The sequence below is a fragment of the Sphingobium sp. UBA5915 genome, assembly GCF_002431195.1.
Taxonomy (GTDB): domain Bacteria; phylum Pseudomonadota; class Alphaproteobacteria; order Sphingomonadales; family Sphingomonadaceae; genus Sphingobium; species Sphingobium soli.
The window spans coordinates 29,454-139,451 of sequence record NZ_DJDV01000075.1 but is presented as its reverse complement, the minus strand read 5'-3'; the positions used below and the strand labels follow the sequence as shown (position 1 = coordinate 139,451).

The 109,998-nt window shown below is 63.6% G+C and carries 114 protein-coding genes and 2 tRNA genes; 57 read left to right on the top strand and 59 right to left on the bottom strand.

Translation table 11 applies throughout. From position 1 onward, the window contains the following. Positions 1-4: 4 nt before the first annotated feature. The 4 genes from spt to hrpB form a co-directional block, all read right to left on the bottom strand. On the bottom strand, positions 5-1,267 hold the full coding sequence (gene spt, locus B2V90_RS12830; RefSeq protein ID WP_228220692.1) for a serine palmitoyltransferase: 1,263 nt from the start codon (positions 1,265-1,267) through the stop codon (positions 5-7). Positions 1,268-1,404: 137 nt separating this feature from the next. Continuing rightward, positions 1,405-1,650, bottom strand: a complete 246-nt coding sequence (locus tag B2V90_RS12825; protein WP_021227036.1) for an acyl carrier protein — start codon at positions 1,648-1,650, stop codon at positions 1,405-1,407. 119 nt (positions 1,651-1,769) lie between these two features. Further along, positions 1,770-2,048: an ETC complex I subunit gene (locus B2V90_RS12820; protein WP_228220693.1), complete on the bottom strand. Its 279-nt coding sequence runs from the start codon at positions 2,046-2,048 to the stop codon at positions 1,770-1,772. A 55-nt stretch (positions 2,049-2,103) separates the two neighbouring features. Continuing rightward, complete coding sequence (hrpB, locus tag B2V90_RS12815) at positions 2,104-4,596, bottom strand: ATP-dependent helicase HrpB (RefSeq protein ID WP_228220870.1); 2,493 nt, start codon at positions 4,594-4,596, stop codon at positions 2,104-2,106. A 156-nt stretch (positions 4,597-4,752) separates the two neighbouring features. On the opposite strand from hrpB, the gene B2V90_RS12810 reads away from it, so the two are divergent. Next, complete coding sequence (locus B2V90_RS12810; protein WP_228220694.1) at positions 4,753-6,363, top strand: ATP-binding protein; 1,611 nt, start codon at positions 4,753-4,755, stop codon at positions 6,361-6,363. A gap of 9 nt (positions 6,364-6,372) precedes the next feature. Here the strand turns inward: B2V90_RS12810 and B2V90_RS12805 are convergent, their stop codons facing one another. Continuing rightward, positions 6,373-7,152 (bottom strand): TSUP family transporter, encoded by a 780-nt coding sequence (locus B2V90_RS12805; RefSeq protein ID WP_228220695.1) that lies wholly within the window; start codon positions 7,150-7,152, stop codon positions 6,373-6,375. Between the two features lie 132 nt (positions 7,153-7,284). Further along, positions 7,285-8,313 carry a polyprenyl synthetase family protein gene (locus B2V90_RS12800; RefSeq protein WP_037543445.1) on the bottom strand — a complete coding sequence of 343 codons (1,029 nt, stop codon included), beginning with the start codon at positions 8,311-8,313 and terminating at the stop codon, positions 7,285-7,287. 106 nt (positions 8,314-8,419) lie between these two features. Here B2V90_RS12800 and B2V90_RS12795 point away from each other — a divergent pair, with 106 nt between their 5' ends. Next, a complete protein-coding gene (locus tag B2V90_RS12795) occupies positions 8,420-8,698 on the top strand; it encodes a chorismate mutase (protein ID WP_009822492.1) in 279 nt (92 codons plus the stop codon). Here the strand turns inward: B2V90_RS12795 and B2V90_RS12790 are convergent, their stop codons facing one another. From B2V90_RS12790 to B2V90_RS12745, 10 genes are all read right to left on the bottom strand, one after another. Continuing rightward, positions 8,699-9,664, bottom strand: coding sequence for a cupin-like domain-containing protein (locus tag B2V90_RS12790; RefSeq protein ID WP_228220696.1), 966 nt, complete (start codon positions 9,662-9,664; stop codon positions 8,699-8,701). Between the two features lie 60 nt (positions 9,665-9,724). Further along, positions 9,725-10,633 (bottom strand): DMT family transporter, encoded by a 909-nt coding sequence (locus B2V90_RS12785; protein WP_228220697.1) that lies wholly within the window; start codon positions 10,631-10,633, stop codon positions 9,725-9,727. 86 nt (positions 10,634-10,719) lie between these two features. After that, positions 10,720-11,148 carry a DUF2147 domain-containing protein gene (locus tag B2V90_RS12780; protein ID WP_009822489.1) on the bottom strand — a complete coding sequence of 143 codons (429 nt, stop codon included), beginning with the start codon at positions 11,146-11,148 and terminating at the stop codon, positions 10,720-10,722. 127 nt (positions 11,149-11,275) lie between these two features. After that, positions 11,276-12,265, bottom strand: a complete 990-nt coding sequence (locus B2V90_RS12775; protein WP_009822488.1) for a type II secretion system F family protein — start codon at positions 12,263-12,265, stop codon at positions 11,276-11,278. 17 nt (positions 12,266-12,282) lie between these two features. Next, positions 12,283-13,281, bottom strand: a complete 999-nt coding sequence (locus tag B2V90_RS12770) for a type II secretion system F family protein (RefSeq protein WP_009822487.1) — start codon at positions 13,279-13,281, stop codon at positions 12,283-12,285. A 52-nt stretch (positions 13,282-13,333) separates the two neighbouring features. Further along, positions 13,334-14,608: a pilus assembly protein CpaE gene (locus B2V90_RS12765; protein ID WP_009822486.1), complete on the bottom strand. Its 1,275-nt coding sequence runs from the start codon at positions 14,606-14,608 to the stop codon at positions 13,334-13,336. 1 nt (position 14,609) lies between these two features. Further along, entirely contained in the window at positions 14,610-15,257 is a 648-nt protein-coding gene (locus B2V90_RS12760; RefSeq protein ID WP_228220698.1) for a CpaD family pilus assembly protein, read from the bottom strand. A gap of 16 nt (positions 15,258-15,273) precedes the next feature. After that, positions 15,274-16,734 carry a type II and III secretion system protein family protein gene (locus tag B2V90_RS12755; protein ID WP_228220871.1) on the bottom strand — a complete coding sequence of 487 codons (1,461 nt, stop codon included), beginning with the start codon at positions 16,732-16,734 and terminating at the stop codon, positions 15,274-15,276. 10 nt (positions 16,735-16,744) lie between these two features. After that, complete coding sequence (gene cpaB, locus B2V90_RS12750) at positions 16,745-17,758, bottom strand: Flp pilus assembly protein CpaB (RefSeq protein WP_009822483.1); 1,014 nt, start codon at positions 17,756-17,758, stop codon at positions 16,745-16,747. Between the two features lie 51 nt (positions 17,759-17,809). After that, complete coding sequence (locus tag B2V90_RS12745; RefSeq protein WP_228220699.1) at positions 17,810-18,283, bottom strand: A24 family peptidase; 474 nt, start codon at positions 18,281-18,283, stop codon at positions 17,810-17,812. A 51-nt stretch (positions 18,284-18,334) separates the two neighbouring features. Here B2V90_RS12745 and B2V90_RS12740 point away from each other — a divergent pair, with 51 nt between their 5' ends. Both B2V90_RS12740 and B2V90_RS12735 read left to right on the top strand, forming a co-directional pair. Then, positions 18,335-19,291 carry an alpha/beta fold hydrolase gene (locus B2V90_RS12740; RefSeq protein WP_414711605.1) on the top strand — a complete coding sequence of 319 codons (957 nt, stop codon included), beginning with the start codon at positions 18,335-18,337 and terminating at the stop codon, positions 19,289-19,291. Further along, positions 19,288-20,391 (top strand): NAD(P)/FAD-dependent oxidoreductase, encoded by a 1,104-nt coding sequence (locus tag B2V90_RS12735; RefSeq protein ID WP_228220700.1) that lies wholly within the window; start codon positions 19,288-19,290, stop codon positions 20,389-20,391. The genes B2V90_RS12740 and B2V90_RS12735 overlap by 4 nt, the downstream gene beginning before the upstream one ends. Here B2V90_RS12735 and ubiG read toward each other — a convergent pair whose 3' ends face one another. Beyond that, positions 20,392-21,126 carry a bifunctional 2-polyprenyl-6-hydroxyphenol methylase/3-demethylubiquinol 3-O-methyltransferase UbiG gene (gene ubiG / locus B2V90_RS12730; RefSeq protein WP_228220873.1) on the bottom strand — a complete coding sequence of 245 codons (735 nt, stop codon included), beginning with the start codon at positions 21,124-21,126 and terminating at the stop codon, positions 20,392-20,394. A 220-nt stretch (positions 21,127-21,346) separates the two neighbouring features. Here ubiG and B2V90_RS12725 point away from each other — a divergent pair, with 220 nt between their 5' ends. The 3 genes from B2V90_RS12725 to B2V90_RS12715 all read left to right on the top strand — a co-directional run bounded on the left by B2V90_RS12725 (position 21,347) and on the right by B2V90_RS12715 (position 24,819). Beyond that, positions 21,347-22,612: an aspartate kinase gene (locus B2V90_RS12725; RefSeq protein WP_009822478.1), complete on the top strand. Its 1,266-nt coding sequence runs from the start codon at positions 21,347-21,349 to the stop codon at positions 22,610-22,612. 126 nt (positions 22,613-22,738) lie between these two features. Then, entirely contained in the window at positions 22,739-23,752 is a 1,014-nt protein-coding gene (locus tag B2V90_RS12720; RefSeq protein ID WP_228220701.1) for an NAD(P)H-dependent flavin oxidoreductase, read from the top strand. Positions 23,753-23,838: 86 nt separating this feature from the next. Continuing rightward, positions 23,839-24,819 carry a hypothetical protein gene (locus B2V90_RS12715; RefSeq protein ID WP_228220702.1) on the top strand — a complete coding sequence of 327 codons (981 nt, stop codon included), beginning with the start codon at positions 23,839-23,841 and terminating at the stop codon, positions 24,817-24,819. A gap of 5 nt (positions 24,820-24,824) precedes the next feature. Here B2V90_RS12715 and B2V90_RS12710 read toward each other — a convergent pair whose 3' ends face one another. Next, the gene (locus B2V90_RS12710; RefSeq protein ID WP_228220703.1) at positions 24,825-25,259 is read right to left on the bottom strand and encodes a winged helix-turn-helix transcriptional regulator; all 435 of its coding nucleotides are present in this window, start codon (positions 25,257-25,259) and stop codon (positions 24,825-24,827) included. A 98-nt stretch (positions 25,260-25,357) separates the two neighbouring features. Between B2V90_RS12710 and B2V90_RS12705 the strand changes: the two genes are divergently transcribed. After that, on the top strand, positions 25,358-26,095 hold the full coding sequence (locus B2V90_RS12705; RefSeq protein ID WP_228220704.1) for an SDR family oxidoreductase: 738 nt from the start codon (positions 25,358-25,360) through the stop codon (positions 26,093-26,095). Between the two features lie 66 nt (positions 26,096-26,161). Here B2V90_RS12705 and B2V90_RS12700 read toward each other — a convergent pair whose 3' ends face one another. The 3 genes from B2V90_RS12700 to B2V90_RS12690 form a co-directional block, all read right to left on the bottom strand. Beyond that, positions 26,162-27,040 carry a mechanosensitive ion channel family protein gene (locus B2V90_RS12700; protein ID WP_228220705.1) on the bottom strand — a complete coding sequence of 293 codons (879 nt, stop codon included), beginning with the start codon at positions 27,038-27,040 and terminating at the stop codon, positions 26,162-26,164. 57 nt (positions 27,041-27,097) lie between these two features. After that, entirely contained in the window at positions 27,098-28,363 is a 1,266-nt protein-coding gene (locus tag B2V90_RS12695) for an oligogalacturonate lyase family protein (RefSeq protein ID WP_228220874.1), read from the bottom strand. Positions 28,364-28,465: 102 nt separating this feature from the next. Beyond that, a complete protein-coding gene (locus B2V90_RS12690; protein WP_228220706.1) occupies positions 28,466-29,434 on the bottom strand; it encodes a magnesium and cobalt transport protein CorA in 969 nt (322 codons plus the stop codon). Positions 29,435-29,638: 204 nt separating this feature from the next. On the opposite strand from B2V90_RS12690, the gene B2V90_RS12685 reads away from it, so the two are divergent. The 7 genes from B2V90_RS12685 to B2V90_RS12655 all read left to right on the top strand — a co-directional run bounded on the left by B2V90_RS12685 (position 29,639) and on the right by B2V90_RS12655 (position 36,620). Next, a complete protein-coding gene (locus tag B2V90_RS12685) occupies positions 29,639-30,175 on the top strand; it encodes a hypothetical protein (RefSeq protein WP_228220707.1) in 537 nt (178 codons plus the stop codon). 122 nt (positions 30,176-30,297) lie between these two features. Next, positions 30,298-31,005, top strand: coding sequence for a winged helix-turn-helix domain-containing protein (locus B2V90_RS12680; protein WP_228220708.1), 708 nt, complete (start codon positions 30,298-30,300; stop codon positions 31,003-31,005). Positions 31,006-31,127: 122 nt separating this feature from the next. Next, positions 31,128-31,826, top strand: a complete 699-nt coding sequence (locus B2V90_RS12675) for a carbonic anhydrase (protein ID WP_009822468.1) — start codon at positions 31,128-31,130, stop codon at positions 31,824-31,826. Between the two features lie 3 nt (positions 31,827-31,829). After that, positions 31,830-33,326 carry a SulP family inorganic anion transporter gene (locus tag B2V90_RS12670; RefSeq protein ID WP_228220709.1) on the top strand — a complete coding sequence of 499 codons (1,497 nt, stop codon included), beginning with the start codon at positions 31,830-31,832 and terminating at the stop codon, positions 33,324-33,326. A 254-nt stretch (positions 33,327-33,580) separates the two neighbouring features. Then, positions 33,581-34,414, top strand: a complete 834-nt coding sequence (locus B2V90_RS12665; RefSeq protein WP_009822466.1) for a TorF family putative porin — start codon at positions 33,581-33,583, stop codon at positions 34,412-34,414. 167 nt (positions 34,415-34,581) lie between these two features. Beyond that, complete coding sequence (locus B2V90_RS12660; RefSeq protein ID WP_009822464.1) at positions 34,582-35,292, top strand: response regulator; 711 nt, start codon at positions 34,582-34,584, stop codon at positions 35,290-35,292. 8 nt (positions 35,293-35,300) lie between these two features. Then, positions 35,301-36,620: an ATP-binding protein gene (locus B2V90_RS12655; protein ID WP_228220710.1), complete on the top strand. Its 1,320-nt coding sequence runs from the start codon at positions 35,301-35,303 to the stop codon at positions 36,618-36,620. Between the two features lie 16 nt (positions 36,621-36,636). On the opposite strand, the gene B2V90_RS12650 is transcribed toward B2V90_RS12655, so the two are convergent. Further along, the gene (locus tag B2V90_RS12650) at positions 36,637-38,298 is read right to left on the bottom strand and encodes an alkaline phosphatase family protein (protein WP_228220711.1); all 1,662 of its coding nucleotides are present in this window, start codon (positions 38,296-38,298) and stop codon (positions 36,637-36,639) included. A gap of 77 nt (positions 38,299-38,375) precedes the next feature. On the opposite strand from B2V90_RS12650, the gene B2V90_RS12645 reads away from it, so the two are divergent. From B2V90_RS12645 to B2V90_RS12595, 11 genes are all read left to right on the top strand, one after another. Next, positions 38,376-40,403, top strand: coding sequence for a protein-disulfide reductase DsbD family protein (locus tag B2V90_RS12645; RefSeq protein ID WP_228220712.1), 2,028 nt, complete (start codon positions 38,376-38,378; stop codon positions 40,401-40,403). Beyond that, entirely contained in the window at positions 40,403-41,140 is a 738-nt protein-coding gene (locus B2V90_RS12640) for a TlyA family RNA methyltransferase (RefSeq protein ID WP_228220713.1), read from the top strand. Before B2V90_RS12645 ends, B2V90_RS12640 begins: the two co-directional genes overlap by 1 nt. 96 nt (positions 41,141-41,236) lie before the next feature. Beyond that, on the top strand, positions 41,237-42,286 hold the full coding sequence (locus B2V90_RS12635) for an efflux RND transporter periplasmic adaptor subunit (protein WP_228220714.1): 1,050 nt from the start codon (positions 41,237-41,239) through the stop codon (positions 42,284-42,286). A 12-nt stretch (positions 42,287-42,298) separates the two neighbouring features. Further along, the gene (locus B2V90_RS12630) at positions 42,299-45,397 is read left to right on the top strand and encodes an efflux RND transporter permease subunit (RefSeq protein WP_228220715.1); all 3,099 of its coding nucleotides are present in this window, start codon (positions 42,299-42,301) and stop codon (positions 45,395-45,397) included. 27 nt (positions 45,398-45,424) lie between these two features. Next, positions 45,425-45,976, top strand: a complete 552-nt coding sequence (locus tag B2V90_RS12625) for a TspO/MBR family protein (protein WP_228220716.1) — start codon at positions 45,425-45,427, stop codon at positions 45,974-45,976. A 38-nt stretch (positions 45,977-46,014) separates the two neighbouring features. Beyond that, a complete protein-coding gene (locus B2V90_RS12620) occupies positions 46,015-46,359 on the top strand; it encodes an accessory factor UbiK family protein (RefSeq protein WP_009822456.1) in 345 nt (114 codons plus the stop codon). 40 nt (positions 46,360-46,399) lie between these two features. Next, entirely contained in the window at positions 46,400-46,906 is a 507-nt protein-coding gene (locus B2V90_RS12615; protein WP_009822455.1) for a YbjN domain-containing protein, read from the top strand. Positions 46,907-46,909: 3 nt separating this feature from the next. Continuing rightward, on the top strand, positions 46,910-47,722 hold the full coding sequence (locus tag B2V90_RS12610) for a pyrroline-5-carboxylate reductase family protein (RefSeq protein WP_228220717.1): 813 nt from the start codon (positions 46,910-46,912) through the stop codon (positions 47,720-47,722). Positions 47,723-47,785: 63 nt separating this feature from the next. Next, positions 47,786-48,298 (top strand): asparaginase domain-containing protein, encoded by a 513-nt coding sequence (locus tag B2V90_RS12605; protein ID WP_228220718.1) that lies wholly within the window; start codon positions 47,786-47,788, stop codon positions 48,296-48,298. 41 nt (positions 48,299-48,339) lie between these two features. Next, complete coding sequence (gene uraH / locus B2V90_RS12600) at positions 48,340-48,747, top strand: hydroxyisourate hydrolase (protein WP_228220719.1); 408 nt, start codon at positions 48,340-48,342, stop codon at positions 48,745-48,747. Positions 48,748-48,826: 79 nt separating this feature from the next. Further along, a complete protein-coding gene (locus B2V90_RS12595; protein WP_009822451.1) occupies positions 48,827-49,081 on the top strand; it encodes a hypothetical protein in 255 nt (84 codons plus the stop codon). A gap of 88 nt (positions 49,082-49,169) precedes the next feature. Here the strand turns inward: B2V90_RS12595 and B2V90_RS12590 are convergent, their stop codons facing one another. The 5 genes from B2V90_RS12590 to B2V90_RS12570 form a co-directional block, all read right to left on the bottom strand. Continuing rightward, positions 49,170-49,697 carry a CarD family transcriptional regulator gene (locus B2V90_RS12590; protein ID WP_009822450.1) on the bottom strand — a complete coding sequence of 176 codons (528 nt, stop codon included), beginning with the start codon at positions 49,695-49,697 and terminating at the stop codon, positions 49,170-49,172. Between the two features lie 237 nt (positions 49,698-49,934). Beyond that, positions 49,935-50,273 carry a ferredoxin FdxA gene (gene fdxA, locus B2V90_RS12585; protein ID WP_228220720.1) on the bottom strand — a complete coding sequence of 113 codons (339 nt, stop codon included), beginning with the start codon at positions 50,271-50,273 and terminating at the stop codon, positions 49,935-49,937. A gap of 115 nt (positions 50,274-50,388) precedes the next feature. Further along, entirely contained in the window at positions 50,389-51,036 is a 648-nt protein-coding gene (locus B2V90_RS12580) for a heme exporter protein CcmB (RefSeq protein WP_228220721.1), read from the bottom strand. Further along, positions 51,033-51,632, bottom strand: coding sequence for a heme ABC exporter ATP-binding protein CcmA (gene ccmA / locus B2V90_RS12575; protein WP_228220722.1), 600 nt, complete (start codon positions 51,630-51,632; stop codon positions 51,033-51,035). Before ccmA ends, B2V90_RS12580 begins: the two co-directional genes overlap by 4 nt. Further along, positions 51,629-52,036 carry a metallopeptidase family protein gene (locus tag B2V90_RS12570; protein WP_009822446.1) on the bottom strand — a complete coding sequence of 136 codons (408 nt, stop codon included), beginning with the start codon at positions 52,034-52,036 and terminating at the stop codon, positions 51,629-51,631. The genes ccmA and B2V90_RS12570 overlap by 4 nt, the downstream gene beginning before the upstream one ends. 41 nt (positions 52,037-52,077) lie before the next feature. On the opposite strand from B2V90_RS12570, the gene B2V90_RS12565 reads away from it, so the two are divergent. Then, a complete protein-coding gene (locus B2V90_RS12565) occupies positions 52,078-52,368 on the top strand; it encodes a 4a-hydroxytetrahydrobiopterin dehydratase (RefSeq protein ID WP_228220723.1) in 291 nt (96 codons plus the stop codon). On the opposite strand, the gene B2V90_RS12560 is transcribed toward B2V90_RS12565, so the two are convergent. The 3 genes from B2V90_RS12560 to B2V90_RS12550 form a co-directional block, all read right to left on the bottom strand. Next, on the bottom strand, positions 52,369-52,872 hold the full coding sequence (locus B2V90_RS12560; RefSeq protein WP_228220875.1) for a hypothetical protein: 504 nt from the start codon (positions 52,870-52,872) through the stop codon (positions 52,369-52,371). Positions 52,873-52,901: 29 nt separating this feature from the next. Next, the gene (locus B2V90_RS12555; RefSeq protein WP_228220724.1) at positions 52,902-55,235 is read right to left on the bottom strand and encodes a patatin-like protein; all 2,334 of its coding nucleotides are present in this window, start codon (positions 55,233-55,235) and stop codon (positions 52,902-52,904) included. A 69-nt stretch (positions 55,236-55,304) separates the two neighbouring features. Beyond that, a complete protein-coding gene (locus tag B2V90_RS12550) occupies positions 55,305-56,003 on the bottom strand; it encodes an endonuclease/exonuclease/phosphatase family protein (RefSeq protein WP_228220725.1) in 699 nt (232 codons plus the stop codon). Between the two features lie 87 nt (positions 56,004-56,090). Here B2V90_RS12550 and radA point away from each other — a divergent pair, with 87 nt between their 5' ends. After that, positions 56,091-57,458: a DNA repair protein RadA gene (gene radA, locus B2V90_RS12545; protein ID WP_293921532.1), complete on the top strand. Its 1,368-nt coding sequence runs from the start codon at positions 56,091-56,093 to the stop codon at positions 57,456-57,458. Between the two features lie 11 nt (positions 57,459-57,469). Further along, positions 57,470-57,988: a CvpA family protein gene (locus B2V90_RS12540; protein ID WP_009822440.1), complete on the top strand. Its 519-nt coding sequence runs from the start codon at positions 57,470-57,472 to the stop codon at positions 57,986-57,988. Positions 57,989-57,992: 4 nt separating this feature from the next. Here the strand turns inward: B2V90_RS12540 and B2V90_RS12535 are convergent, their stop codons facing one another. The 5 genes from B2V90_RS12535 to B2V90_RS12515 all read right to left on the bottom strand — a co-directional run bounded on the left by B2V90_RS12535 (position 57,993) and on the right by B2V90_RS12515 (position 62,134). After that, positions 57,993-58,181 (bottom strand): hypothetical protein, encoded by a 189-nt coding sequence (locus tag B2V90_RS12535; RefSeq protein WP_293921521.1) that lies wholly within the window; start codon positions 58,179-58,181, stop codon positions 57,993-57,995. A gap of 65 nt (positions 58,182-58,246) precedes the next feature. Next, the gene (locus tag B2V90_RS12530) at positions 58,247-59,143 is read right to left on the bottom strand and encodes an NAD-dependent epimerase/dehydratase family protein (protein ID WP_228220876.1); all 897 of its coding nucleotides are present in this window, start codon (positions 59,141-59,143) and stop codon (positions 58,247-58,249) included. Positions 59,144-59,167: 24 nt separating this feature from the next. Beyond that, a complete protein-coding gene (proB, locus tag B2V90_RS12525) occupies positions 59,168-60,295 on the bottom strand; it encodes a glutamate 5-kinase (RefSeq protein ID WP_228220728.1) in 1,128 nt (375 codons plus the stop codon). A 99-nt stretch (positions 60,296-60,394) separates the two neighbouring features. After that, entirely contained in the window at positions 60,395-61,486 is a 1,092-nt protein-coding gene (obgE, locus tag B2V90_RS12520) for a GTPase ObgE (protein ID WP_009822436.1), read from the bottom strand. A gap of 30 nt (positions 61,487-61,516) precedes the next feature. After that, positions 61,517-62,134, bottom strand: coding sequence for a TetR/AcrR family transcriptional regulator (locus B2V90_RS12515; protein ID WP_228220729.1), 618 nt, complete (start codon positions 62,132-62,134; stop codon positions 61,517-61,519). Positions 62,135-62,188: 54 nt separating this feature from the next. Between B2V90_RS12515 and B2V90_RS12510 the strand changes: the two genes are divergently transcribed. Both B2V90_RS12510 and B2V90_RS12505 read left to right on the top strand, forming a co-directional pair. After that, complete coding sequence (locus tag B2V90_RS12510) at positions 62,189-63,052, top strand: metal-dependent hydrolase (protein ID WP_228220730.1); 864 nt, start codon at positions 62,189-62,191, stop codon at positions 63,050-63,052. 32 nt (positions 63,053-63,084) lie between these two features. After that, positions 63,085-63,618, top strand: a complete 534-nt coding sequence (locus tag B2V90_RS12505) for a GNAT family N-acetyltransferase (RefSeq protein WP_228220731.1) — start codon at positions 63,085-63,087, stop codon at positions 63,616-63,618. A 52-nt stretch (positions 63,619-63,670) separates the two neighbouring features. Here B2V90_RS12505 and B2V90_RS12500 read toward each other — a convergent pair whose 3' ends face one another. The 3 genes from B2V90_RS12500 to rplU form a co-directional block, all read right to left on the bottom strand. After that, on the bottom strand, positions 63,671-64,243 hold the full coding sequence (locus B2V90_RS12500; RefSeq protein WP_009822432.1) for a GNAT family N-acetyltransferase: 573 nt from the start codon (positions 64,241-64,243) through the stop codon (positions 63,671-63,673). A gap of 273 nt (positions 64,244-64,516) precedes the next feature. Beyond that, positions 64,517-64,786 (bottom strand): 50S ribosomal protein L27, encoded by a 270-nt coding sequence (gene rpmA, locus B2V90_RS12495; protein ID WP_009822431.1) that lies wholly within the window; start codon positions 64,784-64,786, stop codon positions 64,517-64,519. A gap of 32 nt (positions 64,787-64,818) precedes the next feature. Further along, positions 64,819-65,118, bottom strand: coding sequence for a 50S ribosomal protein L21 (rplU, locus tag B2V90_RS12490; RefSeq protein WP_009822430.1), 300 nt, complete (start codon positions 65,116-65,118; stop codon positions 64,819-64,821). Between the two features lie 186 nt (positions 65,119-65,304). Between rplU and B2V90_RS12485 the strand changes: the two genes are divergently transcribed. From B2V90_RS12485 to ybaL, 3 genes are all read left to right on the top strand, one after another. Then, positions 65,305-65,703, top strand: a complete 399-nt coding sequence (locus B2V90_RS12485; RefSeq protein WP_228220877.1) for a hypothetical protein — start codon at positions 65,305-65,307, stop codon at positions 65,701-65,703. Positions 65,704-65,764: 61 nt separating this feature from the next. Next, entirely contained in the window at positions 65,765-65,902 is a 138-nt protein-coding gene (locus B2V90_RS12480) for a hypothetical protein (protein ID WP_009822428.1), read from the top strand. Between the two features lie 67 nt (positions 65,903-65,969). After that, the gene (ybaL, locus tag B2V90_RS12475; protein ID WP_228220732.1) at positions 65,970-67,598 is read left to right on the top strand and encodes a YbaL family putative K(+) efflux transporter; all 1,629 of its coding nucleotides are present in this window, start codon (positions 65,970-65,972) and stop codon (positions 67,596-67,598) included. A 6-nt stretch (positions 67,599-67,604) separates the two neighbouring features. Here the strand turns inward: ybaL and B2V90_RS12470 are convergent, their stop codons facing one another. The 12 genes from B2V90_RS12470 to B2V90_RS12415 all read right to left on the bottom strand — a co-directional run bounded on the left by B2V90_RS12470 (position 67,605) and on the right by B2V90_RS12415 (position 79,754). Then, on the bottom strand, positions 67,605-69,140 hold the full coding sequence (locus tag B2V90_RS12470) for a cryptochrome/photolyase family protein (RefSeq protein WP_228220733.1): 1,536 nt from the start codon (positions 69,138-69,140) through the stop codon (positions 67,605-67,607). Positions 69,141-69,206: 66 nt separating this feature from the next. Then, positions 69,207-70,949 carry a DEAD/DEAH box helicase gene (locus B2V90_RS12465; protein WP_228220734.1) on the bottom strand — a complete coding sequence of 581 codons (1,743 nt, stop codon included), beginning with the start codon at positions 70,947-70,949 and terminating at the stop codon, positions 69,207-69,209. A gap of 288 nt (positions 70,950-71,237) precedes the next feature. After that, the gene (gene rplA, locus B2V90_RS12460) at positions 71,238-71,936 is read right to left on the bottom strand and encodes a 50S ribosomal protein L1 (RefSeq protein WP_009822424.1); all 699 of its coding nucleotides are present in this window, start codon (positions 71,934-71,936) and stop codon (positions 71,238-71,240) included. A gap of 4 nt (positions 71,937-71,940) precedes the next feature. Further along, positions 71,941-72,372 carry a 50S ribosomal protein L11 gene (rplK, locus tag B2V90_RS12455; protein ID WP_009822423.1) on the bottom strand — a complete coding sequence of 144 codons (432 nt, stop codon included), beginning with the start codon at positions 72,370-72,372 and terminating at the stop codon, positions 71,941-71,943. A gap of 127 nt (positions 72,373-72,499) precedes the next feature. Next, positions 72,500-73,036 carry a transcription termination/antitermination protein NusG gene (gene nusG, locus B2V90_RS12450; RefSeq protein WP_009822422.1) on the bottom strand — a complete coding sequence of 179 codons (537 nt, stop codon included), beginning with the start codon at positions 73,034-73,036 and terminating at the stop codon, positions 72,500-72,502. A 21-nt stretch (positions 73,037-73,057) separates the two neighbouring features. Continuing rightward, on the bottom strand, positions 73,058-73,264 hold the full coding sequence (secE, locus tag B2V90_RS12445) for a preprotein translocase subunit SecE (RefSeq protein ID WP_009822421.1): 207 nt from the start codon (positions 73,262-73,264) through the stop codon (positions 73,058-73,060). Between the two features lie 170 nt (positions 73,265-73,434). Then, positions 73,435-73,510: transfer RNA gene (locus B2V90_RS12440), tRNA-Trp, on the bottom strand. A gap of 67 nt (positions 73,511-73,577) precedes the next feature. Further along, positions 73,578-74,489 (bottom strand): YihY/virulence factor BrkB family protein, encoded by a 912-nt coding sequence (locus B2V90_RS12435; RefSeq protein ID WP_228220735.1) that lies wholly within the window; start codon positions 74,487-74,489, stop codon positions 73,578-73,580. An 87-nt stretch (positions 74,490-74,576) separates the two neighbouring features. Next, positions 74,577-75,311 carry a FadR/GntR family transcriptional regulator gene (locus tag B2V90_RS12430; RefSeq protein WP_228220736.1) on the bottom strand — a complete coding sequence of 245 codons (735 nt, stop codon included), beginning with the start codon at positions 75,309-75,311 and terminating at the stop codon, positions 74,577-74,579. Positions 75,312-75,328: 17 nt separating this feature from the next. After that, a complete protein-coding gene (locus tag B2V90_RS12425) occupies positions 75,329-76,252 on the bottom strand; it encodes a Gfo/Idh/MocA family protein (RefSeq protein WP_037542983.1) in 924 nt (307 codons plus the stop codon). Next, positions 76,249-77,826, bottom strand: a complete 1,578-nt coding sequence (locus B2V90_RS12420; protein ID WP_228220737.1) for an aldehyde dehydrogenase (NADP(+)) — start codon at positions 77,824-77,826, stop codon at positions 76,249-76,251. The genes B2V90_RS12425 and B2V90_RS12420 overlap by 4 nt, the downstream gene beginning before the upstream one ends. 125 nt (positions 77,827-77,951) lie before the next feature. Further along, the gene (locus B2V90_RS12415) at positions 77,952-79,754 is read right to left on the bottom strand and encodes an IlvD/Edd family dehydratase (RefSeq protein ID WP_037543412.1); all 1,803 of its coding nucleotides are present in this window, start codon (positions 79,752-79,754) and stop codon (positions 77,952-77,954) included. Positions 79,755-79,951: 197 nt separating this feature from the next. Here B2V90_RS12415 and B2V90_RS12410 point away from each other — a divergent pair, with 197 nt between their 5' ends. Together B2V90_RS12410 and B2V90_RS12405 are read left to right on the top strand one after the other, a co-directional pair. Continuing rightward, a complete protein-coding gene (locus B2V90_RS12410) occupies positions 79,952-80,980 on the top strand; it encodes a COX15/CtaA family protein (RefSeq protein WP_228220738.1) in 1,029 nt (342 codons plus the stop codon). Beyond that, entirely contained in the window at positions 80,977-81,777 is an 801-nt protein-coding gene (locus tag B2V90_RS12405; RefSeq protein WP_228220739.1) for a hypothetical protein, read from the top strand. Before B2V90_RS12410 ends, B2V90_RS12405 begins: the two co-directional genes overlap by 4 nt. 6 nt (positions 81,778-81,783) lie before the next feature. Here B2V90_RS12405 and B2V90_RS12400 read toward each other — a convergent pair whose 3' ends face one another. Continuing rightward, a complete protein-coding gene (locus B2V90_RS12400; RefSeq protein ID WP_228220740.1) occupies positions 81,784-82,410 on the bottom strand; it encodes a hypothetical protein in 627 nt (208 codons plus the stop codon). A 66-nt stretch (positions 82,411-82,476) separates the two neighbouring features. After that, complete coding sequence (locus B2V90_RS12395) at positions 82,477-83,925, bottom strand: sigma-54-dependent transcriptional regulator (protein ID WP_228220741.1); 1,449 nt, start codon at positions 83,923-83,925, stop codon at positions 82,477-82,479. Positions 83,926-84,085: 160 nt separating this feature from the next. On the opposite strand from B2V90_RS12395, the gene B2V90_RS12390 reads away from it, so the two are divergent. From B2V90_RS12390 to B2V90_RS12375, 4 genes are all read left to right on the top strand, one after another. Beyond that, a complete protein-coding gene (locus tag B2V90_RS12390; protein ID WP_009822411.1) occupies positions 84,086-84,211 on the top strand; it encodes an aa3-type cytochrome c oxidase subunit IV in 126 nt (41 codons plus the stop codon). A gap of 40 nt (positions 84,212-84,251) precedes the next feature. Beyond that, on the top strand, positions 84,252-84,530 hold the full coding sequence (locus tag B2V90_RS12385; protein WP_228220742.1) for a hypothetical protein: 279 nt from the start codon (positions 84,252-84,254) through the stop codon (positions 84,528-84,530). Positions 84,531-84,640: 110 nt separating this feature from the next. Beyond that, the gene (locus B2V90_RS12380) at positions 84,641-85,150 is read left to right on the top strand and encodes a hypothetical protein (RefSeq protein ID WP_228220743.1); all 510 of its coding nucleotides are present in this window, start codon (positions 84,641-84,643) and stop codon (positions 85,148-85,150) included. Between the two features lie 74 nt (positions 85,151-85,224). After that, the gene (locus tag B2V90_RS12375; protein WP_009822408.1) at positions 85,225-85,914 is read left to right on the top strand and encodes an aspartate/glutamate racemase family protein; all 690 of its coding nucleotides are present in this window, start codon (positions 85,225-85,227) and stop codon (positions 85,912-85,914) included. An 18-nt stretch (positions 85,915-85,932) separates the two neighbouring features. On the opposite strand, the gene B2V90_RS12370 is transcribed toward B2V90_RS12375, so the two are convergent. The 3 genes from B2V90_RS12370 to B2V90_RS12360 form a co-directional block, all read right to left on the bottom strand. Further along, on the bottom strand, positions 85,933-86,229 hold the full coding sequence (locus B2V90_RS12370; protein WP_009822407.1) for an RNA-binding S4 domain-containing protein: 297 nt from the start codon (positions 86,227-86,229) through the stop codon (positions 85,933-85,935). Continuing rightward, on the bottom strand, positions 86,222-88,906 hold the full coding sequence (locus B2V90_RS12365; protein ID WP_228220744.1) for a helicase-related protein: 2,685 nt from the start codon (positions 88,904-88,906) through the stop codon (positions 86,222-86,224). The genes B2V90_RS12370 and B2V90_RS12365 overlap by 8 nt, the downstream gene beginning before the upstream one ends. 129 nt (positions 88,907-89,035) lie before the next feature. Next, positions 89,036-89,965 (bottom strand): DUF2171 domain-containing protein, encoded by a 930-nt coding sequence (locus tag B2V90_RS12360; RefSeq protein ID WP_228220745.1) that lies wholly within the window; start codon positions 89,963-89,965, stop codon positions 89,036-89,038. A 211-nt stretch (positions 89,966-90,176) separates the two neighbouring features. Between B2V90_RS12360 and B2V90_RS12355 the strand changes: the two genes are divergently transcribed. From B2V90_RS12355 to B2V90_RS12345, 3 genes are all read left to right on the top strand, one after another. Next, positions 90,177-90,252 (top strand) — tRNA-Ala (locus tag B2V90_RS12355). 65 nt (positions 90,253-90,317) lie between these two features. Beyond that, complete coding sequence (locus B2V90_RS12350) at positions 90,318-91,088, top strand: NUDIX domain-containing protein (RefSeq protein ID WP_228220746.1); 771 nt, start codon at positions 90,318-90,320, stop codon at positions 91,086-91,088. A 3-nt stretch (positions 91,089-91,091) separates the two neighbouring features. Then, positions 91,092-91,817, top strand: coding sequence for an extensin family protein (locus tag B2V90_RS12345; protein WP_228220747.1), 726 nt, complete (start codon positions 91,092-91,094; stop codon positions 91,815-91,817). A 7-nt stretch (positions 91,818-91,824) separates the two neighbouring features. On the opposite strand, the gene trpE is transcribed toward B2V90_RS12345, so the two are convergent. Both trpE and B2V90_RS12335 read right to left on the bottom strand, forming a co-directional pair. Then, entirely contained in the window at positions 91,825-93,342 is a 1,518-nt protein-coding gene (trpE, locus tag B2V90_RS12340) for an anthranilate synthase component I (RefSeq protein WP_228220748.1), read from the bottom strand. Between the two features lie 2 nt (positions 93,343-93,344). Continuing rightward, positions 93,345-95,297, bottom strand: coding sequence for a peptidyl-prolyl cis-trans isomerase (locus B2V90_RS12335; protein WP_228220749.1), 1,953 nt, complete (start codon positions 95,295-95,297; stop codon positions 93,345-93,347). 202 nt (positions 95,298-95,499) lie between these two features. Here B2V90_RS12335 and tpiA point away from each other — a divergent pair, with 202 nt between their 5' ends. The 3 genes from tpiA to B2V90_RS12320 all read left to right on the top strand — a co-directional run bounded on the left by tpiA (position 95,500) and on the right by B2V90_RS12320 (position 98,473). Then, the gene (gene tpiA / locus B2V90_RS12330; RefSeq protein WP_228220750.1) at positions 95,500-96,261 is read left to right on the top strand and encodes a triose-phosphate isomerase; all 762 of its coding nucleotides are present in this window, start codon (positions 95,500-95,502) and stop codon (positions 96,259-96,261) included. A 121-nt stretch (positions 96,262-96,382) separates the two neighbouring features. Next, complete coding sequence (secG, locus tag B2V90_RS12325) at positions 96,383-96,751, top strand: preprotein translocase subunit SecG (protein WP_009822399.1); 369 nt, start codon at positions 96,383-96,385, stop codon at positions 96,749-96,751. Between the two features lie 90 nt (positions 96,752-96,841). Further along, positions 96,842-98,473: a CTP synthase gene (locus B2V90_RS12320; protein ID WP_228220751.1), complete on the top strand. Its 1,632-nt coding sequence runs from the start codon at positions 96,842-96,844 to the stop codon at positions 98,471-98,473. A gap of 63 nt (positions 98,474-98,536) precedes the next feature. Here B2V90_RS12320 and B2V90_RS12315 read toward each other — a convergent pair whose 3' ends face one another. Further along, positions 98,537-99,673 (bottom strand): PQQ-dependent sugar dehydrogenase, encoded by a 1,137-nt coding sequence (locus tag B2V90_RS12315; RefSeq protein ID WP_228220878.1) that lies wholly within the window; start codon positions 99,671-99,673, stop codon positions 98,537-98,539. A gap of 184 nt (positions 99,674-99,857) precedes the next feature. On the opposite strand from B2V90_RS12315, the gene rimP reads away from it, so the two are divergent. The 8 genes from rimP to B2V90_RS12275 all read left to right on the top strand — a co-directional run bounded on the left by rimP (position 99,858) and on the right by B2V90_RS12275 (position 107,644). Continuing rightward, positions 99,858-100,382 (top strand): ribosome maturation protein RimP, encoded by a 525-nt coding sequence (gene rimP / locus B2V90_RS12310; RefSeq protein ID WP_293921493.1) that lies wholly within the window; start codon positions 99,858-99,860, stop codon positions 100,380-100,382. Between the two features lie 14 nt (positions 100,383-100,396). Beyond that, complete coding sequence (gene nusA, locus B2V90_RS12305) at positions 100,397-101,965, top strand: transcription termination factor NusA (RefSeq protein WP_009822394.1); 1,569 nt, start codon at positions 100,397-100,399, stop codon at positions 101,963-101,965. 5 nt (positions 101,966-101,970) lie between these two features. Beyond that, on the top strand, positions 101,971-102,204 hold the full coding sequence (locus tag B2V90_RS12300; protein ID WP_228220752.1) for a tautomerase family protein: 234 nt from the start codon (positions 101,971-101,973) through the stop codon (positions 102,202-102,204). Positions 102,205-102,267: 63 nt separating this feature from the next. Next, positions 102,268-102,927, top strand: a complete 660-nt coding sequence (locus B2V90_RS12295; RefSeq protein WP_228220753.1) for a DUF448 domain-containing protein — start codon at positions 102,268-102,270, stop codon at positions 102,925-102,927. 68 nt (positions 102,928-102,995) lie between these two features. Further along, complete coding sequence (gene infB, locus B2V90_RS12290) at positions 102,996-105,566, top strand: translation initiation factor IF-2 (RefSeq protein ID WP_228220754.1); 2,571 nt, start codon at positions 102,996-102,998, stop codon at positions 105,564-105,566. Positions 105,567-105,688: 122 nt separating this feature from the next. After that, on the top strand, positions 105,689-106,090 hold the full coding sequence (rbfA, locus tag B2V90_RS12285; RefSeq protein WP_228220755.1) for a 30S ribosome-binding factor RbfA: 402 nt from the start codon (positions 105,689-105,691) through the stop codon (positions 106,088-106,090). Between the two features lie 95 nt (positions 106,091-106,185). Further along, entirely contained in the window at positions 106,186-107,055 is an 870-nt protein-coding gene (locus tag B2V90_RS12280; RefSeq protein WP_228220879.1) for an alpha/beta hydrolase family protein, read from the top strand. A 10-nt stretch (positions 107,056-107,065) separates the two neighbouring features. Then, complete coding sequence (locus B2V90_RS12275) at positions 107,066-107,644, top strand: thymidine kinase (protein ID WP_228220756.1); 579 nt, start codon at positions 107,066-107,068, stop codon at positions 107,642-107,644. A 3-nt stretch (positions 107,645-107,647) separates the two neighbouring features. Here B2V90_RS12275 and B2V90_RS12270 read toward each other — a convergent pair whose 3' ends face one another. Beyond that, on the bottom strand, positions 107,648-108,343 hold the full coding sequence (locus tag B2V90_RS12270) for an HAD family hydrolase (RefSeq protein ID WP_228220757.1): 696 nt from the start codon (positions 108,341-108,343) through the stop codon (positions 107,648-107,650). A gap of 61 nt (positions 108,344-108,404) precedes the next feature. Here B2V90_RS12270 and truB point away from each other — a divergent pair, with 61 nt between their 5' ends. The 3 genes from truB to B2V90_RS23170 all read left to right on the top strand — a co-directional run. Then, a complete protein-coding gene (gene truB / locus B2V90_RS12265; protein ID WP_228220758.1) occupies positions 108,405-109,343 on the top strand; it encodes a tRNA pseudouridine(55) synthase TruB in 939 nt (312 codons plus the stop codon). Between the two features lie 17 nt (positions 109,344-109,360). Next, positions 109,361-109,630 carry a 30S ribosomal protein S15 gene (gene rpsO / locus B2V90_RS12260; protein WP_009822385.1) on the top strand — a complete coding sequence of 90 codons (270 nt, stop codon included), beginning with the start codon at positions 109,361-109,363 and terminating at the stop codon, positions 109,628-109,630. 213 nt (positions 109,631-109,843) lie between these two features. Then, positions 109,844-109,998 (top strand): hypothetical protein (locus B2V90_RS23170; RefSeq protein WP_414711604.1); only part of this gene is annotated, 155 nt, incomplete at its 3' end.

Here is a 109,998-nt window from a genome sequence, read left to right as displayed (position 1 = left end):
CTTATCAGCCGATGGCGCCAGTTGCCTTGCCCGCCGCCTCGAACATGGCGATGATCTGTTCGACCTGATCGTCGCTATGGTCCGCGCAGAGCGAACAGCGCAGCAGGAAGGTTCCTGCCGGTGTTGCCGGCGGGCGGGCCATGTTGACGTAGAGGCCCAGTTCCAAAAGCGCCTGCCACATGGCGACGGCCTGGGTCTGATCGGTCAGAATGACCGCGATGATCGCCGACTGCGGCGTCTTCGTGCCCAGCGTGAAGCCAAGATCGGTCAGCCCTTGATGCAGCCGCTTGCTGTTTTTCCACAGATGGGCGCGCTTCTCGCCCGCATGCATCAGCTTGCGGATGCTGGTGGCGGCGGTGGCGACGACGCTGGGGGGCAGCGAGGCGGTGAAGACATAGGGGCGGCACACAAGGCGCAGCACCTCGAACTTGGGATGGTTGGATACGCAGAAGCCCCCGACCGTACCGACCGACTTGGAAAAGGTGCCGACGACGAAATCGACGTCCTTCTCGACGCCCTGCTCTTCGTACACGCCACGGCCATTGGGGCCGAAAAAGCCCATACCATGCGCTTCGTCGACCAGGATCATGCAATTGGGATGCTTGCGGATCGCGGCGACCATGTCGGGCAGGGGGGCGATGTCGCCCAGCATCGAATAGACGCCTTCCAGCACGACGAGCTTCAGCGCGTCAGCGGGCAGGCGGCCCAGGCGCTTGTCCAGATCGTCCACACTGTTGTGGCGGAACCGGACAATGTCCGCGTCACCCAGAAAACAGCCATCATAGATGGACGCGTGGCTGTCGGCATCGAGCACGACATAGTCGCCCTTGCCCGCGAGCGTCGAAATAATGCCGAGATTAGCCTGGTAGCCGGTCGAAAAGACCATGGCGCCGCTGGTGCCGTAGAAATCCTTGAGTGCGTCTTCGACTTCCTTGTGGCCCTGATAGGTGCCGTTGAGCACGCGACTGCCGGTCGTGCCAGCGCCGAAATCGTCCAGCGCCTTCTTGCCCGCTGCCACCACATCGGGATCGAACGTCATACCCATATAATTATAGGTGCCCAGCAGGATCGTGTCCTTGCCCTTGATGACGGCCTGGGTCGGCGACTTCACTTCGTCCATCACGATCGCGAACGGATCGCGCACGCCGGTCGCCAGCAGCGCCTCGCGCTCGGCGATCAGGGGATCGAATTTTGAAAACAGGTCGCGTGCGGCGAGTGTTTCCTCAGGGGTGCGCGCGTCGTTCGCGGTAGCGGCTGCGTCGGTCATGTCAAATCTTTCGTTCGGTTCGAGCAGCATCGAGCAAAGTCGAGATGCGTCGGTCGAGAACTGGTTCGCCGCCCTCTCGACTTCGGTTCTCGACGAGCTCGAACCTACGCTCGAAACGGACGGACTTGCTTTTGTCGTCAGGCGGCCTTGAGTTTCTGCACCGCGTCGACCAGCTGGCCCACGGTTTCAATCTCGGCCTGCATGTTCATGGTGATGATGATGTCGAATTCATCTTCGATCGCCGCGACGAAATCCATCACCGTCAGGCTGTCCCACTCCAGATCACCGGCGAAGCTGGTGGTCTCGGTCAGCGCGATACCCTTTTTGTTGAAGGGTTCGATCTGCGCGGCGACGCTGTCGAAGATTGCGGTGCGATCCGTCATTATCGTGAAAATCTTTCCGTCAAAACGCGGCTTGTGCCGCCTATGTCCGCCCCTTGGCAAGCGAATAAGGCGTCAATCGGGCAGCATCACGCCCGATTGTGCAAGCGACATGCGATCGCTTAGCGGAAATTGTCGGCGTAGGCCTGAATTTTCAGCGTCTTGGGCGGTGTGGGGATGAGCGTGTAGGCGATGCCATATTTGTCGGCATAGGCGATCGCGGCGTCCTGCGTGGCGAAGGTCAGCTTGACCTGGCTCTGCGTGTCGCCTGACCCTGCCCAGCCAGTCAGCGGATCGGGCATCTTGGCCTCTGCCTGCGCGAATTCCAGCACCCATTTATGGGTCAGCGCCTTGCCCGACTGCATAGCGTTTTTCTGGATTTGATAGATGCGCGCGCTCATCGCGTAGAAACTCCGTTCAAGACCTTGCTGCGTTGCACCAGCCGCGCGGTTCAAGTCAAGACTTGGCGCGGGCATCGGCCCTTTTGGTGCGCAAAGTCGCACTGGCGGCGGTCGGATCTTCGGGCCAGGGGTGGCGGGGGTAACGGCCGCGCATCTCTTTGGCCACGTCACGCCAGTTGCCCGCCCAGAAACCGGGAAGGTCGCGGGTCGTCTGTATGGGCCGGCCCGCTGGCGACGTAAGCGAAAGCACGAGCGGAATATGCTGGTTGCCGATCGTGGGATGGGCAGCGAGACCAAAGACCGCCTGCACCCGCAATTCGACGCGCGGGCCGCCCTCCGCCGCATAGTCGATGGCATGGGACGAGCCGGCGGGGGACCGGAAGTCGGCAGGGGCGAGCCTGTCCAGCTGCTGCTTGCCATCCCAGCCGATCAGCCCTTCCAGCACGCCGGACAATAAAGACCGGTCTATGTCCGACAAGCGGCGCTTGCCCTGGAGGAGTGGCGGCAGCCAGTCATCCAGCGTCACCATCAGCGCCTCGTCCGACAGGGCTTCGATGCCGGCAAAGGCGGCGCGCGTCCGCAACGACATTGCGGCGTCCGACCAGGGGAGCAGCGACAGACCGCCTTGCCTGACGCCATCGCGCAGCGCGCCAGCGACAGCGTCGGGATCGGGCCGATCATCGGACCCGGATGACAGGCGCACTGCGCCTAGACGCCGTTCACGCAGCGCCTCGATACCGCCATTGGCGCTGCGAAAGCGCACGGTGCGATGTTCCTGCACGCGATGACCGAACAGGGAGAGAATATCGGCTTCCGCGATCGGCGCGGCCGACAGGATGCGCGCGCCCGCGGCGCTGCCCTGCACTTCGCCCACCGCAAGCCATTCCTCGCGCGCAAGCGGGGAGAGCGGATCGAGCCGAAAGCCGCGTCCGCCCACGCTGACCCAGTCCGCGCCATCGGCGGAGCGGCGTTTCGCCACGCGGTCGGGGAAGGCGAGGGCCAGGCACAGACCGACCTGATGTTCGGACGCGGCGACTAGGGTGGAGCGCTGACTGTCCGCTGGGCGCGTGCTGGAACCTCCTCCGCCATGGATGGCGGGGACGAGCCTGGCCCAGCGGCGTGCCATGGCGCGGGCGGCATCTGCTCGCTTGCCGCTTTCCCGGCGCCAGCGTTGTCGTCGCAGCGTCAGGTCGGTGTCCTGCCCGCCGATTCCGCGCTCGCCCAAAAGCACGGCCACGTCGGCGGCGATATCGACCAGCTCCATGTCGCCCCCGCGCACGAGCATATGGGCGATCCGCGGTGACAGCGGCAGTTTCGCCAGTGCCTTGCCATGCGCGGTGATGCGGCCATCGTCGTCCAGCGCTTCGAGCGCGATCAGACGCCGGCGGGCTTCGTCAACCGCCGAGGCTGTCGGCGGATCGAGCCATCGCAAAGTCGCTGGATCACTGACACCCCATAGCGCGCAATCGAGCATCAGGCTGGATAGGTCGCTCTCTAATATTTCAGGCGGATCGAACGGCGGCATGCCGGCGGTCGCGGCCGCCTCCCACAAACGATAGGCAACGCCCGGTCGCTGTCGCGCCGCGCGGCCGGCGCGTTGGGTCGCTGAAGCCTGGCTGGCCCTTTCCGTCACAAGGCGGGTCACGCCCGCCGCCCGGTCGTAGCGGGGGCGGCGCGCCAATCCTGAGTCCACGACGATGCGCACCCCGTCGATGGTGAGGCTGGTCTCGGCGATGGACGTCGCCAGGATGACCTTGCGCCGCCCCTCGCGCGACGGGCGGATGGCAGCGCGTTGCGCTGCCGGATCGAGCGAGCCGTGCAGCCTGTGGATCTCTGCCGGCAGGCCCTCAACGCGCTCGGCCGTGCGATCGATTTCCGCCACCCCCGGCAGGAAGGCGAGCAGGTCGCCCTCCGCTTCCTCGGTCAGCGCGCGGCGAATGGCAGCGGCCATGTCGTCCTCGATGCGTTTTTCCGACGCGCGGCCGATATGGCGCAGGTCGAGCGGCTGAATGCGCCCTTCGCTTTTGATCACCGGCGCGTCGCCCAGCAAGGCGGCAAAGCGCGCGCCGTCCAGCGTCGCCGACATCGGCACGATGCGCAGGTCGGGTCGCAGCGCGGCCTGCGCATCCAGCGCTAGCGCAAGCCCAAAATCGCTGTCGAGGCTGCGTTCATGAACCTCGTCGAACAGGACCGCCGATATGCCAGTCAGCTCCGGATCGTCCTGAATGCGGCGGACGAATATCCCCTCGGTCAGCACCAGCAGGCGCGTGCGTGTCGACTGCCGACTGTCCATGCGCGTGGCATAGCCGACCATGCCGCCCGGCTCTTCGCCCATCATTTCGGCGATCCGCTCTGCCGCTGCCCGTGCCGCCAGCCGACGCGGCGACAATAAAAGCACCTGGCCAGTGCACCATGGTTCGGCCAGCAGCGCCGGGGCGACGGCTGTCGTCTTGCCGGCGCCAGGGGGCGCCACCAACACCGCGCTGCTGCTGGTGCGCAGGGTGGCGAGCAGGTCAGGCAGCACGGCGTGGATCGGCAGCATTGTCATTGCGCTCACCCTGTTGCGCCGAAATTGCGCCAGCGCAAGCAACGCAAAAATTCTGGAGGCCAAGGAAAGAGTTGCGCCCGCAATCGTTGCTGCGGCACGCGGTTCTTTCGAACCTGCGGTCGGCCAATATGTGACATTGAACAGGTGGTGGAGACGATGCCCAATTTGACGGGGAATGCGGAGCGCTATCGCACCCTGTTCGAATCGATGGATGAAGGCTTTTGCATCATCGAATTTCTGGACAGTCCACATGGCCCCTTGAGCGATTACATTCATGTCGAGGCCAATGCCGCCTATGAACGGCACGCTGGCATTGCCAACGTCGTAGGTCAGAAAGTCCGCGAGATGGTGCCGGATGAGGCGGATGGCTGGGTCGAACTGTACGGCGGCGTTCTTCACAGTGGAAATCCGATCCGGTTCCAGCGCGAACTGGTGGCGACCGGCCATCATCTGGAGGTTCATAGTTTCCGGGTTGGCCCCTTCGAGGACCGGCAGGTCGCCGTCCTGTTCAAGGACATAACTGACCGCGTGCAGGCGGAGCGCGCCCAGCGCGAACTTCAGGAGACGCTGGAAGCGCGCATCACCGAAGCATTGGCCGAGCGGGAGGAAGTGGAACTCGCGCTGCGCCAAGCGCAAAAGATGGAGGCGGTGGGTCAGCTGACCGGCGGCCTTGCGCATGATTTCAACAATCTTTTGGCCGGTATTACCGGCGCGTTCGAGATGATCGGTGTGCGTCTGGCGCAGGGGCGCGTGGGCGATGTGGAGAAATATCTGGCCGCAGGCCAGGGCGCGGCGCGCCGCGCCGCCGCACTGACGCATCGGCTGCTCGCCTTTTCACGGCGGCAGACGCTAACGCCCAAGCCGGTCGTCGTGAACCGTATGCTGGGAGATTTGTCCGAACTGGTGCGGCGTACCGTCGGACCGCAAATCAATGTGGAAACCGTCGCCGCAGCCGGCCTGTGGCCGGCGATGGTCGATGTCAACCAACTTGAAAATGCGCTGCTCAATCTGTGCATCAACGCCCGCGACGCGATGCCCGATGGCGGCACGATCACGATCGAAACCGCCAATCGCTGGCTGGACGATCGCACCGCACGGGACCATAATCTGACCGCTGGACAATATGTGACCATCTGCGTCAGCGATACCGGCACCGGCATCGACAAGGCTATGCTGGACCGGGTGTTCGATCCCTTCTTTACGACAAAGCCGATCGGGCAGGGGACGGGGCTTGGCCTGTCGATGGTCTATGGCTTCGCGCGGCAGAGTAACGGCCATGTCCGTATTTATTCCGAGGTCGGGCAGGGCACGATGGTCTGCATCTACCTGCCGCGCCATCGCGGGGAGGAAGAACAGGATATTATCCTGCCGGGCGATATGCCAGCGACAGTCGATGCCGGCGAAACGGTGCTGATCATTGACGATGAACCGTCTGTGCGGATGCTGGTGAGTGACGCGCTGACGGATCTGGGGTTTCGCTGCCTGGAGGCGGGCGACGGCCCAGCGGGACTGCGCCTGCTGGAATCGGAGGCGCGGATCGACCTGCTGGTGACGGACGTGGGCCTTCCTGGCGGCCTCAATGGCCGTCAGGTGGCGGAAGCGGCGCGCGGATTGCGGGCGGATTTGCGTATTCTGTTCATCACGGGCTATGCCGAAAATGCCGTGCTGAACCACGGCCATATCGAACCGGGCATGGAAGTGCTGACCAAGCCCTTCGCGGTGGATGACTTGCGCCGGCGCGTTGCGACCCTTTTGCAGTCGCAGTGAGGGCCAGCTTTATCCGAACAAATAAAGGTGGATGGGGTTTTTCGGATCGATCAACATCTTGGCGGTAAGCGCCAGCGACATCAGGATCAGTAGCGGTTTGATGAGCCGCGATCCAAAGCGCATCGCCAGATGCGATCCGATCTGGCCGCCGATAATGCTGCCGCAGGCCATGGCCAGGCCCGCAACCCAAATCACATGGCCGCCCGCGAGCATCGTCAGCAGGCCAGCGATATTGCTTGCGAAATTAGCCGCTTTGGTCTGCGCTGTTGCGCGCAGGATCGAAAGCCCGCCCAGCGCCAGGAAGATGGTGGTGTAGAAAGCGCCCGCTCCGGGGCCGAAAAAGCCGTCGTAAAAGCCGACGACGCCGATCAGGCCGGATAGCCCTGCTATGCCGATCCGGGCATGGCGGTCAGCGTCGCCCAGCTTGGGCGAAAAGGTGAAATAGGCCGCCATTGCAATCAGCAGCGCGGGCATGAGGCCGGCGAGGATGGACGGATCGACCCGTTGCAACAACCATGCGCCGCCCACGGACCCGATGAAGGCTGCTATTACCGGCCCCTTATAGGTTTTAAGATCCATATGCCCACGCCGCGCATAGGCGACGCATGCGCCGAACGTGCCAAAGCAGCTTTGCAGCTTGTTCGTCGCCACGGCCTGCACAGGGGGAATGCCGGCCGCCATCAGCGCGGGCAAGGTGATGAGCCCGCCGCCGCCCGCCATGGCGTCGATGCACCCCGCCATCAATGCAGCGGCGACCAGGAAGGCGAGCGTTTCGGGGGAAAGGATCATGGCATGTCCGGTTCAGCGCAACGCCCGTTGGGGTCAAGCATGTCGAAGGGCGAATTCGTGGACGGAAAAGGCCCGCGGTGATGGGCAAATCCGCGTGGATGGTTGGGGAGGAGAACGGCGATGCCGTTCCCCTCAATAGGCCCGCGCTATCGCAAATTCGACCGCTTCGGTAAGGGCCGCTTTGGCCCGGCCGGCATCAAACATCCCCAGCGCATCGATCGCCCGCTGGCCATAATGACGCGCGCGCGCCAGCGTATCGGCAATAGCCCCGGTCTGGCGCAGCAGGCCGGTGGCGTGGGCAAGGTCCGCATCGCTGACGCGGTGGCCGGCAATCGCCGCCTTCCAGAAAGCGCGGTCCGCCTCGCTTCCCCGCGCATAGGCGAGGATGACAGGCAGCGTCACCTTGCCGTCGCGGAAATCGTCGCCCGCATCCTTGCCCATCGTCGCTTCGTCCGATTCATAGTCGATCGCGTCATCGATCAACTGGAATGCAATGCCCAGGTTGCGGCCATAGACGTCGAGCGCCTGTTCTTCAGCCTCGCTGCGATCGGCGACGACAGCGGAAATGCGGCAGGCAGCGGCGAACAGCGCGGCGGTCTTGGCGCCGATAATATCGAGATATTGTTCCTCGCTCGTGTCGATCTTGCGCTGGGCGGTCAACTGGTTGACTTCTCCTTCGGCGATCACGGCTGACGCGCCGGACAGGATCTTGAGCACCTTGAGCGATTCCGCCTCGACCATCAGTTCGAAAGAGCGGGAAAAGAGAAAATCGCCGACCAGGACGCTGGCGCTGTTGCCCCAGATGATGTTGGCGGTCTTGCGGCCACGCCGCATGCCCGATCCATCGACGACATCGTCATGAAGAAGCGTCGCGGTATGGATGAACTCGACAGCCGCGGCCAGCTTGTAGTGGCGCGCCCCGGCATAGCCGACCAGGTCGGCGCAGGCGAGCGTCAGCATCGGCCGCAGCCTCTTGCCGCCGCCAGCGATAAGATGTCCCGCCAGTTCCGGGATCAGCGGGATGCGGGACTGCATCCTATCCAGGATCACGGCATTGACCTGGTTCATGCCGTCGGCAACCAGGTTCATGATGGGGTCAAGCGACGGCGCGCTCGAAGCGCGGCCAATAGGATGGACGTTACCGGGGGCAGGTGCTGTCATGACCGCGATCATGTGGCGGTGCAAAAGCGCAAAGGCAAGCGGGAATAGCTTGCACGCCGGCCCGCAAGCAGCAAAAAGCGCCGCAACCAACCCAAGGAGCCGGCCCATGGACGAGACGTTGAAACGCTACCGCGAAAGCATCGACAATATCGACGCGGCGCTGGTGTTCATGCTCGCCGAACGGTTCAAGGTCACGCAGGCGGTCGGCGAATATAAGGCGACCCATGATCTGCCGCCGGCCGATCCGGGCCGAGAAGAGCGACAGATTGCGCGATTGCGGCAATTGGCGGCGGACGCGAAGCTGGACCCCGACTTCACCGAGAAGTTTCTGCGTTTCATCATCGATGAAGTGATCCGCCATCATGAGCGGCTGCGCGAGGCCTGATCAGCCGGCGGGATAATTTTCATGGCCCGCGTTGGGCCAGTGAAAACTGGTATAGGTGAGCATCGTCGAGAAGCTTTCCGACCGCACCTGGTGCCACCAGCCGATCGGGATGAAGAGCAGGTCGCCCGGCGTCAGCTGCACCTCATAACGCAGCACGTCGCGCGCTTGCGGAAACCGCTTTAGCTGGGCCTCGTCCGTTACGTCGCGTACGTCGCTGAACACATGCCTGCGATGCGCGAGCCACCGCGTTTGCGAAGGCGGGATCAGGATCAGCCGCTTGGTGCCGGTGACTTGCGCCAGCAAATTGTTGGTGAGGTCGAAATGCAGCGGGGTGAAGGCGCCCGCGCCGCCGATCCACAACATGCCCTGCGGCTGGCGCAGATAGGCGTCGAGATGGCCGAGATCCTCATCCAGGGGCGCCAGCGCGGGCGCATTGGTGGCGCTGTTCGACGCGGTCAGATAGGCGTCGTTGCCGCCCGCCCGCACAACGTCGATGAAGTGGCGGAAGGTCGCCAGCTTGCGGTGTCGCTCCTTCTTCAGCTCATAGTCGGCAGCACTGGAGCGACCGCCCTGATATTCGATCTGCGCGTCGCCGATCCGGTCGGCGAGATAGTCCGGCGTCCAGCGTTCCAGCGCCGGCCAGCCGGTCATCGCTTCCTTGATCAGTACCGGGCGGCCCGGCGCGTAGAAGCTGTGGAGAAATTCCTCACCCGACAGGTTTTCGGCCGTCAGCAGGCCCGATGCATAGGGCGACAAGGCGCGCTGCGCCTCCTGCACGTCGGCCAGCCAGTCGCGCCGGCGCAGCGCCAGCCGATGCTCGTCGGAAGGGGGCGCGGGCGCAGCCTGCTTGGCGACGGGCACGGCCGGGCGCGACGCCGGCGCGCGACTGAAGTCGATCTGGCGAAGCGCCATCTGCATCGCCAGGTCGGCGGACTGGGCGGGAAGGGACGGCGGACGCTTGCTCATGCCGCCGCATAGCGCGCGATCATGACGACGATGTTGCAGGCGATGACGTTTATGTGACGATCAAGCCGGCTCGACCAGTTCGGCAGCGGCGTCGCGAACCTTGGCGCGGCCCTGCGAGCGACCGAGCAGCACGCCGCCCAGCGCCAGGGCGAATCCGATGAGCTGCACCGGCCCCAGCTGTTCGCCGAACAGCGCCCAGGCCTCGATCGCGGCCAGCGGCGGCACGAGCAGCAACAGCATCGACATGGCCGTCGGCCCCTGATGCCGTACCAGCCAGACCAACAGGCTGAGACCGCCGGCGGACAAGCCAAGCACGGACCAGCCAAGGCCGATCCATAAAATCGGGTCATTGTCCCACCGCCATTCACCAACGATCAGCGTTGCCGAAACCGCGACGATGGTGCCACCCAGGTTCTGCGCCGCGCCTGACATCAGGATCGGGTCGCTGGCAATCTGGCCGCGCTGGATGAGCGTGCCTCCCGTCATGGCGATGATGGCGAAGATGCCGGCCAACACCGGGATGACTGGCACTGCGGTCGTGTCGCTGCTTTCGATCGCGGGCATCAGGACGCAAACAACGCCAGTGATCGCGATGAACAGGCCCAGCCAGCTCCGCCCGGGCAGACGATCGCCCAGAAGCGCCACACTAGCCACTGCCACCATCAACGGCTGCGTCGCGCCCAACAGCGACATGATCCCCGCCGGCATGCCCCGGCTGACTGACCACCAACTGACTGTCAGATAAAGGCCGTGCAGCATGGCACCGGCCGCCAGATGCAATCCCAGCCAACGGCCACGCGGCCAGCTTTGTCCGGCAAAGGCGGCCGCGCCTGCAAGCAAACATGTCGTGGCGCCCAGCCGAATCGCCAGCACCAGCTCAGGCGCGCCATGGGGCACCACCGCCCGCGCCACGATGAAGCCGGTCGACCAGATGAGAACGAATAAAAGCGAAGCGACGAGCCCGATCATCGCTCGCCCTTGGCCCAACTGTCCGATTATGTCGAGGCGCACTGGCCTCGACGCGCGTGTCTAATCCCTTTTGCCGATGTCCGCTGTCAGCGTACCGGCGTCCAGGTCTGCGTCTTGCAGAAAAAGGCGATGCAGCCCTGCACCTTGAGCGTCCCGTCCTTGTTGCGGCTGATCTTGCTGCTGTAGCTCTTGCCGCTTTCCGGATCGTAGATCGTGCCCTTCCAGAGATCGCCCTCGTCCTTGAAGCCCGACAACAGTGCCAGACCCACCAATGGCTTGGACCGCAGCGCCGGATCGGGATTCTTGATGTCGGTCTGCGGACGGCCGGGCGTGGGCTTCACGATTTTTTCGATCCGGCCGCACATATGCTTGCCGCAGGGCGCGATGTTGACAATCGCCTTGCCATCGACGGTGGCCCAGCGGCCCGTTACCGGCTGCGCCGCCTGCGCTGGGAGCGCGGCAAGAGCGCCGAACGCCAGCGCAGCGACAGGGGCAATGGTGCGGATGATGGACATGCGATCCTCTCTTCTTTCCTTTTACGTTAGCGTAAAATAGAGGAGGAAAGCCCTTTGCGCCAGCGCTTTATCCTTGGGAGGGCGATGCCGCGACTGACGCTACGGCAACCGCCCCATGACAGGCGCCTTAGAAAGCCGCGCTGATCGAACAGGCTGCCGGACCCAGGATGACGACGAACAGGGTCGGCAGAATGAAGAGAATCAGCGGAACGGTCATGATGGCCGGCAGGCGCGCGGCCTTTTCTTCTGCGCGCATCATGCGTTCGTGGCGAAATTCGGCGGACAGGACGCGTAGCGCCGACGCCAGGGGCGTGCCATATTTCTCGGTCTGGATCATGGTCGTGACCACGCCTTTGACCGCATCCAGCTTCACGCGAGAGGCAAGATTTTCGAACGCCATGCGCCGTTCGGTCAGAAAGCTCAGCTCAATTGCGGTCAGGTGAAATTCGTCGCCCAGTTCGGGATAGGCCTTGCCCAGTTCGCGGGCGACACGCGCAAAGGCGGCGTCCACGGTCAAGCCCGCCTCGGCGCAGATGACCAGCAGGTCGAGCGCGTCCGGCAACCCCTTGCGGATCGCAGCCGATCGCTTCTGCACCTTGTTGTCGATGAACAGGTCGGGCGCCTTGTAGGACAAGAGCAGAGCCACCGCGAAGGCGAAGAAGCGCTTCATCGGACCCCATTCAGGCAGGATGCCCACGCCGTAGAGCAGGATCGCGGCCATGCCGCCGATCGCGATCGGCAGGATCATGCGGCCGAAAATGACCGCAACCGCCAGATCCTTAGATCGAATGCCGGCCTGCGCCAGGCGCACCTGCACATCCTTGAGCTGGTCGTCCTGCAGCACCTTGAGGCTGGAGAGGAAGGACCGCATCTGGTCCGTCGTCTGGTTGGACTTGACCAGCTTGGCGCGGCGCTTGGCGGTGGAGGCGGTGATGCCGGCCTTCAGTTGTTCGCGCCGTTCGTTCAGCGCCTTCACTCGCTTCGCCATGGGATCGCGCACCGTCATCACGGCGTAGAGCGCGAACAGGACGGCAAGTGTCGCAAGGCCAGCCAGCAGCGTGCCGAAATCGGTGGCGGTCATGCCGAACAAGGTGCCGGCGGGGGTAGGGGCTTCCATATCCTAATGCCTCGCCATCAAATTTCGAAATTGATCATCTGGGCCATGATGAATGCGCCAATGCCCATCCAGCACATGCCGCCGATGCCAATGACCTGCATCGTGCTCAGCCCGAAAATCCCGACTGGATCGGGCGTGAAAAAGGGCTTCATATAGTCGAAATTGATGTAGCAGATCATGCCGAACACCAGGAACGGCAGCACGCCGATAATGTAGGCCGACGCTTTTGATTCCGACGACATGGCGCGAATCTTGAGCTTCATCTGCGATCGCTGGCGCAGCACTGTGGCCAGGTTCGACAAGGTTTCGGCCAGGTTGCCGCCCGTTTCGCGCTGGATCGACAGCGTGATGACGAAGAACTGGAATTCCGCCGTGCCCAGCCGGTCGGCGGTTTCCTGCAATGCTTGCTCCATCGTCCGGCCGATCTTGATGCGTTCAGTGATGAGCTTGAACTCCTCGCCCACGGGGCCGGGAATCTCATTCGATACCACGCCCAGCGTCTCGGCGATCGGCAGGCCCGAACGCAGGCCGCGCGTAAGCAATTCCAGCGCATCGGGAAATTTCGCATTGAACTGGCTGACCCGCTTCGTGATCAGGCGCCCGACCCACCAGTGCGGCAGTCCAAGACCAGCCGCCGCGCCGACCAGCATGGCAAAGAAAAATGGAAATCCGCGCAGGGCCAACAAGGCGGTGATCAGCAGAAAGATGATTGCGCACGCCGTCATATACTGACTGAGCGTCCATTTCTTGCCAGTCATCTTGATGCGCTTGGTCAGATTGTCCGGGTTTGGCACCAGAGACACCAGCATCTTGGCCTCGGCTCCGGTGGGACGATTGGAAATCGCCCGGCGCATGCGCGCTTCCAGTAAGGCCTCGGCCGATTCGCCATGACGGCCGCGGATCGTGGCGACGCGGCGCTTGCGCGCCTTTTCGGGCGACGGACCGGCAAAGGCCATCGCCACCATCCCCAGCATCGCCGCCAATAGCACTGCGATCAAGATGACATTGCCGTCCATGCATTCGCCCCGTCCGCTATCGGCCGCCCGTCCAATGGGCGGCGCGCATTCCTCAGTCTTCGCTCGCGACCTTGTCCTTGCGGCGCGCCGCCAGCATGCCCTTGAGGTCGATCTTGTTGAGCAGGGATTCGCCCTTGCCTGATGGGCGCACGTCCCCGTCCTTGTCCTCTGAACCCAGCGCTTCGTTCAGCAGCGCGGCGCAGGCCGCGCCCACCTTGCTGCCCTTTGCAACGTCGGCCATCGTCTTGCCCAGCTTCGCCGCCTGCGAAGCGACGCGCAGGTCGAACGGGATCAGGATATCGACCTTGCGCTCGATCGACTGCTCGAAATCCTTGCGGCTGATTTCCGGGGAGCCGGTCTGCACCTTGTTGGCGACGACGATGGCGCGCGCCTGGGGTGCATTGGTCTTGAGCCAGGACAGGATGCGAATGGTGTCGCGCGCGGCCGCCAATGTGAGTTCGGTCACGACCAGCGCCGTGTTCACGTCCCCCATCAGATGCGGATGCTGGATCAACATGCCGCGCGGCAGGTCGATGACGCTGCATTCGAAGGCGGTGTGGAATTCCTCCAACAACTGGTAGAAAGCGCCGCCATCGGTGAGCATCGGCTGGCTGATCGGCGCTTCGGCCGACAGGATCGCCAGCGTGTCGCTGGCGCGCACCATTGCGCGTTCAATGAACAGGCCGTCGATGCGGCTGGGATTTTCGATCGCGTCGGTCAGGCCACGGCCCGGTTCCAGGTCCAGCGCCAGCGCGTTGGTGCCGAAATGCACGTCAAGGTCCAGCAGGGCGGTCGCCCGCTTCTTCTTGTCCGACAGCATCCAGGCAAGCGACGTGGCGATGCTGGATGCGCCGACGCCCCCGCGCGTGCCGATGACCGCCATCGTGCAGTGCGGCCGTTCAGGCCCCGCGTCGCGCGGCGCCATGAACACCGCCTGCGCTTGCGCCAATGCATCGCGCAACTGGTCCGCGCCAAAGGGTTTCAGCAGATAATCCTGAATGCCGCTGGCGACGAGATCGCGATAGAGGCGGACGTCATTGACCTGGCCGGCGGCGATAACCACCGTGCCGGGTTCGCACACTTCCGCCAGGCTGTTGATGTCGTTGAGCGGGTCGCCGCTTTCGGACATATCGACGAACAGGATTTGCGGCGAGGCCGTGATGGACAATGTCTGGACGGCATTGCGCATCCCGCCCTTGTTCACCTTTTCGGGCGCCCAGCCCATTTCGGCGGCGACGGCGCGCAGCACGTCGAAGCTGTGATCGTCGCAGACAAAGGCATGAAACGGATCGCGCAGGGCGCCGCCCGGTTTCCAGGGTGCGTTCATGTTATTGCTGGCCTCCCGCCTGAAGCTGCTTGAGATCACCCGCGCCGGTGGGCGCCTTTTCCCGATAGGTGGAAATGGCGCGGTTGGACGTCGCGGTGCGCAGATCGCTGTCGCTCGACTGGCCGCGCACCAGATCCTCTGGATTGGCGACCATGGCGGCCAGGTTGCTGTTCACGCCGCAGCCGAAATTGGACGAGGTGCCCAGCGTCATTTCGCTTTCCTGCTTGGCGCTCCAGTCCGGGCAACCCGGCACGCTGGCGGTGGCGCGGCGCACGATCAGGCGGATGCTGCCCTGTGGCGCAGCGCCGGCGATCGCCGAACTGTCTTCGGCGACCAGCAGGCCGTGGCGCGCCACGACATTGGCGATGCCTTCGCGCAGGGCCGGGCCATAATAGCCGTCATTCACGATGGCGACCTGATCGCCATAGCCAAGGCCGATCGACACGAACCAGTCGTTGAGGCGCGCGGCTTCGGCCGGCGGCAGCGTGTCGCCGGCGCCTGCCATCACGTCGAATGTGTAGGCGGCGTGGCTCACGACCGGCTGATGCACCGATTCGACGCCACGATTGGGGCTGTCGGACGTGCAGGCCGCCAGAGGCAAGGCCAGCATGGCCAGAGCACTCAGGGTCTTGAGGGACAGAGAGGTCATTTCCTTGGTCCTTCCGTCAGAAACTGAAGCCGGGAGCGGCATCGCCATCCTTGCGGGCGACGACCGGCGGCGATGCGGCCGATGCTTCCGGGCCGGGTGTCGGCATCGGAGCGCCGGGCGCGCGGCTGGGCATCGGGCGGCGCGCGCCGCTGGTGCCGCTATGGCTGCGTTGCAGGAACAGGCCCTCGCCCAGATCGGCGTTGCGGAAGCCATCTGTGGGCAGGCGCACGTCCGACGCATTCATCGGCTTCACCAGATAGGGGGTGACGACGATGACCAGCTCGGTTTCATTGCGTTGGAACTGGCGCGACTTGAACAGGCTGCCCAGGATCGGCAGGTTGCCCAGGCCCGGAACCTTGTTCACGTTGTTCGACGCTTCGTTGTTCAGCAGGCCCGCGATCATGAAGGCCTGACCGGAACCCAGTTCCACCGTCGTTTCGGCGGTGCGGCTCTTGAGCGCAGGCACGTTGGCGTTGATCGAGAAGTCGAGGCTGGACACCGTCGGCCGGACGCGCAGCGAAATGCGGCCATCGGCCAACACGGTGGGCGTGAAGGCCAGCTGCACACCATATTGCTTGAATTCGATGCTGTTGCCCTGAAGCCCGTTGGAAACGGTGTAGGGATATTCGCCGCCCGCCAGGAAGCTGGCGGTTTCGCCCGACAATGCGGTCAGGTTGGGCTGCGCCAGCGTGGAAGCAAGCCCGCTCGATTCGGCAAGGTCCAGCGCCCCGGCAATGTCCATGCCCAGGATGCGGGCGACGCCACCCAGGCTATAGCCGCCATCGATAGGATTGGTGAAATCCCAGCTGTTAGTGTCGGCATTATATTGCGCAAAGTCCCGCAAACCGCCGCCGACATTGCCGGCAACTTTGCCGCCGCTTCGATCGACGCTCGCGAAATTGGTGCCGATCTTGTGGCCGACATCCTTGGCGACTTCGGCGATCTTGACCTGAAGCATGACCTGCAAAGGCGTCGCCATGCGCAGGCGGCTGACGACCGTCACATCCTTTCCGACAAAGGCCTGGGTCAGCCGTTCGACCTCGGCGGCATCCTCCGGCGCCTGGATCGTGCCGGTCAGCAGCACCATGCCATTCATCGTGTTCACGGCGATATTCGCGCCCGGCATGGCGATGCGCAGCATGTCGTCGATGCTGGTGATATTGTTGCCGACCCGGACCGTGCCTGAAAACAGTACCTTGCCGTTGGGGGCGGTGGCGAAGACCGTGGTTTCGCCCGCCTTCTTGGCGATCAGATACAACTGGTTCTGCGAGCGGACATGGACGTCGACCACTTCGGGGTCGGCGATCACCACGTCCGACATCTTGGCCGGCAGGTTGATGACGCGGCTGCCGCCCACGGACAGCAGGATCGCATTGTCCTGCATGCTGGAGGTCGCGGCATTGAGCGCACTGGTGGGTGCGGCGGCGCAGGCGACCGCCAGGCCGATCGCAATCGCGGGACCGGCAAGCTTGTGCATAGGCTTCATCTTACTTCCCCCCGACCGGGACTTCGGTCACAGTGGTGCCGCGCGCCACCCGGATCGTCGGCCCCTTGAAGGCGACAGTGCCGACCGGTGCGCCGTTGGCGGCCATGGCGGGCGGCACTGGAGCCTCTGCCTTGGCCGGGACCGAGCTGCGCTGGTAGCGCGACACGTCCGCGCCCGTAGAATAGGTGCTGCCTCGGTCGACCGGTCGCGCGGCGAGCTTGGCGAGGATCGCCTTTTCCGCCGCCGGGCTTGCGCCTTCGGGCAGGTCGACGTCAGCGCCGGCAATGGCGGCGTCGAGGTCAGACGGCGTGTCCGCCATCGACCGCAGCGACATCGACAGTGATCCGACGGTCTGCGCCACCGCGATTTTCTCGGCGATCTTGGGCGTCACTTCCAAGGTGACGTTGGAATAGGTCTGGACGACGGGCTTTCCGTCGGGGCCAAGCGCATCCATCCGCTGATCGGTCGCCAGCACGCGCAGGTTGCGCAAGATGGTTTCCGACACCTTGAGCGGTTCGCCATCGCCGCCGCCCGCGACGCTTTGCGTCAGGACCAGGTCGATGCGGTCGCCCGGAAAGACGAAGCCGGCAACGGACGTCTGGGCCGACACGGGCACCGTCACGGCGCGCATACCCGGCGCCAGTGCGGCCGCCAGGAAGCCGCGATCGCCGGGCTTCACGAGTGAGCCTTGCGTCAGCGGCTGCCCCGCCGTGATGGCAGTGCGGATGACGCTGCCCGCCAGTCTGGCCGGATCGGCCTGACCGCGCAGATAATAGGCCTGCTCGACAAGATCCTTGGGCCAGGGCTGGAAGCGGAAGCTTTCCGCATCGAGGATGGTCCCGACCGGCAACGCCTTGACGGCCACCAGCACATGCGGCTGGTCAGCCTCGACCGGCATATTGGCGGCATTAACAGATGGCGTGCTCGACGAACTTAGCATGTTGCGCGCGAGCAGCGCTGTTGTAACGGCTATGATCAGCGCGCCAACAAGCAGCACGATCTTCTTAGCATCCATGACGAAAAACGCCTCCCTCGAGCGGGTGCCATGCCCCCATTGCCCCACTCATCACGCAAATTGGTTAAGATATCGTTCGCCAATCACCCACAGAGCGGCGAGCGAGATGGCGACACCATAAGGAATCTCGGGTTGTCCGGCTTTTTTAGCGATTCGGTGGTGGATCAGGACGACCAGCGTCACCGCTCCTCCCAGCACCGCCATCAGCATGACCAGCGCCATCAGCACCTGCCAGGGAAACCACAATGCCAGTGCGCCAAGCAGCTTGACGTCGCCTCCGCCCATCATGCCCAGCGCGAACAGGGCGGCGAAAAGCACGAAGACGATCGCGCCGAGTAACAGCTGCGTCGCCATGGCCGGCCAGACATCCAGTCCGCATGCCAGCCACCACAGCGGCGCCAGCAGGGCTACGGTCATATTCAGGCGGTTGGAAATGATCCTGGAACGCATGTCGGTAATCGCCGCGGCGATCAGCAGCGCGCACAGAGCGATCATCAGCGCCCACTGGAAATATTGCCCCGACATGCGCACTATTCCCTAGACCGCATGGCTTACCAAACCGTAACCATGCGCGCGATGGATTCGCCGCTATTCCCCGCTTCCCAGCCGTTCGACCGGCGCGCCTGGCCGATGAACGGGCGGCTGGACTTCTGGCAGGCGCGGGACGGCTGGCCAATCCGCCGCTATCGTCTGGGCGACGGCGCGCGGGGCCGACTGCTGGTCATCAACGGTCGCGGCGACATGATCGAGAAATATCTTGAACTGATCGACCATATGGCGCGGCGTGGCTGGGCCGTCACGGCGTTCGACTGGCGCGGGCAGGGCGGGTCGGGACGGCTGACAGATGATCCTTTGTGCGGGCACATTCCGGACTTTGCCAATTATATCAAGGACTTGCGCGACCTTGCACGGGACTGGCGCGCGGATGGTGAAGGGCCGACCGCGATGCTTGGACATTCGATGGGCGGGCATATGCTGCTGCGTGCGCTCAGCGAAGGCATGACGCAGCCCGATGCTGCGATTCTGACAGCGCCGATGCTGGGGGTGCACACCGGGCCTATGCCGCGCTGGCTGGCGGTAGCCGTGGCGCGGATGATGCTCTGGCGGGGGCTGGGGGACAGGCGCGCCTGGACGCAAAAGGAGGAATCGGAGCGTCAGCGCCGAATTCGTCAGAAGCGATTGACCCATGACCCCGAACGCTATGCCGACGAAATCTGGTGGCGCGACCATAGCCGCGAGATTGCGCTGGGGCCACCAAGCTGGGCCTGGGTCAATCAGGCGCTCGAATCGACGCATGCGTTGCAACAGGATGACGACCTGTCGCGCGTCCGATGCCCGATCCTGATCCTGGCGGCGCAGGCCGATCAGCTTGTTTCAACCGCGGCCATTCGCCGCGTCGCAGCGCGCCTGCCGAACGCGCGCCTGCATGTCTATGGTCGCGAGGCTGCGCACGAGATACTGCGCGAACTCGATCCGGTGCGGCGTGATGCGTTTGGCCGGATCGAAGCGTTTCTGGACGAGGCCGCCCGTTGAAGACTTTTGATATCGTCATCGTGGGCGGCGGTATGGCGGGCGCTAGTTTGGGCGCGCATCTCGCGGCCGATGCCTCGGTCCTGATATTGGAGATGGAACCGCAGCCGGGCTATCACGCTACGGGTCGTTCGGTCGCATTCTGGGAAGAAACCTATGGGGGCCCGGCGGTGCAGCCGCTGACGACAGCCTCGGGGCCGCTGCTCGCCTCCCCCGACCCTGATTTCCACGATCGCACGTTCCTTTCGCCGCGTCGCACATTGCATGTCGGGCGCAGCGGCGATGCGCCGCTGCGCGACGCCTTGTTGCAGCGATTCGCGGGAACCGTGACGCTCGAACCCGTGGATCCGGCGCCGTTGGTGCCGGGCCTCCGGTCGGACTGGACCATCGGCGTGATGGAGGAAAGCTGTCGCGACATCGACGTGGCGGCGCTGCATCAGGCCTATCTCCGTCGCTTCGCCGCGAAAGGCGGGGAGATATGGGTGAATGCGCGCCTCGAGTCAGCGCGAGCGGATGCAGGCAACTGGCATATCCAGACGTCCCAGGGCGCCGTGCAGTGTGGCCTGCTGGTCAATGCAGCGGGCGCATGGGCCGATGAAATTGCCCGCCGCAGCGGCGTCGCACCTATCGGCATCACGCCTTTGCGGCGCACCGTGGTGCAATTGCGCGTTCCCACTTTGCTGTCGGCCGATCTGCCGCTGGTCATGGACCTGCGTGCGGGCTTCTATTTCAAGCCGGAAGGGCCGGGGCGCGTCTGGTTGACACCGCATGACGAAGCGCCATCGCCGCCCTGTGATGCCGCCCCGGAGGAACTGGCGGTGGCGGAAGCGGTCGCCCGGTTTGAAGCCGTGGTGGATTGGCCGGTCGAGCGGATCGAGCATCGCTGGGCGGGGCTGCGCAGCTTTGCGCCCGATCGCGCCCCCATCTATGGCCATGATCCTGTGCAGCCGGGCTTCTTCTGGTTTGCCGGGCAGGGGGGCTTTGGCATTCAGACCGCGCCGGCCGCCGCACTTCTGGGACACGCGCTGATCACGCGATCGCCATTGCCGACTGCGATTGCCGCCCTGCCAATCGACCGCTATCGGCCGCAGCGATTGCGCTGATCAATTCTTGGGCCGCGCGGTCAGAAGATAATTGATCGCCTTGTTCGCGGACAGGCAAAAGCCGCGCGCGGGATCGAAACTGAGCCCGCTGCTGTCGATGACGTCCATTCCCGCCGCATCCAGCAACGCCGTGAGTTCTTCGGGCGTGAGGAATTTGCCCCAGTCATGCGTGCCTTTGGGAATGCCGCCAATGCTTTCGCCCACGGTGATCATCGCGATACGCGACAATGGCGTCCGGTTGGGCGTGGACAGGATCAGCAGGCCGTCAGGCGAGACTTTGCTTGCCAGCGCGCGCACGAAGGTCGCCGGATCGGCGACATGCTCGATGACTTCCATCGACGTCACCAGGTCAAAGCCGCCTTCCGCCAGTTCTTCCACCGGGGTTGCGCGATAGTCTATGGTGAGGCCCTGACTTTCGGCGTGGCTGAGCGCGGCAGCGATATTTTCCGGCGCGGCGTCCAGTCCGGTGACAGACGCGCCCAGTCTTGCGAGCGGTTCCGTCAGCAACCCGGCGCCGCACCCGACATCCAGCGCGCGCTGGCCCTCCAGCGGCCGGAATGCCTTTTCCCGACCCGGCCACTGCTGGTCGATGGCGGCGCGGATATAGCGCAGCCGCACCGGGTTGAGCTTGTGCAGCATCGCGCTCGACCCCTGCGGGTCCCACCAGTCGGCGGCCATAGCGCCGAAATGCGCGGCTTCTTTGGGATCGATCGTCGCTTGAGCGTTATCAGCCATATGTGCCTTCATCGGTGGGTTCCATGCTTCTAGCAGCCGATATGCCACGGGCAAAGAGACGGTTCAGCAAGAGCGTCGTGCAGTACCTCTACAGGTGCATCCATCATGGGCGCGCATGGTTCCGGATTGCTTGCCATATCCACCGCGGCTGCTAATAGAAGCGCCGTTTCGCCCCTTGGGGACATATTCTTTCATAATAACGGCAAGGTTCGGCACAGAAATGGCGCGCATCGTGATGAAATTCGGCGGCACCTCCATGGCGGGGATGGAGCGAATTCGCAACGTGGCCGCGCGCGTCAAATATGTCGTGGGACAAGGGCATGAAGTCGCTGTCGTCGTCTCCGCCATGGCTGGCGAAACCGATCGGCTGGTCGGTTTTTGCAAGGAAGCCTCTGCCCTTTACGACCCGGCCGAATATGACGTCGTCGTCGCATCCGGGGAACAGGTGACGAGCGGTCTGCTGGCCATGACATTGAAGTCGATGGGTGTAAACGCGCGCAGCTGGCTGGGTTGGCAATTGCCGATCCGCACGATTGAGGCCCATGCCAAGGCGCGCATTTCAACGATTGAAACCGACACGCTGGTTGCCGCGATGCAGGCGGGGCAGGTCGCGGTCATCCCGGGTTTTCAGGGCATGATGGACGATGGCCGGGTGTCCACGCTGGGACGCGGCGGATCCGACACGTCGGCGGTCGCCGTGGCGGCGGCGATCAAGGCCGACCGCTGCGACATCTACACCGACGTTGACGGCGTCTATACCACCGATCCGCGCATCGTTGCACGCGCCCGCAAGCTCGACCTCGTCACCTATGAAGAGATGCTCGAACTGGCCTCGGTCGGCGCCAAGGTGCTGCAAACACGCTCGGTCGGCCTCGCCATGAAGGAAGGCGTGGTCGTGCAGGTGCTTTCTTCCTTCGATGAACCCACCCAGGATGACCTTCCCGGCACGCTGATCGTGAGCGACGGAGACCTGGAAGCCAAGCTCAAGGAAACGAAGATGGAACGTCAGCTCATCACCGGCATCGCCCATGACAAGAATGAGGCGAAGATCATCGTCACGCGCGTCCCTGACAAGCCGGGCGCGGTGGCCAGCATCTTCACGCCGCTGGCGGATGCGGCGATCAACGTCGACATGATCATCCAGAATGACAGCAAGGACACGGAAGAAACGGACGTGACCTTCACCGTGCCGCGCGCCGACCTGGCGCGCAGCGTCGACATTTTGGAAGCGCGCCAGGAAGAGATCGGTTTTCGCCGCATCATCACGGATACCGAAGTCGCCAAGATCAGCGTCGTGGGCGTGGGCATGCGCAGCCATGCGGGCGTCGCGGCGACCATGTTCAAGACGCTGGCCGATCGCGGCATCAATATCGAGGCGATCTCCACCAGCGAGATCAAGGTCAGCGTGCTGATCGACGAGGATGAAACCGAACTGGCGGTGCGTGTCCTGCACACCGCCTATGGGCTCGATGCGCCGGCGGTCTGATCTTCCCTCTTTACTAAACGCGTCATTCCCGCGAAGGCGGGAATCCATCTCACACCCCATCGCCGGTCGCAGCGCCGGTAGGTGGATCCCCGCCTGCGCGGGGATGACGACAAGAAGTATATATACATGACTACCGCTAAACTCGCCTCCCTCATGGCTCGCGGCACGGATTTTCTAGGGTGCGAAACCGCGATCCTGTGCGGCGCGATGAGCTGGGTAAGCGAACGCAATCTGGTCGCGGCGATATCCAACGCCGGCGGCTTTGGCGTGATCGCCTGCGGGGCGATGACGCCGGAACTTCTGGATAGGGAGATCGCGGCGACTAAAGCGCTGACCGACCGGCCCTTCGGCGTCAACCTCATCACCATGCACCCACAGCTGTTCGACCTGATCGACGTGTGCGCGCGCCATGAGGTCGGGCATGTCGTGCTGGCCGGCGGCCTGCCGCCCAAGGGCAGCATCGAGGCGATCAAGCAGAAGGGCGCCAAGCTGATTTGCTTTGCGCCCGCGCTCAGCCTGGCCAAGAAGTTGGTGCGCTCGGGCGTCGATGCGCTGGTGGTCGAAGGGATGGAGGCTGGCGGCCATATCGGCCCGGTTTCCACCAGCGTCCTGGCGCAGGAAATCCTGCCACACATGGCGGAGCAAATGCCGGTCTTCGTCGCGGGCGGCATCGGCCGGGGCGAAGCGATCGCCGCCTATCTGGAAATGGGCGCGGCCGGGGTGCAGCTTGGCACCCGTTTCGCCTGCGCGACCGAAAGCATCGCCCACCCCAATTTCAAAAAGGCTTTTTTCCGTGCTTCGGCCCGCGACGCGGTGGCGAGCGTGCAGATCGACGCGCGACTGCCGGTCATTCCGGTCCGCGCGCTTAAAAATGCCGGGACCGAAAGCTTTACCGCCAAGCAGCGCGAGGTTGCCAATCTGCTTGATGGCGGAACCATCGAAATGATGGAGGCGCAATTGCAGATCGAACATTATTGGGCGGGCGCTTTGCGCCGCGCGGTGATCGATGGCGATGTCGAAGGCGGCTCGCTGATGGCCGGTCAATCGGTCGGCATGGTGACGAAGGAGGAGCCGGTCGCCACCATCATCGCACAACTGATGGAGGAGGCCGCGCAGGCGTTGGCGCGGCGAGCCGCCTGAAACCTTGCGGTAAACCGAGTGTTGGGCATATTCCCCTCGAGCCCACTGCCCGGCATGACCGGCCTATCATCCTCTCGGAGAATTTGATGTTCGTCTCGCGCCGACTATCTGGCCGGATTTCCCTGGTTTCGCTGGCGGTTCTTGCTGCCTGTTCGACACCGCCGCCGCCGCCGCCGCCTACGCCTCCTCCCGTCGTCGTGCCGACCATCCGGCCCGTGCCGCCGGAAAATGCCGCTGCGGGCATGTCCATCCCGACCAAGGATGAAGATGGCAAATATCTGACCGCTAACCGGGGCGTCACGTCCAACACCGCGCTGTGGCATGTGCGCATGGCGCTCAACGTCGCGGCACTCAACTGCGACAAATATGGCGCGACCGCGCGCAACCAGTATAACCAGTTATTGGCAGTCCATGGTCCGGTTCTCAAGGCCGCGAACGCGGCCGTCGATCGCAACTACAAGGTCGCTTATGGCAATGCGGCTATCGGATCGCGTGAACGGCTGAATACGGTGGTGTATAATTTCTTCGCCCTGCCACCGGTCATCAAGCATTTCTGTCCGGTTGCCGTCGCCGTCGGCGCAAAGATGCTTTCCACGCCCTCGTCGCAATTGCTGCTGATGGCTCCGGAATGGCTTGAGGAACTGGAAAAGCCGTTCCAGGAATTTTACGCCGCTTATGAAGATTATCTGCGCCGCCTGGCGGAATGGCAGTCGCGTTTCGGCGCCACCGTGACGGTCATCGTGTCGCCGACGCCCTTGCCGCCGCCGCCCAAGCCGCCGGGCGAAGCGCCGCCGCCGGGATGGCAGCCAAGCTATTCCAGTGCTTTGGAGGCAAAGGCTCCGCCGCCCGGAGATGCCGCGGGCGCCGCCACCTCATCGTCGTCTACGACCGTACAATCGCTGCCGGGCGATATGGGCGCGAACGTCCCGTCCTCTGCGACCGTACAGCCTTTGCCGCCGTCCTCGACCGGTGCGATCGTCGGACCGCCTGCACCCGCCCGCACATTGCCGGACAATAGCGCGCCGCCGCGCCTGGAAGTCCAGCCGCTGCCGACGACCGGCGAATAGGGCCGTCAGCCGCGCGCGTCGAACCTGGCGCGCGCGGCTTCCACTATTTCGAGGTTGCGCTCGGCCCAGACCCACACGCCGCAAAAGGCGGCGCTCAGGCTGTTGCCGAGCGGCGTTAGCGCATAATCGACGCGCGGCGGCACCACCGGGTGAACGGTGCGGGTGAGCAGTCCGTCCCGTTCCATCTGGCGCAGCGTCTGAGTCAGCATCTTCTGGCTGATGCCTTCCACTTGCCGTCCGATCTGCGTGAAGCGCAACGTGCCTTTTTCCTCGAGCAGTTCCAGGATCAGCATCGTCCATTTGTCGGCGACCCGGCCGATCAGTTCGTTGACGAGTCGCTCCACGCGCGGATCGATATCGCTCGGCGGCACGGCATCCAGATACTGCTCCGCTTCGGAAATATTTTCAGCGCTAAATCGATTTTCCAACGCTTTTTCCATTTCTAACCTTCCGGTGACTACCGCACTTCTCGGTGCCCTCTTCCGAAAGGAGAGCATAGCGCTAAATCTGTTTTCACACCAATCGGAAGGAGCCAGTCATGCAACCTACAGGGAACACAATTCTGATCACCGGCGGAGGATCGGGCATCGGCGCAGCCTTGGCGCACGCATTTCACGAGGCAGGCAATCAGGTCATCATCGCCGGTCGCCGTCAGGCCGCGCTCGATGCCGTGGTTGCCGATCACCCGGGCATGGCGGCAGTGACGCTGGACGTGGAAGATGCGGCGACCATTCCCACCTTCGCGCAAAAACTGATTGCGGATTTTCCGGGACTGAACGCGGTGGTGTTGAATGCGGGCATCATGGTGGTCGAGGAGCGCATCGACCTCAAAATAGCGGAAGCGACTATAGCCACCAATCTGCTGGGCCCGATCCGGCTTGCCCACGCATTGCTGCCCCATCTGCAAGCCCAGCCTGCGTCCGCGATTCTGACGGTATCGTCGGGCCTTGCCTTCGTCCCTCTTGCGGCGACCCCGACCTATAGCGCCACAAAGGCAGCCATTCACAGCTGGTCCTTGTCTCTGCGTGCGCAACTGCACGACAGCAACGTCGAGGTGATCGAAATCGTGCCCCCGGCAGTTCAGACCGACCTTATGCCCGGCCATGCGGAAAACCCCAACGCGCTGCCGCTCGCGGACTATATCGCTGAAACCATGGCGCTGCTGCGGCAACAGCCCACCCCGCCGGAAATCCATGTCGAACGGGTCAAATATTTGAGCGAAGCGGCGCAACGCGGCGAGTTCGAGTCCGTGTTTCGGACGCTCAATGCTCACTGATCGTCAGATGTCCGGGCCTGCCGCATTCTGCTGCGGCAAATGCCGATATGGGCGTGTCGCCTGGGCTTATGCCTGGGCGACGTCGTCTTTGACCTGGCCTTTCAGCGGGACGGGCCCCTTGAATATGTTGGTCACATAAGGGAAGGGGATTTCGATTCCCGCCTCGTCCAGCGCGGCCTTGATCGCACGCACGACGCGATCGCGGCTATCGTGCATGTCGTAGGGCTTTGACCCTGCCCACCAGCGCACCAGAAAATCGATCGAGCTGGCGTTGAATTCGCGGGCGAAAATATCGATGCGACGATCCTGGTCGATAACGTCTATGCCTTCCATGGCGGCGCGAATGACGTCGCGCGCCTGCTCCAGATCCGTGTCGTAGGATACGCCGACGATAATCTCGTGCCGTCGCTGGGCGCCGTCGGTCAATATTTCCACCGGATTCTTGAACAGTGTGGAATTGGGGACGATGGTCAATTCGTTCGACAATTTCCGGACATGGGTTTCACGCAGCGACACATGCTCGACCCTGCCGATAATTCCTTCGCATTCGATGATGTCGCCAATGCGCATCTTCTTGCGGACCATGATCAGGATGCCGGCCAGGAAATTCTGGAAGAAATCCTGGAAGGCAAAGCCGATCGCAATGGTCCCGACGCCCAGGCCCGCCACCAGGCTGGCGGGCGTCAGACCGGGCAGCACAACCGTTGCGGCAATGACAAGGCCGACCACCCAGACGCCGATCGACACGACGGTATGGATCAGTTGTTTCAGGCTTTCGCGTATGGATGCCTTGCCAGTGACGCGATCCACAATCCGGCGGGCTACACGCGACACCACCCAGGTTATGCCCAGAATGACAAGCGCGATGACCATATTGGGGACCAGCGCGACAAAGCCCGCCCACATGCCCCATAGCTGTTTGGCAAGGATATCGATGGCGGTCATTTCGCTTCCCCAATGGCCTGTATCGAGAGCGAACGGGTCAGGCGCGGTTTTGATCCCTTAACGGGGCTTGGCCACCTCCACCGCATAAATGGCCGGACTTCCCTCCATGTTGCTGCGGTAGACCAGCCATTTGCCGTCGGGCGTGAAATGCTGGTTGGGTTCCAGCGTATAGTCATGTCGCGACAGGTCGGCGAGCCGTTCGGTTTCCAGCGCGCCCGTGGCGATCAGCGCTGCGCCGTCCAACGTCTCGCGAGCACGCGCGCTATCATCCATTTGGGGATGGAAGAGGCTGATATATTTACCCTGGTCATTGCCGTCGCCTGAAAAGCTGGCGCCATCGGGCGACGAACTATAGTGATAACTGCCCTGTCCCGGGCCGATCCGCAGCCAACGACGCGTACCGCTGACCACGTCATGGCCTGCCAGCCATTGGACACCCTGCGGCTGTATGAGGTCGTACCAGATGGTGCGGCCGTCCGGCGCCCAATATTCGTGCCCGGCGATCTCTCCCTGAAAGCGGCGCTGATGCACCTTGGTCTTTGCGCTGCCATCGGTGCGAATGGTCCAGATGCGGTCCACCTTTTCCCATGGTCCTTCATGACAATACATCAGCAAGCCGGGATCCTTGGGTGAAAATTGCACATGGTTGAGCCAGTCCTTCGATCGGGTGACGCTGCGGCGCTCCCCTGTGCGAATGTCGATGGTGAAGATTTCCATGGGCACGCCGGCGGCAAGCCGCGCCGCCATCCACTGTGATTTAGCCTGGGCAAAGGTGAGGGGACGACCATCAGGGCCCGTGCCGCTGTAGCTCGGCGACCCGGTTCTGGGGTCGCGCCGCCCCTGCTGAGCGATGGCGGGTGGCGGCGGTTCCAGCTCAACATGACCGGCAAGAAGCGTGTCGTTCGCGTTGATCGATTCGATCCGCCCGCCCGGCAGGTCGGCAATGCGCTTCCGCTTCCCGGTGTCGAGATTGACGGACCAGACGATGGAAGGACCTTCATTTTCGGTCCCGCCCGTCGGATTGGTGGTGTAATATGCGACCGGCTCGCGATTCCCCACGAACAACAGCCGATCGACCTTCTCCTTCAGCACCAGCTTCGTGCTCCAGTCGCTGACGCTGGCGACACGGATGCCTTCCGGCGTCAAATAGACCATCCGCCTGCCATCGGGCGTGAAGGGGTTATAATTGAAATAAAGGCCATAATTGCCCGGCCGGTCATCCACCCGCACGATGCGGTGCCCGGTCGTGGCGTCGGTCCATTGTGCTGGCAGGGCAGACGCTGCGATCGGCGTGCCAGCTATCAGCAGCGCTAGCCCCGTCATCCATATTCCCTGCATCCCGCTCTCCTCGATTATCATCAGGCGGGACGATGGATCATATACAGGGAATAACGCAAGGCTAAATGGCGGACGGCCGACGCCCTTTTACAGCCATTTCAATTTCTTGAACCGCGCATAGAGCAAGGTACAGAGCGACGCGATCACGACCAGCACGACGGGATAGCCATAGCGAGTGCGCAATTCGGGCATATGCTCGAAATTCATGCCATATATGCCCGCGATCGCGGTCGGTACGGCCAGGATCGCGGCCCACGCGGCAAGCTGGCGCGTGATGTCGCCGGTGCGCTGTTGTTCCAGCAGGTTGGAGGATTCGAACACGCTGCTCAATATCTCCCGCAAATCCTCCACCATCACCTGCACGCGGCGGACATGGTCGCGCACGTCGCTGAAATAGGGGCGGGCATCCGCGTCGATGCAAGGCAGGTCGATCTTGACGAACTTGGTCGCCACTTCCTGCATAGGCACCAATATACGCTGGAACCGGATCAATTGGCGGCGCAGGCTGAAGATGCGGGTGACGTCATCGCGGCCCAGGAAATGGTCGATCATCTGCTGCTCCATGGTCAGCACTTCGTCCTCTATCCCCTCGATGATCGGCAGATAGCCATCGACAATGAAGTCGAGGATCGCGTGCAGCACATAATCGGTGCCCTGCGCCAGCCGTTGCGGCACAGCCTCCAGCTCCTGGCGCAGCATGACATGGCCCCGCGTGGAGCCATGCCGCACACTGATGATATGATCATGCCCCACGAACAGCGCCGTTTCGCCATAACAGATCGTCTCATCCTCCAGATGCGCCGTGCGCGCGACCACGAACAGCTGGTCGCCATACAGATCGACCTTGGGCAGTTGGTTCGCCTTGATGGCGTCCTCCACCGCCAGCGGATGAAGATTATATGTGCGCGCCAGCGTCTGCATTTCTTCGACCGTGGGGTCGGCTACGCCAATCCAGACAAATTCGGACTTGTCGGCGGCGCAATTGATCCGTTCGTCGATTGCCAAGGGGCGCACGCGCTGACCATTGCGGTAGAGAAAGGCGGCTATCACGGTCATGGGCGTCTGTTTCCTCTTTTGTCCCGCGCTTAGCAGAAAGCAGGACCTGCGTCCCGTGCGGCCATCGGGCCGCCATTTCTCACTTTCTGTCGCTGTCGCATGCGCCGCTGACTTTTGCCTGACATAGAGACGTGGAAAAGGGCCGCAAGATGCGGCCCTTCGCTTGGGGTGGGGCGGGCCGCGCACTGATGACGGAGCCGTGCCTTGACCATCCTCACGATCGATTTCGAAGCATCCTGCCTGCCGCGCCATGGGCGGTCTTTTCCGATCGAGGTGGGCGTGGCTGCGGGCGATCAGTACCGAAGCTGGGTGATTCAGCCGCACGATCGCTGGACCGGTTGGGACTGGACGATTGAGGCGGAGGCCTTGCATGGGCTCACGCTTGAACGGATCGCGCGTGAAGGATTGCCTGCTGCCCGGGTGTTTGCCGAACTGGTCGATCATGTCCAGGGCAGGAGGGTCGTCGCGGACAGCCTTCTTGACCAATATTGGCTTGACGAGCTCGCGGCGGCCGCGAGTGCGCCCACGCCTTTTGTCATAGACCATATCGCTATGCTGTTCGATGAGCAGCGGGCGGATGATGCCCGGATTGCGGCGGCTGTCGCTTATGCTGACTCGCTCGGCCTCACGCGGCATCGCGCCGCAGGGGATGCCCTGTGGCTGGCGGCGCTGACGGATGATCTGATGCGGATCCGCAGTTGCCCACTGCAACCGCTTACCCTGCTTGCGGCGCCTTCATAATTTTTGCAACGCAGCAACATTTTGTCACATCTGGCCCACGACACAGACATTCGCGGCACGTAAGGCCCGCCTTCATTGTTATCGATGCCCGTAGGGCGGGACGAACTGACCGTGCAGGACGAATGAATTCACCACTCATCCTGATCGCCGAAACCCAGCAGGATCTGCGGAGCGCGACGCGCGATCATCTGGAACATAGCGGCTTTCGGGTACTGCCTGCGCTGACCGCCAACGACATTTTCAGCGCGCTGACGACCACGCCGGTGCGTGCGGTCGTGCTCGATTCGGCCTTGCGCGGCCCCGACGGGCTGGATCTGTGTCGTGACGTGCGCGAACGCAGCCATGTTCCCATCATCCTGGTCGGGGACAATAGTTCGGAAGTGGACCGCGTCGTCGGCCTGGAACTGGGCGCGGACGATTATATGGCCAAACCCTATTCCGCACGCGAACTGGCGGCACGCCTGCGCGCGGTGCTTCGGCGCGGAGGCGATCGGACCAGCGGCCTGCGCCGTCACAATCAGGCGACATTCGACGGCTGGATGATCGATTTTGCCCGTCGCGAAGTGACGGAACCTGGGGGGCAGCCGGTTATGTTGACCGCTGCGGAATTCGCATTGCTCTCGATTTTCCTCGATCATCCCCGCACCGTTGTCGCGCGCGGGCGCCTGATGGAACTGGCCGGCGTGCGCGATGGTGCATCCTCGGATCGCAGCGTCGACGTTCTGGTCAGCCGATTGCGGCGCAAACTCGGCATTGGCGGGCGTCCCGCGCCGATCATCACGGTTCGGGGCGTCGGCTACATGTTCGCCGCAAGCGTCGAGCGGCACTGACCTGCAAAGGGCAGACACAGTTTTTTACAAAGCCGCTGCGACGCAGCAAAATCCTGTCTTTATTTTGCACACTATCCCGGTCCGTCCCCCGCCGGCCCCATGAAATATAAGAGGATAGCGCCATGAATGAGCTTATCGGTCGCGTTTTCAGCTTCGAAACGCATGTGTTTCCCAACGAAAGCGCGCTGTACAATCAACTGGCGAGCCATGGGCAAAGCCCCAAGGCGCTGATGATTTCCTGCGCTGATTCGCGCATCGTTCCCGAACATATCATGCAGGCGCAGCCCGGCGATTTGTTCGTTTGCCGCAACGCCGGCAACATTGTCCCGCCCCATGCCAGCCAGTTGGGCGGCGTTACCGCCACGGTCGAATTTGCCGTGATGGTGCTGGGTGTTCGCGACATCATCGTCTGTGGCCATAGCGATTGCGGCGCGATGAAGGCGCTGGCGACCGACGCCGATCTGACGTCGATGCCCAATGTGGCTGCTTGGCTGCGTCACAGCCACGCCGCGCAGAAGGTCTGTCGCGACAGCTATCCCGGCGACATCAGCGATGCGGAAAAGCTGCGCAACATGGCGCTGGAAAATGTCATCGTCCAACTCGCCCATCTGCGCACGCATCCTTCGGTCGCGTCGGGCATTGCGCGCGGCGACATCGCGCTGCATGGCTGGTATGTCGACATCCATGCCGGCCAGGTGCTCGGCCTTGACGGCGAAACCAACCGCTTCATGCCGCTGCGCGAAGGGCAGAAAATGCCTGTGGCGCTGCCGCACGGTCGTCGCCTCGCCGGCGGCGAACCCCTCGCGCAAGCCGCGGAGTAACCCATGCTCAAGGCTCTATCCGGCGGCTCGTTCAGTCGCGACTTCACCGCTTCCATCGTGGTATTCCTGGTGGCGATGCCGCTTTGCATGGGCATTGCCGTCGCGTCGGGCGTGCCTCCGGAAAAGGGCCTGATCACTGGTATCATCGGCGGCATCATCGTCGGCCTGTTTGCCGGGTCGCCACTTCAGGTTAGCGGGCCTGCGGCGGGCCTTGCCGTCATCGTGTTCGAAATCGTGCGCGAACAAGGCCTGTCCGCGCTCGGCCCGATCCTGATCCTGGCCGGCGCTATTCAGGTTATCGCTGGCGTCGCGCGCGTCGGCGGCTGGTTTCGGGCCATTTCGCCGGCTGTCGTCCATGGCATGCTGGCGGGCATCGGCGTTCTCATCGTCGTTGGCCAGTTCCATGTCCTGTTCGATGACAAGCCGCTGTCGAGCGGTCTGTCCAACCTGATGGCGATGCCCGGCCAGTTGCTGGGCCTCACCAATCAGGACGCCGCCACTGCCTTTGCTGTAGGTCTTGTGACTATCCTGGGCATGCTGGGGTGGGAAAAATGCCGCCCCGCGTCGATGAAGCTGGTGCCCGGCGCGCTGGTCGGCGTCGTGCTGGGGACGCTGGTGGCCTTTGCGCTCAGCCTTCCTGTCGCCCGCGTCGTCGTGCCCGAATCGATCCTTTCCGCCATTACCCCGCCTGAAGCCGGGCTGATGGCGCAGCTGCTCAACCCCGCCGTAATCACCACGGCCATCGCCATCGCATTCATCGCCAGCGCCGAAACATTGCTGTCAGCTGCCGCCGTAGACCGCATGCATGATGGCGTGCGCACCAATTATAACAAGGAACTGAGCGCGCAGGGCGTTGGCAACCTGCTTTGCGGTTTTGCCGGCGCGCTGCCGATGACCGGCGTGATCGTTCGGTCGTCCGCCAATGTGCAGGCCGGAGCCAAGACTCGCCTGTCGACCATTTTGCACGGCATCTGGATCCTGGCCTTCGTTGCATTGCTGCCCTGGCTGCTGCGGGAAATTCCGATGGCGGCACTGGCGGGCATCCTCGTCATCACCGGCGTCAGGCTCGTCAGCGTCGCGCATGTGAAGCATCTCTTCCACCTGTATGGCCCGCTGCCGGCCATCGTGTGGGCCGCGACGCTGATCTGCGTGGTGGCGACCGACCTGCTCACCGGCGTTCTGGTCGGCATCGGCCTGTCGTTGCTGGAACTTCTGCCCCAGGCGCGCAAGCTGGGCCTCAAGGTTGAAGAGGAAAGTCGGGGCGAGGCGCATGAAATCGCCCTGCGCGGTACGGCGACCTTCCTCAACCTGCCCAAGCTTTCGGCCAGGCTGGAATCGCTGCCGGCCGCGGGCCTCATCATCCTCAATGTCGAACGTCTGGCCCATATCGACCATACCTGCGCGGAAATGGTGCGCGAATGGGTCGAGCGTCGTCGCAAAGCTGGTGAGCCGGTCGAACTGTTCGGCGCCACCGGCAAGATGCGCCAGTTCGCCGCCTGAGCTTGAACCCCCTCAGGCGACGCTCCCGGGTCGCCGCGTTCTTCCCCGAACGCGGCGACTTTTTTGGTTGAGCACGCCGTTAAAAATGTTGCAGCGGCGCAACAGCAATATCATTCCTTTCGCAGATGCGGCAAAAATGGGTTTAATATTTTATCAGCAATGCGTATGGGAAGCGTCATCCGCTGATATCGGGGGCGCCAAACAGACCCCCGGACCGGCGGATGCAGGACGGAACATTCCAACGTAAAAGGGGAATGTTCATGAATTACAAGATCGCCTGTGCCGCCCTCGCGCTCCTTTCCAGCGCCCCGGCTTTCGCGCAGGAAGAGCCCACCAGCCCCGTCACCGTATCCGGCAGCGTCGGCCTGGTTTCCGATTATCGCTTCCGTGGCGTGTCGCAGACCGACAAGAGCATGGCGGTACAGGGCGGGATCACTGTTTCGCACGAAAGTGGCGCTTATGCCGGCACATGGGCATCCAATCTTTCGGGCTGGGGCACCTTTGGCGGCGCGAACATGGAACTTGACCTGTTTGCAGGATATGCCGTGCCGCTGGGCGAAGGCACGACGCTTGACGTCGGGCTGACCTGGTACATGTATCCGTCGGGTGCCGACGACACCGATTTCGCCGAACCCTATGTGAAGCTGTCGCATCAGATCGGGCCGATCAAGGGCCTGGTCGGGGTCGCCTATGCGCCCAAGCAGCAGGCTTTGGGCAAAGTCTGCAGCGATGCGGCCTGCACGGTCTTCCGCCCAGGCAAGAAGAATGACAATTTCTACGTCTGGGGCGACGTGAGTGGCTCGCTTCCCAATACGCCGGTCACGCTCAAGGCGCATCTGGGCTGGTCGAAGGGCAATAGCGGCCTGGGTCCCAATGGCACGTCGATCGCGCCGACCGGCAAATATCTCGACTGGCTCGTGGGTGCTGATGTCGCCATTCCCGGCACGCCGCTGACCGCCGGTGTCGCCTATGTCGATACCGACATTGCGCGCGTCGAGGAAAATTATCTGCGTCCCAATTTCCAGGACGCCGATGGGTCCTCCATCGCCCGTGGCAAGATCGTCTTTTCCTTGACGGCGGCCTTCTAACCTAAAAAGACCGGACCCGGTCAGCCGGGTCCGGTCTTTGTGGTGTGCGGGACGTAACAAATTGTTGCTGCCGCCATGATCGTCCGTGGCTTGCCCTTTGGGCCAGTTGACCGCCGATCCGCCGCCGCTTATTTCCCGGTCATGTCCTTGCCCAAGCAGCCGCATCCATGACCGCTCCGTCGATCATCCTGGTCGAGGACGATCCGCCGCTGCGGACGCTCACCGCCCGCGCGCTTCAGGAACATGGCTATCAGGTGCGCCCGGCCTCGTCCGGCCCTGAAATGTGGGTGGCGTTCGATGCCGGCCCGGTAGACCTCGTCGTGCTGGACGTCATGTTGCCGGGCACCAACGGTATAGACCTGTGCCGCCAGATCCGGCGCAAGAGCGACGTGCCGATCATCTTCATCAGCGCCCGGGGCAGCGAAACCGACCGTATCGTCGGCCTTGAACTGGGCGCTGACGATTATCTGCCCAAGCCCTTTGGCACCCGCGAACTGATCGCGCGCATCCGCGCCATCCTGCGCCGCGTGGGCGTGGAGCGGGGGCCGGACGAACATCGCGAAAGCGAGGCGCATTTTGACGGCTGGGCCGTCAACTTCCCCCGCCGCGAACTGCGATCCCCGACCGGGGCGATCGTCGACCTGACCGGCGCTGAATTCGACCTTCTGTGCAGCTTTCTCAGCCATCCGCAGCGCGTCATCGCGCGCGAACGGCTGATCGAACTGTCGCGCACCCGCATGGGCGACAGCAGCGACCGCAGCATCGACGTGCTGGTCAGCCGGCTCCGGCGCAAGCTCAGCACGCAGGACAAGGGCGCGCCGATCACCACCGTTCGCGGCGTCGGCTATATGTTCAACGCCGAAGTCAGCCGCGCTTGAAACTCCATATGCGCGGATCGCTCGGGCTGCTGGGACGGCTCTTTGCGATCCTGCTGCTGACCGTGCTGCTGGAATTTGCCGTCGGCACGCTGATCTACGAACGGACCAGCCAGCTTTATCTGCAGGACGACGAAGCGCGACGCCTGGCGGAACATCTGGTCATCGCGCGCAAGCTGCTGACCGAACAGCCGCCGGAGGATCGCCGCCTGCTGGGCATCCAGCTGACGACTGATCGCTACGACGTCCACTGGTCGCCCGCTGCGCCGCCTCCGCCGCCACTGTCGCCCGAGCTGGAACGGATGCGCCGGCAGATCATTGCCTGGGAACCCAGTCTGGAACGATCGCAGCTCTGGTTGCGCCTGACTCCCGGTCGCCATTCCGAAATCAATGGCGGGCTGCGGCTGGCCGACGGCAGCTGGCTCTATTTCGGCATGCCGCATGGCGGTGGAAAATGGGCGTTCACCATTGGGCGCATGGGGCTGGCGCTGATCCCGGTGCTGGCGCTGCTGCTTGCCGGATGGGTCCTCATTCGCCGGACGCTGGCACCGCTGCGCGACCTGACGCATGCGACTCATCGCATTGGCCTTGGGTCCGAAGTCATCGTGCCGGAAGCGGGCACCGCCGATGTGCGTAATCTCATCAGCGCGTTCAACGCCATGCAGGCGCGCATGCATCGCCTGATTAACGAGCGGACGGAAACGCTGGCAGCGGTTGGGCATGACTTGCGCACGCCCTTGGCGCGCCTGCAATTGCGGCTTGAAGGGGTGCGGGATGACGAGACGCGCGATGCCATGGCCGACGACCTGGAGGAGATGGGAGCGATGCTGGAATCGCTGCTCGCGTTCCTCGGGGGCGAAAAGGACCCCGAACCGGTCGTGCGCACCGACATCGCAGTCAGCATCGCGACGGTGGTCGATGCCTTTCAGGACCATGGTCAGGACGTCAGCTATGATGGCCCCGATCATCTGGAAATGGAGGTGCGCGGCTTGTCCTTGCGCCGGGCGGTGCGCAACCTTGTCGAGAACGCGCTCCATTATGGCGATCGCGCCCGCGTTTCGCTGCTACGCAAGGGGCAGGAGGTTCTGATCCGCGTCGATGATGACGGTCCGGGCATTCCGCGCGAGCGGCTGGAGGAAGTGTTGCGGCCTTTTTCCCGGCTGGATGACGCGCGCCAGCGCAATACGCGTGGACTGGGGCTGGGCCTGGCAATCGTGCAGAAAGCGGTGGCGGTCGAGGGCGGCCATTTGACGCTGGCGAACCGGCCGGACGGCGGTCTGCGCGCGGAAATTTGCCTGCATCTGCCCCGGTCGACCGCGCGCGGCGGCTGACCGGGCCACAGATCAATCAGTGTGCCGCGCAGCTGTCGCCGTCGCCAGCGATCAGATCGAGGCATCGACCGTCAATTTCGGTCTTCGGCACGGGCAGGCCGATCAGCGCGGCAAGGCTGGGCAGGATGTCCACCGTCTCCACGCCCAGCGGCTGTTCGAAATGCCGCATCCCCTTGCGCCAGAACAGGATTGGCACGCGGCGGTCCAGGTCCCAGGGCGATCCATGGGTCGCCACCGCGCCCATTACCGCCCGTTCGGGGATCGACATGATATTGGGCTTGAGCAGCACAAGCAGGTCGCCGGAACGCTCTGGATAAAAGCTGGCGCGCGCCTCCTGGATCAGGCTCCAATTTTCGGGGCGGCCGGTGGGTGACGGTGTGGCGGCGATCTCGGCCTTGGTGAAGACCGCCTGCACCTGCGGATGGGCGCGCAGCAGCCTCAGCGTCGCGGCTTCGACCTTAGCGCGCTCGGCAGCGGACAGTCCCCGGTCGAAATAGAGGTCGCCTGCCGCGCCATCGGCCCAGATCAGCGTGCGACCGGGCATGCCGACCTGCTGCGCGATCGTGGCATTCAGCGCCTTGGGAGTCAGCGCGATATCGACACGGCTTTCCATCGGCATGGCGTTCATCCGATGCCGTTCTGGCAGGTCGTGGCCACCATGATCGGCGGTCAGCACGACCGCATAGTCGATTCCGTCCTTGTCCAGCCGGTCGAAGAAGGCGCCCAGTTCCTGATCGAGCCGAGCCACCTGGATGCAGCTTTCGGTGCCCTCGGTGCCATAGCTGTGGCCGATATAGTCGGTCGCCGACAGGCCGATCGAAATGATGTCGGTCTGCGCCTGCTTGCCAAGATCCATATTTTCGATCGCGGCGGCGGCAAAGGCCAGCGTCATCGCGTCCTGTTCGGGCGAAATGCGGAATGCATTATAATCGCCGGCGTCGCGCGCAAATCGGCCGGTGCCCACGCTGCGGTCGCCGGCCCGGACCGCGAAATCCTTCGACACGCATTGTTGCGGCAACTCGAAGCCGGGATTGGTCTGCGCCAGTCGCTGTGCCATGGCGCCATTGACCTTGGCGACCAGCGGCGGCGTCGCGATGCCCTTGTAGCTGACATAGCCCTGTGGACCGCCCAGCCACCAGACCTGATCGGCCGTCGGGCCGCCCATCATGATCGCGGCCCGATCCTTGCCGGCGATCGACACGACGCGGGTCGCGGGATTGGCCAGCTTCATGCGGCCGCCCAGTGTCGGCACCTTGAGGTGTATGGGCGAGGCGACATATTTGTCGCTGCTGCTGCCCGGCTGGCTTTCATCCTCCGCGCAATAGACGGTTTTGTCGGCGCGCGCCGTGCCCAGGTCGATCCAATTATTGGCGATGATGCCGGTGCGCGACGGGCGGCTGCCAGTCAGAATGGTCGAATGGCCGGGGCAGGTTTCGGTCGCGGCATGGCTCTGATAGCCGCGCGGGAAAACCGCGCCTTCGGTCAGCCGCTTGAGGCCGCCGACATAATATTGGCGATATTCGCTGAACAGGTCGGCAGAAAACTGATCGACGGATATGGCGACGATCAGCTTGGGCGGAGTCGCGGGGGCTGTGCTTGCCGGTGCCGGGGCAGGGCCTTGGGCCATGACGGGCATGGCGGTGGCGAGCGACAAAGCGGCGGCGACTCTTTTGAACATATGCTAGAACCTTCTCTTGCCTTGACGGCGGATGGGGAGCGACCTAGCCCCCAACCATCCACCCGACCAGAGGCCCGATGCGGATTTTTCAAGTCATCGTCATGACGCTCGCGCTGCTGGCGCTCCATCCTGTCGCATGGGCGCAGGGGGCGTTCGGCGGCGGTCCGGCCCATATCGCGGCGCAACTGGACAGTGAAAGCGACAGCCCCGCGCCCGGTGGGGCAACGACCATCGCCTTTGCCATGACCCCCGAACCGGGGTGGCATGGCTATTGGGAAAATCCCGGCGACGCGGGCCTTGGCATGAGCGTGGAATGGACCTTGCCCAGGGGTGTGACGGTCGGCCCGCTGCGCTATCCGGTGCCTGAAACGCTGCTGATTTCGGGCCTGATGAACCATGTTTATGAAGGGCCTTATGCCATCCTCGCCAATCTCAAGGTCGCGGGCGATGTGGCGCAGGGCACGCGCCTGCCGGTGGTGGCAAAGGCGCAATGGCTAGCCTGCACAGACAAGGTGTGCGTGCCCGAAAGCGGAACGTTGCGGCTCGATCTGGTCGCGGGCAACGGCGCGGTCGCGCCAGCGTCGCGGACGCGGTTTGACGCCTGGCGGATGCACTTGCCGCGGCCGCTGGGATCGCAGGCGCGCTATACGGTCAAGGACGGCCGGCTGCGCATGGCAATCCCCTTGCCCATGGAGGCGGAGGCACGGGACGTCCATCTCTTCGCGCTGACCGAAGGACTGGTCCGCTATGCGGCCGACCAACGCGTGACCCGAAAGGATAACCAGATGGTTATCGATACGGCGGCGGGTGAAGGCGTCAAGGATCGCCCGGTGCAGGCGGTGCTGCGAACGGGCGACCATGTCGGTTTCCTGCTGACGGCTGTTCCAGGGCCAGTCGAAGAACCGCAACCTGAAGGGCAGGCCGGCGCCATATTGGCGGCCTTGGGAGGCGCCTTGCTCGGCGGCCTGCTGCTCAACATCATGCCTTGCGTCTTCCCGATCCTGGGCCTCAAAGCGATGAGCCTGGCCAAGGCGGGCGGGGACGAACGCAGCGTCCGGCGGGAGGCGTTGGCCTATGCGGCGGGTGTAATCCTGACCTGTCTAGCGCTGGGAGGGCTGCTGCTGGCCCTGCGCGCTGCGGGCAATGCCGTGGGCTGGGCCTTCCAGTTACAGGATCCGCGCATCATCCTGACGTTGCTACTGCTCGTCAGCGCCATTGCCTTCAACCTTGCTGGCCTTTTCGAGCTGCGGCCTTTTGGCGGCGGAGACGGTCTGGCGGGCAAGGGCGGAACGATGGGCGCGTTCTGGACCGGCGCGCTGGTCGCCTTCGTGGCGACGCCCTGCACCGGGCCGTTCATGGCGGCCGCCATGGGCGCGGCTCTGCTGCTGCCGCTGGCCGCCGCGCTCGCCATCTTTGCAGGCCTTGGCCTCGGCCTTGCGCTCCCCTTCCTGCTGCTGGCCTACATCCCGGCACTGCGCAGCCGCCTGCCGCGCCCCGGCGCCTGGATGGGGCGGTTCCAGAAGCTGTTGTCGGTGCCGATGTTCCTGACGGCGCTGGGCCTTGCCTGGCTACTGGGCCAGCAACGCGGCGTGTCGGGCATGACCATCGGCCTTGGCGCGGCGTTGCTGCTGGCGTTGCTGCTCTGGTGGCTGGGCGCGCGCCAGCATGGCGGGAAGGGCGGTGGCCTGATCGCCGGGATCGGTGCGCTGGCATTGCTGGCCGGGGCCGCGATCGCTTTGCCCACCGCCGCCCCGGCGCAGGCTGAAAACAACGCAACTTCTGTCGCTTTCGCTGTCGAGAAACTGGATGGGCTGCGCGCCGCGAAGAAGCCTGTCTTCCTCTATTTCACCGCCGACTGGTGCCTGACCTGCAAGGCCAATGAGGCCGCCGCCATCGACCGGGCGGAGGTGCGCGCGGCGTTCGACAAGGCCGGCGTCACTGTCATGGTTGGCGACTGGACCAGTGCCGATCCCGCCATCACCCGCTTCCTGGAAAGCAAGGGGCGGTCGGGCGTGCCGCTCTATCTCTGGTATGCGCCGGGCAAGGAGGCCGTTGTGCTGCCGCAGCTGCTGACGCCCGCCACGCTTACCGCGCTGGTGCGCTGATGGCCAAGGTTCGTGCCGATCAGCTGCTTGTGGATGCGGGGCTCGCCGAAAGCCGCGCGCGCGCGCAGGCGCTGATTCTGGCTGGCCTGGTCTATCTGGGCGATCGCAAGGTTGAAAAGGCGGGCCAGCAGGTGCCGGCCGACGCGGCGCTTGACCTTCGCGGGCGCGATCATCCCTGGGTATCGCGCGGCGGCATCAAATTGGCCCACGCGCTGGAGGCGTTCGCCATCGACGTTACCGGCTTTGTGGCCATGGATGTCGGATCGTCTACCGGCGGCTTTACCGAGGTTCTGCTGACGCACGGCGCGGCGAAGGTCTATGCCGTCGACAGCGGGACCAACCAGCTCGCCTGGAAGTTGCGCAGCGACGACCGCGTCATCGTCCATGAACAGACCAGCGCCCGCATCCTGACCGATGCCCATATACCAGAGCCAGTCGATATCATCGTGTGCGATGCCAGCTTCATCAGTCTGGCCAAGGTGCTGGAAAAGCCGATCGGCTTTGCCCGACCCGGCGCGCACCTCGTCGCGCTCATCAAGCCGCAGTTCGAAGCGCGCCGGGAGGAGGTTGGCAAAAATGGAGTCGTGCGCGATCCCGCCATCCATGACCGCGTCTGCATGGAGGTGCAGGACTGGGTAGCGGCGCAGGGATGGACCGTCGCGGGACTGACGCAAAGTCCCATTACCGGTCCGCAGGGCAATATCGAATTTCTTCTGTACGCCCGGCTTGGCGGATAATCGCGCCAGCTTCGTTCCCGCCGTCGATACATAATGATACAGACCGCGACCAAGGGTCAGCTTGTGTCGCGAGGAAAGGCCCGATAGCCCCTCATCATGCGCCTTATTTTGCCCCTATTTCTCAGCGCCCTTTGTCTTGCCGGTTGCAGCGGCGAGGAACAGAAACCGCAACGCGCCGCGCCGCTGGTGACGGTCAAGCCGATCGGGACGGCGACCTTTACCGACCGGGTCGAAGCGGTCGGCACGGCGCTCGCCAATGAACAGGTCGTGTTGTCCGCGCCCGTGACCGAGCGCATTGATACTGTGAACTTCGCCGATGGTGGCTTCGTCAGCCGGGGCCAGGTGATTGCCACCATGGCTGTCGCGCAGGAAAAGGCGGAACTCGCCGCCGCGCAGGCGCAGGCGCGGCAGGCCGGCCAGCAGCTGGAGCGTATTCAGGCGCTCAAGACGCGCGGCTTTGCCACCGCCGCGTCGCTCGACCAGCAGCTTGCGCTTGCAAACGCGGCCAAGGCGGCGGCTGACCAGTCGCGCGCCGCGATCAGCGACCGGGTGATCCGTGCACCCTTTGGCGGCTGGGTCAGCCTGCGCACCATATCGCCGGGCGCGATCATCCCGGCCGGGACCGCGATCGCCACAGTGAGCGACATCAGTCGGATCAAGCTGGATTTCGCCATTCCCGAAACCCAGCTGTCGATGATCCGCGAAGGCATACCGATCGACGCGGTATCTGCCGCCTGGCCCGATCGGCCGTTCAAGGGGACGATCGCGACCATCGACCCGGTGATCGATCCGGCGACGCGCGCCGTCAGGGTCCGCGCCATCCTGCCCAATGGGGACAAGGCGCTGAAACCCGGCATGTTGCTGACCGTCAGCGTTCAGGCCAGCCAGCGGGAGTCGCTGGCGGTGCCGGAACTGGCGGTGGTGGGCGATGGCGAGGATCGTTATGTCTTCGCGCTGGACGGGCGCACCGCCAAGCGGGTGAAGGTCGATACCGGCATGCGCCAGAATGGCATGGTCGAAATTGTGGGCGGCCTCAAGGCCGGCCAGCCCATCGTGACCGAAGGTGTCGTCAAATTGAGCGACGGCGCAACGGTGCGGCTGGCCGGCGACAAGCCACAATCCGGCGCCGCCAAGGCCAAGGGCTGAGGACGCGTCGCCATGCAGCTGTCCGACCTGTCCGTCCGCCGCCCCGTATTCGCTGCGGTTGTCGCTGTGCTGCTCTGCATCGTCGGCGTGGTCGGTTATCTCAGCCTTTCGGTCCGCGAATATCCCGACACCGATCCGCCGATCGTTTCGGTGGAAACCATCTATACCGGCGCGGCAGCGTCTGTCGTGGAAACCCGCATCACCCAGTTGATCGAGGATGCAGTCGCGGGCGTGCAGGGCATTCAGACGATCACATCGACGTCGGAGGATGGCCAGTCGGACATCAACATCGAATTCGACCCCTCGCGCGATATCGACAGCGCCGCCAATGACGTGCGCGACCGGGTCGGGTCCGTGGTCGAGGATCTGCCCGAAGACGCATTGGCGCCTGAAATTCGCAAGGTGGATTCCGATGCCCGATCCATCCTGTTCCTTTCCGTATCGCGGCCGGGCTGGAGCTCCATCCAGATCAGCGACTATGTCGACCGCAATATCGTAGACCGCTTCTCCGCGATCGACGGGGTTGCCCGCGTCTTCATCGGCGGTGAGGCGCGGCCATCGACCCGTATCTGGTTCAACGCTGAGAAGCTGGCCGCGTTCGGGCTGACGCCAGCGGATGTCGAAAATGCGCTGCGCACGCAGAATGTCGAACTGCCCGCCGGCAGGTTTGAATCAAAGCAGCAGAACCAGACCCTGCGCGTCGAGCGCCCTTTCGCCACGCCGCAACAATTTGCCGATCTGGTCATCGGACGCGGGGCGGACGGCTATCAGGTGAAGCTGGGCGATGTCGCACGGATCGAGGAAGGGCCGGAAAATCCCTATAGCAGCTTCCGCTCCAATGGCGGCACCGCGATCGGCCTTGGCATCATTCGCCAGTCGGGGGCCAACACGCTGGAAGTGGCGCAAAAGGCCAAGGCGCTGATCAAGGAGCTGGAGCTGCCTGCGGGCATGTCCATCGCCATCGGCACTGACGAAAGCCTGTTTATCGAGCGCGCGATCGAGAATGTCTACGATACGCTGCTGGAAGCGGCGCTGCTCGTCATCATGGTAATCTTCCTATTCCTGGGGTCGGTCCGTGCGACGCTGGTTCCGGCTGTCACCGTGCCGATCTGTTTGCTCGCCACCTGCGCCGTGATGTGGTTGCTGGGCCTGTCGATCAATCTGCTGACGCTGCTGGCGTTCGTGCTGGCGATCGGCCTTGTGGTCGATGACGCGATCGTCGTCCTCGAAAATGTCTATCACAGGGTCGAGCAGGGTGATGATCCGCTGGTCGCGGCGTATCTTGGCTCGCGGCAGGTGGGCTTCGCGATCATCTCCACGACGTTGGTGGTGTGCGCGGTCTTCGTACCGATCATGTTCCTGGCCGGACAGACGGGCCTGCTGTTCCGGGAACTCGCCATCGCGATGATCGCGGCGATCGGCTTTTCCGGTTTCATCTCGCTCAGCCTTGCGCCGATGCTCTGTTCCAAACTGCTCAAGACCGCCGAGCGCGGGCGATTGGCGCGGTGGGTCGATAACCGGTTCCAGCGGATCGAGAGTGGCTATGCCCGCTGGCTCGACCATGTGCTGCGCAAGCCCTTGCTGCCGGTTCTGGCGGTGGTGATTTTTCTGGGCGTCGCCGGCTTCTTCTTCACCCGCCTGCCTACTGAACTGGCGCCGGCCGAAGATACTGGTGTCGTTGAATCCAGCATCAGCGCGCCCGAAGGGACCGGCTATGACCAGATGCTGGCCTATATGCTCAAGATCGAGAAGGACCTCAATTTCCTGCGCAAGGATGGCACGCTGCAAAATCTGGTGGTTCGCGCCCCCGGTGGTTTCGGGACCACCGACGATTTCAACAGTGGCAATGTCATCGCCTTCCTGCGCCCGTGGGAAGATCGCCGCATCACCACCGCGGAAGTGGCGACCATCATCAACAAGGTGATTGCCGATCAGCCCGGCGTGCGCGGCAATGCGGCGCCGCGATCGGGGCTGGGCCGGGGCCGGGGGCTGCCGGTCAATCTGGTGCTGGCGGGCGCGACCTATGAAGGTCTGGCGGCGGCGCGTGACCGGATCATGGCGGCGGCGGCCAACTATCCTGGCCTCATCAACCTCGACAGCGATTACAAGGAATCCAAGCCGCAGATGCGGATCGAGACCAATCTTCAACGGGCGGGGGACCTCGGCGTATCGGTCAATGACGTCAGCCAGGCGCTGCAAAGCCTGCTGGGGTCCCGCCGTGTCACCACCTATGTCGACCGGGGCGAGGAATATCGCGTTCTGGTGCAGGCGGAGGATGAAGGGCGCGAAACCGTCGCTGACCTGGAGCGGATCAACGTGCGCAGCCGGACCGGCGCGCTGGTGCCCCTGTCATCGCTGGTGACGGTCAAGGAAGTGGCAGGCCCGCGCCAGCTCAACCGCTTCAACAAATTGCGGGCAATCACACTGACCGCCGCGCTGGCGCCGGGCACGTCGCTGGGCGATGCGCTGACCTGGCTGGAAGGGCAGGCGCGCCAGTCGCCCGAAGTCATCGCGCTGGGCTATCGCGGCGAAAGCCAGTCGCTGCGGGAAACCGGGGGTGCGATCTGGTTGGTGTTCGGCCTCACCATCGTGGTGGTGTTCCTGCTGCTTGCGGCGCAATTCGAAAGCTTCATCCATCCCGGCGTCATCATCGCGACCGTGCCGCTCGCCGTGGCGGGCGGCGTGCTGGGGCTGGCGCTGACCGGCGGATCGGTCAACCTCTACAGCCAGATCGGCATCGTCATGCTGGTCGGCCTGGCGGCGAAGAACGGCATTCTGATCGTCGAGTTCGCCAACCAGCTGCGTGATGAGGGACTGGAAATAGGCCGCGCCATCCGGGAAGCGGCGAAGCGCCGGTTGCGGCCGATCCTCATGACATCGATCGCCACGGTCATCGGCGCGCTGCCGCTGGTGATCCGCGGCGGCGCGGGGGCGGCGGCGCGCCAGTCGATCGGCGTCGTCGTGGTGTTCGGCGTCAGCCTGGCGACGCTGATCACGCTTTTCCTCATCCCCATCTTCTATTCGCGCGTTGCCAAGCGCACGGTTTCTCCGCAAACCGTCAGCCGCAAGCTGGAATCGGCGCTCAAGGATTCGCCCGAACCAGCCGAATGAGGGACAAGCGCGGGGGTGTTGTTGCCGATGAATGGAATCGCGTCGCGGGGGCAGTTGCGCCTGTCCTATCTGCGGTGGGCGCTCGTGACCGTGCCCGCCATCGTGTTTCTGGGCTTCCTGTCTGGCCAACTCGCCAATAGCGGCTACGGCAATCGCTGGTTCGCCGCGCTGGACAAGCCCGCATTGATGCCGCCGGGCTGGGCATTCGGCGTCGCCTGGACGATCCTGTATGTGCTGATGGCGCTGGCGTTCGCGATCGTGCTGCATGCGCGGGGGGCGCAAGCGCGCGGCGTGGCGGTCGGCCTATTCCTGTTGCAACTGGTGATGAACCTGGCCTGGTCGCCGCTTTTCTTTCGAATGCATCAGGTGGACGCGGCTCTGATCCTGATTGTGGCGCTGATCGTCGCCGTGGGGCTCACCATCCGCTATTTCTGGCGCATTCGCCGACTGGCTGGCATATTGATGCTGCCCTATCTGGCCTGGCTATGTTTCGCCGCAGTTCTCAATTACGAGATTGGCCGCCTTAATCCTGATGCGGAAACCCTTGTGGCTCCGGCGCTCAGGGCCCAAGTAAGATAAAGGAAGGCGCCGGTCGCGCCGCAGGAAGGACAAGAGCAATGCAGAGCGAGAATCGCTTTTTCGACGATCTGGCCAAGCTGGTCAACGGCGCGGCCGGCACCATGGCCGGGATGACTCGCGAATTTGAATCCAACGCGCGGGAACGTGCCAAGGAATGGATCGGCGGTGTAGACTTCGTATCGCGCGAGGAATTCGATACGGTCAAGGCGATGGCTCAGGCCGCGCGTGAAGAGGTGGAATCGTTGAAAGCCCGCATCGACGCGCTGGAAGGCAAGGCTGGTGAACCAGTCGCCAAGAGCGTCAAGACCGTCAAGCCCAAGGCGAACGAAGCGCTCGATCGCAGCATCGAAGGCGTTGCCCCGCTGCCGGACGACGCCAACTGAACGACTGTCCTTTGCCGTCCTGCGGTGTTAAGGCGCGCCGATGATGGATAGCGACGAATTTGAACAGGGCGGGCAGGAAGCTGCGCCGATTGACATGCTGGCCGCTTATTTTGAGGCGCATGGCTGGAGCTTCGACCAGGTCGGCGAGGATGAGATCGTCGGCAATACGCAAGGGTCCTGGGCGCAATATGAATTGCGCGGCATCTGGCGTGACGAAGATCAGGTGCTTCAACTGCTGGTGCTGCCTGACGTGCGCGTGGCGGAAGACAAGCGTTCGGCGATCTATGAAACGCTGGGCCTCATCAACGAGCAGCTATGGATCGGCCATTTCGAATTATGGTCGTCCAGCGGCATAGTTTTGTTCCGCCATGGAGCCCTGCTGGGTGCGGGCGGCACGCTGACGCTCGATCAGGCGCAATTGCTGGTCGAAACCGCGATTGACGAATGCGAGCGCTTCTATCCGGTATTCCAGTTCGTCCTGTGGGGCGGCAAGTCGCCGTCAGAGGCGATTTCGGCCAGCCTGATCGAAACCCGCGGCGAGGCCTGATCCATGGCCAAAGGCTGGCCCGAGCATCTCTTCCTCGTCGGTTGCGGCAATATGGCCGGACAGATGTTGAACCGTTGGTTGGACTGCGGTCTTGACCCCAGCCGCGTCACAGTCCTGCGGCCAAGCGGTGGGCCCGTAGCGGACGGGGTCGATGTGGTGACGACCTATCCGCAGGCGCTGGCGCGCGGTACGACCGTGATGCTGGGCATGAAGCCCTATCAGGTCGCCGACGTCGCAGCGCAACTGGCACCGCTTTGCCATTCCGAAGTCTCGATGCTGTCGATCCTGGCGGGGACGACGTTGGGGGACCTGCGTGCGCGTTTTCCGGCGACGGGCGACATCGTGCGCGCGATGCCGAACCTGCCAGTCGGCATGGGGCAGGGCGTTGTAGCCCTCTACACCGATGCACATACTTCTCCGTCCGGCAGGGCGAATATGGAGGCTTTGCTGGGACCGCTGGGCCTTTCCGAATGGATGGCGGACGAGGCGCTGTTCAACCGGGTGACGGCGCTGTCGGGTTGTGGACCGGCCTTTCTCTTCCGCTTTGTCGACGCGCTGTCGCGAGCAGGGGAGGCGATCGGTATTCCAGCAGATCAGGCCGCGCGAATGGCGATGGCGACAGTGCAGGGCGCGGCCAATATGGCGGCGGCGGCGCAGGTGACGCCGGCGACATTGGCCGATCAGGTGGCGAGCCCCGGCGGGATGACGCGTGAGGGCCTGAACATCCTGGACGCGGACGATCGGCTGCTGACGCTTATGACCGAAACGCTGGAAGCCGCGCGGGATCGCGGAGAGGCGATGGCGCGCGGGGACTGATGGGCGGTTCCCCTTCGAAAAGCGTTAGGCTAGAGGCCCCGCAAACATCCTTCGGAGTATGCCATGCTGTCCCCCGACGCCCCGATCCTGCTGCTGACGACTGGCGGCACCATCGACAAGATTTATTTCGATGCCCTGTCCGATTATCAGGTTGGTGAAACCGTGATGGCGAAGCTGCTCGAGGTAGCCCGCGTCAAGCGGCCTTTCCGGATCGAGGAAGTCACCCGCAAGGACAGTCTGGAACTGGACGACAAGGACCGTGCACTGGTCGCGGCCCGGGTCGCAGCGGCGCGGGAACGGCACATCGTCATCACCCATGGCACCGACACCATGACCGAAACGGCGAAGGTTCTGAAAGACATAGAGGGCAAGACGATCGTGCTTGTCGGCGCCCTGGCCCCTGCGCGTTTCGGCGAGAGCGACGCAAGTTTCAATCTGGGCATGGCATTCGCCACGGCGCAGGTGGCCGAGCCGGGCGTCTATATCACCATGAGCGGATCGGTATTCCGCGCGGACAAGGTGGTAAAGGATCGCGCCAAGGGTGCTTTCGTCCCGGTCGAGGACGGGACGGCCTGAACATGCGTTTTACATATCGTCCAAAGTTGGAAGGTGCCGTCATGAAGGTCGTTTACGCATTTTCCATTTCAATCCTTGGCGCTCTTGCCGCCCTGCCGATGCCCGCGGCAGCATCGGAGATTTCGACCCATGTGCTGGACCTGGCGACGGGCACCGGCGGCGCGGGCATCCCTGCGACGCTGGAGCGGAAAAATGACGCTGGCGACTGGGTTGCGGTCGGCAGCGCGGCGACCGATGCCAATGGCCGTGTGCGCAACTTCGGGTCGGAGGTGGTGACGCCGCCGGGCATCTACCGGATTCGCTTCGACATCAGCCGCTATGCGGGCGCGGGGGCCAAGCCCTTTTTTCCTGAAATCGACATTGTTTTTCGCGCTGATGACGACAGCGCCCACTATCATGTGCCGGTTGTCATGAGCCCCTATGGCTATAGCAGCTATCGAGGCAATTAGAGGGCCGATCGGGAACCTCCGTATCCTATTTGGCATTGATCCTGCCGGGTGGCACAACAATGAGGAGGAGGACGAGATCATGGCCGATTACCAGGTCGAACAGGAACGACCAGCAACTACGACGACCACGGTGATTGAGCGTCGCAGTGGCGGCGGCATGACGCTGGCGATATTGTTGCTGGTCGTCGTGGTGGCGGTCGCTGCCTTCTTCCTGATCAGCAGTGAAACCAGCAAGGACAATGCCGTGTCCAGCGCGGCTTCTCAGGTCGGCGAAGCAGCTAGCAGCGTGGGTGATGCGGCCCAGGACGCCGCGGGCGCCGTAAAGGATCAGTAAGCTCTGGTCGCCGCGACCAGTGCGAAAAAAAGGAGCGCATCGACAGGGTCGAAGCGCTCCTTTTTTATGTCTCAAAAACGACGAATGATCAGCCCTCGACCTTTGCATATTTGGGCGCGGCCTCATTCAGGATGCGCAGGATTTTCTGTAGAGCGCTTGGTTCGTCCGTCTCTTCCATAGCGGCCAGTTCGCGCGCCAGGCGGCTCGAAGCGGCTTCGAAAATCTGGCGCTCCGAATAGCTTTGTTCCGGCTGATCGTCGGCGCGGAACAAGTCGCGGGTCACTTCGGCGATCGACACCAGATCGCCCGAATTGATTTTCGCTTCATATTCCTGCGCACGCCGCGACCACATGGTGCGCTTGACCTTGGGCTTGCCCTTGAGCGTTTCCATGGCCTCTTCCAACGTCTTGTTGGAAGAGAGCTTGCGCATACCTACGCCTTCGGCCTTGTTGGTCGGCACGCGGAGCGTCATGCGCTCCTTTTCGAACCGGAGCACATAGAGCTCCAATTCCATGCCCGCAATCTGCTCCTTCTGAAGCTCGATCACACGGCCAACGCCATGCTTGGGGTAAACGACATAATCACCAACGTCAAAGGACAGCGCCTTGGCAGCCATTTGATACCTTTCCAATTCTAGCGGGAGGCGGGCCGTCGCGGAGCAGCGAAACAAAGCGGAATGCCACAATGTGCCCGGCGCGACCCGTCAAGACATGAAGTTCATTCTCCAGGGCCGCATCTAGGGGAATCCGACCGTTGCGGCCGCTTTTAGCAGATTCGTAACAAAATTACCACCCCCAGACATAATCGCTGGGAGCGTGGCTCGATATGAGACGTTAACGCGATCGAGGCTGGCTTAGTCGCCCTTGCCCGGTTCGGGAGAAAAGAACTGGTCGAGCTTGTTCTCGACGCCATTCATGGCTTCGGCATCAGCCGGCGCATCGCCCTTGACCGTGATGTTGGGCCATTCGGCGGAATATTTGGTGTTGAGCTCCAGCCATTTTTCCAGGCCGTTCTCGGTGTCGGGCAGGATCGCTTCGGCAGGACATTCCGGCTCGCACACACCGCAATCGATGCACTCGCTGGGGTTGATAACCAGCATATTTTCCCCCTCGTAGAAACAATCTACGGGGCAGACCTCGACGCAATCCATGAATTTGCAGCGGATGCAATTGTCGGTCACGACATAGGTCATTGTTCGGGCACTCTTGTCCTTGGGAAAAGCGCCGCCCTGCTATGCCCGCCGCGCGTGAAGGTCAATGAGGATATTATTGACCGGCGTTTAGAGCCGGTTTGGCGGCCGCCTGTCGCTATTCGCGCCCGGCGCGCAGCGCTGCCCCGCCGGCGAAAGGCGTGATCGCGACTAGCAACAGCGACGCGGCCGCGAGAAATTTGAGCGCGGCTCCGCTGCCATCCCCCAATGTGCCGGCGCCGAAAATCAGCAGCGGCACGGCAAGCGGCAGCGCAAGGAGCCCCGCCAGCGCACCGCTGGAGCGCAAACCGGCAGTGAGCGTAGCGACAAGCAGGCCAAGGGCAGCAAGTGCCGGCGTACCGATGAGCAGGCCGATTTCGAGGCGGACCATCATCGCGCTGTCCAGCTTCAGCAAGGCGGCCGCGGGCAGGGCCGCAAGCATCAAGGGCGGTCCAAAGCCGATCCAGTGCGCCACCAGGCGGGCCAGCACGATCATTTCTTCGCCAGTGCCGCGCGCGGCCATCTGATCAAGCACGCCGGCCTGCGCATCCGGGGCGATCAGGCGATCCACCGGCAGCAGGCTGGCGAGCAGCGCGGCGATCCAGAGCATGCCTCCTCCGGTACGCGCGAGCAGCCGGGCGTCGGGCCCGACCGCGAAAGGGTAGAGGCTGGCGACGAGCAGCAGGAACGCCACAGGCAGCCAGAGCCCGGCCGATATCCAGGCTTGCCGCAAGTCCCGGCGGACGAGAAGCCACACCAGCCTCATTCCGGCGCGACCTGATGGTCTGGCAGGTGGATCGTCACCGGCGCGGGTATGGAAAGAGGTTGGTGGGACGCGACGAGGGAGATTCCCCCATTGGCCAGATGGCGCTCAACGGCGTAGCCCAGAAGTTCGAGCGAGGCGGCGTCGAGGCCATTGCCCGGCTCGTCCAGCAGCCATATCGCTGCACCGCTCGCGATGGTCCGCGCAAGCATGGCGCGCTTTCGTTGCCCCGTCGAAAGCATTCGCACCGGCACGCAGGCAAGCGGGCCCAAGGCCATGACGTCGATTGCGGCATCGACCTGCGCCGGGTCCGCCTTGTCGATCGCGGCCCAGAAGGACAGCGCCTTATGAAGCGTCGCATCGCTGTCCAGCGCCAGCTTCTCGTCGCATAGCGCCACGCCCCCGCTCCGGGCTACCGATCCGGTGAAAGCCGGAAGCAGCCCGGCGCAAAGCCGCAATAGGCTGGATTTGCCCACGCCATTGGGACCGGTGAGCATCGCGCCGTTCCCTGGAGCCAATGTCAGGTAAACGCCGCGGAACAACATCCGCCCGCCGCGCACGCAGGCGACGTCGTCGAGCCGCAGCGCCGCATCGATCATGATCCGACCATATCCTCCAGCACGTGCATATCGATGTCGGACAGGCCGAAATGATGGCCAATCTCATGCACGACGACATGGGTGATGAGGGCGTCGAGGGGCACCCCGGTTTCGACCCATTCGTCGAGCAGGGGACGGCGAAACAGGTGGATCATAGGGGGCGTATCGCCCGTCTGCGCGTCTTGCCCGACCGGGCGCCCGGTATAAAGCCCAGTGAGGCCGAAGGGGTCGTCAATGTCCATCGCCCGCAGCGTGTCGGAATCGGCGAAGTCTTCGACAAACAGCACGACGTTGAGCAGATGTTCCCGAAAGGGATCGGGCAGCCGGCTCAGAGCTTCAAGCGCGAGCGTTTCGATGTCCTGCGCGGTAGGCGCGAAGCGCGGCGGTTGACGGGTCTGCGACATGACTGCCACATAAGCGCAAAGCGCCGCCAAGGGATAGAGACATGATCGCCAGGTTGAACGAAGACGAACGCGCCAAGGCGCTCTCGCACCTATCGAACTGGACTGCGATTACCGACCCGGACGGACTATCCCGCCGCTTCACCTTCGCCGACTTTAACGCCGCCTTCGGTTTTATGACGCGGGTCGCCATTTTGGCGGAGAAGGCCGACCATCATCCCGAATGGTCCAACGTCTATAATCGCGTCGACATTGTGCTGACAACGCATGACGCAGGCGGCCTGTCCCAGCGGGATGTAGACCTGGCGCGGGCGATCGATGCCTTGCTGGAGTGATCAGCGATAGCTGAGCTGCGTTTCGATCCGGTCGTCATAGCCTTTCAGGGCGGCGATCACCGACGGGTCGCCGGCATAGCGCCGCCGCAGCATAGCCAGGCGCGCGTCCGTGCCCCGGCAAAGCTCGTCGATATTTTCCTGGATGAAGGCGCGGCGTTCAGCGTCATAGGGGTCCTCGCCGCGAAAATGGTCGCAGCCATCGCGCGAAACCATGAATTCCGTCACCTCGCGCGGGAAGGGCGCGGCACTGGCAGCGACGTCGGATGGGGGTAAGTCGAGCGGGAAGTAAGGGGCGGGTTGCGTACGCACGGTGACGACAGGACTGGCGGGCGTCGGAGCGGCGGCCGCTGCTGCCGGCGTAGGCTTCGGTGGCGCAGCGGGCTGAGGCGCGGGCGGTTCCGGGGCGGTAGCCTGAGTGGCTGTCGGCTGAAGCGGCTGGGCAACATCGTCCGTCTGCGCGCTGTCGTCGGACGCACGGCAGCCGGCGGTCAGCGCCAGCATCATAGCCATCGGAACCAGCACCAAACGCCTGCTCACCCGATTTCCTCCCGCAAGCTGGCGATCAAGTCCGCAACATGCGGCAAGCGCGACTCTTCCTCGTCGAGGATCGCCAGAAACGCCGCCCGCCTATAGTCGGCCAGCATGTCTGGCGAAAGCCGACTTGCCGCAGGAACACTCGAATTCACGATGTCTAGAAGCCGTTCGATGCCGTGCAGCCGCCCCCATAGATAATCATTCTCGCGATAGACCCGGCTGAAAAATGCGCCGAAGTTGTTGAATTCTATCCCTTTCAGCGTTGCTTCGGCGCCGCCCGGACGAATGGCAGAGCAATCTTCCGGCGAAATCCGGTCCACCTTGACCGGATCATATTCATCCAGAGTGTCGCCCTGGAGCAACGGTAGAGAGGCAATGTCAGTGAAGGGAAAGCCGAGATAGGCCAGCAACATGGTGCGGCGACCTGCCTTGGGCAGCCCGGCCAGAGCCTCCGCCAGCATCCGGTCGGCCGACTCGTCGCGGGCCTTGAGGTCCCGCGCCGCCGCCACCGCATCCAGCGCGGCGGCGGCGTCGCCAGGTACGGCTTTGGCTGCGGCAACGACGCTGTCGCCATAAAAGTCATGGTCTTCGCATTCGGCATAGAGAGACAGCGCGCCATAAATCGCGTCATGCATGGCGAGCACCGCAGAATCCTCCGCCTGCGCCTCTATCTCCAGAGTTTCGGCCAGACGGCGCGCCATAAATCGCAGACGGCGGATGCGGAACGCGAGATCATGGGCGCGGAAGAAGGCGACGGGTGCCGCGGCCGATCCGCTGCTCTCGCTTAATTGGTCGGCGCCCTGATTGCGCACCGCTGCCCATATTGCCTGGCGATAGGCTTCGCGCATCATGGCGCTATCCTCTCCGCTCAACCGGAACAGAAGCGCACAAAGCGATTCGACGATGCCCGATAATTTGAGATGGCCATAAGCGGGATAGGCGAAGCCGGCAGCGCCGGCGGCGCGCTGCTGCGCCTTGGCGCGCCAGGCTGACAGACGCGCGGGCGTTGGCCGGTCCAGAAACAGCATGCGGCCGACCGCGCTCTCCACATCCGCCTCAATGCCGGGGCGCAGCGCGTCGAAAATCCGCCGCATGCGACGGATGCGCGCGGAATGGCGGTCGATGACATCCAGATTGTCGCGAATGGGTTGTTCGCGCGGAATGTCGGACAGCGCGCCGAAGATGGTGCGGAAAAAGCCGGGAAGGGGCGGAGTCGCTCCGCTCGGCAGGTCTTCCTGCTGCCCCTCCTTGTTAAGGCGGATGGACCGGTGCCCCGGCTTGGGATCGATGTAGACGAAGCGCCGATCCACCTCGCGGCGTGATGGCCGGTTACGCAGCGCGCCGATCGCTTGGGCGAAGGGAGCGTTGGCCAGGACCGATCCGTCGATCAGCACGGCGTCCTCGGCGGCGCCGCGCGCGGCGTGACGCGGCAGGGCACGCGCGAGAAAAATGTCGCGGGTTGGCCAGTTGCGGTGTTTGCGCTTCAGCACCCTATCAAGTTCCCGCGCGGTAAAGGGCGGGAAAGCGCCGGGGAAACTGGCCGTCGCGCGGGCGGCGAACACCAGTTCGGCAGTGTCGGCGAACAGCCTTTCGCCCCGCCCGCGCGCGCGGAAGCCGATGGAGAGCCGATGTTCGGTTTCGATGACCTGCGGCGGACTGTTGAGATTAAGGCTTTGGGGATGGCCTTCGAAATCCGTGACCGTGACGAACAGGTCGAGCGGATGGCCTTCAGGCAGCAAGGGCGGTCCCCGATCGGCCGCCGCCATGGCATCGAACGCGTCGAGCAGCATGGTGGTGAAAATTTCTCCGCCGAACGGCGGGTCGAACCAGCGCGACCGGATGAAGCGCGACAATTTCATCCGCACCTCTTCCCGGGTGCCGGGCGCCACGGTGCGTTCCACCGCATCGCCCGGATGGCGCGCCGCCATCCAGACGAGCGGCGTCGCCCAGAATTTGGTGAAAGCGCGGGCTGGTCGGGCGTCGGGGTCCAGCAATTGATCGACATCGGCATTGTCGAGCCAGAGGTCGGTCAGCGGTTCCAGCGATTGCCCGGTTTCTATCGCTTGCGCCAGGAAGATGCCGTTGATGCCGCCGGCGCTGGCTCCTGCGATGATGTCGGGCATGACGCGCAGGCGAATGCCGCTTTGCGTCTCGATCGCGCCGATGAGCGCGCGATAGACGGCTTCGCTGCCGCTGCTGGGCGCTGCATTGTCATGATAAGCGCGGCTGGCGCGGGCGAGCCGCCACACTTCCTTGGTGATGCCGTGCATGTAGATGGCCAGGCTGATGCCGCCGTAGCAGACCAGCGCGAGCCGTAATTCCCGCTCCTTCATGGTATCAGGGTCGCAGAGGCAGAGCGCATTGTCGAGGGCGATGACAGGTTGCCGAACAGCAAGACGACCTCAATCAACAGAGAATTCCGCCCAGATCGGCAGATGATCGGATGCCTTGCGCGCGGCGGCGCTTTCATGGACGCCGCAGGTCTTCAGGGTCAGTTGGCTGCAATGCATGATACGGTCCAACCGGGCGACGGGCCGGCGAGCGTGAAAGCTGCGGCCGCAGGGGGCAAAGCTGTAATGACGGCCAAAATCAGCCAGACACCCCCCATTTGCGCTCCATTCGTTGAGATCGCCCATCAAGATGGTGGGCAAGCTTTCGCCTTGTGCAGCAGCATGGATGACCGCAGCCGCCTGCCGGCGACGCCACAGGCCCGACAGGTCAAGATGCATGCCAAACACGCGCACAGTGATGTCCTTCGCCGTGATTTCCGCCATGGTCGCGCCGCGCGGTTCCAGATAGGGCAGGTGCAGCACGTCATGGACGCCAATTTCGGCGTCCTTGCGAACCAGGATCGCATTGCCATGCCAGCCCATCGAGTCGGTCTGGATATTGAGCGGCACGGACTTGTAACCGCTCAACATGTCGAGCAGCCGCGGCGGAATGGCGGCCGAGCGTACGCCGAAACGTCGGTCTGCCTCCTGCAAGGCGATGATGTCCGCGTCGACCTCCCCCAGGACTTCCAGCACCCTTTCCGGGATCCGTCGCCGATCGGTGCCAATGGCCTTGCGAATATTGTAGCTGGCGACGCGGATCGTTTTCATGCCGTTTCAATGCCCGAGCATGGACGATGTTTCCACTGCGACCGCGATCGTTCTTGAACTGTTCCTTGCCTTTCGCCATGACAGGTCATGGCCAAGGCAAAGCGAAAATTCGTCTGTCAGCAATGCGGCACCGTCACCAACCGATGGCAGGGGCAGTGTGAGGATTGCGGCGAATGGAACAGCATTGTCGAGGAAGCCGGGGAGACGGTCTTTTCCGCGCGGCACGACCTGCAAAATGGCGGCCGGGCAATCACGCTGGTGGGTCTTGACAACACGGTCGAGCTGCCCCCGCGCACGAGCACCGGCATTGCCGAATTCGACCGGGCGCTAGGGGGCGGCATCGTTCATGGCTCCGCGACCCTTATCGGCGGCGATCCGGGTATCGGCAAATCGACCCTGCTGCTCCAGGCGGCGGCGCGGATCGCGATGCGCGGCCTTTCAGTCGCCTATATCAGCGGTGAGGAGGCGGCCGACCAAGTGCGGTTGCGGGCGCAGCGGCTGGGCCTTGGCACCGCGCCGGTGCAATTGGCGAGCGCGACATCCGTGCGCGACATATTGACCACGCTGGGGGAGGGGCCGCCACCCGCGCTGCTCATCATCGATTCGATCCAGACCATGCACAGCGACCTGATCGAGGGCGCGCCCGGAACTGTCAGCCAGGTGCGCGCCTCGTCCCAGGAACTCATCAAATTCGCCAAGCAGCGCGGCACCGCGCTGATCCTCGTGGGGCACGTCACCAAGGATGGCAGCATCGCGGGGCCGCGCGTGCTGGAACATATGGTCGATACCGTGCTGGCGTTCGAAGGCGAACGCAGCCACCAATATCGTATCCTGCGCGCGGTCAAGAACCGCTTTGGCGGTACCGACGAGATCGGCGTCTTCGCGATGGTGGCCGAAGGGTTGGAGGAGGTCGCCAATCCGTCGGCTTTGTTCCTCACCAACCGGGACGAGACGGTGACAGGCGCAACGGTCTTCCCGGCGCTGGAAGGGACGCGACCCGTGCTGGTGGAGATACAGGCGCTGGTCGTGCGCCTGTCGAGTGGCGCGACGCCGCGTCGGGCCGTCGTCGGCTGGGACAATGGCCGGCTGGCGATGATCCTTGCCGTGCTGGAGGCGCGCTGTGGCCTCAGCTTTTCGACGGCCGAGGTATATCTCAACGTCGCGGGCGGGTATCGCCTGTCCGATCCCGCCGCCGATCTGGCCGTCGCGGCCGCGTTGATCTCGGCGTTATCGGAGCGGCCGGTGCCCGCCGACGTCGTGCTGTTCGGCGAAGTCGCCTTGTCGAGCGAGATCCGGCCCGTCGCACATGCACCGCTGCGGTTGCGGGAGGCGGCCAAATTGGGCTTCAACAGGGCCTTCGTGCCCGCGTCCGCCAGCGATGGCGTGAACGGGATAGCGGTGAGTGGTTTTCGCACGCTCGCGCAGCTGGTTGACCAGATGCTGGGACGCGGATAGCCACGCAGGCGATGAACGCCATCGACATTCTCGTTCTGCTCGCCATCGGCGGGTGTGCCGTGCTGGGGCTGCTGCGCGGTTTCGTGCTGGAAACCCTGTCTCTCATCGCCTGGGTGCTGGCGATCTTCGCCATCCGTCTCTTTCATGCATCGGCTGCCGAACTGCTCAGCGCCTTTGTCGGCTCGCCGAGCGGTGCGGCGGTGCTAGCGCTGGTCCTTGTGTTCGGCGTTACATTCGGCGCGGGCAAGATGCTGGCCCATGCCATCGGCCGGCGTACGCGCCAGTCGATCCTGGGACCGGTCGACCGGGTCTTGGGCGCGGGTTTTGGCGCGGTGAAGGGTCTGATCGGCGCGACGTTGATCTTCCTTGCCTTCAGCCTGGTCTACGACACTTTCTACGGCAGCGGCGCACGCCGGCCCGATTGGCTGAGCGACGCGCGCACCTACCCGCTGCTCAATGCCAGCGGGCAGGCGATCAGCGCATTTCTGGCCGAGCAACGGGCAAAGCAGCCCGCGCCCGAGGATCGCTGAGGGCTCAGTCGTAGCTTTTGCCGGTATGCTGGGTCACATTGGCGCCGCCCCTGGCCTGATCCTCCTGCAATTCCTCGCCATGCCAGATGTTGCGCGCCAGGAAGATGACGATGACGATCGCCAGAATAAGGCCAACGACCCAGCATCCTGCGCGTTGCAGGCGGCGGGCGCTGGGCTGTTCGGAAGGGGACATGCGTTCGGTCATGGGAACCCAAGCGCCGGCTGGTCACAAGGGTTCCGTTATCCGTTAACCCAGGATCAGATCCAGCCCTTTTCTCGATAGGCGGCCGCTGTGGCTTTGAGACCGTCTTCGGTCGGAACCTGGGGCATCCACAAGCGCCGGGGCGGCTGCATCGTCGGCGCGACCACCCAGTCGGGATGGCAGAAATAGTCCACGCGGTCGGGTGTCAGCTTCGCCTTGCCGCCGCGTATCATCCGGTCTGTCCGCGCCGCCATGCCGAGTGCCCAGCGCGGCGTCGCCAATGTTCGCACCTGCCGCCCCACGGCGCGGCCGATCGCGGCGCCGAAATCGTGATGATCCCATCCGCCCGGCGTGCCGTCATCGACTTCGTAAGTGCTGGTAAGGCTGTTTTCCGTCTCCTTCGCCGCCGCCAGCAGCAGCCGTGCCAGATCGCCGACATGGATGACCGACAGCCGCCCGCCGGGGGGCAGCATCATGATCCCGCGCTTGGCCATGCGGAACAGGTCCAGCATTTCGCGATCATTGGGGCCGTAAATGGCGGGGGGACGGACGATCGTCCAATCAAGCGCGCTCGCCTTCACGTGGCGTTCGGCCAGCGCCTTCGACCAGCCATAATCCGACAATTCGGGCTCGCGCGCGGCGAGCGAGGAGACATGGACCAGCCGACGGATGCCGCGCCGGCGCATGGCGTCGATGACCGCCACCGTCCCGCGCGCATTGCCGGCCTCGAAACCGGCGCGGTCGGGCGCGTTGACGACGCCGGCAATGTGGATGACGGCATCGGCGTCGCGTACCAGCGTATCGAGCGCGGCGGCGTCTTCCAGAGCCCCTGGCACCCATTTCAGCCGGGCGCGGGGCGGTTGCGCCCGCCGCGTCAGCGCATTGACGCGCAGACCTTCTCCCAATGCCTGTTCGAGCACGTCTGTGCCCACAAAACCGGTTGCGCCGGTCATGGCGATGCGAAACGGCGCCATGGCTCAGATCATTGCCAGATGGTCGCGATGGACCAATACCGACCGGGGCATTTCGCCCAGCAGGGCGGGTATGTCCTCGCTGCGGCGGCCTGCGATCCTGGCGGCGGCGACGCTGTCATATTCGATCAGGCCACGCGCGATCACGCGGCCGTCCTGCGCCACTATGTCGATCACATCGCCGCGATCGAACACACCTTCGACGCGGGCGACACCGGCGGGTAACAGGCTGTTGCCCTTGGCCAGCGCCTGTTCCGCGCCTGCGTCCACGATGATCCGCCCTTGAGTCGTCAACCGACCCGCGAGCCAGCCCTTGCGCGCGCCCTTGGCCTGCGCGGCCAGAAATATGGAGCCCCGCCCACCATCGGCCCAATGCGACAGCGGCGCGTCAATCTTGCCAGATATAATTGCCAGATGCGCGCCTGCCCCGGTGGCGATGCGGGCCGCCTGTATCTTGGACACCATGCCCCCCGACCCCATACCCGACGCGGAGCCGCCGTCCGCCATCGCCGCGATCCGCGCGTCGATCGTCTCGATCGTATCAATCAACATCGCGGTCGCATCGACCTGCGGGTTGGCGGTGTAAAGCCCGTCAACATCGGAAAGCAGGACAACCGCGTCAGCCCGTGCCGCCTGTCCGATACGCGCCGCCAGCCGATCATTGTCGCCGAACCGGATTTCAGCGGTCGCTACGCTGTCATTTTCGTTGACGACGGGCACGACGTCGAGCGTCATCAACCGCTCCAGCGTCGCCGATGCGTTGAGGTAGCGCCGCCGGTTTTCCAGATCGTCCAGCGTCACCAGCATCTGTGCGGCCGTGATGCCTTGCTGATCGAGCAGGCCCGCCCAGCATTGCGACAGTGCGATCTGCCCGGTGGCAGCGGCGGCCTGCGCATCTTCGAGCGACCCTCGCCCGCCTTTGGGCAGTTTGAGCCGCCTTGCCCCCAGCGCGATGGCGCCCGAAGATACGATGATGACCTGCTGTCCCGCCGCCTTGCGGGCAGCGACGTCCGCGACCAGCGTGCGCAGCCAGTCAACGCGCACCTCTCCCGCAGGATCGACCAGCAGGGCCGAGCCGACCTTGATGACGAGGCGGCGGACGAGCGCAGGAGGGAAACCGGAGAGGGGGTTCATGGCGGTCTAAAATACAATCCATTCGCTTCGAGCTTGTCGAGAACCCTCGCGCATCGTTCTCGACAAGCTCGAACCGAACGGAGGCAGGCTATGGGGTTGTCAAATCGGCGACCATGGCTTCTCGGCCTCAGGCGCGTCCTCTTCCTCACGTGGTGCCGGAGCGTCCAGCATCGGCAGCACCGCGTCCAGCAGCGCGCCGACGCCTTCGCCGGTTGCGCCCGAAATGATGAACACATCCTCGACGCCGGCTTCCTCGCGTAACTGGTCGGCAATGTCTTCCATCAGTTCCTGACCCAGCAAGTCCCCCTTGTTGAGAGCGACCAGCTGGGGCTTTTCGTCCAGCCCTCCGCCATAGGCCGCCAGTTCGTCGGTCACGATGCGAAAGGCTTCGACCGGATCGTCGCCGGTCGCGTCGATCAGGTGCAACAGCACCCGGCAGCGTTCGATATGCCCCAGGAACCGATCGCCTATACCTGCTCCCTCGGCGGCTCCTTCGATAAGGCCGGGAATGTCCGCCAGCACAAATTCGCGATCGCGGTGCAGTACCACGCCAAGTTGCGGTTTGGTGGTGGTGAAGGCATAGGCGCCGACCTTCGCCTTGGTATTCGTCACTTGATTGATGAGCGTCGACTTGCCCGCATTGGGCATCCCGACGAGGCCGACATCAGCCAGCAGCTTGAGGCGCAGCCATACCCACATTTCCTGGCCCGGCCAGCCCGTGCCATGCTGGCGCGGGGCGCGATTGGTGCTCGTCTTGTACGAGAGGTTCCCCCGCCCGCCATCGCCGCCGCGCAGCAGGACGATGCGCTGGCCTACCTCGGTGAAGTCGGCAAGTAGTTCCTGCTCATATTCCATCGATCCGTCTTCGTCCTCCGTCCCCTCAATCGGGGTCGGATCGGACAGGATCTGCGTGCCGACCGGCACCTTGACGACCAGGTCGTCGCCGCCCGCGCCATAGCGATTCTTGCCCATGCCGGGCTGGCCGCGCTGCGCCTTGAAATGCTGGGTGTAGCGAAAATCGATCAGCGTGTTGAGGCCGGCCACGGCTTCAAAGATGATGTCGCCGCCCTTGCCGCCATTGCCGCCGTCCGGGCCGCCATATTCGACATATTTTTCGCGCCGGAAGCTGACCGCGCCAGGACCGCCCCAGCCGGACTTGATAAAGATTTTTGCTTGATCGAGGAAATGCATGGCGCGCCCATAGCCCCATTGGCGGCAAAGTTAAACCTCGGCTTGCGCGGCGATCGTCGCGGCCTCCTGCATCAGGGCAAAGGTGAGGCTGCGGGTCGCGATTTCACGCGCCTTGGCCCGTGGCAATCCGATCGCGGCGGCCATCGGCCCACCCAATTGCGAATCGCCCAGTGCGAGCAGGACCAGCATCAGCGTATTTTCCCGGATCAGTTCAGCAAGGTCCGCGCTCAACGCACTGCCGGCGATCCGATCGACGAGGCGGTGGATCGCTTCCACCACCGGGTCGAGCGCATCCTCATTGCCGGATGCGAGCATCCAGCTGGCGAGCGCGCCCGCGCCCTGCGCGTCAAAGGCGTCGAAGGTCATGTCGACGATAGCGCGCGGACCCACTTCGCCGCGTCGGGCGGCCTCCACCGTCTCGCCGATGCTGGCGGTGATGGTCTCGGCCAAATGCGCCGCCAGCGCCTTTTGCAGCCCGGCCGCCGATCCGAAATGGTGGAGAAGATTGGCATGGGTACGATCGATCCGGCTCGCCACGGCCTTCAGCGTCACGGCCTGCGGTCCCGCCTCGATCAACAGCGCGCGCGCGGCCTCCATGGCGGCGCGGCGGCTCTGGTCGGGGCTAAGGCGTGCGCGTTTTATTGACATTGGTGTCAGTTTCTCTTATTTACATAAATGTCAGTAAGCAACGAAGGCGTCCTCATGACACCCACCGACCTCACCATCACCCCCCGGGATCGTCGTTTCGGTCGGGATCGCCGGGCACAGCGACATTGGCTGAATGGCGATCCGATCGCCACGGCTTTCTTCAATGCCCTGTCGATCACCTTTCCCCGCGGCGAAGCCTTTTTCATCGAGTCCGTACGGGCCTTCCGCGATGGGGCGCCGGGCCAATTGGCGCGGGAGATTGCGGCCTTCACGCGGCAGGAAGTCGCGCATAGCCGCGAACATGTCGCCTTCAACCGGCAAGTGACCGATCACGGTTACGACGTGTCGCGCCTGGATGCGGACGTGACGATGGTGCTGGAACTTGCGAGGCAGCGGCCGCCGATCATCAGCCTGGCGGCCACCATGGCGCTGGAGCATTTTACCGCGATTCTGGCGCATCAGTTGCTGCGCGATTCACGGTATCTGGACGGGGCCAATCCCGAAGTGGCCGCGCTCTGGCGCTGGCACGCCGTCGAGGAAATCGAGCATAAAGGGGTGGCGCATGACACATGGGTCCATGCAACCCGCGACTGGCCGCGCTTTCGACGCTGGTGGGTCAGGTCGATGATGATGCTGGTCGTGACACGCCATTTCGTGCACCATCGCGCCCGCGGCATGATGGATTTGTTGCGGCAGGATGGGGTGACGGGCTCGGCTGCATGGGGCGGGCTGCTGCGCTATGCGCTGCTGCGTCCCGGCATATTGCGGAGGGTCGCTTTGCCTTGGCTCGGCTATTTCCGGCCCAACTTCTATCCCTGGGCCGTGGATGACCGGGATCTGATCGCCAGTGCCGACACGCCCTATGCGGCGGCCCGGATGGATGACCGGAAGGATAAATTGTCGCCCTCAATGGCTTGACCGGACCAAGGGCTGCGCCCTTTAATCGAGCGATGACCAACGCGCCGATATTGGAGACCGCCCGCCTGATCCTTCGCCCGCACAGCCTGGCTGACTATGCCAGCTGCCGGACGCTTTGGGCGGACGAGCGGGTGGTGAAGCATATTGGTGGCGCGCCGCAGGACGGGCAGGCGGTGTGGTTCAGGTTGCTACGCTACGCCGGCATGTGGTCGTTGCTGGGCTATGGCATGTGGGCGATCGAAGATCGAAAGAGCGGCGCCTTCCTGGGGGAAGCGGGACTGCTCAGTGCCGCGCGGGGACTGCCTGAACTGGAGAGCGTGCCGGAAGCCGGCTGGGTGCTGACGCCCGACGCCTGGGGCAAGGGGATCGCGCTTGAGGCAATGACTGCGGTGCTGACATGGGCCGACGCCCATGGTGAGGCGCCATCGCTTCGCTGCATCATTCATCCCGACAATGTTGCGTCCATCAGTGTGGCGCAAAGACTGGGCTTCTCCGCGCTGGTTGATACCGATCTTTCCGGTACCCCCTCGCGCGTCTTTGATCGTCCAAAGGGCGCGATCCCTTGAACGGGATGGCGACTGTCGAAATCGCCACCCCTTTAGGACTGCATCGGCCGGGTTAGGCGGCGACCGGCAGGTCGTTTGCGTAAGCGTCCATCATTGGATCGTCATTCATGCCGCCGCCTTCACCTTCCTCGAAGATCAGGCAATCGACGATTGCGTTCCGGCCCAGGCTATGGCGCTTCTGCGTTTCTCCGGTGAAGCGGAAGCCAAGTTTGCGCAGGACATTGCCGGATGCCGGGTTGTCGGCGCAATGGGCGGCGCGGATGGTGCGTATGCCATTGGCGCGCGCCATGCCGATGACGGCGCCGGCTGCTTCCGTAGCGAAGCCCAGGCCCCAATAGGCGCGGGCAATCCAGTAGCCCAGTTCCGGCGCGCCATCAGCACCAGGATGAACGCCGCAGCCGCCGATCAAGCGCGGAGCACCCCGCGTGCGCGAAAAGGCAAGCAGCCGGGGCATCCGGGGATGATGGGGCAGGGCCAGAAACCGCTGCGCATCCTCTGCCGTATACGGATTGGGCACATGCGATAAATTGCGCAGGACCGCAGGGTCATTGATGGCCGCGGCCAGCGCCGGGGCATCTTCCATCCAGCCGGGCCGCAGCAACAGCCGGGGGGTGCGGGCGAACATTCTTGTCTCTCCTCTCGTGCGCGTCGTTAGCCGGCGATGATGACGGCTTGACGACGGTCTCCTCCGGTTGTTTTCCTTGCCCCCATGACGCGCGAGAAGGCGTTGAGTTCCAGAGGTTTAAGGGAATTTTGAAGAAGGTTTCGCCCCACGGAAAAGGGGCGCTTCCTGCCTATGAGGAGCGCCCCTTATTCCCTTGGACACCGGGTCAGGCCAATGGCCCCGACACCGGAAGGATCGCCCCTTGTTCAAGGACGACCCGTCATCAGTCGTCCGTTATTCTGCCGCTTCGGCCATTGCGTCAACCGACACATATTTGCGGCCGAGCTTGCCGGTGTGGAATACCACCTTGCCTTCGCCGAGCGCGAAGAGGGTGTGATCCTTGCCCATGCCGACATTGCGGCCGGGATAAACGCGGGTGCCGCGCTGGCGAATGATGATGTTGCCGCCGATCACGTCCTGACCGCCGAACTTCTTCACGCCAAGGCGCTTCGACTCCGAATCGCGACCGTTGCGCGACGAACCGCCAGCTTTCTTATGTGCCATGACCTAAACTCCTCGAAATTCTACGCTGTGGCTCAGGCGCCGATCGACACGATCTTGAGGATCGTGTGATTCTGGCGGTGGCCGTTCTTGCGACGATAATTGTGGCGACGGCGCTTCTTGAAGACGATGACCTTCTCGCCCTTCGCCTGCGCGATGATTTCGGCCGCGACGGTCAGCTTGGCGGTGTCCTTCAGGTCGCCGCCGTCACCGGCCAGCAGGACGTCATCCAACGTGACCTTGTCGCCGGCTTCGCCAGCCAGCTTTTCAACGACGATCTTGTCTCCGGCGGCGACGCGATACTGCTTGCCGCCCGTGCGCACGATAGCGAACATGGCTTGTCTCTTCTCGTTCAAATCTGCTTTACGCAGATCATCGAGGAGGAAATCCTGTCGACCCGCGCGGGAATGTGGCCCGTTAGTGGAATGACTCGCTGCTGTCAACCGATCCGGGGCCGTTTCCGGTCTGGCTTTCATCTTCGCGCCCGCCTATCTTGACCGTGATGGCAGTCGGAAGTGACGATGCGGCCCGGTAGCGGCATTAGCATATTGGCAGCGCGCCATGTTGAGCGCCTGCCGGTGCGCGCGGCATTCTGGACGCTTATTTTCATCACCTTGCTGTCGGCGCTCGCTCCCATAGGCGCGCCGCTCACCCGCCTCAAGGGTTCGGCATTCAATCCGGCCACGACCGAAGTCGTCCTGAAATCGCGCGCCAGCACCATGCAGGCTATGTCTCCTTCGCGGCGCAAGGACGCGGACGGGGTGTCACATGCATTCCTGCTCGTCCGCAAGGCGGCATGGCTCACCCTGGCTGCGGGGGCGGCAGGTGTGGCCGCGATGCCATTGCCGGCAGTCCCCGCGCTGCGTCGGCACGATCTGCTCCGCGCACATCGTGCGCGTGCGCCACCGGCCGGTCTGTAACGACATTTGGATGCCACGGCGTTCGTGACGAACGCTTCGCCACAGCAGCGGGAGAGCGAATATGTCGCGTCTCGATGATCCGTCGGGCGACCCTTCGCGTCGCCAGCGGCCACCCTGGTGGTTTATGCCTCTGACCATGGGCGGTCTGGGCATTGCCGCCGCAATTCTGTCCATGGTGATGATCACCATAGTGGACTGAACCCCATCAAAGCCGGGCGCTCGCTTCGTGCAACGCCCGGTGGTTTGCAGAAAATGGAAAGGCAGACATGCCGCATCATACACCGTTGATTGGCACGATCGTCGCGGGACTGGTCGTCGCATTCATCATGGGATCACTCGCGCATCGCGTGAAACTTTCGCCACTTGTCGGATATCTGATCGCGGGCATTCTGGTGGGTCCGTTCACGCCCGGCTTTGTCGCGGATGCAGGGCTGGCGAATGAATTGGCGGAAATCGGCGTGATCCTGCTGATGTTCGGCGTCGGCCTGCATTTCTCGCTCAAGGATTTGCTGTCGGTCAGGCACATCGCGGTTCCAGGCGCCCTGGTCCAGATCGCCGTGGCCACGCTACTGGGCATGGGGCTGGCGCATGTCATGGGCTGGACGGTGATGGGCGGCCTGGTCTTTGGCCTCGCGCTTGCCGTCGCCAGCACCGTGGTTCTGTTGCGTGCGCTACAGGGCGCTGATCTGGTGGATACGCGCAGAGGCCGCATCGCGGTCGGCTGGCTGATCGTGGAGGACCTGGTGATGGTGCTCGCCCTCGTGCTGTTGCCCGCGCTTGCCGCCGTGCTGGACAATGACCAGGGTGAGGGTGCGTCAGCTCTGCTTGCGCCCTTGCTCGGCACCCTGCTTAAAGTTGTCGGCTTCGTTGTCGTGATGCTGGTCGTTGGTCGTCGCGTCATCCCCTGGGCGCTGCACTGGGTCGTGCACACCGGGTCGCGCGAACTGTTCCGGCTGGCTGTCCTGGCGATCGCGCTGGGCGTTGCGTTCGGCGCCGCCTATGTCTTTGATGTGTCGTTCGCGCTGGGCGCTTTCTTTGCCGGCATGATCCTGGGCGAAACGCCGCTCAGCCGCCGCGCGACCGAGGAGACGCTTCCCCTGCGCGATGCCTTTGCGGTGTTGTTCTTCGTATCGGTGGGCATGTTGTTCAATCCAGCCGTGGTGGTCGAACATCCGCTGCCGTTGCTGGCGACGATACTGATCATCGTCATCGGAAAATCCATCGCGGCCTGGGGCATTGTTCGCGCCTTCGGCCATCCCAATGTGACGGCCATCACCATCGCCGCCAGTTTGGCGCAGATTGGAGAGTTTTCCTTCATTCTCGCGTCCCTGGGCACTGGCCTTGGCGTCCTGCCTGCTGATGCGCGGGATTTGATCCTGGCCGGAGCGATGGCGTCGATCTTCCTCAATCCCATCCTCTTCTCCCTGATCGTCCGCGCGCATAGGCAGAACGAGGAGGAGCCATCGGAAACCGACCGCCAGGTCGCCCAGGCCATGGGCCACATGATCGTCGTCGGCTACGGCCGGGTCGGCAAACTGATCGCCGCTCGCCTTGCAACCAGGGGAGTCCAGTTTGTCGTCATAGAGGATGACGCCGAAAAGGCCGGCGAGGCGGCTGAGGACGGGCATGATGTCATTCGGGGCAACGCATTGGATGATCGCTATCTTATCGCCGCGGGCATAGCGGAAGCGCGGCATATGCTGATCGCCGTGCCGGAGGGCTTTGAGGGTGGGGCAATCCACGAACATGCCCGCCATCTCAATCCGACGCTCAATGTCATCGCGCGCGCGCACAGCGACGCCGAAGTTGCGCATCTGGAATCCTTGGGAGTCGGACACATCGTCATGGGGGAACGCGAATTGGCGGCGCGCATGCTCACGCTCTGCGGCGCATAGGGTTAGTCAGAGGCTCTCCAGGAATCGCGCTGCCTGCTTGCGGGTGGCGGCGCGGTCCTCTTCCTTCATCCTCTGCCAGTTGCGATAGGGCATCGCCATGCGCGGGTTGCGTGCGAGCCTGCGCTCGTTCCGCGCGATGAAGTCCCAGTAGAGCGCATTGAAAGGGCAGGCGTCATCGCCCACCCGCTTCTTCACATCGTAGCGGCATGTGCCGCAATAGTTTGACATGCGATTGATATAGGCACCCCCGGCCGCATAGGGCTTGCTGCCCAGCAAGCCGCCATCGGCGAACAGCGCCATGCCGATGGTGTTAGGCATCTCCACCCATTCATAGGCGTCGGCATAGACCTCCAGATACCAGACATGCACCTGATGCGGGTCGATCCCCGCGATTAGGGCGAAATTACCGGTGATCATCAACCGCTGGATATGATGGGCATAGCCATGGTCGATGGTCTGGCCGATCGCCTGAGCCAGGCAATGCATCTCTGTCTCGCCGGTCCAGTAGAAGTCGGGCAAGTCCCGCTGTGCCTCCAGCGCGTTGCGCTTTCCATAATCAGGCCCTTCATGCCAGTAGACGCCGCGCACATATTCGCGCCAGCCGATGATCTGGCGGATGAAGCCTTCGGCGCAATTGAGCGGCACCTTGCCCGCGCGATAGCGCGCCTCGACCTCCCGGCACAGATCCAGCGGATCCAGCAGCCCGGCGTTGATATAGGGTGACAGGATCGAGTGCCACAGGAATGGCTCGTCGGTCAGCATTGCGTCCTGATAATCGCCAAAGCGTGGCAGGGCATCGTCCAGGAAGCGCTTGCGCTGGCGCAGCGCTTCGTCATGCGTGACCGCGAAATGAAAATAGTCGAGGCTGCCAATATGGTCGGCGAAGCGATCGGCAACCATATCCAGCACCGCCTGCGTCACGCCATCGGGACGAAACCGGATCGGATGCGGCATCAGCAGGTCGCGATCGGGGGCTGGCTTGCGATTGTCGGCATCATAATTCCATTGCCCGCCCTCCGGTTCGCCCGCGTCCGTCATCAGCAGGCCGGTCTTGCGCCGCATGTCGCGATAGAAAAACTCCATGCGCAACTGGTTGCGCGCCGCTGCCCAGCTGTCGAACTCCGCATGGGAGCAGAGGAAGCGATCATCCTCATGGATGGTGACCGGGATGGCGAAGCGGGTTTCCCAGCTTTCGATCATGGACCGGACACGCCATTCGCCCGGTTCGGTCACGTGAATCGCGCGCGGTTGATGCCGCTCAACTGCCCGCGCAACCTCGCTGGTGAAAGAGCCCCTATTGTTAGGCGCGTCGAGAGTCACATAATCGACCGTCCAGCCCAAGGCGCGCAGACGTTCGGCATGATGGCGCATGGCGGACAGGATGAACGCGATCTTGGCCTTGTGATGCTTCACATAGGCCGTCTCGTCCGCCACCTCCATCATCAGGACAATGCTGTCATCCCTGTGGGCAGCGCGCAGGGCGGCAATGTCAGGGGTCAACTGGTCGCCGAGCACGGGAATGAGCAAAGGGCCGTCGGTCATCCCGATGGAATGACCGACGGCCCTTCAATATCCCAGCCTGTCCGAAGGGGCAGGTGGCCCAACGGCTCAGCGACCGCGCGGTGGCCCCTTGCGCCCACTTTTGAAGGGGCGCGGTGCATGGCCGCCGGGACGCGAGGCCCGATCATTGCCGCGCGGTCCGCGATCATTGGGACGACCGGCGCGCTTGTGCTGGCGCGCTTCCTCCCGCGGGCTGCCTTCGATCATCTCGAAGGCAACATCGGCGCCCTCGTCATTGGCTTCCCCCGTGCGCTTCAAGGCGGAAGTGAAGCGGCTGACTATCGCCTTGGGGATCTCGAACATCGTCTCGTTCGTCGTGATACGAATCGCGCCGATGTCTTGGCGCGACACATGGCCCCGACGGCAGATGAGCGGCAGGATCCAGCGCGGATCGGCATTCTGCCGGCGGCCAATGTCCATGCGGAACCATTGCGTATCTTCAAAGCCTGGACGTGGACCGTCATTGCGCGTCGGCGCTTCGCTGCGGTCGAGCAGTTCTTCGGGCGCGGGCAAGGCGGCACGTGCGCTCTTCACCAGCATCGCGGCGATTTCCTTGGCGCTCTTCTCGGCCAGGATTTCTGCGCCCAGCGTCCAGTCCGCCTCGTCCAGTTCGGCGCGCTCCATCAGGCTGGCGCGCAGGCGGGCATTGTCCTGCTCCAGAATCGCTTCCTTGCTCGGCGGGGTGCCCCATTCCACCGGAATCTTCGCCCCGCGCAGCATCGATTCGACGCGACGGCGGCGCGGATAGGGGACGATCAGCACGGCCGTACCCTTCTTGCCTGCGCGGCCCGTGCGGCCCGACCGATGCTGCATCGTCTCGGCGTCGCGGGGCAGTTCGACATGGACGACGAGGGACAGCGAGGGCAGGTCGATGCCGCGCGCGGCCACATCGGTCGCCACGCACACCCGCGCCCGTTTGTCGCGCAGCGCCTGCAACGCATGGTTGCGCTCATTCTGGCTATGCTCGCCCGACAGCGCCACGACGGCAAAGCCGCGCTCGGTCAGGCTGGCGTGAAGGTGGCGCACATTGTCACGGGTGGCGCAAAACAGGATCGCCGTCTCCGCCTCATGAAAGCGCAGCAGGTTCACCACTGCATTCTCAATGTCGGAAGGTGCGACGGTCAGCGCCTGATAGCTGATGTCGCCATGGCCGCGTTCCTCGCTCATGGTCGAAATGCGCAGCGCGTCCTTCTGGTAGCGCTTGGCCATGGTCACGATCGGCTTGGGCATGGTGGCCGAAAACAGCAGCGTGCGGCGTTCCTGCGGCGCGCTGTCCAGGATGGCCTCCAGATCCTCGCGAAAGCCCATGTCCAGCATTTCGTCGGCTTCGTCCAGAACGGCCGTGCGCATCCCGCTCAGGTCCAGCGCGCCACGCTCCAGATGGTCGCGCAGACGCCCTGGCGTACCCACCACGATATGTGCGCCATGGCTCAGGTTCCGACGCTCCTTGGCCGCGTCCATCCCGCCGACGCAGGTCGCGATGCGCGCCCGTGCCGCGCCGTAGAGCCATTCCAGCTCGCGGCTGACCTGCAACGCCAGTTCGCGCGTCGGCGCAATCACCAGCGCCAGCGGCAGGCCGGCCACCGGCAGGCGCTCCGCATCGCCCAGCAATTCGCCCGCCATAGCGAGCCCGAAAGCGACCGTCTTGCCCGATCCGGTCTGCGCCGAAACAAGCAGGTCGCGGCCATGCGCTTCTTCCTGCGTGACTTCGGACTGCACGGGGGTCAGTGCTTCATAGCCCTTGGCGACGAGCGCCTGAGACAGCAGGGCGGGGAGAGTTTCAAAAGCCATATTTCTGAGTTCCATCGGTAAAATAGCGACCCGCCATTCCCGACGGATACGAAAGACCGTTCATGCCATTCGCGGGATGCGAAGGCCCGAAGGATGGTCAGTCCTTCGGTTCCAAATCCTCCCGCATTTGGGGAGGGGGGCCGGCCATGCCGGTGGAGGGGTGTCCCCCTTCTTGCGGACCATTCCGGTCCGACGCCGCCTCGATGTCGAAGCAGCGGCAAAGAAAACAAGAAGGCCGCCTTCCCCCGCATGGGAGGGAAAGCGGCCCCTTTATCACTTTTCAGTCGATCAGACGGAAGCGACTTCCGCCACATCGACCTTCACGCCCGGGCCCATCGAGGACGACAGGGCGATCTTGCGGACATATTTGCCCTTCGAACCCGACGGCTTCGCCTTGACGATCGCGTCGACGAAGGCGTCGAAATTCTTGCGCAGGTCTTCGGCAGAGAAGCTCGACTTGCCAAGGCCGGCGTGGATGATGCCTGCCTTTTCGACGCGGAATTCGATCTGTCCGCCCTTGGCGGCCTTCACGGCTTCGGCGACGTTCGGGGTCACGGTGCCCAGCTTCGGGTTCGGCATCAGGCCCTTGGGACCCAGCACCTTACCCAGACGACCGACGAGGCCCATCATGTCGGGGGTGGCGATGACGCGTTCGAAATCGATGTTGCCGCCCTGGATCGATTCCAGCAGGTCTTCGGCGCCGACGACTTCGGCGCCGGCCGCCTTGGCGGCTTCGGCCTTGTCGCCACGGGCGAACACGGCGACGCGCACGTCCTTGCCGGTGCCAGCGGGCAGGGTGACGACGCCGCGCACCATCTGGTCAGCGTGACGCGGATCGACGCCCAGGTTGATCGCGATTTCGACGCTTTCGTCGAACTTGGCGGTCGCGTGGGTCTTGATCAGGCCCAGCGCCTCATCGACGCCGTGCAGCTTTTCGCGGTCAACGGCAGCGGCCAGGGCCTTCGCCTTCTTGGTCAGCTTTGCCATGGTCTTAGCCCTCCACCACGTCGAGGCCCATCGCGCGCGCGGAGCCTTCAATGATCTTCGTTGCAGCGTCGATGTCGTTCGCGTTGAGATCGGGCATCTTGACCTGCGCGATTTCGGCGAGCTGTGCGCGGGTGATCTTGCCAGCGACGGCCTTGCCCGGCTCCTTCGAGCCCGACTTCAGGTTGATCGCCTTCTTGATCAGGTAGGTTGCCGGCGGCATCTTCGTGACGAAGCTGAACGAACGGTCCGCATAGACGGTGATGATGGTCGGCAACGGCGTGCCCTTGTCCATCTTGTCCGTCGAGGCGTTGAACGCCTTGCAGAATTCCATGATGTTCACGCCGCGCTGACCCAGGGCAGGGCCGATCGGCGGCGAGGGGTTGGCGGCTCCAGCGGGCACCTGGAGTTTGATATAGCCCGTAATCTTCTTGGCCATTGTCACTCTCTTTCAAGTTTAGCGGTCAAGCAGGCTGCATAAAGCAACCCTCCCGCATGCATTACCGGCTTCCCGGCAATTTCGTCGCCCATCTTTCCGGATCATATCCGGATGACGGGCATCATTCTTATTTCGACAGTTCGACCTGTTCGAAATCCAGTTCGACCGGGGTGGCGCGACCGAAGATCGACACCGAAACCTTGACCCGGTTCTTTTCGAAATCCAGTTCCTCGACCACGCCGTTGAAGCTGGCGAAGGGGCCGTCCAGAACCTTGACGCTGTCGCCGATCTCGTAATCGACATTGACCTTGTGCTTGGGCGCGGCCTCGGCTTCCTTCTGGGCGCCGAAATAGCGGGCGGCCTCGCCCTCGCTGATCGCCTGGGGCTTGCCCGACGAGCCAAGGAAGCCCGTCACCTTGGGCGTATTCTTCACCAGGTGATAGATGTCGTCGTTCATGCTAAGCTTGGCGAGGACGTAGCCGGGCATGAACTTGCGCTCGACCTGCACCTTCTTGCCGCGCTTCACTTCGGTCACCGTTTCGGTGGGCACCTCGACCTGTTCGACCAGTTGGGAGAGGCCCATGCGCTCGGCTTCGGCCAGGATCGATTCCTTGACCTTGCTTTCGAAGCCCGAATAGGCGTGGATGATGTACCAGCGCGCCATGTTACTCTTTCATACTCCCGATCAGGCCCGGCCGGCCGCGAGGCTGAGCAGCCACTGGACGATCGCGCCGAAGAAGGTGTCGATGCCGAAGAAGAAGAGCCCCAGCAGCGTAGTCATGATGACGACCATCACGCCAGTCATCACCGTTTCGCGACCGGTCGGCCACACGATTTTCGACGCTTCGGTCTTCACCTGATTGACGAATTCGCCGGGGGAAACCTTCGCCATCGCCTGCCTTTTCACCTTCGTATCAACGCCAATTCGCGAAGCAACAGTCCGCCCTCCCGATCCCGCCTGTTCCAGCGTCCGGGGGTGCGGCCGCCTGCTCCGCGACCTTGTTTCGCCTGCGCACTTAGCCGCGAGCCCATTGATATTCAAGGGATCGCGGCCAGTTCGCTTGGCAGGAGTGGAGGGACTCGAACCCCCGGCATTCGGTTTTGGAGACCGACGCTCTACCAGCTGAGCTACACTCCTGTGCCGGCGAAGGAGGGCGCTTTAGCGTGGCGAAGCGGGCAGGGCAAGCGCGATTATCGCGCCGCCGTCATTGCGCCGGCGGCTCGTCGATCTGCGTGTCGGCGCTTGTCTGGCGTTCGGCCTCCCGATTGAGCTGTGCCCCCAGCAGAACCACGAAGGCGGAGACATAAAGCCACAGTTGAAGGACGACCACGGCGCCCAGTGAGCCATAGGTTTCGTTGTAATTGCCAAATTTCGACACGTAGAAGGATACGGCCAGCGTCGAGAGCAGCCAGAGCACCGTTGCAGTGACGGATCCCGCCGTCAGCCAGCGCCAGCGCGCCTTGCGCCGATGCGGCCCGAAACGGTAGATGAGCGCGAAGATCAAGCTGGCGAACATTCCCGCCACGATCCAGGTGATCGCCTTGGTCAGGAAGATCGCAATCTGGCCCCAGCCATTGGTCAATGTTTCGAGAAACCCGATCACCGACGCGGTGAGCACGCCCACCACGACCACGAGGACCGCAGAGAAAGTGATTCCCAGGGACACCCGGTAAAAGGCGAAGATCGACCGCGCTTCGGTCTGTTCATAAATGATATTGAGCGCCTCGATCGTTGCCGAGGACGCACGGGTGGCGCCATAAACGGCAAAGGCGAGGGCAAAGATCAAGCCCAGGCCGACGGCGGGCTTGGTCGTCGTCACAATGGCCATCAACTGTTCGTAGATGAGCTTGGCGGCCTCCTGTGGCACGACCGTGATCAGCGACCGGACATTGTCCGCCACCAGTTGAGGATCGCCGATCAGACCATAGGTCAGGACCACTGCCAGCAGCAGCGGAGCGATGGACAAAAAGGCGTAATAGGCGACGCCCGCCGACAACAGGCTGATGTGATTGGCCGACAATTTGCCGTAAACCCGTTTGAGGATTTGCCACCAGCCGCGCGCCGGTATCTGCCATGGTGCGTGGGCATGGACCTGCTGCGCTACGATATCTGTCATTCCAATCCCCTGCTTGCCGATATCGGGAAGCAAGCGCGCGAACCGGAGTGCGGGTTCCCTGTCGATCTGGGCCCCAAGGCGTCGAAGTCACTCCGACAGCGCGATATCCATGTCGGCCAAGGCGAGGCGAAGCAGTTCAGCCATGGAATCGCGCGCCGCCGCGGTGTCGCGTGCAGCTATGGCCTTATGCACGGATTGGTGATCGGGCAGCGGATCGCGCGGAAGCAGCTTTTTGCGATGCTTGAACGTGGTGGTCCAGCTGACCGCCGCGCCGACGGAACTGGCAAGCGCAGCCAGGGCGTCATTATGGGCCGCAGCCAATATGGCATGGTGAAAGCGCTGGTCGGCGGCGCGGCCTTCGGGCGTGGAGAGGCCATAGCGGCGCATTTCGCCCAATGCCGTATCCATGACCGCGAGTTGATCGTCCGTGCGCCGCCGGGCGGCGAATTCCGCGGCGGCCGGCTCGATCACGCCACGCAGTTCGAACAGGTCGCGAATGAAGGCGCGATCGGGCTCGCCAGCAAACATCCAGGCGAGCATTTCGGGGTCGAGCACATTCCAGCGCGCGCGGGGAAGCACGCGCGTGCCCGCTTTCGGCCGGCTTTCCAGCATGCCCTTGGCAATCAGGATACGCACAGCTTCGCGATAGGCGGTGCGCGATACGCCAAGCCGTTCGGCGGCCTCGATCTCGCCTTCGAACAAATCGCCAGGCTTGTGCTTGCCGGTCAGAATGGCGGTGCCCAGGTCGCGGGCAATGGCTTGATGGATGCGGAGCGCGCCCTCGTCGGTTCCGAAATGGCCCTCCTTGCGCGCGCTCCCCATGGCGTTTTCCTTTTAGATTAATCCTCGAACGCTGCCGTAGGACAATGCCGCCCGCAAAGGAAGGCGTCCGCCACCAATCGCAATGGCGCGGTGTCGACGTCGATGGCCCGCCGTTCCACCAAATCGACGAAGCGTCGATACATTGCGGGATATTCCTCATCCGGCGCCTTCATCTGCACTTCGCCGTCGAGCCGCAATGTATTGCCACCTTCTGATAGCAAAAGGCTGCCATTGTCGGTCTCGACCGCTATGTCCCAGGTTTGCGGCCCGGTTTGGCGCCAATCGAACACGGTGTCGATCGCCGCGCCCGATGCCGTCGCCATGCCCAGCGTCGCGCCGATCGGTGCCTGCTTATTGGACGGCACTTCCAGTTCCGCCGACAGAAGGGTGATCGGCTCCCCGACGATTTCGGTCAGGATCGACAGGGCGTTGATGCCAGGATCGAAGACTCCGAAACCGCCAGCCTCCCAGATCCAGGGTTGTCCCGGATGCCAGTGGCGCACATCCTCTCGCCATTGGATGTCGATCCGTTCCACCTTGCGGTCCGCTATCCAGGACTTGGCCTGGGCCACCGCAGCGGCATAGCGGCTATGCCAGCTGGCGTAGAGCGTAACGTTTTTTTGCCTGGCCAGCGCGGTCAGCGCCTCCACCTCGGACACGGTCGCGCCGGGAGGTTTTTCGAGGAACACATGTTTGCCCGCCAGCAGCGCCTGTCTGGCTGTGGCGTAGCGGACCTGGGGCGGCTGACACAGGATGACGGCGTCCAGATCAGGCTCCCCTGCCAGCATCGCACCGAGGTCGGGATAATTCTGGACCCCTTCCGCTTGCGCGTTGCGGCTGGCGACCGCGACCAGCGCGATGCCGTCGACCTTATCGATCGCCGGCAAATGCTGGTCGCGCGCAATCTTGCCAAGGCCGACGAGACCGGCCCGGATCATCAGGCTGCGACCTCCAGCTTGCCTTCGACGCGGCGCGTAAGGCCCCAGGGATTGGCATCCTGCAACGCGGCGGGCAGCAGCGTATCAGGAACGTCCTGATAGCAGACGGGGCGCAGGAACCGCATCATCGCCAGCGTGCCGACCGAGGTCGAACGACCATCGGCGGTCGAAGGGAAGGGGCCGCCGTGAACCATGGCATGGGTCACTTCGACGCCGGTGGGCCAGCCATTGGTGAGAATGCGCCCAACCTTGCGCGACAGCGTCGGCAACAGCTTGGCGGCGTGATCCTGATCGCCCTCGCCAATTTGCAACGTGGCGGTCAGCTGACCTTCCAGACCGGCGATCGTCGCAACGACCTCATCGATGCTCGAGCAACGGATGAGAACCGAGGAAGACCCGAACACTTCCTCCGCCAAAACCGGGTTCGACGTGAACGTCGCGCTGTCGGTCGAGAAAAAGGCAGCCTGTCCACGATTGACGCCTTCGGGTTCGGTGCCGCGCGCGACGGTGGTGACGCCGTCGGCGCTAGCCAGGGCGGCAACGCCCTTCTCATAAGCTTCGTGAATGCCCGGCGTCAGCATCACCTGCGGCGCCGCGCCCGACATGGCGGCAGCGGCCGACGCGACGAACGTATCGAGATCCGGACCATCAAGCGCGATGACAAGGCCGGGATTGGTGCAGAACTGGCCCGAACCCATGGTGAGCGAACCAACAAAGGCCGCGCCCATGGCTTCGCCGCGGCTGGCGAGCGCGCCGGGCAGCAGCACCACCGGGTTGATCGACGACATTTCGGCGTAGACCGGGATCGGCTCGGGCCGTTCGGCGGCGATCTTCATCAGCGCCGTGCCGCCACCGCGCGAACCGGTGAATCCGACAGCCTTGATACGCGGATCAGCGACCAGAGCGCCGCCCAGGGCGCGATCAGCACCCGGCAGGTAGGAAAAGACGCCTTCATGCAGGCCGCAGCTCTTCACTGCCGCCTGGATGGCGCGGGCAACCAGTTCGCCGGTGCCAGGATGCGCGCTATGCCCCTTGACGACGACGGGTGAACCCGCCGCGAAGGCGGCTGCGGTGTCGCCACCCGCGACCGAAAAGGCCAGGGGGAAATTGGATGCGCCGAAGACGGCGACGGGTCCGACCGAATGATTGACCCTACGCAGGTCGGCGCGGGGCAGAGGCGCCCGTTCCGGCATGGCGCGGTCGATCGTGGCGTCTAGCCAGTCGCCCAGGCGGACATAGGAAGCGAACAGGCGTAACTGGCCGACCGTCCGGCCGCGTTCGCCCTCCAGTCGCGCGCGCGGCAGGCCGGATTCTGCCATCGCGGTTTCGATCAGCAGATCGCCGATACCCATGATGTTGTCGGCCACGCTTTCCAGGAAGGTGGCGCGGGCGTCAGGAGACAGGGTAGAAAAGCTTTCAAAGGCTTCGTCGGCCAATTTGGTGGCTTGCTCGACGTCCGCAGGCATGGCGCTGGAAAAGGCGACATCGCCCTTTTCGCCGGTCGCTGGATTGATGGCGTGGAAGGGCTGGCCGCCGGTGCGCTCGCTCGCGCCGATGAGGATGGCTCCGTTGAACATGGCTGTCTCCTTAAAGAGGGGCTGCTGGTCTTTTGCGCCGCCAGAATATGACGGCGACCGTTATGCGGATGGGAGCGGGGGAGGATGGCGACGCAGATGGAAAGCCGCCGTCCCGCTTTCAATGCTTAATGATTGTCGCGCGGCAGGCCCTTGGTCTGGGCGATCCGCTGATATTTTTCGGCGCCTTCCAATATGGCGCCGGTGTTCATCTGACCCACGACAGAACGCTGGATTTCCTGCCAGGGCGTCTGCGAGGCGGGATATTTATACCCGCCCGCCGCCACCAATTTCGCGCGGCGCGCCTCCAGTTCCTCGTCGGAAATCAGGACATTCACGGTGCCGCTCTTCAGGTCCATGCGCACGCGGTCGCCCGTTTCAAGCAATGCCAGGCCGCCCATCGCCGCGGCTTCGGGTGAGGCGTTGAGGATGGATGGGCTGCCCGACGTGCCCGACTGGCGGCCATCGCCGATACAAGGCAAGGCGCTGATCCCTTCCGTGATAAGATAGGAGGGGGGGCGCATGTTCACCACTTCGGCAGCACCCGGATAGCCGATCGGCCCTGCGCCGCGCATGAACAACAATGTTTGGGCGGTGATGCCGAGCGACGGGTCGTCGATGCGGTTATGATAATCCTCAGGGCCGTCGAACACGACCGCCGCGCCTTCAAACGCTTCGGGATCGTCGGGATTGGAAAGATAGCGCGCCCGGAATTCGTCGCTGATGACGCTGGTCTTCATGACGGCCTGGTCGAACAGATTGCCGGTCAGGACCAAGAAGCCGGCTTCTTCCTTAAGCGGCTGATGGAAAGGCCGGATGACCTTCTCATCTTCAATCTCCACCCCCCGGCAATTGTCGCCCATGGTCTTGCCGTTGACGGTCATCGCGTTTGTCCGGATCAGCCCCTGGTCGATCAGCTGGCTGATGACCGCGGGCAAACCACCGGCGCGATAATAATCCTCGCCCAGATATTCGCCCGCCGGCTGCATGTTGACCAGCAACGGCACCTTGTGCCCGACTGTCTCCCAATCCTTGAGCGGCAGGTCGACGCCCATGTGCCGCGCGATCGCGGCCAGGTGAATGGGCGCATTGGTCGATCCGCCGATCGCCGAGTTGGCGACGATCGCGTTATGGAAGGCATCCAGCGTCATGATGTCGGAGGGCTTGAGATCCTCATGCACCATGTCGACGATGCGCTTGCCGGTATGATAGGCCGCTTCCTGACGATCGCGATAGGGCGCGGGGATTGCAGCCGTGCCCGGCAGCATCATGCCCAGCGCCTCGGCCAGCGCGTTCATCGTGCTGGCCGTGCCCATGGTATTGCAAAAGCCCGTTGAGGGGGCGGAAGACGCGACCAGCTTGATGAAGCCCTCATCGTCGATCTTGCCGGCGGCAAGCAGCTGGCGGCCGTGCCAGACGATCGTGCCCGAACCGGTACGCTCGCCCTTGTGCCAGCCATTGAGCATCGGCCCGACGGACAAGGCGATTGCGGGGATGTTGACGGTAGCGGCAGCCATCAGCAGCGCCGGCGTCGTCTTGTCGCAACCGGTGGTCAGAATGACGCCATCAAGGGGGTAGCCATAGAGGGCTTCGACCAGGCCCAGATAGGTCAGGTTGCGATCCAGCCCGGCCGTAGGGCGCTTGCCCGTTTCCTGAATGGGGTGGACCGGGAATTCAATGGCGATGCCGCCCATTTCGCGGATGCCCTCACGCATGCGTTCGGCCAGCACGATATGATGGCGATTGCACGGCGACAGGTCGCTGCCGGTCTGGGCGATGCCGATGATCGGCTTGCCGCTGCGCAACTCCTCCAGGGAAAGACCATAGTTCAGGTATCGCTCGAGATAGAGCGAGGTCATGTCGATATTGTCGGGGTTGTCGAACCAGGCGCGGCTACGCAGCTTCGGGGCGGACTTGGACGAATCGCTCATGAGGGCATCCTGAAAAAAGAAGAGGCGCATTCCGCGCGCTTGGCTGCCTGATATACTCATACAAATTCAATATCAAGGTGGCGCGCCCAACACGGTGACGAATGTGGGCCAGCGGATCGCTGGGCATTGGCGCTTGGGACGATCGGTCTCTGCCACCGGTCTTGAATTGGAAAAGGGTTGGGCGCAAGGATCGCGCCATGACGATCATGGATCACCGTTCGGCGCCGCGCGCCATCGCCAGATGGCTGCTGATGGTGGCGGCGCTGGTCTTCTGCATGGTGGTGGTGGGCGGAATTACCCGCCTGACCGAATCGGGTTTGTCCATCACCCAATGGAAGCCGATCACCGGGGCAATCCCGCCTCTGACCCACAACCAATGGATGGAGGCTTTTCGCCTTTATCAGCAAATTCCCGAATATCAGGAAATCAATCGTGGCATGACCCTGTCGCAGTTCCAGTTCATTTTTTTCTGGGAATGGGTGCATCGTCTGCTCGGCCGGCTGATCGGCGTTGCCTTTGCGTTGCCGCTGCTGTGGTTCGCGTGGAAACGGATGATCCCGACAGGCTATGGCTGGCGTCTGGTCGCATTGCTGGCGCTCGGCGGACTGCAGGGCGCGATCGGCTGGTGGATGGTGAAGTCCGGCCTGTCCGTCCGCACCGATGTGAGCCACTATCGGCTGGCGGTGCATTTGCTGACGGCGCTCTTCATCATGGGCGGGCTGATCTGGACCGCGCTCGACCTGCGTGTCCTGGCGCGGCGTCCTGCGGCGCGGCCGGCGCGCCTGCGGCCTTTCGCGCTGGCGGTTCTTGTAACGCTTGGCGTGCAATTGATGTTTGGCGCTTTCACCGCCGGGCTGGACGCGGGCTATGTATCCAGCACTTGGCCGCTTATGAATGACCATCTGGTGCCTCAGGGCATTAATTGGTCAGGGTCGTTTTGGGCGACGCTGTCGTCTGATCCCTATCTTGTCCATTTCATCCATCGCTGGTGGGCCTGGATCGCCGCGGCTATGCTGATGCTGCTGGCGCGCCGCGCCAAGCTAGCGAGACAGCGCGGCGCTTCGATGGCGCTCAATGCCGCCGTCGGCACGCAGATATTGCTTGGAATTGCAACGGTGATGACGGGCATAGCCCTGCCACTCGCGGTGTTGCATCAGGCCGTCGGCGCGCTGGTCGTGGCGGCGGCGGCCTGGGCTGCGCACGCGTCGGGTCAGGCGCGCGCATGACGCCGGCGCGCGGATTTGCGACGTTGTTGCTGGCCGCAGCGGCGCAGCCGGTGGCGGCGGAGCGGATCGCGATCCCGTTCGCGCCGCCTGTCGGCCAGCAATTGGCCTATGACATTGATCAGCATCGCCCCATCGCCGGTCAGGAGAGCCGGTTCAGCGCGCATCGCACGGTGCGATTTGAACGGGTGGGGGATGGCTATCAGTTGTACGCCGTTCTCCGTTCACTCGACAGCGATGCGAGCGATGCCGCCGCCGCATCCTTCCGCGCCGCCCTGACGCCGCTCATCGGGGTCGAGATGCGCTTCCACCTGGATTCACAGGGAAAGATCATTGCCTTGGACGATGATGAAGCGGTGTGGTCCGCAGTCGAGCATGGCCTGGAGACGATGATGGCGCAGTTCGCCCCTGACACGCCCCGCCATCGCGCCGCGCAAAGCGTCAGGACATTATTCGACGGATTGGCTCGCGACGGGCGGCTTGCCCTGCTGGCTGGCGAATATCAGCCGCTGTTCCTGTTCGCAGCGAGCGAGGTCGAAGATGGCGCTCATGGCCGGGGTGTCAGGACAATGGCGGGATCGCCATTGGGCCGGCCCGTTCCAGTCGAAGGCGTCCTGACCTTGCAGGGTCGGGTGGCCGATGGCCTTTCCCTGACCGAAACATTGGCCGGGCCGGGCGTGGACGTTCAGATGGACTATAATGTGTCGCCGGTGAGCGGCCTCGTCACGCGACAGGGTCGTACACTGACGGTCGGCACCCGAACATTAACGGAGAAAAGGGTGCTGCGCCCCGCGCCCTGACGCCTGTCAGGGTTGGGCGGCGTTGGCGGCGGCCGCAGGGGTTTGCGTCTGATCGCTCGCTTCGCGCGGCGCAAAAACGCGCAAACTGTCTAGCAGTTTTTCCGCAATGCCCTGATATTGTTCGCTCAGCATTTCGGGATAGACGAAGGTCGCCGTTACGACCGCGCCGTCTGGTTGCCGCAACAGGCGAACAGCAACATTATTGCCTTCGCCATCGTTGGCCGTGCCGCGATATTCACTATCGCCGACAAAATCGCCATCGACGCCTTCGGCACTGCTGTTCAACGCTTCGACCGTCTGCTGCAGCGTCTCGTCGCCCTCGTTCTTCTGCCAGAAGACGCGCACGTCAGCGCCCGCGCCCGGATCTTCATAAACGACGCCATCGTCATTGCTCGCGCCCTTGTCCATCACCCAACCTTCGGGAAGGGTAACGGAAAAGCCGCGATCCAGGTTCACATAATTGCGGCTGTCCGCGCTTTCATCGGCCTGCTGGCTTTCGAGCGCGTTGGCGGCTGCGGCATTGGCGGCTGCTGCCAATTCCTCTTGGCTCGGCATGTCGGCGACCGGCTCGGTCCGGCCGCAGGCGGCGAGCAGGAGGATGGGCAGGCAGGCGATGAGCGGGGCATGTTTCATCCTGCGTCCAAAGCATAGCCACGCGCGGATTTCAACGCCGCAAGGAAGCAGCAGACGATGGCTGGTTCAGGCGGCGCTATCAATGCCCAGTTCGGCGAGCTTGCGATACAGGGTCGACCGGCCGATGCCCAGCCGACGCGCAACCTCCGTCATGCGCCCGCGATAATGGCCGATGGCCAGCCGTATCACGTCCGCCTCGATCTCCGCGAGCTGGCGGACATGGCCATCCAGTTCGAACAGGGTGATGCCGGCCCCGTCGCGATGCGGCTGGCTGATCGAACGCACCTGCGGCGTCATCCGGTCGATCATGCCGCCGGCGCGAATCTGTGCCGCAATCTGCGGGAAATCCTGGGGCGTCAGGGCGTCGCCATCGCACAAGACCGCTGCGCGGAAGAGGGCGTTTTGCAGCTGGCGCACATTGCCGGGCCAGGGATGCTGCATCAGCAGAGACAGCGCATCATCCGTCAGCCCCAGACTGCGAAGACCCGGCTGTCCGGCGATCCGTGCCAGCAAGTGGCGGCAAAGCGCTGGTATGTCGCCCATCCGTTCGCGCAACGGCGGCACCGTCAACTGGACGACGTTGAGCCGATAATAAAGGTCTTCGCGGAATCGCCCCGCTTCGATTTCTTCGCTCAGCCGCTTGTTGGTCGCTGCGATTACGCGCACATCGACGTGAACGGGCCGGCGAGCGCCGATCGGCTGCACCTCGCCATCCTGCAGCACCCGCAGCAGCTTGACCTGCGCGTCGAGCGGCATTTCACTGACTTCATCCAGGAATATCGTACCCATGTCAGCGGCCACGAACTTGCCGACATGGCGGTCAAACGCCCCGGTAAATGCGCCGCGTTCATGTCCAAACAGTTCTGATTCGACCAGATTGGCGGGAATGGCACCGCAATTGACCGTCACCATCGCCTGTTTGTGGCGCGGGGACGCAGCATGCACTGCGCGGGCGATAACGTCCTTGCCGACCCCGCTTTCGCCTTCGATAAGAACGGGAACCCGCGCTCGCGCGGCCTTGGCCGCGATCGCCAGCGCGGCGCGGAATTGCGGTGCGGAACCGACCACATCCTCGAACGACAGGGGGGCGGTGATCTTTTCGGTCAGCGGCCGCAATTCGCCTGCGGCCGCGCCGTCGGCCAGCGTAGCGTTGAGCGCGGCCAGCAAGCGTTCGGGCGCAATCGGCTTTGACAGATAGTCGCTCGCGCCCGCCCGCATGGCCTCCACCGCTACAGCCACATTGTTGTGCGCCGTAAGGACGAGGATTGGCAGGGCCGGGCGCTCTGCGCGCAAATCGCGAATCAGTCCCGACGGCTCATAGTCCGGGCTCCACTGATCCAGGATGACAGCGTCCAGCAGCATGCCGTCCTGCGTGCCCAGCATCGCCAGCGCCGTTTCGGCATCGGCCGCGAAGATCGTGCGCCATCCCGCGCGTGAAGCGAGCGCGGATACCAGGCGGCGCTGGGCCGGCTCGTCATCGATCAGCATCATTATGGGTACGCCGTCGCGTGCCATTCCAACCCCTTGTCATGATCCGCATTTCTTGATCAGGCGTTGGACCCTAGCGGCCTGCGGTAAAGGCTCACTTAACCGCGCCGATTTTCTGTCTGGAAGGTTGAGGGCTGCGCGGGGACGGGATAAGGACGGGACCACTATATCAGGAAGGGGACATGGCATGGCGTCGAACGGCAATATGAAAAGCGCGAACCAGACCTATCACAGCTTTGTCGGGCTGATGAAATGGGGCACGATCGCCAGCGTGGCCGTCGCAGCCGTCGTGGTGTTGCTGATCGCGACGTGATTCCTGCCGGCCGTCTTTTCGGCGAGGACGAGCCGACATCATGGCCCATATGACGGCGCTGGCCGCGCTGTTACCGCCCTTGACTCTTGTTACCGTGCTGGTGACGCGCGCTGCGGCGCGTCGTCATTCGCGCCCGGTCATCGGGATGGTTTGCGCTTTGGCTGCGTTCCCGGTCCTGGGCGCGCTGATCGTCGCTGCGGAAGTTGGCGGTGCCAGCGCCCGCTTGCTTGGCCTGCTGGCGATTTTGCTGGGCGGCATCGCGCTGATTGCCGGTTTCGGGCTGATGGAGCGATTCGCCAGAACCGGGGATGCGCGTTGACGGCGGTATCGTGGGTTGCCGCGCTCGCCTGGGTTGGTTCCGCGCTGCTGATGTTGTGCGGGTTGCATAAGGCGGACTCGCCATATGCGGCGCGACTTGGGGCGGCGGGCATGGCCTTGGCGATCGGCGGCGCGCTCTACACCCATGATGTGGTCAACCTGCCGGAAATGGTCAGCCTGGCCGCGCTGGGGTCGGCATTGGGCTATCTTGTCGTCCGCTCGTCGACCATTCGGTCGGTGTTCCCGATCCTCGCCGTCTTGCAGCTTCCAATTGGCCTGAGCCTGCTGCTGACGGCGCTCGCGATTGATCGCAATCGCATTGCCTTCGACATTCTTCAGCCTGATGACGCCACGCTGACGCCGGCCAATTGGTGGCTGCTCGCCGGTGCGGAACTGATCGGAGCCCTGATGGCGATAGCGGCTCTGCCGCTATGCAAGGCTTTGGCTGCGGGGGCGGTAGGGGCTGAGCGATGGCTTGCCGCGCTCGGGGGGCTTGCCGGCTGGGGTGGTCTGGCGATCGCACTGCTGCTGGACGAGCCGGCTATGGCGGTTATCGCCACGATCGTTGGCGCCAGCGGGCTGACTCTGAGTTCACTGCCCCAACACGCCAAGGCCGATTAAGCCTTTGACCCTTGGAGGCGGCTTCCCCTAACCCTGTACCCGTCACATGCGAATTGGGGGTTAAAGCGAATATCATGCGCAAGCTCGGCCTGATCGGCGGTCTCAGCTGGACATCGACCGCTCGCTATTACGAGATCATCAACAAGACGGTTCAGCGCAGACTGGGTGGCCAGCACAGTGCGCAACTCTTGATCGAAAGCCTTGATTTCGCGGCGGTGGCCAGTTGCGTGAGCGATGACGACTGGGATTGCGCGGCAACGCAGCTTATGGAAGCGGCCCGCCGTCTGGAACGGGCGGGGGCAGGCGCATTGCTGATTTGCGCCAATTCCATGCACAGGGTGTATGATCAGGTGCAGGGCGCGGTCGCCATTCCGATCCTTCACATTGCCGACGAAGTCGGAAAAGCGATGCAGGCCGACGGGGTCGAGAAAGCCGCCCTGATCGGCACGCGCCGGGTCATGACCGAAAAATTCTATCGCCAGCGGTTGGTGGCGCACGGCGTGTCGCTTCTGCCGCCGGACATGGAACTGGCGGAACAGGTAGATCGCATCTTTTACGATGAACTGACGCTCGGCAAGGTCAACCGGGAATCGCAACGCTTCATGAAGTCTTCGTTGACCGACATCGCCAAGCAGGACGTTCAGGCCGCCGTGCTGGCCTGCACCGAATTGGAGATGATCGTCGATGTGAGGGCGAATGTCCTGCCGATCTACGACTGCACCAGCATCCACGCCCTGGCTGGCGTTGATTTCATCCTTGGATAGCGCGCCTGCGCTGACGCCCTAGCTCCCTATGGTCAGTTCCTCATAACAGGATTGCGCTTCGGGGGCAGGGCCGCGCCGGACAGGCAGGGCGAGTACGCGAACGACGCGCACGCTCTCTATGTGCGGGAAGGTGATCAGGTCGCCAGCCCGCACCGGGGCATGCGCGCGGTCGATCCGCCTGCCGTTAAGGCGGATATGCCCCTCTTCGGCCAGCTTCTGCGCAATCGACCGGCTTTTCGAAAGACGCGCGAACCAGAGATATTTGTCGATACGCAAGCTTGGGCCATGACCGGCGCCTGCGACCGCGTCAGCCATTGCGACCCAGCAAGTCCGCAAGGCCCGCAAAGGCGTTATTGACCGGTGCGGGACTGGCGCTTCCGCCAGTGTTGGATGAGCGCTGGCCATCGTTGCGTTGCGCTTTGCCGCTACCCGGCTTTCCTCCACGACCGCGTTGGGCTTGTGGCCTGTCGCTCCGCGCCTTCTGTCGGCCCTTGAAGGCCCAGTTCGCGGCTGCGACGGGGGCCGGTGCCTCCGCCCCGTCCTCGACGGGCGGTGGAGGAGGCGCATCCACAGGCCGGAAGCCGGCCGCGCGCATCAATTGTAGAAAGGCATCTTCGCTAAGGCCCAGAGACACGATCTGGGGGCTGAGCGCCGTGAAGGCCTCATTCTTGGCGATGGTCTCATGCGCCGTCCGCGCCATGCGCTCGGCCATGTCGATCCGCAGCATCTGATCGCCAAAGCCACGAAAGCCCGCTATGCGCGCGCCCATTTGCGCGGGGCGTTCGCCAGCGGGGATCAGCGTCAGTCCGGGACCCGGCAGAGGCAGGCAGGGCTTGGCGATTCGTGCCGCCAGCAGCGCCGACCGCCAACGCGCCGCGCCCGGCTTCAGCAAGCCGGGATGATAGATGTCGAGTACGCCGATATCGATGCCGGCCTTGCGCAACAGGTGCCGTTGCTCCTTGTCCAGGTGGCCCAGCGCCGAATCGAGATCGGTCCGCGCCAAAACCCCGCCTGCGTCTCCCAACTGGGCGAACACCGCCCGCACCACGGCGGGTACCTGCGGGTCGGCGGCGCTTTCGTTCATTTTCACCAGTGGTAGAAGATGCTTCTGTTTTTGCCCGTCGAACCATGCGGACAGGCGCGCGATGACCTGCTTCTGTACGTCCTGGCCCAGGGCAAGCAGCGCGCGATCCAGCCGGATTTCCGGCGTCAACAATGTGGTGCCAGCCATCAGGACCGCTACCGGCGTTTCGCTCCAGGCGATGCCGGGGGCCTGCCCCGCGTCGTCCAGCAGGGCAAAATCCGCATCCGTCGCAGCGATCAGTTCGTCAGCCTTCACTCGCAATACCTTTCCCAGGCGCCGCTCGGCGGCCGCCAACAGCATCTTTCGGTCCTGATGCCGCGTAGCGGGATCGACCGAGAATCGGAAGCCGTCAAGTCGTCCGATCATTTCCCCATCGACGCAGACGCTGCCGTCGACTTCCACCGTGACGGGCAGATTGCTCGCATTCTGGCCGATGTCGCGCAACAGGACGGACGTGCGGCGATCGACGAAACGCTGTGTCAGTGCCGTATGCAGGGCATCGGACAGCTTTTCCTCCAGGGCGCGCGTGCGTTCCGCCATTTCGCCCGGGTGGGTCAGCCAGTCGGCGCGATGCGCGATATAGGACCAGGTCCGTGCGGCCGCGATCCGGCCGGACAATATGTCGATGTCCCCCTGCACCGAATCGAGCCGCGCAACCTGTTGCGCAAACCAGTCGCGCGGGATGTGGCCGCTGCCTTCCGACAGGAAACGCCATATCCGCGACACCAGCCGGGCGTGATGGTCCGCCCCCAGCTTCTGAAAATCAGGCAGGCCACATGCCGCCCATAGCCGTTCAACCTGGCGCTTGCCCCGGACGCGTTCGATCACGATCGGATCATCTGCCAGCCGTCGGAGCACCGCCAGGTCCACCGCCTCGGGGGCTGCGCGCAGTTCCGGTCGTTCCGGCTTCTGCTCCAGATCGCTCAGCAGATGGTCGAGGCGATCCGTACGCGGCGTTCCGTTGCGCCAGAATAGATGATCGACCGGCGGGAAACGATGCGCCTCGATCGCGTCTATTTCCTCCGGGGTGAAGGCCGCATCGCCGTCTTCATGGCCCAAGCTGCCGAACGTGCCGTCCTTGTGGTGGCGGCCTGCACGCCCGGCAATCTGCGCCATTTCGCTGACGGTCAGGCGTCGGCTTCGCCGTCCGTCGAATTTGCGCAGAGAGGCAAAGGCCACATGCGCCACATCCAGGTTAAGCCCCATGCCGATCGCGTCGGTCGCGACCAGATAATCGACGTCGCCGTTCAGGAACATCTGGACTTGCGCGTTCCGGGTGCGGGGCGACAATGCGCCCATGACGACGGCCGCGCCGCCCCGGAACCGACGAAGCATTTCGGCAACGGCGTAGACTTCTTCCGCTGAAAAAGCGACGATCGCCGACCGGCGGGGCAGGCGCGACAGTTTCTTCGCGCCGGCATAGCTCAACGTCGAAAAGCGCGGGCGGCTGATGATGTCCACGTCCGGGATCAGGGCTTTGACGATCCGGCTGATGCTGGCTGATCCAAGGATCATCGTTTCTTCTCTGCCGCGCGCGCGCAGCAGCCTGTCGGTGAAAATATGTCCGCGTTCAGGGTCAGCGCCCAATTGGGCCTCGTCCAGCGCGACGAAGGCGAAATCCTCTTTCGCGCCGGCTTCCCGGCTGCCGGAGATCGGCATGGATTCGGCGGTGCAAAGAAAATAGCGCGCGCCTGGCGGAATGATCTTTTCCTCGCCAGTGACCAGCGCGACCAGCTTTTCGCCCTTGATGGCCACCACCCGATCATAAACTTCGCGCGCCAGCAAACGCAGGGGAAAACCCATCATGCCGCTGGAATGGCCGCACATCCGCTCTACAGCCAGATGGGTCTTGCCTGTGTTGGTTGGCCCCAGGACGGCAGTGACGGGCGCTCGGGCGAAGGAAACCATGATGGTGCCTATGTCGGGCATCGTGGCATTGGGGGCAAGGGTTAAGCCTCTCTGGCTCCAATGTCAGAGATGATCCGACTAAAAAAAGGCCCGGTGATTACACCGGGCCTTCTTCAAACGGATCGTGGCTTAACGATAGCGATTGCCATGGCTGCTATTACTGCTGGCAAAGCCTTCACTGCTCCAGCCGCCGTCGCGACCTTCCGGTCGGTCATTGAACATCGCGCTTTGCTCGCGTTCCGTGCGCCATGCGTCCTGCGCCTGTTCAGCGGTTTTTTCCAGCGTCACGCGGGTCGCGTCGACGGACTTGATCCAGTTAGACGGAATGGAATGATGCACGCCACCGGCGTCTTCATCATTCTTGGTCAGAATGATGCGATCTCCTCGGCATTTGTCGACAGTGCCGACATGCTCGCCGTCGCTGCCGACGACTTCCATATGCTCCTTGACCTGGGTGACCGCCTGACGCTGCTCGCCCCTGCGTGCCCGCCACGTGCCGAACTCGCTGTTGAAGCGATCGCGATTCTCCCGCTGATATTCGGCATAATCGCGGTCAAGCTCGTCGATCCGCTGCTGACGCCAGGCATGATAGTTGCTGTCATGATGGGCGTTCTGGTCGCGTTGCGGCCCGAAGGCGCGCGTGCGGTAACCATGATCTTCGCTGCCAAAGCCACTGCGTTCGTTGGTGTAGGGTGCATAGCCACGGCCCGGCAAATAGTCGCTCCGGCCGGCTGACGCATAGCCGATGCGGCTCGACTGGTCGCGCGGATCGCCATAGGGGCGATTATAATATTCGTCATATTCACGCCGGCGCTCTGCCTCTTCATCGCCGAACCAGCTGCGCACCTCGTCACCCGCCCGGTCGAAAAATCCCCGCTCCTCTGGGTCATAATCGTCGGGGTGACGGCGCATGTCCGATCCGCCAAATTGGCCGCGCGTGCCATAACGATAGCTGTTGTCGTCACGGCGATAGTCCCGCTGTCCACGATAGCGCTCGCCGCGGTCCCAGTTCGAGGAATAACGATCATCACCGTAGCGGCCTCCGCCTTGGTAACCCATGGTCCATCTCCTTTTGCGTGTCAGGCGACGCGTGGGGCGCCGTCGATCCTATCAATGAGTGGACCACGCCCATGTTCCGGGCGTTACGGACGGGTAATGTCCCGCGACAGGTGCGTTCCGGCGCAGGGCAGGCCGGCTGGGCCGGTCTGTCGTTTTGAACAAAATACCGTTGCACGGCTCAAATCGCTCGCTTATAGGCAGCGCTCCTTCAGGGGCCTTAGCTCAGCTGGGAGAGCGCGTCGTTCGCAATGACGAGGTCAGGGGTTCGATCCCCCTAGGCTCCACCAACCCTTTAATCGGGTTGTTTTGGAAGGACTTTACTAGCGCTGGGCGATAAGCCTAGAGCATCCGCATGACAGACTATGATGGCCTGACCCGGCCGGCGGCGACCGTCGTGATCGTGCGTGATCGGCCAGGCGCGGCGGCCGAACTGCTTATGATGGAGCGTGCGTCCACCATGTCCTTTGCGGCGGGTGCGCTTGTCTTTCCGGGCGGGGCCGTCGATGAAGCGGATCGCATGCTCGCCTCGCGGTACGATACCGGCCTGCCACTGGATGAAGCGGCCGCGCGTATCGCCGCCATTCGCGAGACGATAGAGGAAGCGGGTCTCGCCATCGCGATAACGGGCGAGATGAATCAGGCCATGATCCTGCGCCTGCGTGATGGGTTGCATGATGGCGCGATGCTGGGCGATCTATTGGAACGCCATAATCTGACCCTCGATATCCAGGCGCTCACGCCTTTCGCCCGCTGGCATCCAGCGCCTTTCGATCATGCGACAAGGGTGTTCGACACACGTTTCTACCTGGCGCGCGCGCCCGAGGGGCAGGTCGCGACCGTGGACAGCAGCGAAAATGTCCGCCTGTTCTGGAGCAGCGCCACAGATACGCTCGCGCAGTGCGATGGCGGAAACGGGCGCGTCATCTACCCGACCCGCCGAAATCTCGAACGGCTCGCGCGCCATCATCGCCACGCGGACCTTGTGGCTGACGCGGCATCCTTTCCTATTGAGAAGATTCAACCCTGGCGCGAGGATCGGGACGGCGTGCCGCACCTGTGCATCCCGGACCATCTGGGCTATCCGGTGACGGCGGAACCAATGGCTGCGGTCCAGCGTGCTTAGCGCATGCGAAAACTTCACCTGACGCTGCGCTCCCTTCTTGTCGTCGGCGGGCTGCTTGCCTTGTTGCTGCTGGCCTATGCCTGGCTGCGGCAGCGACCGCAGGATCTGCCCTGGACGGACCTTGATCTTGCGCAGCCTATCGGCCTGTTCACTGGAAGGAAGCTGGCGGCGCTGACCGCCGACACCGGCGCCTGCAAGGCTCTGCTGGATCGGGCGGGTGTCGATTATGTCGCCCTGAAGCCGGGCGGCGCGGATCAGTGCGCCTATGCCGATGCGGTGCGGCTTCGCCCGGATGAGGACGCAATCCTGTTGGCCCCGGCCGCCGTTGCGCCATCCTGCCCGGTGGTCGCGGCCTTGAAGCTGTGGGAATGGCAGGTGGTGCAGCCTGCCGCGCAGCGTATCTATGGCCAGCCTGTCCGGTCGATCCGGCACTTTGGCAGCTATAGCTGCCGCCGGCTGTACGGGCGCAGCCAGGGGGATTTCAGCGAACATGCAACCGCCGACGCGATTGATATTGCGGCTTTTCAATTGAAGGATGGCCGCCAGATCAGCGTGCTGGGCGACTGGAAAGGCGAGGGGAAAGATGCGTTCTTCCTGCGCGAAGTGCGGGACGGCGCCTGCGATCTTTTTTCGACCGTCCTGTCACCCGACTATAATGCCGCGCACAAGGATCATTTTCATCTGGATCAAGCGGAAAGGGGCGCGATGGGCGGGCGCGCCTGCCGATGACAATTGATCATTGGCCGAAGGTCGGCTGACGCGCCAGCGCGACCGCTTCGCGCGCGGCCGCCAGCAGCGCCCCGCTTTTCGCTTCACATTCGCGCTGCTCATATTCAGCGTTGGAATCGGCGACGATGCCAGCGCCCGCCTGCACATGCATGACGCCATCCTTCAGCACGGCCGTGCGCAGCACGATACAGCTGTCCATATTGCCGTCCGGCCCGAAATAACCAACCCCGCCGGCATAGGCGCCGCGCGTTTCGGGTTCCAGCTGCGCGATGATTTCGCACGCGCGCACCTTGGGCGCGCCCGATACGGTGCCTGCCGGGAATCCGGCGAACAGCGCGTCGATCGCATCCCTGTCGTCCGCCAGCCGGCCCACGACGTTAGAGACGATGTGCATGACATGGCTGTAAAATTCGACGTTGTAGCTTTCGGTCACCGTCACTGTCCCGGCGGCGGCCACGCGACCGACATCGTTGCGCCCCAGGTCCAGCAGCATCAGATGCTCGGCCCGCTCCTTCGGGTCTGCGAGCAGGCTTTCTCGATTGGCGGCATCCTCGACCGCGCTTTTGCCGCGCGGGCGCGTCCCGGCAATCGGCCGGATCGTCACTTCACCGTCGCGAGCGCGCACCAATATTTCGGGGCTGGACCCGATCAGTGCAAATCCGGGGAGGTCGAGATAATAGAGGAAAGGCGACGGATTGATCCGCCGCAACGCGCGATACAGGGCGATCGGAGGCAGTGTGAACGGACTTGTGAAGCGCTGCGCCAGGACCACCTGAAAGATGTCGCCGGCCACGATATAGTCCTTCGCGGTCTCCACCATGTGCGCATAGCGTCCCGGCTCCAGCACCGGGGTTACAGCGATGTCCGCGATCTCGTCCGTGGCTGGCATTGCGGGGATCGGGCCCGCCAACCGCGCGGCCGTCGCGTCAATCCGCTCCAACGCGTCGGACATGGCGCGATCGATATCGGTGAAGCTGCCCTTCCAAACCGGCGCGACGATATAAAGGGCGTCAGCCAGCCGGTCGAAGACCAGGATTACCGTTGGCCGCACGAACAGCATGTCAGGCACGCCGATCGGGTTCGGGGCCGGGCGGGGCAGTTTTTCGACCAGACCCACCGTCTCATAGCCGAAATACCCAACCAGACAGGCAAGCGCCGGGGGCAAGGCCGGGTCCATCTCCGCCCGGCATTCCGCCACCAACGCTCGTAACGCGTCGAGCGCGCCGACGCTTTCAACTTGGAAGGCGTTGCGGTCCGTTGCCCAATGCCGGTTGATTTCTGCCTTCTGGCCATTGGCCCGGAAGACGAGGTCGGGGGCAAGTCCGATCAGGCTGTGCCGCCCACGCACCGCGCCGCCTTCGACCGATTCCAGTAGATAATCGCCGCGATCGGGTTCGAACAATTTGAGCGCGGCGGAAATTGGCGTGTCGGTATCTGCAATCTGACGCCGCCAGATCAGCGCTGATTCGCCGCGCGACAGGGCCGCGCGTGCAGCGGCGATACCGTCATTCCCGCCATCCGCCATGCTTACTGGCCGCCGCTATTGTTCGCAGCCAGCGCAGCGCGCACCTGCTCCACCGCCTTGGGGTTGCGCGTCACGCCCAGTTCCTTCTCGACCGCACGTTCGAATTGCTCGCCATATTCCTGGCCGATCACCTCACCCATCTGGTCGCGCACCTGTGCCAGCAATTGGGGATTGCTCTTGGCATCGCCGCGCTCGATCTTGGTCAGTTGGACGACGAAATAACCGCGGCCTTCGCTGATCGGCAGTGTCTTGACGCTGTTTTCGGCCATGGCGAACAGGATCGACACTTCGGCCGGCGGGCGCTGTTCGGCCCGCATGATGTCGGCTCGGCGGCCGCCCAGCGTCTGTGGCGCGGGCAGCTTGACGCCCGCCTGGCTGATCGCGTCCGCCAGTTTCGTGCCCTTCGCCACCTTGGCGCGAATCTGCTCGGCCAGAGCTTTGGCCTTCTGGTTGCCGGCATTCAGCTTATATTGCGCCTGCACCAGCGACTTGACCTCGGCCAGCGGAGGCGGGGCTGCGGCGATGATCTGCCCAGGCGCAATCAACGCATAGCGCTTGTCCGGCGTAATCGGCACCAGCTGTGCGTCATCATCCGCGCTCATGGCGAACGCCGGGGCCAGCAGCGGCTGAACGTCCGCAGGGGCGACATAGGCCATGTCCTTGACCTGCTTGCCAGTCGCCAGCAGCGGCGGCGTGGTCTCAAGCTTCAGGCCATTATCCTTTGCCACTTCGTCAAACGTCCCGCCATCGGCGATCTGGTCCTCCAGCTTGGCGGTAAAGTCGCCGAGCAGCTGCTTTTCCTTTTGCACGCGCAGTGTCTTGACGATCTCGTCGCGCACAGCGGCCAGCGGCCGGGCGGGCTTGTCCTGCACCGCGGTGACGCGCAGCAACAGCCAGCCGAGCGGCCCGCGCACCGGCCCGATCAGTTCGCCTTGCCTGGCGGCGAAGACCGCGTCCGCCACCGCCTTGCTCGTCGCGCTGGTCAGCTGGCCGCGGCTTTGCGCGTCCAGCGTGGAGACTGACAGGCCGGCGCCTTGCGCGGCCTGAGGCAAGGACTTGCCGGCCTTCACTTGCGCTGCGATCGCCTTGGCGCCCGCTTCGGTCGGCAGCACAAGCTGTTCGACGCTGCGGTTTTCGCTGGCGGCGTAGTTCGCCTTGTTCTGGTTGTAATAAGCGCTTATTTCCGCATCGCTGGGCATCGACGCCTGCGCGAAGCGCTCAGCGTCAACGACAGCGTAGCGGATGCGACGCTGTTCGGGGATGGTGAAGCGATCGCTGTTCTTCTTGTAGAAGTCAGCGAGCTGGGCGTCGGTCGGGTCCTTGTCGTCCAGGAAAGCGACCGCCGGGATGGCGGCGACCTGGCCCTGGCGCGCCTCCAGCAGCAGCGAGGCATAGGGCAGGACCAGATTTTCCGATGGACGTGCGCCAATACCGATAGGCGCCAGCAACTGGCGTTGCAGGATTTCGCGGCTGATATCGTCGCGCAATGCCTGTTCGCTCAGCCGTTCGCGCGCCAGAAGGGCACGGAAATTGTCATTGCTGAAATTGCCCGCCGCATCCTGAAAGGCCGGGATCTGCGCGATCTGCGCATCGACCAGCCGTTTGGAGATATGGATGCCCTGATCGTCGGCATAGGCCCGCAGCGTCAGCGACTGTACCAGTTGATCGAACACCTGCGCGCCGCCGCCCTGTGCGAAAAATTCGCCGATCTGAAGTTCGGGGCTTGAGCGGCGCGCATTTTCGAACACGCGCTGCACCCGGTCCTGCAATTCGGCGACGGTCAGCTTGTATCCCTTCGCCTTGGCCGCCGTGCCGCCGCCCGACAGGCTTGCACCGCCAAATTGACCGCTGGTCACGTCGCCCAGGATGAAGGCGGCGGCGATGACGCCCAGGAACAGGATCGCGAAAATCGCGCCGAACTTGGAATGGATGATGCGGCGAAAGACAGAAAGCATGAAAATGTCCGAACTACAGGCGGTATGGCGGCCCGCTTTAAGGGCGGAACGGCGCGGCGGCAAGGCTTGGACTGGACAAATGCGCGATGCCCGTCCATCGCATTTGCCTGGCACCCACGCGCGTCTTGGAGGCGCCGCTTACCGGAGCGGCGATGACGTGCGCGGGCGCTACGTGCAGCAATAATCACAGGGGACTTGGCGGATGAACAGGCGCAAGCTGGTTGTCGGCAACTGGAAGATGAACGGGATGCGCGCGCATCTGGATGAAGTGGAGGCGATCGGCCGGGTCGCGGCGGCGCATCCAGACGTCGAAGTCGGGCTATGCCTGCCCGCGACGCTCATCATGGCGGGGTCCGAACGGCGCGGCGCGGCCTTCATCGGCGCGCAAAATTGTCATATGGATATCAGTGGGGCCTATACCGGTTCGCTATCGGCCGACATGCTGGCCGAAGCCGGCGCGACCTGGGTCATCACAGGTCATAGCGAACGACGCGAGGCGCGGGGCGAAACCAATGCCGATATCGCGGCCAAATCGGTGGCGGCGCACAAGGCGGGGATCAACGTCATTCTGTGCGTCGGCGAAACCCTGGCCGTGCGAGACGCCGGTCGCGCCGAACAGGTTGTCGCGGATCAACTGCTCGCCTCCCTGCCCGAAGGCGCGGCGGCGGATTGGCTCGCCGTCGCCTATGAGCCGATCTGGGCGATCGGCACCGGCCGAATCCCGACCATGGAAGCGGTCGCGACCATGCACGCGGCGCTGCGCAAGGCGCTGGCGAGCCGGATCGGCGCGGAAGCTGACATGATGCGCATTCTTTATGGCGGATCGATGAACGGCGACAATGCGGCCGACCTGATGGCGCTGGCGGATGTCGATGGCGGCCTCGTCGGTGGCGCGAGCCTCTCTGCGGCCAAATTCGCGCCGATCATCGAAGCGGCCGACCAGCGGATGAAAGCCGCGGCGTAAAACTCACGCGCAGGCGCTGGGCGGGAAAGGACCGGGCGGGGGCGCCGGACATGGTTGCCCCCGCGCGCCTTCGTCGCTATGTGCGCGCCAACGCTTTTTTCTTGTCCCGGACACCTGTCGCATGTTCACCTTCCTCCTCGTCGTGCAGGCGATCATCGCCGCCTTGCTGGTCACCGTCATCCTCATGCAGAAATCGGAAGGTGGCGGTCTGGGTGTCGGCGGCAGCCCGGCCGGCTTCATGTCGGCGCGCGGTGCGGCGGATTTCCTGACGCGATCGACCACGATCCTCGCCAGCGTCTTCGTGCTGTTGTCGATCGTCATGGCGGTGATCGCGTCGGTGCGTCATGCGCCCAGCGACATTGACACCTCGCTGGTGAAGCAGGCGCCCGCAACGCAGAGCGCGCCGGCGACTACTGACCCGCTGGCTGGCGCTGCCGCCAATGCGGCGTCCGCGCCCGCGTCCAACGACGCGGTTCCGCTCGCCAACTAAACCTTCCGCCGATCTTCCGATCTTTTTTTGAGCGCGCGTGGATTCGCGCGCTTGCCCTTTGTTGTTCCGAAAGGCTAAGCCTCTCCTCCCATGACGCGGTATATTTTCATCACCGGCGGCGTGGTCTCCTCGCTTGGCAAGGGCCTGATGGCCGCTTCGCTCGCAGCCCTTCTGCAAGCGCGAGGTTTCCGTGTGCGAATCCGGAAATTCGACCCCTATCTCAACGTCGATCCGGGCACGATGAGCCCCTACCAGCATGGCGAAGTCTATGTGACCGACGACGGGGCCGAGACCGATCTTGACCTGGGTCATTATGAGCGCTTCACCGGCGTGTCGGCGCGCCAGTCGGACAATGTGACGCAGGGACGCGTCTATCAGACGATCATCCAGCGCGAACGGCGCGGCGATTATCTGGGCGCGACGGTGCAGGTGATCCCGCACGTCACGGATGAGATCAAGGCGTTCGCGACGGCCGACACCGATGACCTGGACTTTGTGCTGTGTGAGATTGGCGGCACCGTTGGCGACATCGAATCGCTGCCCTTCATGGAAGCGATTCGCCAGCTGCATAATGATCTGGATCGCGGCCAGTCGATCTTCGTCCACGTAACGCTGGTGCCCTATATCGCCGCCGCAGGCGAATTGAAGACCAAGCCGACGCAGCGCAGCGTGCGCGATCTCACCTCGCTTGGCATCCAGCCCGATATATTGCTGTGCCGCTGCGAGCATCCGCTGCCCGATAGCGAGCGCAAGAAGATCGCGCTCTTCTGCAACGTCCGCCCCGAGGCGGTGATCCCCGCGCGCGACGCCAAGAGCATCTATGCGGTGCCTGAACAATATCATGCCGAAGGGCTGGACCGCGAAGTCCTGCGCGCCTTTGGGATGGGCGACGCGTCACCGCCAAAGCTCGACCGCTGGGTCGACATCATGGATCGTCAGCTCAATCCCGAAGGGGAAGTGACGATCGGCGTCGTCGGCAAATATGTCGGCCTGCTCGACGCCTACAAATCGCTCTATGAGGCGCTCAACCATGGCGGCCTCGCCAACCGGGTGAAGGTCAACGTCAAGTGGATCGACGCGGAGTTGTTCGAGAAGGGCGACGACCTTGCGGCCAGTCTTGAGCCTATGCACGGTATCCTGGTACCCGGCGGCTTTGGCGTACGCGGATCGGAAGGCAAGATCGCCTCGGTCAGGTTCGCGCGTGAACGCAATGTGCCTTTCTTCGGCATTTGCCTTGGCATGCAGATGGCCTGCATCGAAGGGGCGCGGAACACGGCCGGCATTCCCGACGCATCCACCACCGAATTTGGCGAGACGTCTGAACCGGTCGTCGGCCTGATCACCGAATGGATGAGCGCGGAAGGCTTGCAGAAGCGCACCGCCGAGACCGATCTGGGTGGCACGATGCGGCTGGGGGCCTATCCCGCCAAGCTGACCGGCAACAGCGTCGTCGCGGGCATTTACGGCGTCGATGACATCAGCGAACGGCATCGCCATCGTTATGAAGTCAATGCCGGCTATCGTGAGCGGCTGGAAAAGGGCGGCCTCATCTTCTCGGGCATGTCACCCGATGGAACTTTGCCCGAAATCGTCGAGCGACCGGATCATCCCTGGTTCGTCGGCGTACAGTTCCACCCGGAACTCAAGTCCAAGCCCTTCGACCCGCATCCTCTGTTCGCCAGCTTCATTGAAGCAGCGGTGAAGCAGAGCCGATTGGTATGACGCACCGCTAATTCCGTTCGCGCTGGTCGAAGCATTTGTTACGGCCAGCGCGAACGAGCAGGTTTATCCCGCCGGCGTCAGTTTCAGCATCCGTCCCTGCGATCCCTGGCCGCCATCCTCCAGCAGCCACAATGCGCCGTCCGGTCCCTGTTCGACTTCGCGAATGCGTGCGCCCATGTCCCACTGGTCGGCCTTTGAGGCCTTCTCGCCGTCCAGTTTGACCCGGACCAGGCTCTGGCTGGACAGGCCGCCTATGAACAGGCTGTTTTTCCATTGTGGGAAGAGATCGCCCGAATAATAGAGTAATCCGGCCGGTGAAATGACAGGGTTCCAGCTGACCTTTGGCGCTTCGAAACCATCGCCGGGGGCGTGGTCGGGGATTGGCCTTCCGTCATAATGGTCGCCGTTCGACACCTTGGGATAGCCATAGTTGAGGCTGGGTTTGATCAGGTTCACCTCGTCACCGCCCTTTGGTCCCATTTCCTGCTCCCACAGCCGCCCGTCCTTATCGAACGCGATTCCCAGGAGATTGCGGTGGCCATAGGACCAGATGGCGGGATCAAAGCCCTTGGCGGCGAGGGGGTTGCCGGCCGCTGGTGTGCCGTCCGGATTGAGGCGCAGCACCTTGCCAAGTGTCGCCTTGGGGTCCTGGGCGGGATCGAATTTTTGTCGCTCGCCATTGGTGAAGAACAGATATTTGCCGTCGGGTGAAAAGGCGATCCGCCCCGAATAATGGCCATTGCCTTCGACATAAGGGCTGGCGCGGAAAATGACCGCCACATCATCGAGCGCGGTCGTCCCATCGCTAGCCTGATTAAATTTCCCCTTGGCCAATGCCACGCCCTTGCCGCCGTCACGGGCTTCTGAAAAGCTGAAATAGACGATTTTGTCCTGCCCAAAGCCGGGCGACAGGACGACATCCATCAGTCCGCCTTGCCCGGCGCTGTCGACCGCGGGAATGCCGGACACGGGAATTTTCGTTCCGTTTTTCGGATCGAACAGGATCATTTCCCCCGCCTTCTCCGTGACCAGCGCGCGTCCGTCCGGCAAGAAGGTCATCGCCCAGGGCGAATCGAAATCGGCGATGATCGATGTCTTGAATGGTTTGTCGGCCGAACTGGCCGTATTCTGGCCCGTGGCGTTGTCCGCCGAACAGGCGATCAGGATGAAGGGCAGGGCGGCAAGCGGAAGGCGGCGCATCATCGTCTCCATTGTCGACGGGGCAATCAATATGGCTGATAGAATGAGCCATCACGAATAATGTTGCAGATATTCGACGCTCCGCCTATATCAGCAATGCTTCCTTACATCGTCAAAAATGTCGGGGTCGCGGGCAGATGCTCGCGGCGACGCGGAAGCGCGCATGATAGTTTCTGGAGATTGCATGGCGGACATCGCCGCACTGACCGCTTTGATAGAACCCGAGGTCCAAGCCTTGGGCTTTGATCTTGTGCGCCTCAAGCTGTTCGGATCGGGTGACGACTACACGCTTCAGATCATGGCGGAAAATCCCAGGACGAAGCAACTGGTCATCGAAGATTGCGCAACCATTTCCCGCCGCCTGTCGGACGTGCTGGATGAAGCCGACCCGATCGAGGAGGCCTATCGTCTGGAAGTCAGTTCGCCTGGCATCGACCGCCCGCTGACACGCCTGCATGATTTCCAGGAATGGGCCGGCCATGAAGCGAAGATTGGCGCGAGCGAGATCGTATCGGGCCGCAAGAGCTTTCGCGGTGTCGTCAACGGCGTGGACGGCGAGGAGATACTTTTCACCGACGCCAAGTCCGGTGACGTCCGAATTCCTTTTGCGCTGGTCGACGAGGCCAAGCTGCTGCTGACTGACGCACTGATTGCTGCTAGTATGCCGCTCTCCTCTGATGGGGCGGACGAATTTGAAACCGAAGAATAAGGGTTCATAAAGTCATGGCCAACGCCATTTCCGCCAACAAGGCCGAACTGATTGCCATCGCCAATTCGGTGGCGAGCGAAAAGATGATCGACAAGGCCATCGTCATCGAGGCGATGGAAGACGCGATTCAGCGCGCCGCGCGCGCTCGTTATGGTGCCGAAAACGACATTCGCGCCAAGCTGGACCCGGATAGCGGTGACCTGCGCCTGTGGCGCGTCGTCGAAGTGGTCGAAACGGTCGAAGATTATTTCAAGCAGGTCGATCTCAAGCAGGGGCAAAAGCTCAAAAAGGACGCAGTGATCGGCGACTTCATCGTCGATCCGCTGCCTGCGATCGACCTTGGCCGCATCGACGCGCAGTCGGCCAAGCAGGTCATCTTCCAGAAGGTCCGCGACGCAGAGCGCGAACGCCAGTATGAGGAATATAAGGACCGCGTCGGCGAAATCATCACCGGCGTCGTCAAGTCGGTCGAATTCGGCCATGTCGTCGTCAATCTGGGCCGCGCCGAGGGCGTGATCCGCCGCGACCAGCAGATTCCGCGCGAAGTCGTCCGCGTCGGCGACCGCATCCGCTCGGTTGTGCTGAACGTCCGCCGTGAAAATCGCGGGCCGCAGATTTTCCTCAGCCGCGCGCATCCCGAATTCATGAAGAAGCTGTTCGCGCAGGAAGTCCCCGAAATCTACGATGGCGTCATCACCATCATGGCCGCCGCCCGCGATCCGGGCAGCCGCGCCAAGATTGGCGTCATCAGCCGCGACAGCAGCATTGATCCCGTCGGCGCCTGCGTCGGCATGAAGGGCAGCCGCGTTCAGGCCGTCGTGCAGGAAATGCAGGGCGAAAAGATCGACATCATCCCTTGGTCGGAAGACACCGCGACCTTCGTCGTCAACGCGCTCCAGCCCGCACAGGTCGCCCGCGTGGTGATCGATGAGGAAGAAGAACGCATCGAGGTCGTCGTTCCCGACGATCAGCTCTCGCTCGCCATCGGCCGCCGCGGCCAGAATGTCCGCCTCGCCAGCCAGCTGACTGGCAAGGCGATCGACATCATGACCGAGGCCGACGCGTCCGAGAAGCGCCAGAAGGAATTCGTCGCCCGTTCCGAAATGTTCCAGAACGAACTGGACGTCGATGAAACGCTCTCGCAGCTGCTGGTGGCCGAAGGCTTTGGCGAGCTGGAAGAGGTCGCCTATGTCACCGTCGAGGAACTGGCCGGAATCGAGGGCTTTGACGAGGATCTTGCCGCCGAGTTGCAGAGCCGCGCGCAGGAAGCGCTGGACCGCCGCGAAGCCGCCGCGCGCGAGGAGCGCCAGGCGCTCGGCGTCGATGATGCGCTGGCCGATATGCCGCATTTGACCGAGGCGATGCTCGTCACTCTGGGCAAGGCGGGCATCAAGACGCTGGACGATCTTGCCGATCTCGCCACTGACGAACTGATCGCCAAGAAGCGTGTCGATCAGCGTCGCCGCAAGTCTGAAACGACCGAGGACAAGGGCGGCATCCTGTCGGCCTATGGTCTCAATGAAGAGCAGGGCAATGAGATCATCATGGCCGCCCGCGCGCATTGGTTCGAAGAGGAAGCCTGACACCCATGCCATTTGTCGACATCCGCCTGGCCGGCAGCGTTACGCGCGAGCAGAAAGCCGCGATCGCTGCCGACGTCACCCAGTCGCTCGTTGAGCGGCTGGGTAAGCCGGCGGCTGCCGTTCAGATCGTCATTTCGGAAGTGTCGCCTGAAAATTATGCGGCCGGCGGTCAGTTGATCGCCGACCGCGCGGCCCCTTCATCCAGGGAGGACGCCAATGCCGCGGACACTCCCCGATGAGAGAATAAGCGCCCTCGACAGCGTTGGACTTGCACCGCTTTCCGTTCTGACGGAGGAGCGCGCATGACTGAACGCAAATGCATATTGACCGGCGATCGCGCCGATCCCGCCATGCTGATCCGTCTGGCCGTCGGGCCGGAGGGACAGATTTTGCCCGATCTGCGCGCCAAGGCGCCCGGGCGCGGCGCATGGATCGGCGTCAGCCGACCCGAACTGGAATCCGCTTTGGCCAAGGGCAAGCTGAAGGCGGCCCTCGCGCGCGCTTTCAAGACCGGCGAATTGCAGATCCCTGATGCGCTGCCCGACCTCATCGAACAGGGGTTGCGCAAGGCGGTGCTTGACCGGCTGGGGCTGGAGGCGCGGGCGTCCATGCTCCTGACGGGTTCGGAAAAGATCGACGTCGCCTGTCGCAAGGGCGACGTCAAATTGCTGCTGCATGCGTCCGACGCGGCCGCAGACGGCAATCGCAAACTGGACCAGGCGCTGCGGGTGGGGCAGGATGCGGAAGGCACGGATCTGGCGGGTATCACCTTGCCTGTGGACCGCGATGCACTATCTATGGCAATGGGGCGCGACAATGTCGTCCACATCGCGATTACCGACTCGCGTGCGGCGGCGCGTCTTCGCGGCGCTATCGGCCGCTTGGAAAGCTATCTGGGTTGCGCTACCGAAGCGCCCGCGCATGGGGAGCCTGCCTCCACCGACGCGCCGGGCGTCGGTTAGGCATCGGGATTGAAGGCGCCGGCGGGCCTATCCGGCCGGAGCGGAAGTGAAGGGTTAAGTTCGAACATATGAGTGACAGCAAGGAAGACAAGCCGGTTCTGGGCCGCAAGCCGCTGGGCATCAAGCGGACCGTCGAATCCGGTCAGGTGCAGCAGCAGTTCAGCCATGGCCGCAAAAATACGGTCGTGGTCGAAGTGAAGCGGCGCCGCGTCCCCATGGGCAAGCCCGGTGAGACGACCGGTGCTGCGCCTGCGGCTGCGCCCGAGGCGAACCCCAAGCCCGCAGCGCCTGCGCCGCAGCGGCCCGCGCCTCCGCCGCCGCCCCGTCCGGTCGCGCAGAACTCCATGCTGTCCCGCAAGGAATTGCAGGAAAAGCTGCTGCGCGAGGCGGAAGAAGCCCGCATGGCCGCTCTGGAAGACGCGCGTCGCCGTGAGGATGCTGCGCGTCAGGCGGCGAGTGAGGAAGAAAAGCGCCGGGCGGAGGAAAATCGCCAAGCCGCTGAAGCCGAGGCGGAGCGCGAAGCTGCGGAGGCGTCCGCGCCTGCGCCCCAGCCGGCGGCCGAAGAACCCAAGGCCGAAGCCGCGCCTGCTGCTGAGCCCGCTCCCGAAGCGGCGCCGGCTGCGCCTGCCACGCCTGCCGCCCCTGCATCGGCGATGCCGCCACCACGCCGCTTCACGCCGGTGACGCCGGCCAAGCGGCCCGAACCGGCCAAGCCCGAGCGTGCCAAGCGGGGCGATGACAATCGTCGCCAGTCTGGCAAGCTGACCGTTACGCGCGCGCTCGCCGACGACGACAGCGCCCGCGCCCGCAGCCTCGCCGCGCTGAAACGTGCGCGGGAGAAGGAACGTCGCGCCCATTATTCGGGCGGCAGCCAGCCGCGCGAGAAACAGTCGCGCGATGTCATCGTGCCGGAAAGCATCACGGTCCAGGAACTTGCCAACCGCATGGCCGAAAAGGGCGCGGATCTGGTCAAGGCCCTGTTCAAGATGGGCACCGCCGTCACGCTTAACCAGCCGATCGACCAGGATACGGCAGAGCTGCTGGTCGAGGAATTCGGCCACCGCATTCAGCGCGTGTCCGATGCCGACGTCGAAATCGGCATGCAGGGCGAGGATGATGCGGCCGAAACGCTGAAAGCACGTCCGCCGGTCGTTACGATCATGGGCCATGTCGATCACGGCAAGACCTCGCTGCTCGACGCGCTGCGCGGCACCAGCGTGGTGTCGGGCGAAAGCGGCGGCATCACGCAGCATATCGGCGCCTATCAGATCAAGACGAAGGGCGGTGACCTCATCACCTTCCTTGACACGCCGGGTCACGAGGCTTTCTCGGAAATGCGCGCGCGTGGCGCCAACGTCACCGACATCGTCATCCTGGTGGTGGCGGCCGATGACGGGTTGATGCCGCAGACGATCGAGGCGATCAATCATACCAAGGCGGCCGGCGTGCCGATGATCGTTGCGATCAACAAATGCGACAAGCCCGAAGCCAATCCGCAGAAGGTGCGTGAGCGCCTGCTGGAGCATGAAGTCATTGTCGAGGATATGGGTGGCGAAACCCAGGACGTCGAAGTGTCCGCGCTCAAGAAGCAAGGCTTGGATACGCTGATCGACAAGATTTTGTTGCAGTCCGAACTGCTCGAACTTGTCGCCAACCCCGATCGCGCCGCTGAAGGCAATGTGATCGAGGCGCAGCTCGACAAGGGCCGTGGCGCGGTGGCGACCATTCTCGTCCGTCGCGGCACGCTCAAGGTCGGCGACACGTTCGTCGTCGGCGCTGAAAGCGGCAAGGTCCGCGCGATGATCAACGATCAGGGGCAGCAGGTGAAATCGGCCGGTCCCTCGACCCCGGTTGAAGTGCTGGGCCTGTCGGGCGTTCCGATGGCCGGCGACCAGATGACGGTCGTCGAAAATGAAGCCCGCGCCCGCGAAGTCGCTGCCTATCGTCAGGAACAGGCGACCAAAAAGCGCACGACTGCCGCGCCGACCAGCTTCGAGCATATGTTCTCGGCGCTCAACACGCAGGTCATCGAATATCCGGTGGTGGTGAAGGGCGACGTGCAGGGGTCGGTCGAAGCGATCGTTTCGTCGCTCAACAAGATTTCGACCGACGAGATCAAGGTTCGCATCCTGCATTCGGGTGTCGGCGCTATCACCGAAAGCGACGTGACGCTGGCCGCGGCCAGCCGCGCGCCGCTGATCGGCTTCAACGTCCGCCCCAATGCCAAGGCGCGTCAGCTGGCGGAACGCGAGAAAATCTCGCTGCGCTATTATGACGTGATCTATGACCTTCTTGAGGAAGTTCGTGGAGAAATGGCGGGCCAGTTGGCGCCGGAACGCATCGAAACGGTCGTTGGCCGCGCCGAAGTGCTTCAGGTTTTCCCGGCAGGCAAGAAGGACAAGGCGGCTGGTCTGCTGGTCCTCGACGGCATCATTCGCAAGGGTCTGGCCGCCCGCCTTACCCGCGACGATGTTATCGTATCGCGCACCAACATCGCCTCGCTGCGTCGCTTCAAGGACGATGTGTCCGAAGTGCGCGCCGGTATGGAATGTGGCGCGGTGCTCCAGGACACCAACGACATCAAGCCGGGCGATATGCTCGAACTGTTTGAGGTCGAGGAGCGCCAGCGCACCTTGTAACGCGCATTCTCCCTCCCGGACATGGGAGGGGCAGGGGGGCGGGCTCGCCCTCTCCGGAAAGTGTAACGGCCGGTGGAGCGAGCCCGCCCCCGGCCCCTCCCGCAAATGGGAGGGGAGGATTTATGTCCAACCAACCCGAAGGTCCCACCGTCCGCCTGTTGCGCGTCGGTGAACAAGTGCGTCATGTCCTGTCCGAAATCCTGCAACGGGGCGACGTTCATGATGACGTGCTCTCCAGCCATGTCGTCAGCGTGACGGAGGTGCGCATGTCGCCGGACCTGCGCCACGCCACTGTCTTCATCAAGTCGCTGCTGGGGCAGGATGAGGATGCGGTGCTGAAAGCGCTGCGGACTAACACGGCCTATCTTCAACGCGAAGTGGCGCATCGCATTCGCCTCAAATATGCCGCAAAGCTCAAATTCCTTTCCGACGAAAGTTTCGACGAAGGCAGTCATATCGACAAGCTGTTGCGCGACCCCAAGGTCGCGCGTGACCTGGATGCGCCGGAGGAGGACGCGGAATAGCTTCGACGGGACGGCTTCCTGTCGCTAGCATCGTTTTTTAAGGCAGGCATAAGGGGTGGCATGTGACGAAGATCGCTTGGGCGGCGGCTGCCGCCATGATGGTTGCAGGCATGGGTCAGGCTCTTGCGCGGGATGCCGCCATTCATTCTGCTGTTATGACAGATCCAAAGCCTGACGCGGCTCATCCCGCAGGCATGAGCGCCTTTGTCATTCCCGCTAAGGACGGCGCAATGAATGCGGTGATGTACACCGCCCAGGGCGGCGGGCTGCACCCGACCTTATTGCTGTTGCACGGCTTTCCCGGCAACGAGCAGAATCTCGATCTGGCGCAGGCGGCGCGCCGGGCCGGCTGGAACGTGCTGAGCCTCCATTATCGCGGCAGTTGGGGTAGTCCCGGCGTGTTTTCCTTCAACAATGCGTCGGAAGATGCCTTCACCGCGCTTCAATTCCTGCAACAGCCCGCCAATGTCGCCCGCTATCACATCGACACCAGTGCGATCGCTGTGGCCGGACACAGCATGGGCGGCTTCATGGCGGCGGATGCGGCAGCAGCAGAGCCGCATGTCGCGGGCCTGTTCCTGATCGATCCATGGGATCCGGCACAGACGGTCACAGCATTGGCGACCCCGGATGGCGAAGCAGCCTGGAAGGCCGAAGTGGAAAGCGACCTGCCGCCTCTTGCCGGGGCAAGCTATGAAAGCCTCACTGGCGAGATCAAAGCGGATGCGGGCAAGTTCGATCTTGGCCGTCGCCTGGCGGGCTATGGCCGTCGGCCGCTCAGCATCATCGGCGCCGAACGCGGTATCGGCGACATGGCGCGCAAGGCGGCCGCCGACGCGCAAGGCGCCAATCCTTCTGCGCGCCTGATGGTTTGGCCTACCGACCACAGCTTTTCCGACAAACGCATCGCGCTGGCCGACGCGCTGGTCCGCTTCCTGGCTGGCGTTGCGCCCACGATCCGCTAGATCCGGCGCGATGGCGAAGCTTTATTTCTACTATAGTTCGATGAATGCGGGGAAATCGACCACCCTGCTGCAATCCGACTTCAACTATCGCGAGCGCGGCATGGACACGATGCTGTGGACCGCCGCTGTCGATACCCGTTACGGCAGCGGGCGCATCGCATCGCGTATTGGGCTGGAGGCACAGGCCCATTTGTTTGAACCGGGTGTCGACCTGCACGCCGCGATCGCCCGGCAGCATGACGCCACGCCCCTGTCCTGCGTTCTTGTGGACGAGGCGCAGTTCCTGACCCGCGATCAGGTGTGGCAACTGGCGGCGGTTGCCGACGCCTTGGGCATTCCTGTGCTCTGTTATGGACTGCGCACCGATTTTCGCGGCGACCTGTTCGAAGGGAGCGCGCATCTGCTGGGCCTCGCAGATACGCTCACGGAGATCAAGACCGTGTGCGACTGCGGGCGCAAGGCGACGATGAACCTGCGCGTCGATGCGCAGGGCAGGGCGATCCAGCACGGGGATCAGACCGACATTGGCGGCAATGACCGTTATGTGGCGCTGTGTCGCAGGCATTTCCTCGCCGCGCTAAACGGCTGATCGTCAGCGCAACGTCGCGATCCAATCGGGTAGCTGGCCGAGCCGCTCCAATTGCACGAAACGCGGGTGCGTGTCGGGCGCAGCCGCTGTTTCATGCGACCAGGCGCCGTCTTGCGGGATGAACGCCGCCCATGCGCCTGCCTCCAGCGCGGGCAGGATATCAGATCGCATCGAATCGCCCGCCATGACGGTCCGATGCGCGTCGATGCCGTGCCGCTCGAACAGCGCCCGGAACGTGTCCGCTTTCTTGTCGCTGACGATTTCTATGCCGGAAAACAGGTCGCCCAGCCCTGAAGCGGCAAGCTTGCTTTCCTGATGCAGAAGGTCGCCCTTCGTCACCAGCACCAGAGGCGCCATAGCTGCCAGCGCGCGCAGCGTATCCTCTACCCCATCGAACAATTCGACCGGATGCGCCAGCAACGCGCGGCCAGCCGCCAATATCTCTTCGATCATCGCGCCAGTCACCGCGTCGCCGGCAAGGTCCACAGCGGTTTCGATCATCGAGAGCGTGAAGCCCTTTGCGCCATAGCCATAGAGCGGCAGGTTGCGGGTCTCGCACGCGATCAGTCGCTCGCGCGTGACCTGCGCTTGCGAAAAGGGGCGCAGCATGTCGAGCAGCGCGTCTTCGGTCGCGTTGAAGTGGCGCATATTATGCCAGAGCGTATCGTCGGCATCGAGGCAGATCAGGTCTATCGTCATGCCAGGGCGTTAGCGGATTAAAGGCTGACAGGACAATATCAGGCAGATAAGGGCGGCCGCCATGCATGGCTGGATCATTCTCGATAAACCCCATGGTCTTGGCTCCACCCAGGCGGTCAGCGCCGTTAAGCGCGTCCTGCGCCAAAGTGGGGCGGGCAAGGTCAAGGTCGGCCATGGCGGTACGCTCGATCCGCTGGCGACCGGCGTGCTGCCGATTGCGATCGGCGAAGCGACCAAGCTGGCCGGACGCATGCTCGACAGCGACAAGGTTTATGAGTTCACTGTCGCTTTCGGTGTCCAGACCGATACGCTCGATCTGGAAGGGGAGACGATCGCGACCAGCGACCACCGTCCAACCCGGGCGCAGGTGGACGCGATCCTGCCCCGCTTCACTGGCCCAATCGAGCAGGTACCGCCCGCCTATAGCGCCATCCTGATCGACGGCCAGCGCGCCTATGATCTGGCTCGCCGGGGCGAGGCGGTAGAGATGAAGACGCGGGCGGTGACGATCCATTCCCTCACTTCCGTCAGGTTCGATCCTGTCGAGAGCCCTCGCCAATCGTTCTCGACAGGTTCGAACCGAACGGAGGATGGGGCTTTGGCCTCCCTTACCCTCACCGCCCACGTCTCCAAGGGCACCTATATCCGCTCCCTGGCCCGCGACATCGCGCTGGCGCTGGGCACCGTCGGTCATGTCACCATGCTGCGCCGGGTGAAGGCCGGGCCGTTCACGCTGGACTCGGCAATTTCGCTGGACATTTTGAATGATGCTGCTACGGGGCATGGCATCGCGCAGTATATGCTGCCGTTGACGGCGGGGCTGGACGACATCCCGGCCCTTTCCGTCAGTCCCGATGAAGCATTGGCTCTCCGTCAGGGGAAGATGCTCATCGGGAAACCGCACACCGGTCTCCTGCTGGCTATGCTGGGTGAAACGCCCATCGCGCTGGTGGAGTCCAGTGGCCCGGACATCCGGGTGGTGCGCGGCTTCAATCTCTAGATACGAAAGGAAGCCCGATGTCGATCACTGCTGAGCGCAAGGAAGCGCTGATCAAGGAACATGCCCGCGCCGAAGGCGACACCGGTTCGCCCGAAGTCCAGGTTGCGATCCTGTCGGAGCGCATTTCCAACCTGACCGAGCATTTCAAGGGTCATCACAAGGATAACCACAGCCGTCGCGGCCTGCTGATGCTGGTCAACAAGCGTCGTTCGCTGCTGGATTATCTCAAGAAGAAGGATGAGGGCCGCTACAGCGACCTCATCGCCAAGCTGGGCCTGCGCAAGTAAGTCTGCTATACAAAGGAACGGCCCCCCACGGGGCCGTTTCCGATTCCGGGATTTCGTCCCTGCCTGTGGCGGGGACATGCAAGAGGGAGATCGCGCAATCCGGTGCGATCCCCGAATACGGAGCCACACGATGCTCCGACACCGCAGCGGGCCGGTTAGCCCGCAGATGAGGCCCCGCCGGGCAATAGGGCCATGGCGGGCGAAGGAAAAAGCATGTTTGATGTAAAGAAAGTTTCGATCGAGCTGGCAGGCAAGACCCTGACTCTCGAAACCGGTCGCATTGCGCGTCAGGCCGACGCCGCCGTGCTGGCGACCTATGGCGAGACGGTGGTGCTGTGCGCCGTGACCGCCGCCAAGTCGGTGAAGGA

What these genes read in the sequence shown, in the direction of transcription:
- B2V90_RS12505 (WP_228220731.1), top strand. Translation starts at nt 63,085, where the DNA reads ATGACCAACGCGCCGATATTGGAGACCGCCCGCCTGATCCTTCGCCCG.
- rplA (WP_009822424.1), bottom strand. Translation starts at nt 71,936, where the DNA reads ATGGCAAAGCTGACCAAGAAGGCGAAGGCCCTGGCCGCTGCCGTTGAC.
- obgE (WP_009822436.1), bottom strand. Translation starts at nt 61,486, where the DNA reads ATGCATTTCCTCGATCAAGCAAAAATCTTTATCAAGTCCGGCTGGGGC.
- B2V90_RS12580 (WP_228220721.1), bottom strand. Translation starts at nt 51,036, where the DNA reads ATGAGGCTGGTGTGGCTTCTCGTCCGCCGGGACTTGCGGCAAGCCTGG.
- spt (WP_228220692.1), bottom strand. Translation starts at nt 1,267, where the DNA reads ATGACCGACGCAGCCGCTACCGCGAACGACGCGCGCACCCCTGAGGAA.
- B2V90_RS12530 (WP_228220876.1), bottom strand. Translation starts at nt 59,143, where the DNA reads ATGACCGGCGCAACCGGTTTTGTGGGCACAGACGTGCTCGAACAGGCA.
- B2V90_RS12335 (WP_228220749.1), bottom strand. Translation starts at nt 95,297, where the DNA reads ATGCTTTCTGTCTTTCGCCGCATCATCCATTCCAAGTTCGGCGCGATT.
- B2V90_RS12395 (WP_228220741.1), bottom strand. Translation starts at nt 83,925, where the DNA reads ATGGCACGCGACGGCGTACCCATAATGATGCTGATCGATGACGAGCCG.
- B2V90_RS12280 (WP_228220879.1), top strand. Translation starts at nt 106,186, where the DNA reads ATGATGGTTGCAGGCATGGGTCAGGCTCTTGCGCGGGATGCCGCCATT.
- B2V90_RS12790 (WP_228220696.1), bottom strand. Translation starts at nt 9,664, where the DNA reads ATGAGCAAGCGTCCGCCGTCCCTTCCCGCCCAGTCCGCCGACCTGGCG.
- B2V90_RS12740 (WP_414711605.1), top strand. Translation starts at nt 18,335, where the DNA reads ATGGATTCGCCGCTATTCCCCGCTTCCCAGCCGTTCGACCGGCGCGCC.
- B2V90_RS12510 (WP_228220730.1), top strand. Translation starts at nt 62,189, where the DNA reads ATGACACCCACCGACCTCACCATCACCCCCCGGGATCGTCGTTTCGGT.
- B2V90_RS12655 (WP_228220710.1), top strand. Translation starts at nt 35,301, where the DNA reads ATGCGCGGATCGCTCGGGCTGCTGGGACGGCTCTTTGCGATCCTGCTG.
- B2V90_RS12420 (WP_228220737.1), bottom strand. Translation starts at nt 77,826, where the DNA reads ATGTTCAACGGAGCCATCCTCATCGGCGCGAGCGAGCGCACCGGCGGC.
- B2V90_RS12795 (WP_009822492.1), top strand. Translation starts at nt 8,420, where the DNA reads ATGGACGAGACGTTGAAACGCTACCGCGAAAGCATCGACAATATCGAC.
- ybaL (WP_228220732.1), top strand. Translation starts at nt 65,970, where the DNA reads ATGCCGCATCATACACCGTTGATTGGCACGATCGTCGCGGGACTGGTC.
- rpsO (WP_009822385.1), top strand. Translation starts at nt 109,361, where the DNA reads ATGTCGATCACTGCTGAGCGCAAGGAAGCGCTGATCAAGGAACATGCC.
- cpaB (WP_009822483.1), bottom strand. Translation starts at nt 17,758, where the DNA reads ATGGATGCTAAGAAGATCGTGCTGCTTGTTGGCGCGCTGATCATAGCC.
- B2V90_RS12695 (WP_228220874.1), bottom strand. Translation starts at nt 28,363, where the DNA reads ATGACGGGGCTAGCGCTGCTGATAGCTGGCACGCCGATCGCAGCGTCT.
- B2V90_RS12610 (WP_228220717.1), top strand. Translation starts at nt 46,910, where the DNA reads ATGGCCAAAGGCTGGCCCGAGCATCTCTTCCTCGTCGGTTGCGGCAAT.
- B2V90_RS12690 (WP_228220706.1), bottom strand. Translation starts at nt 29,434, where the DNA reads ATGACCGTGATAGCCGCCTTTCTCTACCGCAATGGTCAGCGCGTGCGC.
- ccmA (WP_228220722.1), bottom strand. Translation starts at nt 51,632, where the DNA reads ATGATCGATGCGGCGCTGCGGCTCGACGACGTCGCCTGCGTGCGCGGC.
- B2V90_RS12350 (WP_228220746.1), top strand. Translation starts at nt 90,318, where the DNA reads ATGACAGACTATGATGGCCTGACCCGGCCGGCGGCGACCGTCGTGATC.
- rplU (WP_009822430.1), bottom strand. Translation starts at nt 65,118, where the DNA reads ATGTTCGCTATCGTGCGCACGGGCGGCAAGCAGTATCGCGTCGCCGCC.
- B2V90_RS12590 (WP_009822450.1), bottom strand. Translation starts at nt 49,697, where the DNA reads ATGGCTGCCAAGGCGCTGTCCTTTGACGTTGGTGATTATGTCGTTTAC.
- B2V90_RS12465 (WP_228220734.1), bottom strand. Translation starts at nt 70,949, where the DNA reads ATGGCTTTTGAAACTCTCCCCGCCCTGCTGTCTCAGGCGCTCGTCGCC.
- B2V90_RS12765 (WP_009822486.1), bottom strand. Translation starts at nt 14,608, where the DNA reads ATGAACGCACCCTGGAAACCGGGCGGCGCCCTGCGCGATCCGTTTCAT.
- B2V90_RS12375 (WP_009822408.1), top strand. Translation starts at nt 85,225, where the DNA reads ATGCGCAAGCTCGGCCTGATCGGCGGTCTCAGCTGGACATCGACCGCT.
- B2V90_RS12755 (WP_228220871.1), bottom strand. Translation starts at nt 16,734, where the DNA reads ATGCACAAGCTTGCCGGTCCCGCGATTGCGATCGGCCTGGCGGTCGCC.
- B2V90_RS12630 (WP_228220715.1), top strand. Translation starts at nt 42,299, where the DNA reads ATGCAGCTGTCCGACCTGTCCGTCCGCCGCCCCGTATTCGCTGCGGTT.
- rbfA (WP_228220755.1), top strand. Translation starts at nt 105,689, where the DNA reads ATGTCCAACCAACCCGAAGGTCCCACCGTCCGCCTGTTGCGCGTCGGT.
- B2V90_RS12825 (WP_021227036.1), bottom strand. Translation starts at nt 1,650, where the DNA reads ATGACGGATCGCACCGCAATCTTCGACAGCGTCGCCGCGCAGATCGAA.
- B2V90_RS12820 (WP_228220693.1), bottom strand. Translation starts at nt 2,048, where the DNA reads ATGAGCGCGCGCATCTATCAAATCCAGAAAAACGCTATGCAGTCGGGC.
- B2V90_RS12675 (WP_009822468.1), top strand. Translation starts at nt 31,128, where the DNA reads ATGAATGAGCTTATCGGTCGCGTTTTCAGCTTCGAAACGCATGTGTTT.
- B2V90_RS12360 (WP_228220745.1), bottom strand. Translation starts at nt 89,965, where the DNA reads ATGGGTTACCAAGGCGGAGGCCGCTACGGTGATGATCGTTATTCCTCG.
- B2V90_RS12760 (WP_228220698.1), bottom strand. Translation starts at nt 15,257, where the DNA reads ATGACCTCTCTGTCCCTCAAGACCCTGAGTGCTCTGGCCATGCTGGCC.
- B2V90_RS12640 (WP_228220713.1), top strand. Translation starts at nt 40,403, where the DNA reads ATGGCCAAGGTTCGTGCCGATCAGCTGCTTGTGGATGCGGGGCTCGCC.
- B2V90_RS12705 (WP_228220704.1), top strand. Translation starts at nt 25,358, where the DNA reads ATGCAACCTACAGGGAACACAATTCTGATCACCGGCGGAGGATCGGGC.
- B2V90_RS12635 (WP_228220714.1), top strand. Translation starts at nt 41,237, where the DNA reads ATGCGCCTTATTTTGCCCCTATTTCTCAGCGCCCTTTGTCTTGCCGGT.
- B2V90_RS12535 (WP_293921521.1), bottom strand. Translation starts at nt 58,181, where the DNA reads ATGTCCCCTTCCGAACAGCCCAGCGCCCGCCGCCTGCAACGCGCAGGA.
- B2V90_RS12390 (WP_009822411.1), top strand. Translation starts at nt 84,086, where the DNA reads ATGGCGTCGAACGGCAATATGAAAAGCGCGAACCAGACCTATCACAGC.
- B2V90_RS12620 (WP_009822456.1), top strand. Translation starts at nt 46,015, where the DNA reads ATGCAGAGCGAGAATCGCTTTTTCGACGATCTGGCCAAGCTGGTCAAC.
- B2V90_RS12745 (WP_228220699.1), bottom strand. Translation starts at nt 18,283, where the DNA reads ATGTCGGGGCAATATTTCCAGTGGGCGCTGATGATCGCTCTGTGCGCG.
- B2V90_RS12270 (WP_228220757.1), bottom strand. Translation starts at nt 108,343, where the DNA reads ATGACGATAGACCTGATCTGCCTCGATGCCGACGATACGCTCTGGCAT.
- B2V90_RS12725 (WP_009822478.1), top strand. Translation starts at nt 21,347, where the DNA reads ATGGCGCGCATCGTGATGAAATTCGGCGGCACCTCCATGGCGGGGATG.
- B2V90_RS12720 (WP_228220701.1), top strand. Translation starts at nt 22,739, where the DNA reads ATGACTACCGCTAAACTCGCCTCCCTCATGGCTCGCGGCACGGATTTT.
- B2V90_RS12700 (WP_228220705.1), bottom strand. Translation starts at nt 27,040, where the DNA reads ATGACCGCCATCGATATCCTTGCCAAACAGCTATGGGGCATGTGGGCG.
- secE (WP_009822421.1), bottom strand. Translation starts at nt 73,264, where the DNA reads ATGGCGAAGGTTTCCCCCGGCGAATTCGTCAATCAGGTGAAGACCGAA.
- B2V90_RS12365 (WP_228220744.1), bottom strand. Translation starts at nt 88,906, where the DNA reads ATGGTTTCCTTCGCCCGAGCGCCCGTCACTGCCGTCCTGGGGCCAACC.
- B2V90_RS12595 (WP_009822451.1), top strand. Translation starts at nt 48,827, where the DNA reads ATGGCCGATTACCAGGTCGAACAGGAACGACCAGCAACTACGACGACC.
- B2V90_RS12540 (WP_009822440.1), top strand. Translation starts at nt 57,470, where the DNA reads ATGAACGCCATCGACATTCTCGTTCTGCTCGCCATCGGCGGGTGTGCC.
- B2V90_RS12565 (WP_228220723.1), top strand. Translation starts at nt 52,078, where the DNA reads ATGATCGCCAGGTTGAACGAAGACGAACGCGCCAAGGCGCTCTCGCAC.
- B2V90_RS12670 (WP_228220709.1), top strand. Translation starts at nt 31,830, where the DNA reads ATGCTCAAGGCTCTATCCGGCGGCTCGTTCAGTCGCGACTTCACCGCT.
- nusG (WP_009822422.1), bottom strand. Translation starts at nt 73,036, where the DNA reads ATGGCGCGCTGGTACATCATCCACGCCTATTCGGGCTTCGAAAGCAAG.
- rplK (WP_009822423.1), bottom strand. Translation starts at nt 72,372, where the DNA reads ATGGCCAAGAAGATTACGGGCTATATCAAACTCCAGGTGCCCGCTGGA.
- B2V90_RS12315 (WP_228220878.1), bottom strand. Translation starts at nt 99,673, where the DNA reads ATGCGCCGCCTTCCGCTTGCCGCCCTGCCCTTCATCCTGATCGCCTGT.
- proB (WP_228220728.1), bottom strand. Translation starts at nt 60,295, where the DNA reads ATGAACCCCCTCTCCGGTTTCCCTCCTGCGCTCGTCCGCCGCCTCGTC.
- rimP (WP_293921493.1), top strand. Translation starts at nt 99,858, where the DNA reads ATGGCGGACATCGCCGCACTGACCGCTTTGATAGAACCCGAGGTCCAA.
- B2V90_RS12780 (WP_009822489.1), bottom strand. Translation starts at nt 11,148, where the DNA reads ATGTCCATCATCCGCACCATTGCCCCTGTCGCTGCGCTGGCGTTCGGC.
- B2V90_RS12805 (WP_228220695.1), bottom strand. Translation starts at nt 7,152, where the DNA reads ATGATCCTTTCCCCCGAAACGCTCGCCTTCCTGGTCGCCGCTGCATTG.
- B2V90_RS12615 (WP_009822455.1), top strand. Translation starts at nt 46,400, where the DNA reads ATGATGGATAGCGACGAATTTGAACAGGGCGGGCAGGAAGCTGCGCCG.
- B2V90_RS12550 (WP_228220725.1), bottom strand. Translation starts at nt 56,003, where the DNA reads ATGAAAACGATCCGCGTCGCCAGCTACAATATTCGCAAGGCCATTGGC.
- B2V90_RS12430 (WP_228220736.1), bottom strand. Translation starts at nt 75,311, where the DNA reads ATGGGGAGCGCGCGCAAGGAGGGCCATTTCGGAACCGACGAGGGCGCG.
- B2V90_RS12345 (WP_228220747.1), top strand. Translation starts at nt 91,092, where the DNA reads ATGCGAAAACTTCACCTGACGCTGCGCTCCCTTCTTGTCGTCGGCGGG.
- rpmA (WP_009822431.1), bottom strand. Translation starts at nt 64,786, where the DNA reads ATGGCACATAAGAAAGCTGGCGGTTCGTCGCGCAACGGTCGCGATTCG.
- B2V90_RS12480 (WP_009822428.1), top strand. Translation starts at nt 65,765, where the DNA reads ATGTCGCGTCTCGATGATCCGTCGGGCGACCCTTCGCGTCGCCAGCGG.
- B2V90_RS12680 (WP_228220708.1), top strand. Translation starts at nt 30,298, where the DNA reads ATGAATTCACCACTCATCCTGATCGCCGAAACCCAGCAGGATCTGCGG.
- B2V90_RS12300 (WP_228220752.1), top strand. Translation starts at nt 101,971, where the DNA reads ATGCCATTTGTCGACATCCGCCTGGCCGGCAGCGTTACGCGCGAGCAG.
- B2V90_RS12485 (WP_228220877.1), top strand. Translation starts at nt 65,305, where the DNA reads ATGCGGCCCGGTAGCGGCATTAGCATATTGGCAGCGCGCCATGTTGAG.
- B2V90_RS12645 (WP_228220712.1), top strand. Translation starts at nt 38,376, where the DNA reads ATGCGGATTTTTCAAGTCATCGTCATGACGCTCGCGCTGCTGGCGCTC.
- trpE (WP_228220748.1), bottom strand. Translation starts at nt 93,342, where the DNA reads ATGGCGGATGGCGGGAATGACGGTATCGCCGCTGCACGCGCGGCCCTG.
- fdxA (WP_228220720.1), bottom strand. Translation starts at nt 50,273, where the DNA reads ATGACCTATGTCGTGACCGACAATTGCATCCGCTGCAAATTCATGGAT.
- B2V90_RS12605 (WP_228220718.1), top strand. Translation starts at nt 47,786, where the DNA reads ATGCTGTCCCCCGACGCCCCGATCCTGCTGCTGACGACTGGCGGCACC.
- B2V90_RS12320 (WP_228220751.1), top strand. Translation starts at nt 96,842, where the DNA reads ATGACGCGGTATATTTTCATCACCGGCGGCGTGGTCTCCTCGCTTGGC.
- B2V90_RS12715 (WP_228220702.1), top strand. Translation starts at nt 23,839, where the DNA reads ATGTTCGTCTCGCGCCGACTATCTGGCCGGATTTCCCTGGTTTCGCTG.
- B2V90_RS12400 (WP_228220740.1), bottom strand. Translation starts at nt 82,410, where the DNA reads ATGAAACATGCCCCGCTCATCGCCTGCCTGCCCATCCTCCTGCTCGCC.
- B2V90_RS12800 (WP_037543445.1), bottom strand. Translation starts at nt 8,313, where the DNA reads ATGACAGCACCTGCCCCCGGTAACGTCCATCCTATTGGCCGCGCTTCG.
- B2V90_RS12660 (WP_009822464.1), top strand. Translation starts at nt 34,582, where the DNA reads ATGACCGCTCCGTCGATCATCCTGGTCGAGGACGATCCGCCGCTGCGG.
- uraH (WP_228220719.1), top strand. Translation starts at nt 48,340, where the DNA reads ATGAAGGTCGTTTACGCATTTTCCATTTCAATCCTTGGCGCTCTTGCC.
- B2V90_RS12410 (WP_228220738.1), top strand. Translation starts at nt 79,952, where the DNA reads ATGACGATCATGGATCACCGTTCGGCGCCGCGCGCCATCGCCAGATGG.
- B2V90_RS12275 (WP_228220756.1), top strand. Translation starts at nt 107,066, where the DNA reads ATGGCGAAGCTTTATTTCTACTATAGTTCGATGAATGCGGGGAAATCG.
- B2V90_RS12770 (WP_009822487.1), bottom strand. Translation starts at nt 13,281, where the DNA reads ATGGACGGCAATGTCATCTTGATCGCAGTGCTATTGGCGGCGATGCTG.
- B2V90_RS12405 (WP_228220739.1), top strand. Translation starts at nt 80,977, where the DNA reads ATGACGCCGGCGCGCGGATTTGCGACGTTGTTGCTGGCCGCAGCGGCG.
- B2V90_RS12625 (WP_228220716.1), top strand. Translation starts at nt 45,425, where the DNA reads ATGAATGGAATCGCGTCGCGGGGGCAGTTGCGCCTGTCCTATCTGCGG.
- B2V90_RS12570 (WP_009822446.1), bottom strand. Translation starts at nt 52,036, where the DNA reads ATGTCGCAGACCCGTCAACCGCCGCGCTTCGCGCCTACCGCGCAGGAC.
- B2V90_RS12710 (WP_228220703.1), bottom strand. Translation starts at nt 25,259, where the DNA reads ATGGAAAAAGCGTTGGAAAATCGATTTAGCGCTGAAAATATTTCCGAA.
- B2V90_RS12650 (WP_228220711.1), bottom strand. Translation starts at nt 38,298, where the DNA reads ATGTTCAAAAGAGTCGCCGCCGCTTTGTCGCTCGCCACCGCCATGCCC.
- B2V90_RS12665 (WP_009822466.1), top strand. Translation starts at nt 33,581, where the DNA reads ATGTTCATGAATTACAAGATCGCCTGTGCCGCCCTCGCGCTCCTTTCC.
- B2V90_RS12380 (WP_228220743.1), top strand. Translation starts at nt 84,641, where the DNA reads ATGGCCTTGGCGATCGGCGGCGCGCTCTACACCCATGATGTGGTCAAC.
- B2V90_RS12500 (WP_009822432.1), bottom strand. Translation starts at nt 64,243, where the DNA reads ATGTTCGCCCGCACCCCCCGGCTGTTGCTGCGGCCCGGCTGGATGGAA.
- B2V90_RS12810 (WP_228220694.1), top strand. Translation starts at nt 4,753, where the DNA reads ATGCCCAATTTGACGGGGAATGCGGAGCGCTATCGCACCCTGTTCGAA.
- ubiG (WP_228220873.1), bottom strand. Translation starts at nt 21,126, where the DNA reads ATGGCTGATAACGCTCAAGCGACGATCGATCCCAAAGAAGCCGCGCAT.
- tpiA (WP_228220750.1), top strand. Translation starts at nt 95,500, where the DNA reads ATGAACAGGCGCAAGCTGGTTGTCGGCAACTGGAAGATGAACGGGATG.
- B2V90_RS12435 (WP_228220735.1), bottom strand. Translation starts at nt 74,489, where the DNA reads ATGACAGATATCGTAGCGCAGCAGGTCCATGCCCACGCACCATGGCAG.
- hrpB (WP_228220870.1), bottom strand. Translation starts at nt 4,596, where the DNA reads ATGACAATGCTGCCGATCCACGCCGTGCTGCCTGACCTGCTCGCCACC.
- radA (WP_293921532.1), top strand. Translation starts at nt 56,091, where the DNA reads ATGGCCAAGGCAAAGCGAAAATTCGTCTGTCAGCAATGCGGCACCGTC.
- B2V90_RS12785 (WP_228220697.1), bottom strand. Translation starts at nt 10,633, where the DNA reads ATGATCGGGCTCGTCGCTTCGCTTTTATTCGTTCTCATCTGGTCGACC.
- B2V90_RS12775 (WP_009822488.1), bottom strand. Translation starts at nt 12,265, where the DNA reads ATGGAAGCCCCTACCCCCGCCGGCACCTTGTTCGGCATGACCGCCACC.
- B2V90_RS12555 (WP_228220724.1), bottom strand. Translation starts at nt 55,235, where the DNA reads ATGAAGGAGCGGGAATTACGGCTCGCGCTGGTCTGCTACGGCGGCATC.
- B2V90_RS12415 (WP_037543412.1), bottom strand. Translation starts at nt 79,754, where the DNA reads ATGAGCGATTCGTCCAAGTCCGCCCCGAAGCTGCGTAGCCGCGCCTGG.
- B2V90_RS12560 (WP_228220875.1), bottom strand. Translation starts at nt 52,872, where the DNA reads ATGATGCTGGCGCTGACCGCCGGCTGCCGTGCGTCCGACGACAGCGCG.
- B2V90_RS12295 (WP_228220753.1), top strand. Translation starts at nt 102,268, where the DNA reads ATGACTGAACGCAAATGCATATTGACCGGCGATCGCGCCGATCCCGCC.
- B2V90_RS12470 (WP_228220733.1), bottom strand. Translation starts at nt 69,140, where the DNA reads ATGACCGACGGCCCTTTGCTCATTCCCGTGCTCGGCGACCAGTTGACC.
- B2V90_RS12370 (WP_009822407.1), bottom strand. Translation starts at nt 86,229, where the DNA reads ATGGCTGACGCGGTCGCAGGCGCCGGTCATGGCCCAAGCTTGCGTATC.
- truB (WP_228220758.1), top strand. Translation starts at nt 108,405, where the DNA reads ATGCATGGCTGGATCATTCTCGATAAACCCCATGGTCTTGGCTCCACC.
- infB (WP_228220754.1), top strand. Translation starts at nt 102,996, where the DNA reads ATGAGTGACAGCAAGGAAGACAAGCCGGTTCTGGGCCGCAAGCCGCTG.
- nusA (WP_009822394.1), top strand. Translation starts at nt 100,397, where the DNA reads ATGGCCAACGCCATTTCCGCCAACAAGGCCGAACTGATTGCCATCGCC.
- secG (WP_009822399.1), top strand. Translation starts at nt 96,383, where the DNA reads ATGTTCACCTTCCTCCTCGTCGTGCAGGCGATCATCGCCGCCTTGCTG.
- B2V90_RS12385 (WP_228220742.1), top strand. Translation starts at nt 84,252, where the DNA reads ATGGCCCATATGACGGCGCTGGCCGCGCTGTTACCGCCCTTGACTCTT.
- B2V90_RS12515 (WP_228220729.1), bottom strand. Translation starts at nt 62,134, where the DNA reads ATGTCAATAAAACGCGCACGCCTTAGCCCCGACCAGAGCCGCCGCGCC.